A 114,618-nucleotide genomic window follows, 5' to 3' on the forward strand; every position below is an offset into this window, starting at 1 on the left:
GCGGATTGGTTCGAACTCGGCCGCAACGACGCCATCCATTCGGGTGGTTAAATCACCAGCAGACAATCCGTTGAAGCCTTCTTCAACTGCAAAAACAAACTGCTTCAGATCATCGGCTTTTGCGGCTTCGACGAGCGAGTGACGGTCGCGCTGAGCCTCCTGAGCGGAACGGTTTGCAACAGCTTCCTCTTCCAAACGTACTTGCTCTATGGCTGCCTGCTTAAACGTCAGTACGGTAGACGCCATCGCTCCAACTTCATCTTTTCGTCCAGTGGCTGGAACCTCGACTGTTCGATCGCCTTTAGCGAGCTTTTCCATCGCTCCACGCAGCAGAACGATAGGGGCGGCAATGCTCCGCGACAGTAGGGTCGCCATGCCGAGGGACGTAAGGACCAGTAGCGCGATACCTACCTCAAGCGTGAATACGCTATTGCCATAAGCTCTCTGCTGCTCAGTCGCGTTGGTCTCTGCCTGACTTTTCGTAAGCGCCGCCAGCGCATCGACAGCTTCTTCGGCAGGATCGATAAGGGCGCCAGCTGCATCGGAGAGCGCTAGCTGTCGAGCGGCACCGAGAGTGCCAGGCTCTTTTGCCAGTGAGATCGATTTCTCTACGATATCGCGCTGCCAGCTTGCGGTCGCTGCCACAGCTTTCTCCGCGGATAGCTTGGCGTTCGGTATATCGGACGCAGCATCTGCGTAATTGGCAATGTGAGCATTAAAAGATGCGCGGTGCTTTTGAAATTTCTCGATGTAAACGGCGTCAGTAGTCAGGAGATATCCACGAAGCGAATTTTCCATCCGTGTGAGCGCGGCCCGAGACTCCATTGCTTCGCGCCAGCCTGCATTCACCTGGCGGTTAAACGTCCGCACGCTCTCGATATGTTCGAGCCTTTCGTAAACAAGGCCGCCCATCGCCAGAACGCCCGCTAGCAGTATGCCGAAAGCGAGCATCAGCTTCCGTGAAATTCTCATATTCTGCAGCGTCATCGCTCATTCCGATCGATAGAAGGAAAATACTATCTAGTAGAATGAGATTAATGCCCGGCTACCGATCGGCTGCGCCAAACTTACCTGATTGATTCCTGTCTGGTTGGTTAACAGAAATACCGGCGATCTTAGCCAACCGAAACCACGTAACCACAAAGGCTAGGCTCCCTGACTCGTAGAAATTTTTAATAAATGTCAATCGAACCACTGGGGTGCGGCGCGAACCTTCGCCGTTTGGACCACGGCTAACGGTAGTTATTAGCTTTGTGCATCCGGAAGCGACTTGTCGGTTTTCGGCTTGGTGGCGACAACAGAAATGATTTCCGCTTTGCGCCCATGTTGGTCGTTTAGCGATTGATGGACGAAGCTCAAAAGCGGCCATTAGATCAATTTGTCGCCGAAATAGCCGGTCTGATCTGACGAAAGATCCCGTCCAGTAGAGGGCTCTGGCCGGGCACTTTCAATTGGCGCAAACTGCATTGGAACTGGCTGCGCCAGAGAGCGGGCGAACTATCACGGCCAAGAGTGCGCACTTCTGCGTAGCTGTGAGATATAGGGAGGCATCATTCTGCGAGAAAAATATAGTCGGAGGCTGATGCTCAACCACTCGCCCTCTGTGCCGGAAAGATTGTCGGCTGCCCATTTCGATGCCCTTCTTTGCCGCAACTGTGGCGCTGAGCTCGTTAGTCCATATTGCACCGTCTGCGGACAGGCGAAAGCAAAGCGGCTTGGCACTGCCGAACTGAAGGCCGAGGCCTGGGAAAAAATCCGCTGGTTCGAGGCGAGCCTGATCTGGGCGGGGCTGAAAGTCGTGTTCCAGCCGGGCCGGGCGGCCCGGGACTACGTGCTCGGCGCCCGCGCATCGCACACTCATCCCTTGAAGCTGCTGCTTGCGGCCATCGTTCTCCTGCTTTTGGTGGTCTACCAGACCGATTATCTCGGCTCGACCAATCCCACGCTGAACAGGGCGATCGCCCTGGTCCAGAGCTACTCGAAATGGTCGTTCTCGCTCGGTCTAATTGCCGTCTTTGTCGCTTCGACGCTGACTTTCTGGCGGGTGCGCGGGTTCAACCTTGTCGAGCATCTTGTGCTCGCCACCTACACACACTTCGTCATCCTCGCCGCCAGTATCCTTTCCATCGCACCCCTGCTGTTCCATTCGACGCCTGAACTGGTGAAGGCGCACCGCTGGCTGTCCGGCAGCACCATGCCGTTCGTAGAGGCGGGCATCGTCTTCCTTGCTTTCACCCAATTCTTCGCGATCGATGTCCGGCGGCAATGGTGGCGGCCAGCGCTCGGCGCGTTGGCATATGTGCTAGTAAAGAAGGGCCTGTTGACGCTCTACGCCCGCGCCGTCATCAAGATCGTGATGGCGCAAGTCAGTTGAAGGGGAACGAGGATGCTCATTGCCATCGCAGGGAAGGCAGACGCATGAAGCCCCAGAGGATAGCTACCGCTCGCCTGCGTCTCCGGTCGTCCGCCTGGCCTTTTCTGGTGTTCTCCGGATTGATGGCGTCGCCGCTTTCCGCCATGGCTGCGCCATCGAACGTCGCTTCTAAGCCCGCTGACGAGATCTGCAGGATTGTTTTGGAGGGTATGAACAACAGCGCGCCGATGACGAGCGTCCCGCCGCAGCGTCTAGCGCAAGCCGAGGCGCCGGCGGACGATGAAAAGGCGCTGGCCGACGAACTTGCCGAGATGCTGCAGGCCTGCTCCTATGACGGCACGCCCCTGAAGGTCAGCGCCAGGTCGCTTAGGGGGGGCGAGCGCTCTGCCGGTGAGGCCATCGTCGGGGAGATCATGCGCTACACCGGCCTGCCGCAAAATTTCAAGGTTGTCGAAGGCAGCGTTCCCAATGCCGCGGCGATGATTGTGCTCGGGCCTGATCGGCTACCGCAGCGGGTGATTTCCTACAATGCCGCCTTCATGCAGCGGGTGCGCACCGCCACGCGCAGCGGCGGCGACTGGCCGGCGGTATCGATCCTGGCTCACGAGATCGGCCACCACCTCTCTGGCCACACGCTCGTGCCCGGCGGCAGCCAACCGCCGATCGAGCTGGAGGCGGATCGTTTCAGCGGTTTTGTCCTGTTTAAGATGGGTGCCGCCTTGGCCGACGCGCAGAAGGCCATTTCAACCCTTGTTCCGGTGGCCGATGGGCCTACACATCCGGGCCGGCCAAAGCGCCTTGCCGCCGTCGCGTCGGGATGGACCACGTCCTGCGCCCAGTCCGCCACCGGCTGCCCGAACGACACCGTCGCGGCGGCCACCCCGCCTTCGACGACGCCCGCCCCGCCGGTCCCCGCAGAACCTGCCGCACCAGCCGCTGCCCCCGGTCATCTATCGGAACCCTTGGCCACCAAGCGATCCTCGATCGCAGACGTAAAGATCCCCTCCGTCGCCGACATCGCCATGCCCTCCACCGGCAGGGCCGGTACGCCAACCTCCGGCAATACCGCCAACCTCGTCCTCAGCACCGCGCTGGACGCCGTCCCGCCGCTTGACCCCGATGCGACGCCCGGAAAATTCGACCGCTTCGTCTATGACGAGGTCGGCATCTTCGACCCCGCGGTCAAGGCCGAGCTGGCGAAGCGGGCCTACACTTATGCCGCCGCCAACGACGTTGAGATCGTCACGATCGTCGCAAAAGACCTGCGGGGCCGCACCGCGGACCAGTACGCGCTCGATGCCATGCGGCAACTGCGGGTCGGCAAGCTCGAGGTCGGCAACGGTGCTGTCTTGGTTGTAGCACCCGGCACGAAAGAGGCGGGCTTGGCCCTGGGGGCCGGCCTGTCGATCCAGTACGAGAATACCGATGAGCTCCGCCGCTATCTCACGCGCTATCACGACCTAGTTGCCGGCGGCGCCCGGCCGCAGCGGGCGAGCGATCTGATCGTCGACGCCTCCAGCCGGATCATGCGGGACACCCAAGCGCTCGAATGGGCCGTCCGCTTCCCCAGCTTTCCGGCCATGCAAGCCGAAGCCGATACCTACCGCGCTCGCCAGCAGGCTGGCGAAAAATACGACGCAGCCAAGGATCCAACGTGGCGCAAACTTCTGCGTGTTCGCGCGACTCTCGTCGGTAATGACCCGGCCGCGGCTGGCCTTGACGTCAACCCGGTCAAGCAGCGCCGCATCGGGCCGGCGCTTCACGTCCGCACCACCGACGGCACGGATGCGGTCATCTATGCCAGCCCCCTAGTCGGCGCGATGATGCCGACCGCGCTCGAGACCGGCCGCAGTTATGCCTTCGTGCTCCGCGACAGCTTCATGGCAGCAAACGTGCCGCAGTTCGACCTAATCAGCTTCGATCTTATCCAGTAGGGCGAGGTAGCACGTCTCCCACGGCGATAAGGGTAAGCAGGTGGAAAAGTTTTGGCGACGAAGAGATCACATTGCACGGGGTCAACAAGTGCTCTCACCAGCGCAGAGCTTTTGAAGGTGCAGAATAAGCGTGAGCCCGCAGAGCTGAGCGGCCGTTCCGCAAGCAAGGGTTTTCGATGGCCATCTAGACGATGGACTCTCGTTCGCACTGACTAATACGCCGCTTGCAGGCTTCCATCGACCAGGGTCCATCAGTCCATCAAAACATGAACAGTATGCTGTAAGCTCAATTTCAAATGACGCCGAAAGAGACCGTTCCGGTTTCGGCCAGCGGCATCTGAAATCAATGCTGATGTGTCGCGGCGGTCTCAAACAGTTAGTTGGGAGGAAGCGGCGTTTGGTAGAGCGGACCATCCCCTGTAATCCCACATCAGGACGATCAGCTTACCACAATGCGGATATGGAATTAGAAGATCGGCGGAAGCCTCGGTATTAGATTCCGTTCTGTTGGCTGATAGAAGCCGGTAATTTGCCCTAATGAGTTCAGAGGCATAGGTCTTGAGAACAGATAACCCTGCAGATCTGTGCAACCAAGGGCGACTAGAAAGTCCCGCTGTGCCTCGGTCTCGACCCCTTCGGCGGTCGTTGATATTCCGAGCGTACGCCCAAGGCTGATGAGCGCGGATACAATTGCTGCTCCGTCTGCCCGTGTGTCGAGTAAGGAAACAAACGAACGGTCGATCTTTATTCGGTCGATCCCAAACTGCATCAGATGGCTGAGCGAAGAGTACCCAGTGCCGAAGTCGTCGAGGGAGATCTGAATTCCTCTTACTCGCAAACGCTCCAAGGTAGCGGCGACTTCGCAGCTATCGGCAATCAGCGCAGATTCTGTCACCTCAAGCTCCAACCGCGAGGGCGGCAAGCCCTCTTCAAGCAGCACCTTTCCGACTTCTTCGACGAAACCCGGAACTCGCAACTGCAGAGGTGATACGTTCACCGCGACGAAGGTCGTGGCTGACCAGTTCGTTGCGGCGCGGCAAGCCTCGCGCAGTACCCAATATCCGAGCGCTTCGATCATCCCGCCTTCCTCCGCTAGCGGAACGAAGCTAGTTGGGGCGAGCAGGCCGTGCTTCGGGTGATTCCATCGGATCAGCGCTTCCGCGCCGGCGGCATTGTGACCCTTGGCAGCGCTGTGGATGGTCTGAAAATAGAGCTCGAGGCTTCCGGCTTCCTGGCGTTCGGCTCGTTGAGGAATGCCCTCCGGTATAGTGCGCTGATCACCGCTCGCTTGGATGCCCAGCAAGGAACGAAGATCGTTCTTTAAGATCTCACGGACATTGCGGCCATCCTCCATAGCCGGTTGGAACTGTACCGAATTCCCGCGGCCCTGATTTTTGGCTTCGTATAGAGCGACGTCGGCGTGCCGCAGGATTTCGCTAGCGCTCCCGGCGGATGGAGGAACCGTGGTCATGCCGATCGAGCCGCCAACATGCGCCACCACTTCGCCGGATCGGAGGTGGAACGGACGTTTCAGTTCGGTAATCAGCGAGCCCGAGACGGCATCGAGCAGGGCATCGCCGCTTCCGATGTCGCGTAGAAGAAGGGCGAACTCGTCTCCGCCGAGCCGCGCCAGCGTATCGCACGGACGAATTATCGTCCGCATACGAGCCGCAGCCGTGCAGATCAGCTCGTCACCTGTAGCATGACCGAAGGTGTCGTTTACCGCCTTGAAGCGGTCGAGATCGATGAGCGCGACGGCCCAACGCGGACCGGAGCCCGACATGTTGGCGAGGCATTCTTCGAGGCGAGCTGAGAAGAAGCTCCGGTTGGGCAATCCCGTCAGAACATCATGGCTTGCGAGGTGCTGAGCTGTAGCTTCGCTCAACTTGAGTTCGATGAGACTTGCCCTGAGCCGTACGAGCAGAAGGAGGAACAGCACCACAATAACGAGCGCGGCGCCCGACAGAGCGGGCAATAGACGGCCGATCACCCTGGAACCTGGCAAATCGGGGCTCCAGACGATAAATCCGATGGGTTCGCCGGTGGCACCGGCGTCAACCTGAACGGCGACCTCGTTCTCCTCAGGATCAGCCGAACGCGCGAACCGAGCTCCGTTGAGACCTTGTTCTCTGCTTAGATCATCGAGCACGTCCCCGTCGAGAAACCGGATCGCGATCAGGAAGCGCATTTCTTCCGGCTGAAATCTCTCCTCATCGACCCCAGGACCGGTTCCACGGGATATTAGAGCGATACCAACGATCGTAGGGCGACCCTCGAGACGCATAAGTTCGGCGAAGGCGCCGCGCTGACCGCCGTCCAGCGAAGTGCGACGCTGAACCAGACCGGAACTTGCCTGTCTGATATCCTTCTGCTCCTGAAGGAGAGGAGCAAGGAGGGGCTTCATCCAGAGATACCGCTTCGTCGTATCCGGATCGGAGCGCATTGCCAGCTGTCCGTTGCCATCAACGACGAATGCCCTGTCGTAGCCGAACACCGCAATGACGATGCTGCTGATCGACTCCGCCGCGTCTAGCCCGACAGGATCAGAGGTGCTCTCCGGGCCCTCGGTATCTGAGCTGGTGCGGTGAGCTAGATTTGATGACAGGAGGGACATGTATCCCGAGCCGACCTGTTCGATCGCTTGGGAAACCTGCGCGACCTGTTCGCTAAGGCGACGCGTCACGAGTCCGCGTTGGCGTTCAAGTGCGGCGGCGTCACTTTCGGCGCCTGCCCAGATCCCAGCCAAGATCACCAGACCCAATGTAGCGACGCCTATCCCCGCGATCAGGGAAAGAATGCCGCCAGAGGATTTGCCCGCCCGATACATTCTCGGCAGAGCGTCAGGGAGATGAATTCGCACAGGTGGCCTCTCGCAACAGGCCTACAATCTCTCCAAAATGTTTACTTAGCCTTACAGAATAAACGTTATTCTCTTTCGCAATGCTCATGCGAAAGTTCCGCAAGATCGATCAATCCATCGCAACCCACCATGTCAGTAATTTAACCCGCCATCCGACTGTCTCCCGGATCAATAAGCGTCGATTGGAAAGGTCAACATGCGCATCGCCCTCTTCGGAACTCTCCCGCTCAGCACAGTCTTCGCGCTCGTGGCGGGGATTACGATCGTGGGTCTATCAGCGACAGCGTCGGCGCAGGACGGCGGAGCTACGAAAATAGCAGTGGAAGGCACCTTCCCACCATTCAACTATCTCGATGCAGATAACAGGCTGCAGGGTTTCGACGTGGAGATTGCACGGGCGCTTTGCGGCGCTGCGCAGCTTGCCTGCGAATTCGTGACCGAAAAGTGGGAGGACATGATCCCAAACCTGAACGCAGACAAATATGACGCCATTGTATCTTCAATGTCGAAGAGCGAGGAAAGGCAGAAGCTTGTCGCGTTCACGGACAGTTACTACACCAGCCCTTCGGTGTTTATCGTTCGAAAGAATGCAGATTTGCCCGATTTCCGTTCCAGCTCCCTTGGAGGCTTCACCATGGGTGTGACACTTGGCACGGTGCAGGCAGCCTATGTCGCGCAATCATTTCCCGACGCGAAAGTTACTGTATTCCCCTCTTCGCCCGATCTCTACAAGGGTCTTGCCGATGGAAGCATCGACGTCGCCTTCGAAGACAAGCTCGCCATCTACGATTGGCTGACGAACACCAAGGCCGGCAGCTGCTGCGAGTTCAAGGGAGCGGATATAAGCGATCCGAAGTTCTTCGGTGATGGGGCTGGTATCGCGATCCGTAAATCCGACGAAGAGCTGCGGGTGAAGCTCAACACTGCCCTAGCACGGATCACAGCCGACGGAAGCTACGACGCCATCAACGCGAAGTATTTTCCGTTCAGCATCAGATGACCAGCAAGCTTTGAGATAGAGAGTTCTCGCAATTTGACGCTGAACAACGTTCCTGCAATGCAGTATCGCAGGACGGAGACGACTAGGCGGAAGGTTGGAACTCTAGTAATGCGAAACGGATATGAACGTACCCGCATAAGGAGCGTGACCGGAATGGCAGCTATTTGCGGGCTGGCCCCGCAAGCGGACCGACCGCTGTCGGCCCATTGCGGCGCCGGAAATCATTTCCGGGTTGGGTAGATGAACGAACCCGCTCGAGCTTGATGGGAGGCAGCTTCAAGGGTTTCGGATTGATGCAGCATCCGGAGCGGCGGGCGCAGCCGAAGAGGCGCTGAGCCAAGGCAAGGGCAGCAGAGGCCGCCCCGGGAAGACGCCAGGCATTGGCGCTGGCCGGGCAGCCACGACAGGCTTCAGTGTTGCTGCCACCATCGACTCGCTGGCCAATGCCACCCCTGATGAAGCGGCAGCCCGCGGCAAAGCGTTGAATGAGTGGGCTGACGCGAACGTGCCTACGCCCTCCAACCTGTTCAAAAGCCTCTCGGGGGAAGGAAGCCCGCAGAGGGCATCGGCTGGTCCGTCGCACGCTGAAGCCGAACGCGACTCTATGTCCTCGCTGCGGGAGCAGTTCGGCAGCCTGATGGATCGCTTCGGGAGCTTCATGGCCGGCATCAAGGGATCGGACGTGATCGACGCTGTGGGGCTCGTCTCGACGCTGAAAGGGATACAGTCCATGACGCAATCGGTGGCCGCTCCGGCAAATATGTCGGCCGTGGTGAACGACAGCCGTTCGTTCCCGGTCACGAACAACATCTCGGCGCCGGTAAGCGTGTCAGTCACCCAGGCAGTACAGGCACCCGCCTCTGTCGGCAGGGCGATCGCCACTGCCGTAGGCATGTCTGCGGTGATGCCACGCGCCGCCGTGGTGGTCTCGCCGTCGAACTGATGATGAAGAGCCAGAGGATGTCGCCGCCAGAGGAAACATCCGGTGGCCGGCGTCCTCGGCCGTCTGCCTCAATGGCTGCCGGCAACGGCCATGGCTATGGCGCCAAGGACGGATCCGCACATCACGACCGATGACATCTCGCGGCCAGACAGCTTCATCACGCCGCCGGTGATGCCCATGGCAATGACCGCCACGGCGAAAAGCAGAAGTTCACTGTCGGTTTTCGCAACGACGTGCACCGCGACCACAACGATCAGCCCGACCACGATCATCAGGGCGCCTTTCCAAGGCGTGATCCGAGCCAGGCGGGCGCCCAGCAGGCCGCCGGCGATCGCGGCAACCATGATCCAGATCTGTGCTGCTTCTTCCATCCGAAAGTCTCTCCAAGCCTGTCCGATTCTTGCCAAGACACCTGATGACGGACATTTAAGGTTTGGTTAGCGTGAAATCCGATAATGTGCACTGGAAGATAGTCGATACTTTGTGCTCGCCTTTAGCAGTAGGCATACTCGATCGACAATTAGCAGGAGTTACTCCTCATGCCTTTGTCCAGCATTCCAGAACAGCTGCACAGCTACCTCGAGCCATGGTTTATCGGCACGACCCGCAAGCCCATCATCGAGTCAGCGTACCCCCTGATGCTGATCGGGCACCCGGCTGACACGTTCGATGAAGCTATGGCCCACGCCAACCTGACTGGCCTGCCACTGTTTCGGGTCAGCCTGATGAAGCTGAATTGTCTTCCAGTTGAAACGATTGCTTCGATCGTTGGGCACATCACCGAATTCGCCGGATCGATGTCATGTATACTGATGCTAGAAGACGTTACGGAATGCCCGATGCGGTATTCACGTTCGGTTTTGGCCCAGCAACGGCTGGAAGCGGCCCTTTGCAAGGGCATCCGGCGCATGCCGCATCCGGCTCACATCATTTGTACGGCAGTATCAGAAGTCGGCGATGACGGACTGCGGCGGTTGTTCAATCGCATGGTCCTGCCCGAGCCAGAACAACTAAAGCGCATTCTGGCGGCTTGAATCTGCAAAGCGAGGCTTCTGCCGGGCGATCGCGACTGGCAGCAGTTCGAAGCGTACTTGCTTCCAGGGCCGATGCCTCAAGTCTGAGGGCTGGAGCGCCGGGATTGCAGTCACTGCGATCCTAAGTCTGCTTCAACTCCTTTCCCCATCGTTCACCCGCATCACCGCCCAGATTTGGACGATGAAGCTAGAGGAGAGACCGCCGAAACGCTCTGCTCCGTAAGAACGTCGCTGGCTCTTGCGCACTCGATATCGTCGAGGGTGTATTCCGTCACAGCTGTGAGGTCGGCTGGCTCTATGGCGGCTTCCAACATGCTCATGATTGTGCGGCGGTCGTGATCCGTCAGCGCCTTCCTATCGCTGATCAAACCGAGACGGCGAAGAAGGTTCGTGACGGCATTCAGCATTGGGAGCCTCCAGCGAATGGCGGGTACAACTAAGGGTGTTTGACGCGGTGCGGTAGCCGTTGCGCTACCTGCTACGGAGGGGGTTGACTGCTTAGCTCGCGCTGCGCCCCAGCGGGTTTTTTGGCTCGAATGACGACACCGGTCAGGCTTCCCATTAGCAGCAGCGAATGCTTGTCTGCTCTACCTGCAATTGAGATGGTGCTACATGACGTCGAAATGCCCGAAGTGCGAAAAGCTGCTTACTCGTCTAAATTTGGAGACCGTCGACGGCAGTTCAGCCGTCGGCTCTTCGGTCTGGAAAACCGTCGTACTATCCTGCCCGTTCTGCTCGACGGCGATCAGCGCTCAGATAGACCCGATCGCAATAATGGCGGATACGGTGAAGAAGGTGGCATCCATGCTAAGGGTGCAGACGTAGCTGTTGGCGGTTCCACCCGATAGGAACAGTTACACTCATCTTTCCACGGCGTTCACTGCAGACAGTTTAACGCCGTCGGGCCTCAAACGGTCTGCACAGCGTGATCGTAGCCAAGCGGCCCAGAGCGAGGAATGACATGGCGTTGAGCTCAGCAAACCATTCAGTGGCGAAGGAGGAACTGGCGGATGGTCGGATGCTCATCAAGGTTTACAAGGGCGCCGCTCGGCCACGGGAAATCTTGTGCCAGGATTCGGACGAGGCAGATCTGATCTATTACCGTGAATATGAGATACAGCGGAAAGCGGCCCTGTAGCGATCTCTGTCAATCCGCGGGTCATCATCGTGCTCGGCGCGGCCAGTCCGATTTGAATGTTCCGCAACCAAATCTTAAGCATGAAACGCACATCCCAGTTTTCAGCCTAACTTTAATGAGTTCAATGCGTTGGATCCTGCTTGGTCGCGAAATGCGAGGGAGAACGCGTGTCCGCTTTCATGACTAAGTTCAGCTTTGCGCTGAGGGTACCCCGTGCAGTCTCTGAAACTGACCTTGGCATTATCGAAGCGATGATCGAGATCGGGGCGGACGATAAGGAGATATCCGACCAATTCGGCTACTCGTTGCCTGTGATCGAGAAAGTGCGGATGAACCAAAATACTTCACCCTACCGGGTGCTGGCCTCGTGAACCCCCAGCACCGTAGCAGAAGTCCTAGAAGCCGCGCAAAGCTCTTAGCTCAGAACCTAAATCACGGTCGGAACCGGTCCCAGGCTCACTCTATGCTTCGAGGAACGAGGTGCAGAATGTCCTACGATCGGTACAGCCTAGCTGAAACTGGTGATGGGACAACGTGGTCGATCATCGACCTGATTACCGGGCATCCGGCGTTTGTCCGCGATATTGCGCTCGACTACTTGGAGATCGAGGAGGCCGACGCGCTTATCGAGCTGATGAATTTCGCCGACCATCAGAGGCGCGTTCTGTTCGCGGTTCGCCGCGGGCTGGAATAACTAAGGGTCTAGTACCGATCACTGGACTGCAACGGACGAGCTATAGCGCCTGAGGCAAACCGGCGACACCAATTTTACCAAGTGTCGCCGGCCCTTTGTACCTGCTTCAACGCTAACACTGGAGTTCCCTTAGGCGTTGTTGTCCAACCTTCGGCAATAGATCATACCTGAGGCTTGCGGCACTGCGTACGAACAACGCCCCTACTCAGGCGCTGGGCGGCGCCGATCTGTCCAGATCCAATACAGATCAGTTTTAGCTGCCACGCACACTTTCTAAGATCTTGGTGAGGCGAGCGATTTCGCGCCGATGGAGGTCCGCTGCAGCGTCGTGCTTGCTCTCGATAAGAAGCCCTTGCCGACGTGCGATCTCCTGCTCCGCATAGTCCGTCAGCACAGTAATGACCCATCCCACCCGATCCACAAGCTCGTCGGGGATCCTGGCGCAGTGACCTGTCCCGGTCCAGTGGCATGCAGACGCAAACAATCAGCCCCGGAGTGTTGCGCATAAGCCGGCCCCGGGGTCCTTACCCGCGGATCGGCCGCTACAGCATACAAATCTGTATGATGGCGGAACCGCCCAAATTTGGGCGATGGCCATGACACCGTCCAGATCTGGACCGTTACCACATTGCGCAGTTCTGCGCGGTGGTACGAATTTCGTCCCACCATCCAGATTTGGATGATGGATCGATGAGCTCCACGGCAACCGTACGATCAGAGCGAACAGTTGAAGGGGTACCGCTTCGTTACCCCTTTGAACCCGACGAGCGACATTTTCGGAACTAAAGCGGCGAGGTCCACCGTTCTGCTTTCAAAATCTGGGAGCGCAGAATGGTAGAGATCGACAAAAAGCTTGAGCTTCTAGAGCGCGATGTATCCGACATCCGGCAGCACATTACGGCCATCGAAAAGGAGGACATGACCGGTGCCGTCTCAATTGGCTCGCCGAAGGGCCTTCGAGACGTGGACCCATCGGCCCATCTCGAAGAGTATCGTGCGAAGCTGGCTGCCGCCGAGGAGCGATTGAAGGTCTACAAGGCCAAGGTTGCAGCTTCCCACGAGGCCGAAGGACACTGACTGGCGCCGAAGGCGCAGAGTTCTCGGCGAACTGCCGGGGATTTGGATGATGACCGCATTCTGCAGAAAGAAGCCGGCGTAGAGACGCCGCCGTCCGCAGCGTTCTTAGGGCCTTAACCGTAGCGAATCGTTCTTCGGAACTCGTTTGCGTGCGGTCGCATTTGGGGCATAGAAATTCCAATCCGTAGACAGATGTGATCCCGATCCGATGAGCATATCGACAGCCACGCAGCGCCTCGACGGTACCGGCTATCCCTTGCGAATGGTGCTGGGCGCGACGGCTGGCACTTGTCTCATCGCAAGTTTTGTCGCCGATCTCGCCTTTCTTGGCACTGCCGACGTGGCCTGGACGATCTATTCCGCATGGCTTGTTCTTGCCGGAGCGGTCGCCAATGGCTTTGCAGTTACGGCAGCTTTTCTTAGCGCCGCCCGGCAGCGAGGCGACCGGCGCGAGCTAAGCTGGACTGGGTTTCTCGGATTTTGCGGTGTATGGGGACTGACGCTGATTAGCGCGATCGTCCACAGCTATGGGGTGGCCGGCTTCCCTGCGGGACTGGTACTGTCATCGCTTGCTGCGGCCCTGGCGATGGCGCTCGGCCAAGCGCATTGGAAGGCGATTCGCAGCGCCGCTTCCTACGACTATTAATCCAAACGTGGATTTCAAGAGCGGCGAAAGCTTCGGCAGATGCAGCGATGTCTGCTTTATTTGACGACTGGACAGATGTTTTGTCATCTGGCCACCTTCGAGGTATCGGGGCTCCGGAAAACTGCCGCGCATTAGCGGAATCCAACCGGATCCTGTCGCTTTAATTGTCTACTAGCAAGTCCACTGGTACGTCCAGAATATCTGAAAGAACAGCCAGCTCAAGGCCATGAGGCTCTGCTCCCTGCTCAATTGCCGCGAGCCGCACCTCGGTAATTCCAGCGTCGGCCGCAACATCATGCTGCGACTGCCCAGATGACTCGCGGAATGCTCGGACAGCAGTTGCGCCATCTTCAATGGCCGCGGTGACAGGGGCAGGGACTTGGAAATCGGTTTCTCTTTTAGTCATCACCCTCAAGACCTCTCGGTAAAGCTTCGGATGCGTCTCGCTCCAGCCTAGCAGCCCGAAGCCGCGCAGTCTTCTCTGCCCTGGCTTCCTTCTGCGATGCCGCACCGGATCCAGTGCCCCGCAATTTCTCTATTTCGGCGGACGGACGGAAATGCTTGTTCGCAGCCTTAACGGCCGCCGACTCTTTATCAGCCAATGTAAGTATCCGAATAAGTTAACGTATTGCTAGCATACGGCAAACAGCCAGCTGCGTCTCGCGCATGCCGTGGATGGAGCGCGCGCTCTTAGCAGACATCAGAAGCGAGGCGCCTTAGCCCATACTCTCATGGTAATGTCGGGTCTTGTTCACCAGCTTTTTCTCGTCCGCTATTGCCCGGTCAACCGCCTCAATCATCGCCTGAACATTCACCAACTCACTGATTTTCGCGGTGCCGGTGACGCTGATAGCCAAGCTCCGACGCTCGGTTACCAGCTGATTGCGGATCTTTTGTAACGCCTCTTCGTATTCACGAGATTTATCAGAGGCCATGGCAATCTTTCAGTTTTATTCGCAGGCCTGAGCTGCGATGAGGTTGGCAGCGAGTAGGCTTGATGGCCAATCCCGCGTCGCGCAAATCTGATGCGCCATCGCTCAAGCGCAAAACGGCGACACCTATTGAGGGGTTGTCGCCGGCCCTTCGCAACTGCTTCAGCGCTGACACTGGAGTACCCTTAGGCGCTGGTGATGAAGCGTCACCCATCGGGCATGCCTGAGGCCTACGGCACCACTACGGTGATACGCTCTTTCTCGCCGTCAGCACCTTCAGGGGGTATTCCATTCTCTGCCCATAGCGCCCGTGCCAGCTCTAATTCCCTCGCTTGGTCGGCTAAACGCTGCCAGTTCCTTCTTGCCTCATCATGCCGAGCTTTCACGCCAGGCGTTACCGCGTTTCTCGCCTCGATCTCTGCTGCATCTGCACGGGTTTGATAGTCGGTGCTGGTATCCACGCGGCTCAAATTCGGTTCCCTTTGATGGTGTCTACGTTGCACGGATTGCCGGGGTCCAGCGGCCCCCCCCGGAAATGAAGGGAACTAAATGCAACATGACTGCGACATCAAATCGATGGAAATGCCGCATATACTGTCGCTAACTGTCTGAAAAGGCTTCGGAAATTTCTGGCTGGGGAACCTGGATTCCCAGCCAACTTATTAAGTGCCTGAAACTGCGTGGTTTTAGTCGTAAAATACCCATCAATTCGAGGCGAGAGTGGACCAGCGTTGTGGACCCGTCAACCCGGCCGAGACATCGCCTGGAAAGAGGTCTAGTCGCCCAAACCGCTCGGCGAATTTGAGCATGCACTGAGCGACAAGCCACATTTGCTCAGCTCCGAACGACAGCTTCGCGCCCATCTCGGCCGATTAACAATCCTCGGGGGCCGCCTGTAAGCAGATATTCTGCTCGCCGTTCTGCACTGCTTCACCGGGTTTCCCACATAGCGCATCCTCAAAATCAGCGCCGATGATGCCATGCATTCCTTTTACCTTTGGCGTGTTTACTGTTCGGCGGTCGCCCTTCCGTGCTGGTCCGCCCGGGAAGTTGATCGCGTCCGCCTGTCGGCACTGGACGACGGCCGAAGGAGCCTCCGCTATGAGCGCAACGATCCTCTCGCCGGCCGACGGCGCAGCGACCCTTACCGTCCCGGCAGCGGCCGACCCGAACGCCCGGCTGACGCGCGGCGCGACGCTCACCTACAGCCTCGCTCTAGCCTTCATCGCGCTCCTGTCGGTCTCGGTGCATTTCCTTCTCGACAGCGTCATCGCCCAGCAGCGCGATTCGGCAACGCTGATCAACGTCGCCGGCCGGCAGCGCATGCTATCGCAGCGCATCGCCCTCCTCGCCTCGGACCTGCGCGCCGGGGACGAGACGGCTCGTGCGCCTCTTCTCGAAGCCGCAGCGCTGATGCAGCGCTCGCACGACGCGATCGGGCGAGGCGACGACCTCGGCATCTCGAACGCCCTCTCGCCCGACGCACGCGCCTATTTCGAGCGCGGCGCGGACGCGTTGGACGCTATCGTCCCGGCCTATCTCGCCGCGGCCCGCCTGATCGTCGAAGACCCAGCCGGCGTTGCATCGGACGACGCTTATGCGATGCTGCAAACCAGCGCGCGTACCACGCTCCTTCCAGAGCTGAACGGCGCCGTGACGATCTTCGAGCGGGAGGCGACCGAGCGCCTATCTTGGCTGCGCACTGTGCAGGCCATCGTCCTCGGCATCCTTCTCGTGACGCTGGTGCTGGAGGCGCTGTTCATTTTTCGCCCGCTCGTCGAGCGCATCCGCCGCCACGCCTCCAAGCTGACGGAGCTCGCCAGCCGTGACTACCTGACGGGTCTTTGGAACCGCAGGTCCTTCTTCGAGGCGGCGGATCGCGAGCTCGGCCTTTCCCGGCGCACTCAGAAGCCGATCTCCGAAGTCGTCCTTGACCTCGACCACTTCAAGTCGGTGAACGATACCCACGGCCACGCCGTCGGCGACGCGGTGTTGCGGCACTTTGCGCACGTCGCCTCGGCGACCCTGCGGCGCACCGACATCCTCGGCCGCATCGGCGGCGAGGAATTCGCGCTCATCGTCCCGGAGGCGGATGGTGCCGCGGCCCTTGTCGTCGCCGAGAAGCTGCGCTCGGCCATCGAGGCCGACAACCCGACGGGCACGCCGAGGGTGACGGTCAGCATCGGCGTCGCCGAGGTGGCGGCCAACGACGGCACCATTTCCTCTGCCGTCGAACGCGCCGATGCCGCGCTGTACGAGGCCAAGCGCGACGGGCGAAACCGCGTAGTCGTTGCCTGACACCATCAATCGGTTGGGCCTGTCCGAACTATGCATCCGACGTAGGCCGCCCTCAGGCAGCGACGGCTTCATCCTTATGGGGCCGCCGCGGCCCAGTTCCATGGCAGAATGAGGCATGTTGGCGATGCGAGAGAGGTCAGAGGCAGGCAAGGCCTGCGGATCGATGTCGTTGAGCGTGGCGGTTGCAATCATCGTCAGCATGAAGGCGCAACGATCGGCGAAGCGGTGCGAGAGCCAGCGGATGTCCAGGATCGTCTGCCGAGGACGACACCAAGTGGCAAGCACACCCCCACATCAGACGGCCGCGAGGCTTCGTCGCGGGTCCCCCTCGACGCGGACTGCGAATTGAGGGTTCCCCACGTCGACTCAGCATCCCGGACACGGCGGACATGAGGTGCCGGCTGGCGCGCCACTCGGCCAGGCAGTGGGCAGATGCGCGCTAGGACGCGATAATCCGGCATCTCCACGCAGAGACATCGTCGGACTCGATCGTCGCGAACTTCGCCTGGAGTCCTTCGTCATTGGCAACCAAGAGCTCGCGGTTTGTATAACCATCATCCTGAGTGAACGATCGCCGACGGTACCTGAAAACGTCATCGACTTATCCATTCATTCAGATTCATCTTGGAGGGTATGCCTTCAGGACGGTATGCTCCATTAAATGCGTATTTACCTAGCGGCCAGTACATGGGAGAACCAAATAGAACGACTGAAATAAAAGGGTGAAAATTTTACAGCCATCTGGCATTATAATTCTCGAATACGAGGACCGACATGCCCAGCGCTTCAAGATTATACCTCTGGTTGACCTTACGAGATACTCAGCCAAACTTAGCTATCGCTCAATGCCGTGAACTCCAGAGTCAAATTCCACTGCTCTACGCGCTGCTGAGCGTAAATGCGGTCGCGGTCGCGTATACCCATTTGGACTTCGCTCCTGCCTGGATGAGTGTTTGGGTGCCACTGGTACTAGTGGTCGTCAGCTTAATACGCCTCGTCGTCTGGATAAAAATGCCGGTGCGGGCGGTGAGTGGCCCAGAAGCCATCCTAACGCTCCGGAGAACTACGATCCTCGGCTGCTTGATTGCCGCTGCTTACATTTCTTGGTCGCTAAGGTTGGCCAGTTACGGTAGCTACCAACAGCATGCTCACGTAGCGATTTTTATTGCCGTTACCGTCATCGGCTGCATTTTTTGTCTGATGAACCTCCCTCAGGCTGCCCTTGCCGTCACTGCCATCGTGACCGTGCCCTACCTTGCCTACTACGTCTCCCTAGGAGACGATGTCTACATTGCAATTGCCCTCAACATACTTCTCGTGACCATCGTGATGATCCGAGTTCTGCTGAACAGCCATCACGGGTTCGTTCTTTTGGTCCGATCTGAAGCCGAGACCCAACGCCTGAATCACGAGGTTAATATTCTAGCCAACACAGACCCGCTAACGCGACTACCAAACCGTCGTCTATTTTTCTCGCATTTGTCCGAGCACATCAGCATGCAGGCTAAGGACGGCGGAAAAATTACCGTTGGAATTATTGATCTGGATCGCTTTAAGGCGGTCAATGATACCTATGGGCACATCGTCGGCGACCAATTGCTGGAAGTAGTCGGCGATCGCCTCCGTGCCGTATTTGGCTCCGACAGGCTGATCGCGCGACTTGGTGGAGATGAGTTCGCCTTCTGTGTCGAGATGGACGGAGAAGCCGCGACCGCAGTTGCTAACGATGCCTGCGAGGCACTGTCGGAGCCTTTCAGGCTTGGCGAAATTTCCGTCTCGATCGGAGCGTCCTGCGGGCTGTCGACCTCAACGCCCTTCGTTGACGGAGCCATGTCCGTTTACGATCGGGCGGACTACGCCCTGTACAGTGCCAAGAGCGAGCGGCGTGGGTTCGCGGTGCTCTATTCGGCCGAGCATGAGCGGCGTATCAGATCGGAGCGCGCTGTCGAAGCGGCTTTGCAAGCTGCCGACCTTGAGACGGAAATGGATGTCCATCTCCAACCCATCGTCACTGGCCCAACGGCAGAGACGACGGCGGTCGAGGCGCTGGCCCGGTGGACCAGCTCCTCACTTGGGCCGGTCCGCCCTGACATCTTCATCCCCATCGCGGAGCGCGCGGGGATCATACACCGTCTGACGTTAACCCTCCTCCGGAAGGCGTTAGTCCATCTCAGACGGCTTCCGTCCGAAATCAAACTATCGTTCAACCTGTCGGCGCATGATTTAACCTGCCCCGCGACGGTGCTGGGCATTGTGGCAGTCATCCGTCAGTCGTCTGTCGAACCCTCTCGCATCATCATGGAGCTGACTGAAACGGCGGTCATGCGCGACTTTGATGCCGCTGAGGCTTCGATCGTCTTGCTCCGCGGTCTTGGAGTTCAGATTGCGCTCGACGACTTCGGCACCGGCCATTCGAGCCTCAGCTATCTGCACCGCTTGCCGATCGATAAAGTAAAGATCGACAGAAGCTTCGTCGTTGGGACGGGAACCGAGTCCGGGCGCGAACTTTTGGCAGCCATCGTCGCCCTCTGCCGATCGATGAAAATGCAGTGTATCGCGGAAGGCATCGAAGAAACCTGCCAGCTAGAGATTCTGCGTGGCATCGGATGCGACACTTTCCAAGGCTTTCTGTTCGCCAAGCCCATGAGCATAGAGGATCTGATCGACTGGATGGCCGAGCGCAAGGCAGCGTAAGGTCGGGCAGCTAGTCGCGAGATCGCCCCGGGAGCGGATGGTCGGCTTTGAGCCCATCGCGGTATCGAAAATTATTTATGGCCTAGCCTGAAGCCTTGGCACCGCTTCAGCCGGCTTTTTGAAAACTGTTCGTCAACGCCATCGACGTGAAGTGAATCATGTCCGATGCGCTCCGTCGAAACTGACCTGCGCCCTGTCTCCGTGTGAGACGACCTGTCGATCCGTGGTCGATCTATTCCATATGAGGTGATCCGCGGGGATATCTGGTCCGCTATGGAAAGCCGACGATCATGACGAACGCCCAATTTCAGCGCATCGCCGCTTGGACCGCTCGGCAAGGTCTCGCCGGGGCCAGCGAGACGGAACTCCTGGACGGCTTCTGCGCCGAATGCACGGAGGCGGGTCTGCCGCTTGCACGCGCGATGCTGATCATCGACACGCTACATCCTATTTACGAAGGCAGGGTTTTCCGCTGGCGCAACGACGGTGTTCCCGAGGAGTCCATGGTCCAATACGGCCGCACCGACAGCGGCGCCGCCGCAGCGGACTGGCAATCCAGCATCTTCTACCAGATGCTGGCATCGGGCGATGAAGAACGGCGAGTCAAGATCGCCACGGACGGACCCCACCCCTGGAAGCATCTTGCCGAGCTGAAGGATACTGGCCACTCCGACTACGTTGCCTTCGTCCACCGCTTTTCCGGCGAGTCGAGCATCGGCGAGATGGACTGCCTCTATAGCTACTGGGTCACACGCAATCCCGACGGCTTCGACGAGGAGAACCTTGCCGACCTGCGCGCGCTGCTGCCTGCGCTGGCATTGGCGGTCAAATGCGCCTCGCTCGCCCGCATCGCGTCCACACTGGTCGAGGTATACCTCGGCCGCGATGCCGGACGCCTTGTCCTCAGCGGCCGCATCTCGCGCGGCGTCACCGAGACTATTCAGGCTGTGCTCTGGTTCTCGGACCTCCGAAACTTCACCACCATTGCGGACGCCGCCGAGCCCGGCGAGATCATTCCTCTCCTCAACGACTATGCCGGCGCCGCAATCTCAGCCGTACATGCTGCCGGAGGCGACGTGATGAAGCTCATCGGCGACGGGGTGCTCGCAATATTCAAGGCTGAGGACCCATCCGAGGCCTGCCGCTGCGCGTTGCGGGCCGAGGCGGACCTACGCAGGAGCGTTGCCGCCCTCAATGCGCGAAGGGTTGCAGGGCAGCTGCCGGTGACCACTGTGACACTTGGCCTGCACATAGGCCCTGTCTCCTACGGCAATATCGGCAGCGACGATCGGCTCGACTTCACCGTCGTCGGCCCTGCGGTAAACGAGGTCAGCCGCATATCCTCGATGTGCCGTTCGGTCGACCGCGGCATACTTGTTTCCGCGGACTTTCGCGCGGCGACTCCTCAAGACGAGCAGGAGAACCTCGTATCCGTCGGCCGCTATGCGCTACGCGGCGTCGGGCGGGCACAGGAACTGTTCACCATCGATCCGGCGATCCTCTGACTAAAGGCGGGGCGCAATCAGTCAGCCATAGGTGGACTGCGGTCAGGCAGCTTTTCGTCGTTTGCGGAATGGTAGCTTTTATAACGATCAACCCGAAAGCTGCCTGTCTGCTCTCGGCCCGACCTCGTCATGTAACTTGTGTCAAGCCGCGCCTGAAAGCCGTTATCATGCGATATCGGCGGCAGCGTGCGCGGCGATGTTGCTCTGCTTGCCCTATGCACTGTCCCCAAGCAGACGCTCATGCTGACTTATTGGGACATGGAACCAGGAAGTTGTCTGTCTCAAGATTTCCATCGTTTCCATAGGTCGCCTGTTGCCTTTTGCGGGGCGGCACTAAGCCGGATAGCCAGAAGCGTTACGTGATCCCTCCAGAGGGACAGAGAATGCGGCCGGGACTTTCATCAATCCGTCGCGTGGCTGTCACCCGGCGTTCGCACTGCGGCTCTAACAGTCGCCACTTCCAAGACAAACGGAGTGGTTTTATGATACTGCGTGTTTTCACGACGGCATTGACCGCGGGGTTTCTTGCCCTCGGCAGCGCTGCGCCTGCCGCGACCCAAGCCGAGAGCCGGCCGAACATCGTCGTTGCCGTCGCCGACAACCCGCCAACGCTCGAGCCCGCCAAGGAACTATCCAATGTCGGCACGCGCATCACCTATTCCGTCTTCGACACGCTGATCCGCCGCGACTTCTTGTCGGCCGAAGGCGGCGGCGGCTCGACGCTCGTCCCTTCGCTTGCCACGGATTGGAAGCGGACCGACGACAAGACGCTGGAAGTGACGCTTCGTCAGGGAGTGAAATTCCACAACGGCGCGGACTTCACAGCCGACGACGTCGTCTTCACCTTCTCGCCCGAGCGCCTAATCGGCAAGGATTCGCCGCTGCCCCAGGGCCGCGCCTATTTCGGCGTGCTTGACCGTGTGGAGAAAGTCGACGACCACACCGTGCGCTTCGTCACCAAGCAGCCCGACCCGCTGCTCGAACAACGCCTAGCCTCTTGGGCGGCCTGGGTCGTAAACAAAGCGGACTGGCTGGAGAAGGCCAAGGGCAAGGGATTTGCCCAGTTCCCGGTCGGCACGGGTCCATTCATGCTCGACGACTACAAGGCCGACCAGCATGTACGGCTGAAGGCCTTTGACGGCTACTGGGGCGGCAAGCCTACGGCGGAGAGCGTCACCTTCCAGAAGGTGCCTGAGCCCGCCGCGCGCATCGCTGGTCTCGTCAGCGGCGAGTTCGACATCATCGCCAATGTCGCGCCCGACCAGATCGCCCAGATCGACGGCTATGACGACATCGAGACTCGCAGCGTCGTCCTCGCGAACGCCCATGTCCTCGTCTACAACACCGACAAGGGCGTGCTGGCGGACAAGCGGGTGCGCCAGGCGATGAACCTCGCCATCGACCGCAAGCTCTTGGTCGATGCCCTCTGGGCCGGAAAGGCGACCGTACCGAACGGCCACCAGTATCCCGAATACGGCGACATGTACCAAGCCGACCGGCCGGCCCTCGAATACAATCCGGAGAAGGCGAAGAAGCTTCTCGAAGAGGCAGGCTACAAGGGCGAGCCGATCGCCTATTCGACCGAGCCGAACTACTACCTGAACGCCCTTCCGGCAGCCCAGGCGATTCTCGAAATGTGGAAGGCCGTCGGCATCAATGCCACGCTCGATGTCCGCGAAAAGCTCGACACGATGCCGAATGATGAGCTGATGGTGCGCAACTGGTCGAACTCGACCCGCTATCCCGATCCGGTTGGCGGGCTGTGGAACACCTGGGGACCCTTTGGCTCAGCCCAGAAGACTTGGGAGACCTGGGCCCCACCGGAGTTCAACACGGTCGGCCAAGCCCTCGAGACGACGCTGGACCACGCCAAGCGCTACGCCTTCGCCGTCAAGCTGATGGACATCTTCGAGGACGACGCGCCGGGCACCATCCTCTACCAGCCGCTGGAAACCTACGGAGCGCGCAAGTCTCTGAAATGGCAGCCCTATACCTTCTACTACATGGACTTCAGGCCGTATAACCTGACGGACGAGGCACACGGCTCGTGACGTCAGCCGTTCTTGAGCGCCACCGCGCCGGCCAAGCCGATGCGGTGGCGCGGTGGCGCGGTGCCCCTGACGCACCCGCCCCGACGCAGGTCCTCGCGATCGAGCATCTGAGCGTCGGCACCGGCGACGTTGACCTCGTCATCGACGTCTCGCTTGAGGTCGCGCCCGGCGAGACGCTCTGTCTCGTTGGCGAGAGCGGTTGCGGCAAGAGCCTCACCTGCCTTGCGGCGATGGGGCTGCTCGCCGATCCGGTCCGGCGGCAGACCGGCAGCGTGGTTCTGAGGGGCCGTGAACTGACCGGGCTCTCTGAGAAGCAGTTCCGCGAAATCCGCGGCCGCGACATGGCGATGATCTTCCAGGATCCCGTCGCCTCGCTCAACCCGGTGCAGCGCGTCGGACGGCAGGTCGCCGAGGCACTCGTCGTGCACGAAAACATCGGCCTGCGCGCGGCAATGCCGCGGGCGATCGAGCTTCTCGACCGCGTCGGTATCAAGGATCCCGCGGAAAGGGCGAGGGACTACCCGCATCAGCTCTCCGGCGGCATGTGCCAGCGCGTGATGATCGCCATGGCGCTCGCCTGCAAGCCCAGGCTGATCGTCGCCGACGAGGCGACGACGGCGCTCGACGTCACCACCCAGGCGCAGATCCTAAAGCTAATGAAGACGCTGCAGCAGGAGACGGGCACGGCGATGATCTTCGTCACCCACGATCTCAGCGTCGTCGCCGAGATCGCCGACCGCGTGGCGGTGATGTATTCGGGCCGGATCGTCGAGACGGGTCCGGTCGACGACATCTTCGAGAACCCCGCGCATCCCTATACGCGCGGGCTGATGGACTGCCGGCTGCACGCGCTGACGGCGGCGCGCGGACGCCTGGCCGCCATCGCCGGCACGGTGCCGCGGCCGACGGCACGCCCGAGCGGCTGCGCCTTCCGGACCCGCTGCCCCCGGGCGACCGATCTGTGCGAGACCTTGCCGGCGCTGCGCGGCTACGCGGCCGCACAGACAGTGGCATGCCATTATCCCGGACCAAGCCAGGGGCTGGCGCCGTGACCGGCGCGGGAACGGACGCCCCTTCTAAGGCTGTGCTGACCCTGCGCGAGGTCAGCCGTCACTATGGGGGCAAGACGTCATGGTGGCGCAGGGCGGAGCCGGTGCGCGCCGTCGACGGCATCGATATCGCGCTCGGCCCCGGCGAGACGCTCGGCATCGTCGGCGAGAGCGGCAGCGGCAAGTCGACGCTCGGGCGCATCGCCGCCGGCATCGAGGCGCCGAGCGCCGGCCGGGTGAGCTTTCGCGGCGAGCCCTATGCGGCGATCGGTTCGCCCGCATGGCGGCGCCAGCGCCGCCATGTCCAGGTCGTCTTCCAGAACCCCTCGCAGGCTCTCGATCCTCGGCTGTCGATCGCCGCACAGGTGCGCGAGCCGATGAAGGCGCACGGCATGGACGCTGGTGGCAGCACCATCGAGGCCATGCTGGCGCGCGTCGGCCTGGCCGGGCTCGGCGGCCGTTTTCCGCACCAGCTGTCGGGCGGCCAGTTGCAACGCGCGGTGATCGCCCGGGCCCTCTCGCTGTCGCCGGACGTGATCGTCTGCGACGAAGCGGTGAGCGCCCTCGACGTCTCGGTGCAGGCGCAGATCCTGAACCTCTTGCAGGACCTGCAGGTCGAGTTCGGCGTCGCCTTCCTCTTCATCTCCCACGATCTTGGCGTCGTCCGTCATGTCAGTCACCGCATCGCGGTGATGCGCCAGGGGCGGATCGTCGAGACCGGACCTGCCGCCGAGGTCTTTGCCAAGCCCGAGCATCCCTACACGCGCGCGCTCATCGCTGCCCTGCCAGCCGCCTCGCCGGCCGCCCGCCGGCAGCGGGATGCCCGCGCTCTTACCTCCCTCTTGAAAGCCTGACCATGCCCGATACAGTCCTGCCAGCGATCGTCGCCCATCGCGGCTATTCCGCCGCCCACCGCGAAAACTCCCCCGCGGCCTGGCGCGCGGCAGTCGACACCGGCGCCGACGTCGTTGAGGTCGACATCCGCATTACGCGCGACGGCGTCCTCGTCTGCTGCCACGACGCCGACCTGCGCCGCCTCGCCGGCCGCCTGGAGGCGATCGCCGACACCAGCGCTACGGAACTCGTCGCGGTCACGGTGGACGGAGAGGTGGCAGCGCCGACGCTCGACGTTCTCTTTGAAACGCTACCAGCCGGCCATTCCATCCTCTTCGACGTCAAGGACGAGCGGCCCGAGGTGCTCGACCGGCTCGTCGCCGCGGCTGCGCATTCGGGGCACGACGGGCTGATCTTCGGGCTGCACACGCTTGCCACGGTTCGCCACGTCCGCGCGCTGACGGCGGCTAAAATCCTAGGTCTTCTCGCATCGCCGGCGGAGGAGGACGCGTTCTTCGCGGCCGGCGGCGACATCCTACGGCTGTGGGAGACGGATGCGGCCCACCTCGGCGGCATCATCGGCCGCGGCCGCTCTGTCTGGGTCACCACCGGTCATCACGGCACGACGCGCGACGTCGGCGAGTTCGACGCCGACGCTCTGCGCCGCATGAGGGCCGACGGCGCCAGCGGCTTTCTGGTCAACGACCCCGTCGCGGCGCGTCAGGCCCTATCTTCGTCAATCCCGGAGTTACTCGCATGACCGCCGGCTCGACGCTTCTCGTCTGCTTTGACGGCCTGCGCCGCGATCGCGCCACGGCCGAGCGTATGCCCCGCCTCGCCCGCTTCATCGCTGGCGGCACCGACATGGCCAACGCCCGCAGCGTTTTTCCGAGCGAGACGCGCGTAGCCTCGACGAGCACCGTAACCGGCTGCGCGCCGGGCCTGCACGGCCTTGTCGCCAACCAGTTCATCCACCGGGCGGTGCAGCCGGACGGCCTGTTTAACACGGCCGACCACAAGGCGCTCGCCCGCGCCGATGCGCTCGGCGTCCTCATCGACCGCGAAAGCCTCGGCCAGCGCCTGGCGCGCGCCGGCAAGGGATTTGCCGTGGTCACCACCGCGACGCCCGGCGCCACCACGATGATCAGCTACGGCGCGGCAAAACTCGGCCAACCAGTGTTCTCGGTCTATCCGGGCGTCGGCACGCCGGAGCTGATGACGACGGCCGCCGACCGTTTCGGCCCGGTGCCGGTCGCCGCGACGCCGAATACCGCGCGCGTCGACTACGCGGCGCGGGTCCTCACCGAGATCGTCCACCCACAGCATCAGCCTGATCTCTCGATCTTCTGGATGTCCGATCCTGACATCACCTCGCACGGTTTCGGCGTCGATGCCCCGGAGACGATCGCAGCGCAGCGCGGCTGCGACGACGCCTTCGGGCGGATCCTCGACTGGTGGGAGGCGGGCGACGGTCCCGAGAACATCGTCGTCATGTCTGACCACGGCCACATCACCGGCTCGGCGAAGCTCGACCTCGCCGCCGCGCTGCCGGACTATCTCGAATGGCTTTCGCCCGGGAGATTTTCCGGCCTTTATCTGCCCGATCCCACCGCCGGCACGATCGCCGCCGCCGTCGAGCGGCTGGCGCAAGAGCCTTTCTGCGGGCTGATCCTCGTCACCCTGCCGGGCGATCGCGGGGGGACCGTTCCGGGCGCCCTGCCCGCTTCCGCTCTTGGCGGCGGTCATGCCCGCTCGGCGCCGGTCTCCTTCACCCTTCGCGCTTCGCCGGCACCGAGCTACGGCGCGCCGGAAACCTGCCTCTTTACCGGCGGCATTGAGGCCGGCGGCGGTATCCATGGCGGGCTGACGCGCGGCGAGCTCCACACGGTTCTGGCAGGCTCCGGCCCGGCGTTCCGAGCTGGCTTCGTCTCCGAGACGCCGTGCTGGCTGCCGGACATCGCGCCGACGCTGCTGACGATCCTCGGCCTTGCCACGGACGGCACCAGCGGCCGCGTCCTCGCCGAGTCCCTGGCGACGGGCGACGGCACCGCGCCGGAGGTCGACCGACGGACACTGGGCGCCAGCCTCGGCGTTTACGAGCAGGGCGTCGAGCAATGGCTCGTGGAGGGACGGCCAATCACCGATTTCGGCTGGTCGACGGGACAAAGCGGGTCGCCAGCATGACCGCACGCTTCCTTCTCACCAAGCTGTTGCGCGCTGCCCTGACCCTAGTCCTCTCGGTGACCTTCGTCTTCATTGTCCTGCGCATGTCCGGTGATCCGGTGACGCAACTCCTTCCGGACGACGCACCGGCTGCGGTGGTCGCCGCTTACCGCGAGATGCTCGGCCTCGACCGGCCCGTGCCGGAGCAATATGTGCGCTACGTCGCGGGCATCCTGCGCGGCGATTTCGGCGTCTCGTTCCGCGACGACCGGCCGGCGCTGGGCGTCGTCCTCGAACGCGTCCCGCAGACGCTTCAACTCGGTCTCGCCGCACTCGCCCTGACGCTTCTCCTCGGACTCGGCGCCGGCGTCCTCGCGGCGCTGAAGCGCGGCACAAGCACCGACCACGCTACCATGGCCTTCACCATCATCGGCCATTCCATGCCGAACTTCTTTCTCGGCATCCTCCTGATCCTCCTCTTCGCGATGACGTGGCGAGTGCTGCCGAGCTCGGGATTCGGCACGTGGCAGCACATGGTGCTGCCGGCGGTGACGCTCGGCACCAGCTATGCTGCGACGGTCGCGCGCTTCACCCGCTCCTCCCTGCTCGAAGTCCTCCACCAGCCTTACATGCGCACCGCGCGAGCGAAGGGCGTACCCTTTGGCCGCAGCATCCTTGGCCATGCCTTGCCGAACGCCGGCATTCCCATCGTCACGGTGATTGGCCTTAGGATCGGCGCGCTGATCGGTGGCGCCGTGGTGGTCGAAACGGTGTTCGCCTGGCCCGGCATCGGCCAGCTTCTCGTCAACGCGGTCGCCGCGCGCGATCTCGCCGTGGTGCAGACGGTCGTCCTTCTCATCGCCTTCACCATGGTCGCCGTGAACTTCCTCGTCGACATCACCTATGGCTGGCTCGATCCGCGCATCGGCACCGGCCACAGCGAGGCCCGGGCATGACTTCCACGTCAGAGACTGTCGCTGGCGAGGCGGCAGCGAAGCCGCCGCGCCGGCGGCGCATGCCCCTGGTCATCCTAATCTGCTGCGCCTGGCTCATCCTGGCGCTCGTCCTCGCTGTCGGTGCCGACTGGCTCGCGCCCTACGGCTATGCCGAGCAAAGCCTCCTGAAGCGCCTGAAGCCGCCGGCCTTTCTCGGCGGCGATCCGGCTCATTTCCTCGGGACCGACGGGCTCGGCCGCGACGTTTTCTCGCGGCTGATCTACGCCATGCGCTCCAGCCTTCTCATCGCCTTCTGTGGCACGCTGATCGGCTCCGTCGTCGGCACCTTCCTCGGCTTCCTCGCCGCTCATTTCCGCGGCTGGGTTGAGGAGGCGATCATGCTGGCCGTCGACTTCCAGGCCTCGATGCCCTTCCTCATCATCGCGCTGGCGGTCCTCGCCTTCTTCGGCAACAGCTTCGAGCTGTTTCTCTTCGTCATCGGCTTCTACGGCTGGGAGGTCTATGCGCGGCTGACGCGCGGGCTCGTCCTGCAGGCGAATGCCCAGGGCTATGCCTTTGCGATCCGCACGCTCGGCGTCCACCCATTCCGGATCTATCTCCGGCATGTCCTGCCGAACATCCTTAGCGTCCTCGTCGTGCAGGTGACGCTGAACTTTCCCGAGCTGATCCTGCTCGAAACCTCGCTCTCTTTCCTTGGCCTCGGCGTCCAGCCGCCGCAGACGAGCCTCGGCCTGATGCTCGGCGAGGGCCGAAACTACATCGCCACCGCCTGGTGGATGGCAATCCCTGCTGGCATAGCGATCTTCTTGACGACGCTCGGCGTCAGCCTTCTCGGCGACTACCTTCGTGACCGCCTTGATCCGACACTGCGTACTGCAGAGCAGTAGGGAGAGCCTGTGACTCCCTCCTTAGTAGGGATCAGCACACCGAGACAAAGAGTGAAGAGAACTTTTACATTGATTTAAGGGCTGGGAGCCGAACGGCAGCTTTCCCTTCGCCGCCCCTAGATCGATCAGGCGCTAGGATAGCTTGCGATGTATCTTATTTCGAAAGGATGGTGTCCGATAGCTCTGAAATCCTGTCCTCGACGCGCTCGATCGCCTTGGCAATCTGCCCGGCGATGTCGGCCAGGTTGGGCGCATGAGTCGCATCGGCCGTGCGGCTCTCGTACACCCGGGCAAACTCAAAGAGCGCGGCGGCTATCAGGCATGCGCCTTGGCCGTCTGCTGCGCCTGTCGCGATGTGCTTCCTGATCGTGCTGTCCAGATCGGCCAATGTCTTGATCCCGTCGGAGAAGGGTGGCGCCTTGGCGGAGTGGGAGACTCCGGTAGGAAGCGCTGTCGCGGCCGTGAACCCCGTCAAACGTTCAGCCGACCCCACATTCCGCGCGCGGACGGACAGAACACACGCGGGAAACTGGATGATTTAAGTCCGGCCGTGAGCCCTGATCCTCGAACCGCCGACGCATGCTCTCAACGATATCGACGCGAAGCTTCTTGACGGCGACAGCAGGGGCTCGGCTCGGACTGGGCTCATCTGGAGCCATCGCCGCCTCACGGCGGCCTGCGCTTCGGCCTGTCGCTGTTTCGCGTTCTCAACGATGTCGACGCGGAGCGGAGGCTTGGCGGCCACCGCCTCACGCTGCACGACTTCCAGCCGCATCTGACCCGCTGCGGCATCGCCGCGCAGCTCATTCATCAGCTCGGTGCTGCGCAGCGATGTTTCCGCCAGGTTCTGGCTCGTGGCGATCTGCTGCTCCTCGAGACGATAGAAGCAATTTCGGGCCGCCTCGCTTAGCCGGCTCGCTGTCCGATGTGTCTTAGCTGCCATCTCGGCTGCGGCTTCAATCGCCTCAAGGCAAGGCCTACGTGCGGTTGGGGCAATAACCATCTGCCGGTCGACTCCTGCGGTGTGATGGCCTGAGGATCTGGCAAAGGCTGGGACATTCAAACCCCGTCTTGAAAGTCCTCGACTAAAATGCGGGTCAAGTGTTTCGCTTGCGGAACCGGGAGATTGCTCGACAGGATGCGCCACCAGGTTGTTGCCGGATCTGCCGACGGCGCCGAGGCGCTGTAGCGCGCGCTCGGCCAGCGGTTTTGCTCATATCGCGATGCGCTGAGCGCCATGAGCCGGGCCGCGGCCGTGGGCGAAAAGGAATTCCATTCCGGCAACAACCGCCACAGGGCGCGGAGCATATCGTCGCGCTTTGCCAGAGCTTCGCCACGTGCTGGTGAGACACCGCCACGGGTTCAGAAGCCTAGCGCTCGGTCGAGGGGAATGCTTGCACCCTCAGCGCGCCAGCGTTGAAGAGCCACACCGATCCTGCGGGCGCCCTCGGTCTCGGCTTTCTCCAGCTCTAGAATCGCCTCGTCCATATCCTCGAATAAGTTTCGCCTTGAACTCCGATCACTCATCGCTTCGAGACGGGCTTCTGGGTTGTTGTGGTCGGGGCGGCGATCGGCAGCAGTAGCAGGCAGGGAGTGCTCAGACGTTACATCGCCGGAAGGGGCAAACGCCTCAGCCATGACGCTTTCGACCAGCCAGTCCCAATGGGTCACTCTGACGGTTTCATCGGTCATTGATCGTCCTCAAAAACCGTATCGAGGACGCTATCGACCAGGCGAGGCAGCGCGTCGGCGGATGCTTGATGCTTCTCGGCGAGAACCACGCGCTGTGCTCGGAACTCGTTACGCAGCAAATGCAGCACGTCGCGCTGCGGGATACCAAATTTGCTCGCCACCGCGCTCGCCATGGCCGAGAACGACCCCTCGAAGGCCACCAAGGCGGTGGCGGCTTGCCTCATCATCTCGGCCCGAACCGCCGCGGTTTCGGTAAATCGACCGGATCGGGCTGCCTCTTCTTCGGCGGCCTTCCGGTTCGCCATCTGACTGCCCTTAAGCTTTTCCCGCTTGAACTGTTCATCGAGGCTGTCGGGCCGGGGCGCCGGCGGCGCGTTCTCAGATTCCTGCGAGGTGAACTCCAGCCTGGTGTTCATCCCGTTGCCGAGCGCCTGGCTCGGGTTTCGACGCTCGCGAATTTGCTTGATCGCTCGGGCGACCACGATGCGAGCATCTCGGCCAGATCCGAAGAGCGCATCCGGTCCGACGATGCCGGAGCGGAGGTATCGAGTGATGACGGCGGGGTCGACGCCGATGTGCCGGGCGAACTCGGACTTGCCCATGGTGCCGTCAGTCATTGTTCACAAATCCACTTCGTTGGGCTGGCGAGAAATTGCCTTTGACGGGCTTTTGACACTCCGCAAAGCGTGTCTGACTAGAGAGGTTTGGGGCGTTTCCGCCCCGCAGGGGGCAGAAGCAGGCCGATACGGTCCCTGAATGGGGGGCTGGATGGGACGCTGGAGTTCAGGCTGTCCCGGCGCGGCACTGCCGAGGCAGAAGGACATCCCCTCGCAAGCCATTGTCTTCCGCCGTGCAGCGCGCCTGACCACAAGGCTCGGAACCCGGTGCACGCCGCCATGCTTCGCTGGTTTAAGGTGGCGGGGGCCTCCAAGGCCCCGCTACCTATTACGTTAGTAATAGGGTTGGGCGCGACGCGCTGGAGGCCCCGCAAATGCTCGGTTGGTACCCGTTGGTAGGCGGTTGGTAGGCCGGTTGGTAATTCTGGTTGGTAAGTGCCGGTTGGAAGCCTGGAAATGCTTGGTTGGCGACAGTTGGAAGGCGGTTGGTAGGCGGTTAGAAGGCCGGTTGGTAATTCCGGTTGGTAGGCGGTTGGTAGGCTGGTCGAAATCACTCTTCGACCTCCTGCTTCATGACGATCTGCGACCGACGCCTAGAGATTGGACCGGTCTCGATGATCTCAATCCGGCCCTTTTCCAAGAGGCTGTTCATCGCCGCATAGAACTCCCGCGCCTTCACTCCTTCAGCCATCGGATGGTCCGCGAAGAGCGCAGGGGCATAGGCGGGGCTTTTGGCAGGAGAGATCGGCCGATTTTGCCCAGTGAACCGGATCACCATTTCCAGAAAGACACGCTCGGCCCGGCTTCTCCGTGCTCCTGCATCGAGATGCCCGAGACGACCAGCGGGACCGTCAACCGAGATTAAACGACCCTCACTCCACTCCAAGGTAATGGACCCGCCGATCGGGCCATAGTTGGCTTTCATGGTCTGCAGGATGCGGCGCTGGGGGTTCAGCTCGGTCTTGTCATCACCGATGTCACGTCGAAGGTAGAGGCGAGAACGAGCGCTGTTCGACCAGGCGGTGTTCCCGCTGGTACCGCTGCCGCTTGCCATGCCTGACAGCGATGGATGGGACAGCACCACGATTGCGCAACCGAACTCGATTGCGACGCCTCGTAGCTTTCCGATGAACTGGCGAGCCGAGGATCGGACGTTCTCGTTACCCGCGAACACGTCAGCCAGATTGTCGAGAATGACGAGGACCGGCCGCTCGGCCCGGATGACATCCTGCAGCTTTGCGAAGAGGCCAGTCCATTTGACGAGCCCAGTTTTCGGATCGTCGTTCGCCAGGACCGCATCCTCGCCCGCGAGCAAGATGATGCGCAGGGTTTCGGCCGCCGTCAGATCGATACCATCGGCCTCGGCGATCTCGCTGAGGCGTATATGGGTTTCGGCCTGATCATCCTCGGCTGAAAAATAGAGGCACGGTCCCGCCCGAACATTGAGGTTCAGCCAGCGCGTTGAGGTCGAGACGCCCAATGCAAGCTGCATTGCCAGTAAGCTCTTTCCCGTCCCGCCATCGCCAGCGAGAAGGGTCACGTTCTGCATCGGGATCAGCCCGAGCGAGTCGATGAATTCTCGGTGTGGCTTGTCGATACCGGCGAAGCTGGAGGCTGAAACGATATTCAGCCCGACGGGCGTTGCCTCAGCTGGGGCAGCATCCCCATCCAGCGGCGCAAATGGGCGGCCCCAGACGCGGGCGATATAAGCTTCGGTAACATTGAGGCTATGATCGCCGCGCGAGGTAACGCCATCAGGAATCGATAGCACCTCGCCCTCATCAAGGAACGGCGACAGTGAGGCCTCAGGCAGGAAACGCAATAGATCACAAGCCTTCTCGATCTCAAGCATACGATCGCGTTTGGCAATCGCATCCTCTAGAGCGGCCTTTTGCTCTGCCGAAATCGGTCCAAGCTGGCTCAGCCATTCTTCGGCTTCGTCGCCTGTTTCGATAAGAATCTGCACGCCCAAATCGCGCTGCCGGCTCTGCGCCTTCGCCCTGGCCAAAATAGTTTGAACCAATGCCAAGCCAGTAGGACGCGTCCTGCCAGTGCGAAGGCCATTGCCGTCATTCGGAGAAACCACGTGCGATCACCGAACCCTTGAGGTGTCTTCGAGGTCTCGCCACCGCGCAAGTCGGCTAGATGCCTTGGCTTCCTGGGCTGCAAGCTCGGCGCGATAAAGCCTCCCAGCAAGATGAGCGAGAAGCTTTGCTAGCGACATGAGCACGATCGCTGTGGAAGTCCGCAGCCATGTGAGAAGGATGCCGTAGGACATGCGGAGCATTAGCGCGCCTCCCTGCCGAAGTAAGTGAGGGCGGCTTGCACCAGCGGCTTATGAATATCGCTGTCGCCGACCTCCATATCCTCGGCACACAAGCGGACTGCCGCGACGGCGCCGTCATAGGTAGTGGCCGGGGGAATATGGTCTCGCATCTCCATCCATAGTGGCCTGAAGGTAGCCGCGTACATGCGCTCCAGCTCGTCGTCGTCGTCGCCTTCGGTGGCGTTGTCGTATAGATCGCACTGGTGGCGGTAGCGGGTGATCAGGTCTAGCAGCGGGTCGCCAACGCTTTCATCGGCTCGCATTGTGAAACTCCGGATACAGAGCATCGAGCACGTCGATCGCGGTTTTGATTTCGGTCGCCATGGTCGTCATGGAATCCGCTAGCTGGTGGCGCTGCGGGTCGCCGTCTTGCCATAGCTCCGCGAGGAAGGTCTGCACTTCACAAAGTCTGCTGACCCGAACGATGGGGTTTTCGAGGAGTGCAAATGCCTGCGAGCGGGCACTTAAGCCGTCAGTCATTGCGGATGATGGAGTATCGGTGGTACGCTTACCACTGTTCATAATCGTTCCTTTTGGGGGAATTGTTGGACCATGGCTCGGGAGCGTTGGCGCGCTCGCCGAGCCTTTCGCTTTCTGGCGTAGTGTCTGCAGGAGCCTGGACGCCCAGCTGTTATTCACGCCGCCACCTCAGCGAAGAATCGCTCAAGCGCTTCCCGCCGTGCGACCCAGCGATTTCCAACCTGGCGCGCCGGAAGATGGCCCGACGCACACACGTCGTAAGTCTGGCGCTCGCTGCGGCCGATGATTTTCGAAATCGCTTTGATTCCCCAGACCAAATCGAGTGGGCTCTCGGTAAATTCCGTCATTGAGTGTAACCCTTCCATAACCATACCCATTGGGTATGTGATAACCATACCCATCGGGTATGCTTGACGTCAATCAAATTTTATACCCATTGGGTATGATAGTTTGGGAGAGTGCCAAATGGCAGAGACGCGCAGCAAACCGGATCAGTATCAACTTCGATTTCCCTTGTTGATGCGAGACAAACTAAAGAAAGAAGCGGACGAAAATGGACGGTCACTGAACGCCGAAATAATCACGCGTCTAGAATATTCATTGTCCCCAATGCCGCACTCACAAATTATCCGCGTTCTGATGGACATGAATGAGAAGCTGTTGGCAGGTCGCGCCGAGGAGCTTGTTCTTTTGCCCGGTATTCAATCGGAAATTAGACGCCTTGCAGACGAGCGAGGAGTATCTCCACAGATATTCACAAGTAGACTAGTTATCGAGGCGATCGAGCATTTAGATCAGAACACAGACATCGGCCAGGAGCTGGCAGCTCGGGTGCTGGATGGGATAAAACTCGATGAACAATACAAGGGAGAAGAAAAAAACTATCTAGAGGGAAGAGAATGAGTGTTCGCAAACGCTCTTGGATCACTGCCACCGGTGAGGCAAAAACCGCATGGGTGGTCGACTACGCGGACGCGGCCGGAAAACGCCGGCTCAAAACGTTCAAGCTGAAAAAAGAGGCCGACGCCTTCTCCGCGACGGCAAATGTCGAAGTGCGTCAGGGTGTGCACGTCGCCGACAGCGCGAGTGTGACTGTTGCGAAAGCCGGCGAGTTCTGGGTTGGCACCGCGGAAGCCAACCACCTCGAGCGCACGACGGTCGCGAACTACCGATCTCACCTGTCCCTGCACATCGTGCCCCTGATCGGCGGCATGAGGCTCACCGCATTGTCGGTCCCTGCCCTACGCGCATTTGAGGATCAGCTACGGAAAGGTGGCCGCTCTGCGCTGACGGTCCGCAAGGTGATGGTGAGCCTCGGCTCTCTGCTTGCAGATGCACAGGAACGTGGTCTAGTCGGACGCAACGTCGCTCGGGACATGAGCGGCAGGCGGAGGGGATCGGACCGACAGCAGGACCGTCACAAGGGCCGCCTAAAGATTGGCGTCGACATTCCCACCCGTGACGAGATCAAAGCGATTGTGGGAGCTCTGGAGGGCCGCTGGCGGCCGATGCTGCTAACGGCGATTTTTACCGGCCTACGGGCGAGCGAACTGCGCGGGCTTCGATGGAGAGATGTAGACCTCGCCAAGCGCGTTCTCCATGTCCGGCAGAGGGCCGACAGGTTCAATGAGATCGGAAGGCCGAAGTCGATCGCTGGGGAGCGCACAGTGCCGGCGTCACCGATCGTCTGCAACGCTCTTAGGGAGTGGCGACTAGCGTGTCCGAAGGGTCAGCTCGGCCTCGTTTTCCCTAACGGATCCGGCAACGTCGAGCAGCTGAACAATATCTCTCGCCGCGGTTTGCACCCAACGATGGTCCGAGCTGGCGTGACGGTCGAGGAAAAGGGAGCTGACGGCGAGCCGGTGATCTTGCCGAAGTACAGCGGTATGCATGCTCTGCGCCACTGGTACGCGTCTTGGTGCATCAACGCGACGAAGGACGGAGGCCTCGGCTTGTCGGCAAAGGCAGTGCAGGAGCAGCTCGGCCACAGCACGATTGCTATGACGCTGGACGTCTATTCGCACCTGTTCCCGAAGGGCGATGACGGTGAGGAATTGGCTGCCGCGGAGAACGCGCTACTGTCTTGATGCGACATGACTGCGACATAGAGGCTAAAAGCACAGTCATTTCAAGTACCGTCGCCATATTCCTAATCTGAGGGTCACTGGTTCAAATCCAGTCGGGATCACCAAGAACAGCCGGATCTGAGTGTCGTAGCGGGTGCTCTAGGCCGCCCGTTCCGACGCATGCTGTCACCCACGTGAAACCGCATCCAAACTAATCCTCTGAACTCCACTTCTCCGAAGCGTGACCGGACGCGAGGCAACACGATGGGGTCGCCTCCGTTGATCGTTTGTGCCGCCCTTTAGAATGGCTCCAGGTTCGTGCTCCCCTCGAGGTGATCGAGCTACGAGACGTGAAGGGCGGCAAAGTATTTGGATGATCACGGATTGGACGTATGATGCAGAAATCCTGCAGCTTTGAACTGAACCGCCGCGAAGTCATGGCGGGAACGGCGGCGACGGCGGCGGTGAGCGCTTTGCCTGCCGGCGCCCGGGCCGCCGAGACGGCACCGGCGGGCGCGCCGGTGGTGTCCAAGGTTTCCTTTACGGTCAATGGCGAGGCGCACTCGCTCGATCTCGATCTGCGGACGACGCTGCTCGACGCGCTGCGCGAGCATCTGCACCTGACGGGGACGAAGAAGGGCTGCGACCACGGCCAGTGCGGCGCCTGCACCGTGATCGTCGAGGGCCGCCGGATGAACGCCTGCCTGTCGCTGGCCGTCATGCACGAGGGCGAGACGATCACCACGATCGAGGGGCTCGGCCAGCCGGACAATCTGCACCCGATGCAGGCGGCATTCATCAAGCATGACGGCTACCAGTGCGGCTACTGCACGCCGGGGCAGATCTGCTCGGCGGTCAGCGTCATCGAGGAGGTGAAGGCCGGCATTCCAAGCCATGTCAGCGCCGATCTCAACGCCGCCCCGGAGATGACAGCCACCGAAATGCGCGAGCGCATGAGCGGCAATCTCTGCCGCTGCGGCGCCTATTCCAACATCGTCGACGCGATGACCGAGGTTGCGGGAGTGCCGGCATGAAATCCTTCACCTACGAGCGTGCCGCCTCGCCGCAAGCTGCTGCCGCCTCGGCGGCGAAGACACCCGGCGCCAAATTCATCGCCGGGGGCACCAATCTTCTCGACTTGATGAAGCTGCAGATCGAGACGCCGGGGCACCTGGTCGACGTCAACGGCCTTGGGCTCAATACGATCGAAGCGACGACCGAGGGTGGTCTTCGGGTCGGCGCGCTCGTGCGCAACACTGATCTTGCTACCGACGCCCGCGTTCGCCGCGACTATGGTGTCCTGTCCCGCGCTCTGCTGGCGGGCGCCTCCGGCCAGCTTCGCAACCGCGCGACGACGGCGGGCAACCTCCTGCAGCGCACGCGCTGCCCGTATTTTTACGACACCGCCCAGCCCTGCAACAAGCGCCAGCCCGGCTCCGGCTGCTCGGCGCTCGAAGGCTTCTCGCGCCAGCTGGGCGTCGTCGGGGTTAGCGATGCGTGCATCGCCACCAATCCGAGCGACATGAACGTCGCGCTACGGGTGCTCGATGCCGTGGTGGAGACCGTCAGCCCCGATGGCACCGAGCGTAAGGTCCCGATGGCCGACTTCCATCGCTTGCCCGGCGATACGCCGGAGGTGGAAACCGTTCTTCAGCCTGGCGAACTCATCACGGCGGTGACGCTGCCGGCGCCGATCGGCGGCACGCAGGTCTACCGCAAGGTCCGCGATCGCGCCTCCTACGCTTTCGCCCTCATCTCTGTCGCCGCCGTCGTGCAGCCGGATGGCAGCGGACGCGTCGCCGTCGGCGGCGTCGCGCCGAAACCCTGGCGGGTCGAAGCCGCCGAGGCCGAAATGCCCCGCGGCACCAAGGCCGTCACCGAAAAGCTGCTGGCCGACGCCCGGCCGACCGAGGAGAACGCCTTCAAGCTGTCGCTGGTCGAGCGGACGCTCGGGGCCGTGCTCTCCGATGCGAGGAACTGAGCCATGAAGTTCGACACGCCTGCCACCACCAACCCGATCGACCGCATGAAAGTCGTCGGCCAGCCGATCGACCGCATCGATGGCCGCCACAAGACCACCGGCACCGCGCCCTACGCTTTCGAGCGGCATGACGCGATCGACAATCCCGCCTACGGCCACATCCTCGGGGCAACGATTGCCAAGGGGCGGATCACCGCGATGGATACGGCAGCCGCCCGTCGCGCTCCCGGTGTGATCGCCATCGTGACGGCCGAAAATGCCGGCACGCTCGGCAAGGGCAAGATGAACATCGCCAAGCTGCTTGGCGGCCCGGCGGTCGACCACTACCACCAGGCGATCGCCATGGTGGTCGCCGAGACATTCGAGCAAGCGCGCGCAGCCGCGCATCTCATCGACGTCACCTATGCGGAGGAGAAGGGCAGCTTCGACCTCGCAGAGGTGCATAAGGAAGGCGTCAAGCCGGAAGGCGAGGAAAAGGACCCCGACGCCACCGTCGGCGATTTCGACGCGGCTTTCTCCGCCGCCGAGATCAAGCTGGAAGAAACCTACACCACGCCCGACCAGGCGCATGCGATGATCGAGCCGCATGCCTCGATGGCTGTTTGGGACGGTGACGACGTCACGGTCTGGACCTCCAACCAGATGATCGACTGGGCCGTCGGCGACATCGCGCTGACGCTCGGTGTCGACAAGGAAAGGGTGCGGGTGATCTCGCCCTTCATCGGCGGCGGCTTCGGCGGCAAGCTGTTCGTGCGCTCCGATGCTGTGCTCGCCGCGCTCGGCGCCAAGGCTGCCAAGCGCGCCGTCAAGGTCGCGCTGACCCGGCCGATGGTGTTCAACAATACCACGCACCGCCCGGCGACAATCCAGCGCATCCGCATCGGCGCCGGCCGCGACGGCAAGATCACGGCGATCGCGCACGAGGCCTGGTCGGGCAACCTGCCCGATGGCAAGCCGGAAATGGCGGCGGCTCAAACCCGGCTGCTCTATGCCGGTGCGCACCGTCATATGCGCACGCGCCTGTCGCACCTCGATCTTCCCGAGGGCAATGCGATGCGGGCGCCGGGCGAGGCGCCGGGCCTGATGGCGCTGGAGATCGCGATCGACGAGATGGCCGAAAAGCTCGGCATGGACCCGATCGACTTCCGCGCTCTTAATGACACGCAGGTCGATCCGGAAAACCCGGAGCGCCGGTTCTCGCAGCGCCAACTCGTCGAGTGCCTGAGGACGGGCGCCGAACGTTTCGGCTGGTCGAAGCGCAACGCCTCGCCCGGAATGGTCCGCGACGGCCGCTGGCTGGTCGGCCACGGCGTTTCCGCCGGCTTCCGCGACAGCCCGGGCATGACCTCCGGCGCCCGCGTACGGCTCGGACAGGACGGCATCGTGACCGTAGAGACCGACATGACCGACATCGGCACCGGCAGCTACACCATCATCGCCCAGACCGCGGCGGAGATGATGGGCGTCCCGGTCGACCGGGTGGCGGTGAATCTCGGCGATTCGAGCTTTCCGGCGGCAGCTGGTTCCGGCGGACAGTGGGGCGCCAACTCGTCCACCGCCGGCGTCTATGCCGCTTGCGTCAAGCTGCGCGAGGCTGTGACGGCCAAGCTCGGCCTCGCGGCGGCCGATGCGGTGTTCGAAGACGGGCGCGTTCGGTCGGGTGGTCAGGACATCGCCTTGGCCGATGCCGCGCGCGACGGCGAGATCGTTGCCGAAGACAAGATCGAGTTCGGCGACCTCGGCGAGAAGTTCCAGCAGTCGACCTTCGCGGGCCACTTCGTCGAGCTTGGCGTTGATGTGGCGACAGCCGAGGTGCGGGTCCGCCGGATGCTCGCCGTCTGCGCCGCCGGCCGCATCCTCAACCCGAAGACCGCCCGCAGCCAGGTCATCGGCGCGATGACCATGGGCGTCGGCGGGGCGCTGATGGAGGAGCTGGCCGTCGACACGCGCCGCGGCTTCTTCGTCAACCATGATCTTGCGGGCTACGAAGTGCCGGTGCACGCCGACATCCCGCACCAGGAGGTGATCTTCCTCGACGAGACCGACCCGACGACCTCGCCGATGAAGGCGAAGGGTGTCGGCGAGCTCGGCCTCTGCGGCGTCGGCGCGGCGATCGCCAACGCGATCTACAACGCCACGGGCGTCAGGGTGCGCGACTATCCGGTCACGCTCGACAAACTGATCGACCGCTTGCCGCAGGTCGCTTAGGCCGCACGGAACGTTCGACATGAACAATCGGGCGGTGCTGGGGAAACCTGGCGCCGCCCGAACTGCATCTGGCACGACGGACGGAGCGGACACGTCCCAGAATGACGCAGCGCACCATAGCCGGCAATCGTCCTTCCCTTGCGAAGCACCGGAGCGACTGCCATATCAAGAAGGCTCGGGCATTTGCTGACCCGGAGAACTGGTGAGACGTTTTACAGCTGCGGGTCTCCCCGCGGATATGCTGCCGCATTTCGGGCCGGCGTTTGCTGGCCCCGGGCTTCCAGCAAAATTCACGACTTCGACCCTTTCGCCGACATGACGTAAACTTCCGACATCACCGGCGCCCTCCCCTCGGACGGCGTCACTTCCATCGGAAGCCGTGCGCCGACGCCCGCCTTCCGGACCGATCGGGATTTCGTCGATCGTCAGTGAAAAAGGGTACTGTCATGAGCCAGACCGGCACCGTGAAATTCTTCAACTCCTCCAAGGGCTTCGGCTTCGTCACCCCGGACGGCGGCGCGAAGGACGTGTTCCTGCACGTGACCGCGCTCGAGCGCGCCGGCATGTCCTCGATCGAGGACGGCGCGAAGATCACCTTCGACGTCGAGCCCGATACCCGCGGCAAGGGCCCGAAGGCCGTCAACGTCCAGCGCGCCTGAAACGGGCAAGCGTATCCGCCGGACAGGTCCGACGGGTGGCAGCGAACAGATCGAAGGGCTCGCCGCAAGGCGGGCCCTTCTTGCATCGTGGCGCCGCATCCAGCCCTATCTCAGCAGGAAGACCTAGTATTTAAGGCTTACTATTTAGGTCAGTCCGACAGCCAAACCCAACGAGCCCTTCATAAGGCTCTATACCATATTAGTTGTCTGGCAAAACAAATACGATCGATCTCAGTATCGCCGCCTCTCCGTCACATCTCAACATCGTAAATTCTGCATACAAACATCTAGCTACAGTTGATGAGGGTACGCGGAAAGACCGTCAAAAACTTTTACTTGCATTCACGCGCCGTACCTTGCAAAAAAAAGGAGGTTGGGGCAACTTCGTGAACACAGTAACTGAACGAATGTCGGGTCGGAGGCTTTAACCTCCGAGTAGGTGGCCGGGACGGGCGCCTGCGATGTATCGCTTCTCTTCCTTGCCGTTCGAGACTTGCCTGCGACAGCTGACGTGGCGCAGCGAACCGCCAAGGAACAGGGATTGGCAATGGCACAGACTGGCACCGTGAAGTTCTTCAATACCGAGAAAGGCTTCGGCTTCATCAAGCCTGACAATGGCGGGGCCGACATCTTTGTCCACATTTCCGCCGTCCAGGCCTCCGGGCTTAATGGCCTTGTCGAGAACCAGAAGGTCTCCTACGAGACTGAGCCGGACAAGCGCGGCAAGGGCCCGAAAGCCGTGAACCTCGAAGCAGCCGACTGAGGCTATCTTCGGCCTGCGCCACAGCGCGCGCAGCACCCCGCCGTGCCTGTGCGTCAACGGCGGAGGGCTGTCGCGAGGCTATGGGGATAGCCCTGCAACCGCACGGGCGCCGCGGAAGTCGGACGACTTCGCTGCCTGCCGTGTCCGAAGGATACGCAGGACGTTCGGGGAAGTATGGGCCGCGCCCTGCGGCGGCCTTGGTCTGGCTGCATCCTTAAGATCGGCGTCCGGGCTGGCGAGATCGACGCCAGGCTGGACGTCTGCCGGGACATGCCGTTCCCGCAACGACGGTTTCCGGTCCCGCGTCAGGGCATTCACCTTCGAAACAGGCCGGCCGTCCGCATTTTCCTGTGCATGAAGTGCTCTGTGAACCATTCTGAAACGATTTTGTCTGGCACGCGGAATGCACCGCGTCACACATCACCCTTCAACGGGTTTCAATGTGGGACACAGCCATGCGCACCATCTGTCTCGCCCTTGCCGCCCTGACGCTCGCCGGCAACGCCACGGCTGCGGCCGAAAGGAGCTATGGCTTCATCGACATCGCCAGCAATGGCAGCATTACGGAATCGCTCTCCTCCGCCCGGTCGGGCCGGGGCGTTGCCGTCTCTGGCTTTAGCCGCGACGACCGGGACACGGGCATCGATCGGAACCGCTGGGATCGCCGCGAGAATGCCGCGCGCGCCGATCGACGCTTGGAGGCCCGCGGCTCCATCGTCTATGTCGGCCGCGCCATCGATCCGGCCGATCGCCCCTACATCCCCTCGCTCGACGACGTCGCCTATGGCGGGTCCGGCACCTATGAATACGACTACGACCGTTCGTCCGGCTATGGCGGCTACGGCTACGGCTACGGAGATGGCGGGAGCATCGCTGCGACGCCTCGGTTTCCGTCGGGACCGAAGATCATCGACATCGAGACGGAGCGGCTCGACCGTCACCCGGTCGGCGGCAAGGGGATCGAGGTGATCTCTAACGGCGGGCCGAAGATCATCCGCATCGCGCCCGGCTACTCCCGCGCCGGCCGGCGGGAGGCGAGCGTGGAAACCAAGCCCGAGACTTCTGCGACCGGCTATCTGCAGCCATGGTCGGAGGCCTGGACGCGCTACTGCATCAACGCCTTCGCCAGCTTCAACCCGGAACTTGGCACCTATCTCGACGCCGCCGGCCGGAGCCGCTTCTGCACCGCCGGCGAGTAGTCCGCGCGCCGGTCTACCGGGTCCGCTGAGGACATTTCAGACAACTTTATGGGTCGATAAAACTACCAACCGTCAAATACGGCAGCCGTTCGTGCGGTGGCTCAGCGGCTGACTCGCAGGCTGGACAGCGAATCGCCGATCTTGGCGAAAGCGGTCTGCAGGTCGGCATTGGTCGGCGAGTCGAAGAAGAACGCCGACTGGCTCGCGCAGCCTCGCAGCAGCGTTTTAACGTTTTCGCCTGGATTGCCGAGGGCTACCGTATATAGGGTGATACTGGCATTCTTCATGTTCGTGCAGACGGCCTTGAGTTTATCGTCGAGAATGTCATTGGACTTGGCAAATAGATCCAGCTTAGCATTCTCAGTTGCTGTATAATAAACATAATTGCGCCCATCGTAGCGGTACCCGTCTCTGGCGGTTGCTGTGGTATTGATGCGGATGTCAAAGGAGCAGGTGGCTAAAGTGCGTGAGCCTGTGCAGGTGGCTTTGCCGTAAGCGGTATCATCGTTCATGCTGTTTTCGCCGTCGGTCATGATGACAGCAGCCTTACTCATGCCGCTCACCCCGTAGTTCAGCGGCAACGTTGTGCCCATCGTTCCACCCCAGACCCCTCGCCAGTTCGGCGACAAAAGGTTCCAGCCCCACTCCGCCCCGTGAACGATCTGCGTACCGCCCTGCGCTTTCAGGTCTTTGATAGCCGCCACCAGCGTGGCTTTTGTCGAAGTTAGAGGGGTGATCGGCGGGGGGCAGTAGTCCTCACTGAAGTAGGTATTGAACTTCGCAATAGGCGGATCATCCTTGATATCGCGGCCGCTGAAACGTGCTTGTACACAGCCTTCCCAGTTCGTAGTGCTCCCGGTCACCCAGCTGCTTCGGGTCCCGCCGGTGCCGATGTTCACCGCTTGAGAGAAGGGCACGATGCCGACATGGAGTTTGTCGACGGTCGCCTCGCTGCCAAACAGGATATTCAACAGGGTATTGCTCGCCGTCTTCAAGCTAGCAAGCCGGCCATTGCCATTCATGTCCATCGACCCCGTCACGTCGAGGATCAGCGCCACTTCCAGCCCCCCCATCGCCCGCGTCACGGTCGTGCTGGCACTGGTGCTCATCAGCTTGATGTTGAAGAGCTGCATGAAGCTGGTGGGGGCCGAGGCGGTGGCGGTCACCGTCAGCGTCTCACGATTGCTGCTGGCGACCGAGGTGATCGAGGCGATCTGCGCGCCGATATAGCCGTCGAGAAAGTTCGCCCGCGCGAACTTGCCGACCTGGCCTTGATAGTCCGTGGTGCTCAGCCGTGCGACCGCCGACAGGCTCGCCGCATCGATCGATGCCTGCAGCTTGGCATGCATCAGCATCAGCCGTGCCCCATCAACGGCAAAGCCGGCGCTGCCGACGAGGACGAAGAGGGAGACGGCGATCAACGGCAGGACGCTGCCGCGTCGGTCGCGGCGAAGACGGGCCAGCGCCGCTCGGTATCGGCGAAGCGGAGAGAAACGAAGTGCGGCCATGTCGACCTCTCAACAGCCCGAAACGGTGGTCAGGGCGCCGAGCCGCGGCCGGAAGACGGCGGTCTTGTAGACGATCCTGGTATCGATCGGGATCAGGGTGAACATCGGGGTGTAGGTGTAGAAGACTTCCGCCACGATGACGTTGTCGTCGGCATCCAGCACCAGGCTTCCCGGCAGCGTCGCCACGTTCTTCAGCTTGCCGATCCGGCTTGCCTGCGCCGTCGTGCCGCCGCCTCGGCATTGCCAGGCGACGGTCGGCGCGTCCGTTACCTTGACCTTCACCGCCGAGGTCAGGATGACGTAACCCTTGGTCCCGAAATCGGCCTTGTCCATCACGGCCGAGGAGGCGCTGAGGATGTCGGCGATATCGGCTGAGGTGACCTTGTCGTAGCGGGCAACGGCATCGGCGACGGTCGATGCCATCTGCGCCGCCTGGTAGTGGACCTTGATGAAGCCGGCGATTTCCGTCGTCCCGAGCAGGAGGACGAGCAGCACCGGGCTGGCCAGGGCGAGTTCGATCGCAGCGACGCCCCGCCGGTCGCCCAACCCGATGGCAAGCCGGCGCACGCGCCGCCACACGGCCGGGATGGTCGGGCCCCTCCGCATCAATAAGGCTCGTTCTGGATCACCGCCGTCGCGGTGAGGATGATCGTGCCGGTGCTCGAGATCATCCGGCCGACCAGCGGGGTGAAGAACGACCAGGGGTAGGTGACGGTGTAGATCACGATCTGGCTGGTGCCGCCGAGGCCATCCTTGCCGCGATCGAGATCGTATTTCCCGTTGCCGTTGACGTCGGTGTAGCTCTCGCCGTCGTCGCGCTTGCCGTTGCCGTTGGCGTCGGTGAAGGGCTCGGGCTTGCCGATGTCATCGAAGCCGCCATAGGCCTTGCTGGTGACCGTCAGCTTGCTGGGCGTCAGCAGTGCCCCGGCCTCCTGCGTGATCTGCGCAAGCACCATGGCGTCGCGGGTGGTGCTGGCGGCGACGTAGCCCGTCCGCCCGAGCCGCGCCGCCGACGACGTGGCATTGCGCAGGAGGATGTCGGCGGTAAAGCAGAGGCCAAGCTCCACCGTCCCGAGCATCAGAATGAAGAGGACCGGCGCAATCAGCGCGAACTCGATCGCCGTCGCGGCCCGCCGGTCGCCATAGGCCCGGCAGACAAGACTGCGCAAGGCGGAACGCCGCACCCCTCCAGTATTCAGGTCACTCCGTAAATAGATGGCCATGTGGTGTCCGGCATTGTCCAATAAAGGATAACCCTTGCCACCAATCTATCGAGTGCATGATTGAGACGGTCTTAAGTTTTGAGCCATGCATAGCTGGCCACAGATTATAGAGAACGCAGGCCGGCCGCGAGAAACGTCGCCTATAGCAGCGCTCGCAGTGCTGCGAGCGCGCGATGACCGGAAAACGGAGCATGCGGTAACCTGTGTTCCAAGGCGCCCACCCGGTCGAAGAGATGAGGCCCTGGCGCGGCAGACGAAACAAGCGAGGCGGCAGCAGTCCCGCCGCCCGCTTCTTCCTCAGTCCGGAGCGAAGGCGACCAGCAAATCCTTGGCGTCGACCTGATCGCCGAGCTTGACGTGGACGGCCTCGATCCGGCCGTCGCGGTCGGCGTGCAGCGCCGTCTCCATTTTCATCGCCTCGATCGATAGCAGCACGTCGCCGGCCTTCACCTGCTGGCCGGGGGACACGGCGAGCGTCGAGATGACGCCCGGCATGGGCGCGCCGACATGGGCTGCATTGCCGGGCTCAGCCTTCGACTTCGCCGCCGCCGTGGCGCCGCGCGTCCGATCCGGCACCTTCACCCGGCGGGGCTGGCCGTTGAGCTCGAAGAAGACGGTGCGCAGTCCCTTCTCGTTGGTCTCGCCGAAACCGAGGCAGCGGATCACCAGCGTCTTGCCGCGCTCGAGATCGACCAGCACCTCCTCCTCCTGCGCGATGCCGTAGAAGTAGTTCGGCGTCGGCAGGCCCGAGACAGGACCGTAAAGCTCCTGCGTCGCCACGAAGTCGGTGAACACCTTCGGGTACATCAGATAGGAGGCGAAGGCCTGATCGCTGAGCATCGTCTCGAGCTTCGCATCGATCTCGGCGCGCATGGCCGCAAGGTCCGCATCGGGGATCAGCGAACCCGGCCGCGCCGTCACCGGCGCCTCGCCCTTCAGGATCTTCTTCTGCAAGGCCTCCGGCCAGCCGCCGGCGGGCTGGCCGAGGTCGCCGCGCATCATCGAGACCACGCTCTCGGGGAAGGCGAGCTCCTTGGCGGGATCCTCGACGTCGGCGACGGTGAGGTCCTGGCTCACCATCATCAGCGCCATGTCGCCCACCACCTTCGAGGACGGCGTCACCTTGATGATGTCGCCGAACATCTGGTTGACGTCGGCATAGGTCTGCGCGACCGCGTGCCAGCGGGTCTCGAGGCCGAGCGAGCGCGCTTGCTCCTTGAGGTTGGTGAACTGGCCGCCCGGCATTTCGTGCAGGTAGACCTCGGAGGCCGGGCCCTTCAGATTGCTCTCGAAGGCGGCATACTGGTTGCGCACCGCCTCCCAGTAGAACGAGATGCGGCGGATGGCGTCGGCCGAGAGGCCGGTGTCGCGCTCGCGTCCCGCCAGCGCCTCGACGATGGAGCCGAGGCACGGCTGCGACGTCGCGCCCGACAGCGCGTCCATTGCGGCATCGATGGCGTCGACGCCGGCATCGACGGCCGCAAGAACGGTCGCTGCGGCAATGCCCGAGGTGTCGTGGGTGTGGAAGTGGATGGGGATGCCCACCTCCTCCTTCAGCGCCTTGAACAGGACGCGGGCCCCCGCTGGCTTCAGGAGGCCCGCCATGTCCTTGACGCCGAGGATGTGGGCGCCGGCCGCCTCCATCTCCTTGGCGAGACCGACATAGTATTTGAGGTCGTATTTCGGCCGCGCGGAGTTGAGGAGATCGGCGGTGTAGCAGATCGCCCCCTCGCACAGCATGTCCGCCTCTCTGACAGCGTCGATCGAGACGCGCATGTTCTCGATCCAGTTCAAGCAGTCGAACACCCGGAACAGGTCGACGCCGCCCTTCGCCGCTTCCGCAACGAAGGTCTTCACGACGTTGTCGGGGTAGTTGGTGTAGCCGACGCCGTTCGAGCCGCGCAGCAGCATCTGCAACAGGATGTTCGGCGCCCGTTCGCGCACCAGCGCCAGCCGCTCCCACGGGTCTTCGGTGAGGAACCGCATGGCGACGTCGAAGGTCGCGCCGCCCCAGCACTCCAGTGACAGGAGCTGCGGCAGGCCGCGGGCGTAGGATTCGGCAATGGCGGCGATGTCGTGCGTGCGCACCCGCGTCGCCAGCAGCGACTGGTGGCCGTCGCGCATCGTCGTGTCGGTGACCAGCACCTGCTTCTGGGCAAGCATCCAGTCGGCAAAGCCCTTGGGCCCGAGGGCGGTCAGCTTCTGCTTGGTGCCCTCGACCAGTTCCTCGCGGAACACCGGCACGCGCGGCAGCGCGTGGTCGGCGCTGGGCTTTGGCCGGCCGCGGGTCTCGGGATGGCCGTTGACGGTGACGTCGGCGAGATAGGTCAGGAGTTTCGTCGCGCGGTCGCGCCGCTTCACCTGGCTGAACAGCTCCGGCGTCGTGTCGATGAAGCGGGTGGTGTAGCTGTTGTCGTGGAATTTCTCGTGCGTGATGATGGCTTCGAGGAAGGTCAGGTTGGTCGCGACGCCGCGGATGCGGAACTCGCGCAGCGCGCGGTGCATGCGCGCGATCGCCTCGCCGGGCGACGGCGCCCAGGCCGTTACCTTCTCCAGCAGCGGGTCATAAAAGCGCGTGATCACCGCGCCGGAATAGGCGGTGCCGCCGTCGAGCCGGATGCCGAAGCCGGTCGCGCCGCGGTACGCGGTGATGCGGCCGTAGTCCGGGATGAAGTTATGCTCGGGATCCTCCGTGGTGATCCGGCACTGCAGGGCATGGCCGTTGAGCTTGATGTCCTCCTGCTTCGGCACGCCAGATTCCGGCGAGCCGATCGCGTGGCCGTCGAGGATGTGGATCTGCGCCTTGACGATGTCGATGCCGGTGACGACCTCGGTGACCGTGTGCTCGACCTGGATGCGCGGATTGACCTCGATGAAGTAGAATTTGCCGCTGTCGGCATCCATCAGGAACTCGACCGTGCCGGCGCCGACATAGGCCGTCGCCTCGGCGAGCTTGCGGGCGTAGCCGGCGAGCTCCCGGCGCTGGGTGTCGTCGAGATAGGGGGCCGGGGCGCGTTCGACGACCTTCTGGTTGCGGCGCTGGATCGAGCAGTCGCGCTCGAACAGGTCGACGACGTTGCCATGGGTGTCGCCGAGGATCTGCACCTCGACATGCCGGGCGCGCTCGACCAGCTTTTCAAGATAGACCTCGTCCTTGCCGAAGGCGGCCTTCGCCTCGCGCTTGCCCTCCATCACCTCGCGCTCGAGGTCCTTCTCCTCGCGCACGGCGCGCATGCCGCGCCCGCCGCCGCCCCAGGACGCCTTCAGCATCACGGGATAGCCGATCTCGCGCGCCATGCGGCGGACCTCGTCCATGTCGTCCGGCAGCGGCTCGGTCGCCGGCACCACGGGCACGCCGACCTCGACCGCGAGGTTGCGCGCAGCCACCTTGTTGCCGAGCCGGCGCATGGTATCGCCGGTCGGGCCGATGAAGACGAGCCCGGCCGCATGGCAGGCATCGACGAATTCCGGGCTCTCCGAGAGGAGACCGTAGCCGGGATGGATCGCATCGGCGCCGGAGAGTTTCGCGACGCGGATCACCTCCTCGATCGACAGGTAGGATTCGATCGGGCCAAGATCCTTCGCGAGATGCGAGCCGCGGCCGACCTGATAGCTCTCGTCTGCCTTGAAGCGGTGCAGTGCCAGCTTGTCCTCCTCGGCCCAGATCGCCACGGTCCGCAGACCGAGCTCGTTGGCGGCGCGGAACACGCGGATCGCGATTTCGGAGCGGTTGGCGACAAGAATCTTGGCGATGGACAAATCAGGCTCTCCCTCAGCGCGCCGCCAGGCTGATACCTATCCGGTCGCAACGCCCGAGATTGCGTCGGCGGCGGCGCTTTCGCAAGCGCGAAGACGGAACTGGGATACGAGTTTTGCGGCAGGCGCGAATGCCACGGGGCGGGGCCGTCGTCGACGCTGGAAATTGGGCGCGGGCCATAGCGCGCGCCTTGCCGGAGGATGGCGAGACCAACGCGATTCGCTTAAGGTCTCACGCGCCTCGAATGAGGCCATCCTGGGGATCCACCCATGCCGAAACCGCAGCGAAAGATCGCGCCCCGCACGCTCGCCCTTTCCGGCGGCGCCTTTCTCCTGGCGCTCGCCGCCGCGGCCTTCGCGGTGCGCGTGCCGCCGGGGGAGACGCCCTATCTAAAGATCGCCGGGGCGGGCTTCATCTTCAACTACCGCATCGCAGACGCCTATTACGGGTTCACGGCCTGGGTGATGAAGCCCGTCAAGAACGCCTCGGTGATCGAAGCGATTTTCGAGGATCCAGCGGGCGGCGCTCCCTTGGTGGTCAAGGCCAAGCTCTGGCCGAAGACGCGGCAATACGGCTTGCGCACCCCGTCCCTCCACGGCATCGAGACCGGCAAGCCCTATCATGTGACCGTCAGGCTGCTGCAGCAAGGCGATGAGGCCGTGCTGTTCGAGGAGGCGTTCGCCGTCGTCTCCGACGTCAGTTCGGACGCGATGCCGGCAGCACCGCTGACCATTGGGCCAGGCTATACGCGCAACCCCGCTTTGCCGGATGCCGGTGGCTAGACCGTCAGAGTCCGCCCCTCGGTATCGGAGACGAAGCAGAGATCGAGCAGTTTCTGCACATCAGCCGCCCGGCGGAAACTCGGCTCGCCGTTCTCGCCCGAGAGCAACGCCAGCACAAAACGCTCGGCATTGGTCGGCGTTGCCGGACAGTCAACCGCCCGCCAGGTCTGCGTTTCGATGTCGGGGCCGAGGCAGGCTTCGAGGCGCGAGGCCTCGTGGTTCGCCCAGATCTTCAGGGCGCCCCTCTCGCCGTGGATGGTAAGGTCGAGGTCGTTCAGCTTGCCTGTCGCGAATCGGGTCATGTGGACGACGCCGAGCGCGCCGTTCGACATCTCCACCGTCATCGCAACGCTGTCGTTGACGTCGAGCCCGTAGGGGCCGATCGCGCCGCCCTTGTCGAAGGTCTTCATGCGCGCGGAGAGGCTGGCGACGTCGAGCCCCGTCCCGAAGGTCAGGAAATCGAGGATGTGGATGCCGACATCGCCGAGCACCCCTTTCGAGCCGTGCGCGGCCGACAAACGCCAGAGCCAGCGCTCGTCGGCGCGCCAGTCGCCCCAGTGGCGGCCGGTCAGCCAGCTCTGGAGGTAACTGGCCGAGACGTGGCGGATGTCGCCGATCTCGCCGGCGTCGATCATCCGCCGCGCCTTCTGCACGGCGTGTACGTTGCGGTAGGTGAGGTTGACCATGGCGACGAGACCAGCGGCATCGGCCGCCTCCGTCATCGCCAGCGCCCCAACATGGTCGAGCGCCAGCGGCTTCTCGCAGAACACCGCCTTGCCGGCAGCGAGCAGCTTCAAGGTCGTCGGCTGGTGCGCGGCGTCGGGCGTGACGTTGACGGTGGCGTCGAAGCCGTTCCAGCCGAGCGCATCATCCAGACTGCCGAAGGATGCCGCGATCCCGTGTGTCTCGGCAAAGGCCTTTGCGCGCTCGGCGTCGATGTCGCAGGCGGCGACGACGCGGCAGCCGGGAATGACGGCGAAGAACTCGGCATGCCGGTGCGCCATGGCCCCGGTGCCGAGGATCAGCAGCCGCTTGTCGCTCACCGGAAACCCTTTTCGCCCCGCTGGTGAAGCGAGCCGCCGCGCTGCTCGATCGGCTCGCGCGCCTGATCGACCGGCACGTTCGGCGCCGCCGAGACATCGGCCCAGGCGGGCAACGGGTTGTGCGCCCAGCGCACGGCGTTGCGCAGCACCTGCTGGATCTTCGGATCGTGGTAGATCGGGTAGGTCTCGTGGCCCGGGCCGAAATAGAAGATACGCCCGGCGCCGCGCTGGTAGGTGACGCCGGACCGGAACACTTCGCCGCCTTGGTACCAGGAGATGAACACCGTCTCCATCGGTTCGGGGATCAGGAAAGGCTCTCCGTACATCTCCGAATTCGGCAGTTCGATATGGTCGCCGATCCCCTGCACGATCGGGTGCGAACGGTTGATCGCCCAGAGCCGCTCGCGCTCGCCCGCCTCGCGCCATCGCAGCGAGCATGGCGCCCCCATCACCCACTTGAAGATCTTGGAAAAATGCCCGGAGTGCAGGACAATCAGCCCCATGCCCTCGAAGACGCGCTGCGCCACGCGCTCGACCACCGCGTCGTCGACCGCCGCATGCGCCTTGTGCCCCCACCAGAGCAGCACGTCGGTCGCCGCCAGTCGCTCGGCGGTCAGCCCATGCTCGGGCTCATCGAGGGTCGCCGTCGCCGGGATGATCCCGGCGTCGGCGGCCAGCGCGTCGGCGATGGTCCGGTGGATACCACTGGGGTAGATCCCCCGGACGGTCTCGTTCTCACGCTCGTGCGCGAACTCGTTCCAGACGGTGGCACGGATCGGCATGGCAAGTTCCCATCTCGGTTGGCCGCCGGTGGGGACGGCAAGAGCGCCGCACATCCGTAGCGATGGACGCAGGACGCTCCCAGATTTTCAATCAGAGCAACCTCTGTTCGGCCCGGTGGACCCTCTCAAAGGTTGCTGAGACGGCCCCGCTCTATTGGGAGATCAACAAGGCGAAAGGCAGGCCATCCGGCAGGTCGGCGAGCTTCACGCGATCGGCTGGGCCGACGCGGCCGGTCCCCAGCGCATTGCGCCAGGTCATGCCGGCGAGCTCTTTCGGCAGCACCACGGCCGTATCGCCCCACTGCGCTGCCGATGGCTGCAGGCCCTCGGCGCCTTCGAGCAGGCTGAGGCACAGCCGCGGCGCGATGGTGACCGACGCCTTGCCGTCCTCGACCCGCGCGAAGGCGACGACGTGGCGCGCCGCGCTTCCCTCGATCGCCAGCGGCACATAGGCGCCGGTGGTGTAGAGGGTCGGCGATGCCACCCGCGCGGCAACGCCGGCAAGAATGACCTTCGCCTTCACCGCGCCGCTCCGCCAATCCGCCAGCATGGCGGAAATGGCGACGTTGTCCGTCGCCGCCGCGGCTGCGCAGGCCTTGAAGTCCACCTTCCGCCGGTTGTCGGGATCGACGAGGCTGAGGTCGTAGAACTCGGTGCCCTGGTAGATGTCCGGCACGCCCGGCGCCGTCATCTTGATCAAGGTCTGCGACAGCGAGGTCAGGGCACCGGCCGCCACGAAAGGCTGAACCGACGTCCAGAAGTCAGCGAGGAAGTCGTCCGTCGCCTCGCTGTCGAGTGCCGCCTCGACGAAGGCCTTGAGAGCCGATTCGTACGGCTCGGCCGGCGAGGTCCAGGACGTGTAGCGCTTGGCTTCGCGCACCGCCTTTTCCATGAAGACGCATAGCCGCTCGCCGATCGCCTTGCGGGCGGCGGCATCGGACGGATCAAAGTCCGCCGGCAGCACGCCGAGCAGCGACTGGTAGAACATCCACTCGCTGGCGGCGTCCGGCGAGTCGAGCGTCTCCTCGATCGGCTGGCGATAGGCGCCCATGGCCTCGGCAAAGCCTTCGACCAGCGACGACCAACGCTTCGGCGCCTCGCTCAGCGTGTAGAGGCGCGCCCGGGCGTCCTCGCCGCGCTTGGTGTCGTGCGTCGACGTGGCGAGGAGGCCTTCCGGCTGGTCCTCGGTGCGGATCGCCATGGCCTCGTGGAAGGCCTCGACGCCGGCGCCGTAGTGATCCGGCTCGCCGCCGACTTCGTTCAAGGCGATCAGCCGGTTGTAGCGGAAGAACACCGTGTCCTCGACGGCCTTCGCCATCACCGCACCGGTGGTCTGCTGGAAGCGGCGGGTGAAGTTCAAGGCGCCGGCGACATCGCGGCCATCGTCGAAATCGAGCTTCAAGAGGCGGCCGATGAACTCGATCGGCTCGTCGGCCTCGACCTCGCGCTGCGACGTCGCGAGCGCGACGGCATCGTCGATGATCTTGGCATCGCCCTTCGGCACGCCGTCGACGCCGACATAGGTGCGGTAGACCGGCAGCGCCGAGGCGACCTCGATGATCGAGCGCGAGATCGTGTCCGGCCCGAGATCGCGCGTGGCGAGGCCGCGGCTCGCTACCGTCAGCGCCTCGCCGGTGAGGTAGGCGAGCTCGCCCGCGAGGTTGCGCGAGAAGATCGAGCGCTTCTGGCGCAGGATCATCTGGCGAAGATCCTCCTCCTCGCCAATGAAGTGCGCGTAGCCCCGTGTCATCCCCTCTTCTTGGTCGGGGTCGACATATAGCCCCGCCAGCGCGGTGATGAACTCGTAGCCGGTGGTGCCGGCGATCTCCCAGGAGGTGCGCAGGCGCTCTTCGCCGGTGAGGATCTTCTCGACGTAGATGACGGGGTCGCGGCGCACCGACTGGAAGGCCTGCTTCAGGTCGAGAAGGTAGTTCTTCGGGTCGGCCAGGCCATCGACGTGATCGATGCGAATGCCGTCCAGCCGCCGCTCGCGGGCCAGCCGAATGACGGTGCGGTGCGAGTCGCGGAAGACGTGACGCAGTTCTTGGCGAACGCCGATGAGGTCGGCGATTTCGAAGAAGCGGCGATAGGTCAGCTTCTCCCGCGCCGTCCGCCACCAGGCCAGACGCCAGACCTGCGCCTCGTGCAGCGCGTGGAGCGCGCTCTGGTCCGCGTTGATGGCCGCAACGGCCGCATCGAGCGCCGTGGCGAAACTGGCGTCACTGAGATGCTCGCGCAGACGCTCCGTCAGTTCCTCCCCCTCGATCGGGGTCGCCACCGAGAATCGGCGCACCAGGCGGTCGCGCTCGGCATGCTCCAGGAAGCCGAAGACATGGCCGAGCGTGCGCGGATCGAGCGGCAGTTCGTAGCCAGCCGCATCGAAGCGCAGCCGGGCACGCTCGCGGTCGAGCACCACGGAGAGATCGCCGTCCATCGACGCCTCGCCATAGGGCTTCGACAGCACCGGGATCAGCACCTTCTCGGCGTCCCAGGCGATGTCGAAGGTGTTGGCGTAGCGGCTCTCCTGGCCCCAGGCGAGCACGTCCTCCCACCAGGCGTTCTCCGGGCTGACGCCCATGTGGTTCGGCACGAAGTCGAGGATCAGGCCGATGTCCTGGCCGGACAGCGCATCGCTCATCGCCAGGAAGCCGGCATCGCCGCCGAGGTCTTCCTCGAAGCGGTTGTAGTCGATGACGTCATAGCCGTGCGTCGAGCCCGGCGAAGCCGCGAACACCGGCGAGGCGTAGAGATGGCTAACCCCGAGGGTCTTCAGGTAAGGCGCGAGGTCCCGCGCGGTGTCGAAACCGGTTCCTTCGCGGAACTGCAGGCGGTAGGTGGCGATCAGCTGGCGGCTCATACGGTCTCCGGTCGTTCGTCGCGCATGGCCCGGGCGATGGACTGGAAACCGCCGTCTTCGGCGAGGTCCTCCAGTTTCACAGCGGAGCGGATGCGCCAGTTAGGGTATTCATCGGTGGTGCCGGGCAGATTCGGCTGGCGCTCGGAGCCCGTCATGTCCTCGATCTGCACGGTCACGAGAAGGCTCGGCGCCTTGGCGAGGAAGCGGTGCACGGCATCGGCGATGTCCTGCGACAGCGTCACCGGCAAGGCGTCCTCGCCGCTGGCCACGCGGTCGTATTCCTCGGGCAGGACGCCGGCTTCCTTCAGCGCGCCGATCAGCATGCGACGGTCGCGCTTGCGCTCCTCACGCTGCTCCTCGGTGCGCTTGGCATTCTGCCGCCCGGTCTCGGCCCGCAGGTCGAGATCGGTCCCCAGCCACCAGCCCTTCAGCGTCGGCAGGTCGTGGGTGGAGACGCAAGCGAGCGAAAGTTCTGGGTAGGAAGAGGTCGGCAGGAACTCGACATCCCGGCGCTCGAAATAGAGCACGCGGTACGACAGGAGGTTCGCCTCGCTCAGCGTTGCGCGGAAGCCCGGCGGCACGGTGCCGAGATCCTCGCCGATGACAAGGCAGTCATTGCGGTTGGACGCCTCGGCAATGGTGTCGAGCATTTTGCCGAGGGGGTAGCGGACATAGCCGCCCTCGGCCGACTTGTGCCCTTCGGCAATCCACCAGAGTCGGGCAAGGCCCATGACATGGTCGATCCGAACCGCCCCGGCATGCCGCGTGAGCGCATCGAAGGATTCGCCGAGCGGGCGGTAGTCCCGTTCCGCCAGCGCCTTTGGCGAGAGCGGGGCGAGGCCCCAGTCCTGGCCGGAGGAGTTAAACATGTCGGGCGGCGAGCCGACGCGTGCGGCACCAACGGTCAATGCCGGATCGCTCCACGTCTCCGCGCCGTCCGGCGAGACACCGACGGCGAGGTCGAGATAGAGGCCGATGCTCATGCCTGTCGCCTTGGCGCGGCGCTGAGCCTCCGCCAACTGCTCCTCGGCGGTGTATTGCAGCCAGAGATGGAACAGGATTTCGTCGCCCGCTTCGGCTTCCAGCGCGTGCACCGCCGGCAGGTCGCGGCTGCGCAACGCTTCCGGCCAGGAATGCCATCCGGCATAGGCGCCGCTCGCGACCTGCCGGGCGGAAATCGCCTCGAACAGCGCAAAGTCACGCAGCGCCTCGCCACCGCCAGCGCAATAGGCGTTGAACGCCTCGTCGTGGCGCAGCGCCTCCAGCTGCTGCAGAAAAACCTCGCGCAGCAGGAGGTTCTTCAGAAGACCGACGGCGACATACTCGACGAGGTCGCCTCCGAGCACGGCAAACGCCGACGGCTCGCTCTCCCGTAGCCGGGCGATTGCGTCCGCCCCACCAGGAAGCTCGTCCACCGCGATGTAGAGGGGATTGATGAACCGACGGCTCGACGGCGAATAGGGGCTGAACCGTCCGGCATCGGCCATGAACAGCGCGTGCAGCGGGTTGACGCCAACGAAGCTCGCACCGACCGATCCGGCGATCTCGACGAAGTCGCTGAGGTCACGGAAATCGCCCATGCCAAGATTGCGATCCGATCGCAAGCTGTAGAGCTGGCAGGCAATGCCCCAGCTGCGTCGGGAGCTAACTTTCTCCGGCAAGGCGCAGCGCGAGGCCGGCTTGTCGCCGGCTTCGTCGAAGCTGCCTTCCTCGCCGGTCTCGGGATCAACCCCCAGCGCCTTGAGCAGCGACAGCTTTGCGCCATCCTCGATCACCTTGCGCTCACCCATCTCGGAGACGTAACCGAGCTGAATGCCGTGGCTTTCGGCGAGCTTGTCGAGCCGATCAGTCATGCGAAGCCTCCTCGTGGGTCGTGTCGGCGATCTGCAGCATCCGGCTCAGGCGGAAGACCACGGAAGGACCAGGCAAAATCCCCGACTCCAGGTCCTCGGTGGCATGCTTGGGATAGGCGAAGACGAGTTCGCCGCTGGAGCGATCATCGGTCGACAGCACGTCGGGGATGGTCCACGGCTCATCGTCGAGATTGGCGAAAAGCTTCAGGACGTTACCGTCCTTCAGGACCCAGGACACCACGAACGCCGCACTGTCGTCGGAAATGTAGTGGCTGCCGCAGTTCGGCGGAATGTCGGTCAACAGCGGCACGATGCTTTCGTGTCGCAGCTTGAGGATCGCCGAGACCTTGAACAGGCGGCGGCGATAGGTCGGCCGTTTGGCCATCTCCCAGTCGAGCATGGAATAGCGGAACGTCGCCTCCGAATTCGGATCCGGAATCAGCTTGCGGTTGGCCTCGTCGCGGAACGCGTCGAACTTCTTGAACTCCGCCCGGCGGCCGTCGCGAACGGCATCGCCGAGTTCGCCGTCGAAATCGGTGAAGAAGCAGAACGGGTTGGTGTCGCCGAACTCCTCACCCATGAACAGCAGCGGAATATGCGGCGACAGAAGGAGGATCGCCTGCAGGCACTCCACCACCCGGCGCGAGGCAAGATCCACCAGCCGATCGCCGAAAGCCCGGTTGCCGATCTGGTCATGGTTCTGGATGAAGTTTACGAAGGCCGTCGGCGGCAGATGAGCCGAGGGGAAACCGACATCCTCGTCGCGGTGGCGCGAGTGCTCGCCCTGGAAGACGAAACCCTCGGCCAACGACCGGGCGATCTGCTTGACGCTGTTGCGCGAATAATCGGCGTAGTAACTCTCGTTCTCGTGCGTCGCCAGAACGTGGGCGCAATGGTGGAAGTCGTCGTTCCACTCGCCGCTGATCAGAAGCGGCTCGCCCTTCGGGTCGCGCTCGATATGCCAGGTGATGTTGCGCGCGTCCTCGCTCGTGATGTGGACATGGCGGTCGGTGATCTTCTCGCGGATCCGCGCGCCGAGTTCCCGGATGATCGGAACGTCGGTCGTATCCTGGATCGAATCGATGGCGTCGAGGCGCAGGCCGTCGATGCGGTATTCGTTCAGCCAGAACAGCGCGTTCTCGATCATGAACTCGCGCACCGCCGGCTCATCATAGGCGATCGCCGCACCCCAAGCGGTGTGAATCTCTGGGTGGAAGAACTCCGGCGCATAGGCGTTGAGGTAGTTCCCGTCCGGTCCGAAGTGGTTGTAGACGACGTCGAGAAAGACCATCAGGCCGCGCTCGTGGGCTGCGTCGACGAGCCGCTTCAGGCCCTCGGCACCGCCATAGACCTCGTGCGGCGCGTAGAGCAGCACGCCGTCATAGCCCCAGCCCCGCTGGCCGCCGAACTGCGCGACGGGCAGCAGCTCGATCGCGGTGATTCCGACACCCTTGAGATAGTCGAGCTTCTCGACGATGGCATCGAACGTGCCCTCGGGCGTGAAGGTGCCGGTGTGCAGCTCGTAGAAAACCGTCTCGTGCCAGGGGCGCCCTTTCCAGCCGGCCGACTTCCACTCGAAGGCGCGGGGATCGACAAGCCGTGACAGGGAGTGCACGTCCGACATCTGCGCCCGTGCCGCAGGGTCCGGCACCACCTGCTCGCCGTTGACCCGGAACCCGTAGCCTTCGCCGACCGCGACGGCATCGGTCTCGGTCTGCCACCAGCCGCCATCCTCTTTGTCCATCGGCAGGAAGCGGCGCTCGCCCGCCCGCTCGGCGACGAGTTCGATGGTATCGACATTCGGCGCCCAGAGGCGAAAGGCGGCACCTTTTTCGGTAATGCGGCTTCCCCACGAGGTCGCTTGTGAAAACGTCTTCTGTGTCTCGGGCATGTTCATCCTTTCCCAGCCTTCACCGCATCCGCTGGGGGCGATGAAGGACGTGGCATTGCTCGGCGTGCCCTGGAGGCGACCGATATATGTTGCGCCGCGGATGCGGCCTGAATCTGAGGAGGTCGGCGATCGCCGGAATGCTGCGGAAATCCCGTTCCGGCATCCCGTCTGCCGCATCGGTCGCTGCGTCCGGTCGGTCCGCCCTCGAACCCTACATGGGTCATGGCCGGCGCGTGTCCCGCTTTAAAGTCCCGGAAATCGGGAATCTCCTACAGCCAGCCAACCGGCTGTCCGCTGCGTGTGCTGCCCGGCCACGCCACCCCTCAGCGTAGTCTGCCGATCCCGGCGAGGTGCGAAGGGTCAGGCATGACAGGGCCGGTTCACCTTCGCTGAAAACTCGCATGACCGCACCCTCGAGGCCGACCTGACAACCCTCTCCGGCCGCTCCCCTGGAACACAGGAAGCGGCAGGCAGGCGGTGGATCGGCGACCTTCTTCTCGCCTCAATGTGAGGCGTCCGCGGTAGTTCCCCGATCTAGCCACGGGCAAAGCTGTTATTTTCGCATCTGCGAACACAGTGCGCCTTACCTGCTTGCGGCGGGGACGTGAACGGCTATGGTCTTGGCGAACAATCCGATGAAGAAGGTAAGACTTCGCCCGATGTCGATCCTCGCCGCACTCCACCACGTCACGCACTACCAGTACGACAGGCCGGTCCGGCTGGGTCCGCAGGTCATCCGCCTGCGCCCTGCCCCGCATTCGCGCACCAAAGTGCCGTCCTACTCGCTGAAGGTGACGCCGGAGAACCACTTCATCAACTGGCAGCAGGATCCGTTCGGCAACTACCTCGCCCGCTTCGTCTTTCCCGACAAGGCGACCGAGTTCAAGATCGAGGTCGATCTCGTCGCCGACATGACGGTCTACAATCCGTTCGACTTCTTCGTCGAGGATGCCGCGCAGGCCTGGCCGTTCGCCTATGAGGAGCCGCTGCGCACCGACCTCTCCGCCTATCTCGGCGCCGAGCCCGCCGGGCCGCTGCTCAGAACCTTCCTCGCCGAGCTCGACCGCAGCGAGACGCACACGGTCGACTTCCTCGTTGGCCTCAACCGGCTGCTGTCGCAGAAGATCACCTACCTCATCCGCATGGAGCCGGGCGTTCAGACGCCGGAAGAGACGCTCGCCAATGCCTCCGGCTCCTGCCGCGACACCTCCTGGCTCCTGGTGCAGATCCTGCGCCAGCTGGGCTTTGCCGCGCGCTTTGTCTCCGGCTACCTCATTCAGCTGAAGCCCGACCTCGTCTCGCTCGACGGGCCTGCCGGCACCGACCACGACTTCACCGACCTGCATGCCTGGGCCGAGGTCTACCTGCCGGGCGCCGGCTGGATCGGCTTCGACCCGACCTCCGGCCTGATGACCGGCGAGAGCCACGTGCCGCTCGCCGCGACCCCCCATTACGGCTCGGCCGCGCCGATCTCCGGCGGCGTCGACTATGCCGAGGTGACCTTCGGCTTCGAGATGACCGTCGAGCGCATCGCCGAGCGGCCGCGCGTCTCCGCCCCGTTCTCCGACGAGAGCTGGCAGGCGCTGGATGCGCTCGGCGAGGCGGTCGACGCCGAGCTCAAGGCCAACGACGTCCGCCTCACCATGGGCGGCGAGCCGACCTTCGTCTCGATCGACGATTTTCAGTCCGAGGAGTGGAACACCGCCGCCGTCGGGCCGCAGAAGCGGGCGCTCGCCGACGACCTGATCCGCCGCCTGCGCGACCGCTTCGCGCCCGGCGGTTTCCTGCATTACGGCCAGGGCAAGTGGTATCCCGGCGAGACGCTGCCGCGCTGGACCTTCTCGCTCTACTGGCGCAAGGACGGCCTGCCGATCTGGCGCAACTCAAACCTCATCGCCCGCGAGGTCACCGAGGCCCCAGTCTCGCTCGCCGACGCCGAGACGCTGACGCGCGAAGTCGCGATGGAGCTCGGCGTCGACCCGGCCTATGCTGCTGCCGCCTACGAGGATCCGTCCTACTGGATGTCTCGCGAGGCGAAGCTGCCGGAGAACGTCGAGCCGAGCGACCCGAAGCTCGACGATGCCGAGGAGCGCGCGCGCCTTGCCCGCGTCTTCGACCGCGGCCTGTCGAAGGCCTCCGGCTACGTGCTTCCCGTGCAGGCCTGGCAGTCGCAGGCAAGCGGCACCGGCATGACGCCGGGCGTCCGCTGGATGTCCGAGCGCTGGACGACGCGGCGCGGCCAGCTGTTCCTGATGCCCGGCGACAGCCCGGTCGGCTACCGCCTGCCGCTCGGCGCGCTTCCTCACGTGCCGCCGGCGCAGTACCCTTATATCCACCCGAACGATCCGACCGCGGAACAGGGCCCGCTCGCAGCGCCGGAGGAGATCGGCCCGGGCCGCGAGCAGCCGAGCATCCTCGCCGCCAGCCCCGAGGTCTGGCAGGCGCCCGAGCAGAAGCACGAGGAAATCTTCGGCGCGGTGCGCACGGCGATCTCGATCGAGCCGCGCGACGGCAAGCTCTGCGTCTTCATGCCGCCGCTGGAATCGCTCGAGGCCTATCTCGATCTCCTTCAGGCCGTCGAAGTGATCGCCGAGAAGCACGGCCTGCCGCTGGTGATCGAGGGCTACCAGCCGCCGCACGACTCGCGCGTCAACGTCATCCGCGTGGCGCCGGACCCCGGCGTCATCGAGGTCAACGTCCATCCCGCCGCCTCCTGGCGGGAATGCGTCGAGATCACCCGCACCGTCTACGACGAGGCGCGGCAGTCGCGGCTCGGCACCGACAAGTTCATGATCGACGGCAAGCATGCCGGCACCGGCGGCGGCAACCACGTCGTCGTCGGCGGCGCAACGCCGACCGACTCGCCCTTCCTGCGCCGGCCGGACCTCCTGAAGTCGCTGGTGCTGCACTGGCAGCGCCATCCTTCGCTCTCCTACCTCTTCTCCGGCCTCTTCGTCGGCCCGACCAGTCAGGCGCCGCGCGTCGACGAGGCGCGGCACGACGCGCTGTACGAGCTCGAGATCGCGATGGCGCAGGTGCCGCTGCCGGGCGAAGGTGCCGCGCCCTTGCCGTGGCTGACCGACCGGCTGTTCCGAAACCTCCTCGTCGACGTCACCGGCAACACCCACCGCTCCGAGATCTGCATCGACAAGCTTTACTCCCCGGACGGCCCGACCGGGCGCCTGGGCCTCGTCGAGTTCCGCGGCTTCGAGATGCCGCCAGACGCGCGCATGAGCCTTGCCCAGCAGCTGCTGGTGCGGGCGCTGGTCGCGAAATTCTGGAAGGAGCCGCAGTCCGGCCGTTTTGCCCGATGGGGCACGACGCTGCACGACCGCTTCATGCTGCCCGCCTTCCTCTGGCAGGATTTTCTCGAGGTTCTCACCGATCTCGGCCGCTCGGGCTTTGCCATCCGGCCGGAATGGTTCGAGGCGCAGGCCGAGTTCCGCTTCCCGTTCTGCGGCAAGATCGAGCGCGAGGGCATTGCGCTGGAGCTGCGGCAGGCGCTGGAGCCCTGGCACGTCATGGGCGAGACCGGCGCGATCGGCGGCACGGTGCGTTTCGTCGACTCCTCGGTCGAGCGGCTGCAGGTGAAACTCACCGGCTTCGACCCGGCCCGCCACATCGTCACCTGCAATGGCCGGCAGGTGCCGCTGACGCCGGTCGGCAACGGCCGCGACGCAGTGGCCGGCGTGCGCTTCAAGGCGTGGCAGCCGGCCTCTGGCCTCCACCCGACCATCCCGGTGCACGCTCCGCTGACCTTCGACATCTACGATCGCTGGTCGCAGCGCTCGCTCGGCGGCTGCGTCTACCACGTCGCCCATCCCGGCGGTCGCAACTACGAGACCTTCCCGGTCAACGCCAACGAGGCGGAGGCGCGCCGGCTGGCGCGGTTCGAGGACATCGGCCACACGCCGGGGCATTACGCGCCGGTGCTCGAGATCCCCGACCCGTCCTTCCCGACGACGCTGGATCTGCGCCGTCCGGCGAGCCTGGCGGTCTGACCGGGATGACGGGCAAGCCATGAGTGCCGCCGCTTCCCGAGAGGGCCTGGCGCTCGACGCGCTGCTGGCGGGCTACCACCCGCCGGCGGGGGTCTATGACGAGATGCTGGCGGCCGATGGCAGCATCCGGCCGCACTATAGCCCGCTCGCCGAGGCGCTGGCGGCGATGACCGCGTCCGACCGCGCCGGCCGGGTGCGGAGCGCCCGCCAGTACCTGCGCGAGGCCGGCGTCTTCTACCGCGTCTATGGCGGCACTGGCGAGGCAGAACGCGACGAGCGCAGCTGGCCGTTGACCTTCCCGCCGCTGATCCTCGGCGCGGCGGAATGGGCGGCGCTCGAACGCGGCCTCGTCCAGCGCGCCGGCTTCCTCGAAGCGCTGGTCGGCGATCTCTATGGCGCGCGGACGCTGCTCGCCAACGGCACCCTGCCGGCGGTGATCGTTGGCGAGAACCCCGAATTCCTGCGGCCGATCGCCAATCAAGGCCTGGCCGGCGATCCGCTGATCCGCTTCATCGCCATCGACCTCGGCCGCGGCCCGGACGGGCGCTGGTGGGTGCTCGGCGACCGCACACAGGCGCCGTCGGGCGCCGGCTTCGCGCTGGAAAACCGCGTCGCCACCTCGCGCGCCTTTCCCGATCTCAACGCCGACATGCGGGTTCAGCGGCTCGCCGGCTTCTTCCAGCGCTTCCGGCAATCCTTGCTCCGGCTGAACCAGGACGGCACCGAGCGCATCGGCGTGTTGACGCCGGGCCCGATGAACGAGACCTATTTCGAGCACGCCTACCTCTCACGCTATCTCGGCTTCCTGCTGCTCGAAGGCGGCGATCTCGTCGTCAACGACGATGCGGTGGAGGTGCGCACCGTCGACGGCTTCGAACCGCTGAAGGTGCTGTGGCGGCGCCTCGACTCGGACTTCGCCGATCCGCTGGAGCTGTTCCAGCGCTCGCGCATCGGCACGCCCGGCCTGTTGCGGGCGATCCGCGCGGGATCGCTGCAGATGGTCAATGCGCTCGGCTCCGGCATTCTCGAGACGCGCGCGCTCCTTGCCTTCCAACCGGCGCTTGCCAAGGCGCTGATCGGCGAGACATTGGAACTGCCGACCATCGCCACCTGGTGGTGCGGCCAGGCGGAAGAGCGCGACCACGTCTCGCGCAACCGTCACCGGCTGGCGCTCGCCGACGCCTTCCCGCACGCCTCCGATCCGCCCCCAGGAAACCGGCAGGACCGCCTTTCCGCCGAACTCGACGCCGGCGGCACCGGCGTCGTCGGCCAGGAGCTCGTCGCGCTGTCGACCGCCCCGGTCTTCCTCGACGACACGCTGGTCGCCCGGCCGGTGACGCTGCGCGTGTTCCTCGCCCGCGACGCGACCGGCTGGCACGTCATGCCCGGCGGCTTCGCCCGGGTTTCCGACGAGACCGACGCCAAGGCGGTGTCGATGCAGGCGGGCGGGCGTTCGACTGATGTCTGGGTGACTTCCGATACCGACGAGGAGCCGCTGACGCTGCTCGGCGAAGTGCCGACCGGCAACTTTCTGCGCCGGCGTCCGGGCGCCTTGCCGGCCCGCGCTGCCGACAACTTGTTCTGGCTCGGCCGCTACACCGAGCGCACGGAAGTCGCGACGCGGCTGTTGCGACTCTACGCCTCCCGACAGTCGGAAGCCGCCCGGCAAGGACTTGTCGACCGGCGCGTCGCCCAGTTGCTGCAGCGCGTCGGCGTCGATGTCACCGCGGCGCATCCGGCCGCGGGTCTCCTCAAACTGTCGCGCTCGGCGCTGAACACCGCCTCGCGCATCCGCGACCGCTTCTCGCCCGACGGCTGGCGGACGCTGAGCGAGATCGTCGACCTCCTCGACGATGCGACGCAGCACGGCGGCGACGAGGACCTGATCGCGCTGACCAGCCAGGTGATGACCCGGCTCTCGGGCTTCACCGGGCTGGTGCGCGAGAACATGTACCAGTTCGCCGGCTGGCGTTTCCTCAAATGCGGTCGTCGGATCGAGCGCGGCGCGATGACCGCCGCGATCGCCGCCGCCGTCACCGCCGGCGAGGTGCCCGAAGGCGCCTTCGAGGTCCTGCTGGAGTTCACCGACAGCCGCGTCACCTACCGCCGCCGCTATACCGTGACCCTCTCGCGCGAGACGGTGCTGGACCTCACCGTCCTTGACCCCGCCAATCCGCGCTCGGTCGCCTATCAGGTGAACTCGCTGAAGCGGGCGATCGGCGAGCTGCCGGGCGTCGTCGCCGGCGAGACGCTCGACCAGTTGGCGCGGCGGATCGCGCGCTTGCAGGTGCGGCTTGCGACGGCCGGGCCGACGGAGGTTGACGAGGCCTTCCTGCAAAGGGTCGCTGGCGACTTCTCCGACCTTTCCGATCTCTTGACGCAGCGCTATTTCGCCTCTGACCCTGGCGAAACGGTCGAACGGTTCGATCACGAATGATCTACGACATCACTCTGAAGATCGCCTCCGTCTACCCGTCGGCCGTCAAGGATGCGCGCCACGTCCTGCGCATCCGGCTGCGTGACGGCGCCGGCCAGACCACGATTGCCCAGTCGTTGAACGTGCTGCCGCAAGCCGAGGAGCACAACACGGAGCATGATTTCTTCGGCAACGAGATCGACCATGTCCTCTTGCGCAAGGCGCACGAGCGGCTGAGTGTCGAGATGCGCGCCCGGGTGCGCGTCGAGTCAAGGGCGCCCGATCTTGGCGCGACGCCGACGCTGGCGGACATCCGCGACGCCGCATTGCGCAGCCGCGACTTCGGCCCCCTCAGCCCGGTGCATTTCCTCGCTTCGAGCCGGTTGGTGCGCCAGTCGGCCGAGATCGGCACCTATCTCGGCGCCCCCCTCGCCCCGGCCAGCTCCGGCGGCGACGCGGTGCTGTTCCTGACCCGCCAGATCTACGACGACTTCACCTACGCGCCCGGCTCGACCCGCATCGACACGCCGGTCGAAACGGTGTTCCGCACCCGCCGCGGGGTCTGTCAGGATTTTGCCCATCTCGGCATTGCCGGCCTCCGGGCGCTCGGCATTCCCACCGCCTATGTCAGCGGCTTCCTGCGCACCTTGCCGCCGCCGGGGCGGCCGCGGCTCGAGGGCGCCGACGCGATGCACGCCTGGATCAAGGTCTGGCTCGGCGCGGAGACCGGCTGGGTCGGCTTCGATCCGACCAATGGCGTCGTCACCGGCGCCGACCATATCGAAGTCGCCATCGGCCGCGACTATGCCGACGTCGCCCCGATCGGCGGTTTCTTCGTTACCTCCGGCTCGCAAAAGAGCCGGCACAGCGTGGACGTCGTGCCCGTCGAGTTGGAGACGGTTGCCGGGACGCAGGGACCCGCATCTTAAAGGAAGTTTTGCGCATCTGGCGCTAGAACAAGGCTGCGATGGGATGAGTTACCCATCTGGGATTTTTCTGGCAGGGCCGGCCGACCCGGTCGTGCGATGTTCCAGCCGGATAAAAGTGACAACGCCTGGCGAACCCGATGCAGATACACGTTCCGACGCTGTTCTACCTGATGTGCGGGATCAGCCTCCTGGCCGCCGGAAGAATGGCCCTGGAGTGGCAGCGCCAGCGATCCCCGTCACTCCTGTGGTGGAGCTTCAGCTATCTCACGATCGCGGTAGCGGGCCTCCTCAGCAGTCTGCGCGCGCTTGGGTTTGTCACGATCGGGATCGGGCTGTCGAATGCCCTCCTGGTCGCCGGCTATGGGATGATCTGGCATGCCGCAGCACAGTTCACCGGCCAGCGCGCTCTGATCCCTCTGCTGCTGGGAGGCGTCCTGGTCTGGCTGGTGGCCTGGACCTTCCCCAGCTTTGCCGCCAATGTCGATCTTCGCATTCTCTTAAGTTCGGCGCTCATCGCGGCCTACAGCTTCGGCGCCGCCAGTTGTTTCCTCAGGTCGCGCGAAGGTCGTGTCGCGACGCGCCAGGCCGGATGGGCCTTTCTCCTGCACGGCACCATCTATCTCGCCCGGATCGCGACACTGCCGATCTTCTCCAGCCCCGCCGATCCGCTGCGGTCGGGCAGCTTGCCGATGGTCATCGTGATGTTCGAGGCGGTGCTGTTCATCGTCGTCACGACCTACCTCTACCTCGCGATGACACGGGAGCGCAGCGAGAAACTGCTGATCGCCGAATACCAGGTCGACTACCTGACCGGTGTCGCCAACCGGCGAGCCTTCACCGAACAGGCCCGGCGCGAGATTGCCGAACGGGGTGCCGTGGCCGCGCTGATCTTCGATCTCGATCATTTCAAACAGATCAACGACCAGTACGGACATGCGCTGGGCGACGAGATCCTGAAGCTCTTCTGCCGCGTGGCGCAGGCGCAACTCACCCCCGCTGACCTTTTCGGCCGTCTTGGAGGGGAGGAGTTCGCCTTGCTGCTGCCGGGCGATACAGAGAGCGCCGCCCGCCGGAAGGCGCTGTCCATTATCGAGGATTTTGCAGCCGCGGCGCGGGAAGTGGCCGGACGACCGGTTGGCGCAACGGTCAGCGCTGGCCTCGCCATCCCTCCACAGTCGCTGGATCTCGGTGAACTGCTGCGGGAAGCGGACGAGGCACTGTACCGGGCCAAGCGAGCGGGTCGAAACGGTTTGGCCGTTTCCAACGGCGATCTCGAAATGGCAGGCGCTCTCTAAGTGGCAGAGCATCAAGAGTGGTCATGCAAAAGGGGCACCCGCGAGGGTGCCCCTTAGCGTTTGGATGATGTTGCGCTGTCAGACTGCCGCGGAGGCCGAGACCAGCACGATGGTCGAGAGCGGCGGCAAGGTCAGCGACAGCGAATAGGGCCGGCCGTTGACCGACCATTCGTCCGCCGTCTTGGCGCCCATGTTGCCGACATTCGAGCCGCCGTAGAGGTCGGCGTCGGTGTTCATCCGCTCCACCCACTCGCCGGCGATCGGCACGCCGATCCGGTAGCCGTGGCGCGGCACCGGCGTGAAGTTCGAGACGATTAGCACCGGATTGCCCAGCGCATCCTTGCGCAGGAAGGCGATAACGCTCTCCTCCGAGTTCTGGGTGTCGATCCACTCGAAACCGGCCGCGTCACAGTCCAGCTCGTGCAGCGCCGGGATCTCGCGGTAGAGCGTGTTGAGGTCGCGCACCAGCCGCTGCATGCCCGCATGCGAGGGATCGTCCAGCAGGTGCCAGTCGAGCGACTGGTCGTGGTTCCATTCCTTCTGCTGCGCGAACTCGCCGCCCATGAAGATCAGCTTCTTGCCGGGATGGCTCCACATGAAGCCGAGATAGGCGCGAAGGTTCGCGAACTTCTGCCAGTGGTCGCCCGGCATCTTGTCGAGCAGCGAGCCCTTCCCGTAGACGACCTCATCATGGCTGAGCGGCAGGATGAAGTTCTCGGAGTAGGCGTAGACCATGCCGAAGGTCATGTGGTGATGGTGGTAGCGGCGGTTGACCGGGTCTTCCTGCATGTAGTGCAGAGTGTCGTGCATCCAGCCCATGTTCCACTTGAAGTGGAAGCCGAGACCGCCGGCATAGGTCGGCCGCGAGACGTCCGGGAAGGACGTCGATTCCTCGGCATGGGTCGTCGCATTCGGATAGTAGCCACCGACCTTCTCATTGGTCTCCTTGAGGAAGGCGATGGCCTCGAGGTTCTCGCGGCCGCCGTGGATGTTGGGTTCCCACTCGCCCTCCTTGCGGGAGTAGTCGAGGTAAAGCATCGACGCGACCGCATCGACGCGCAGGCCATCAATGTGGAAGCGATCGAGCCAGAACAGCGCGTTAGAGACGAGGAAATTCTTGATCTCGGTCCGACCGTAATCGTAGATCAGCGTGTTCCAGTCCTGATGGAAGCCGCGTCGCGGATCCGGGTGCTCGTAGAGCGCCGTGCCGTCGAAGCGCGCGAGGCCGTGGATGTCGGTCGGGAAGTGTCCCGGCACCCAGTCAAGCAGCACGCCAATATCCGCCTGGTGCAGCGCATCGACCAGCCGTGCGAACGCCTCGGGCGAGCCGTAGCGCGAGGTCGTGGCGTAGAGGCCGATCGGCTGGTAGCCCCACGAACCGTAGAACGGGTGCTCGGAGACCGGCATCAGCTCGACATGGGTAAAGCCCATCTCCTTGACGTAAGGCACCAGCTGCCCGGCGATCTGGTCATAGTCCAGCATGGTGTCGCCGTCGCCGCGGCGCCAAGAACCGAGATGCACCTCGTAGATCGAGATCGGCTTGCCGGCATCCTGCCAGTCGCGCGGCTTCGACGTGAAGGCATGGTCCTTCCAGTCGTGCTGCACCAGCCCGTCGACGATCGACGCGGTGGCCGGCGCCTCTTCCTGAAGGAAGCCGACCGGATCCTGCTTCAGCGGCAGGACCTCGCCGTGCGGGCCGATGATCTCGAACTTGTAAACCTCGCCCCGGCCGATGCCGGGGATGAAGATCTCGAAGCAACCGCATTCATGCCGCTTGCGCATGACGTTGCGGCGGCCGTCCCAGGAGTTGAAGTTACCGACCACCGATACCCGGCGGGCATCGGGCGCCAAGACAACGAAGCTCGTGCCGGCAATGCCGTCCATCTCCGTCGGGTGCGCACCGAACTTCTCATAGAGGCGGGAGTGCGAGCCTTCCGCCAGGAGGTAGACGTCGAGTTCGCCAAGGATCGGGCCAAACCGGTAGGCATCGTCCTCGAGCCAGTCGTCGGTGCCGTGCGTGAACTTGAAGCGATAGGTATCGCCTTGCTTCAGACCGGCGACGTAGCCGGAGTGAAAGCCCTCGCCCAGCACCGGCTCGAGCCTGCCCAGTGCCTTGCCCGAAGCGTCGACGACGGTCGCGGTTTCGGCGCCCGGCCGGAATGCCCGGATGATGGCGCCGCCCTCGGAGAATTTGGGGCCAAGAATGGCGAAGGGGTCGCCGTGCGTGCCGCGCGCGATTTCCTGCGCCTCCCACTCATTGGGACGATGCTCGGGGGTCTTCGGGGTCGTGGCGGTGATGTTCATCACAGAACCTGTCGTTTTTCGAGAAGGGAAATGATGCCGCGCAGCGGGATCGACAGCCAAGCCGGGCGCGACGCCGCCTCGTACTTCAGTTCGTAGAAGGCCTTTTGCAGGATGAAGAGATCGAGCAGCTGCGCCGACCCCGCATCATCGAGCGACAGGCCGGACGCCTCGCTCCAAGCGGATAGGAAGGCGGCACTGACCTCATCGCGCCACGCCGCCGCCATCGCCCGCCGCGTATCGTAGGCTTGATCTGTGACCGGCACCGCCTGGTCGAGCGCTGCGAAGGCCGCATAGTCGAACGAGCGCAACATGCCAGCGACGTCACGCAGCGGCGAGGATTTTTCCCGGCGCTCCTCCAGCGGCGCGCCCGGCTCTCCCTCGAAGTCGAGGATTACCACGTCGTCGCCGGAGACCAGCAGCTGGCCGAGGTGATAGTCGCCGTGAATGCGGGTCCGGTGGCTGGCGATAGCGGTGCCGGCAAATCCGTCGAACCATGCCATGATGGCAGGCTCGGCCGCCAGAAGGCGGTCGATGTCGGGCGCCACATCTCCGCCCACGGAACCGCGGATCTGCTGGAGGACGCCGAGCGACTCGGCGGCCCCGGCCTTGGCGCCGCCGACAAAATGGGCGAGCGCTGCCGCATCGACCGGCTCGGGATCAAAGTCCGCATCGCCCGTCACGGTGGCGAGCGCCGCGTGCATCTCGCCTGTGCGGCGGCCGACGACCGTGCCGTGGCCGTCATCGCTTGCCCCGGCCGTGCCGGCGGCGAGCGACGCCGCCAGTGCCTCGGTGACCACCGTCCAGGCGTCGCCCTGGTTCTCCGCCAGCTTGAACATTGCCGCGACCGCGGCGCGCGTGCCGTCGGGCCGCACGAGTTCGATCGAGCCGAACAGCGCCGGCGTGCCGGTGAAGTCGGTGTGGTCGGTCAGGAACCGCGTCACCTCGAGTTCCGGCTGCACGCCATCGCGGAGCAGACGGTAGAACTTCAGCACGCCGACGTCGCCGATCAGAATCGAGGTGTTCGACTGCTCGCCGGAGATCACCCGGATGCGCTCCGGCGCGACGGCGCGGGCACGCTCCAGCACATCACCGGCAAGCGGCGAGGCGATGATCTCGAGCCGGCCATTGCCGAGGTCGACATCGCGGCCATCGGCGATGAGCGCGGTGACGATGGCGGCAAAAGCCGCATCGCGGGTCCCGTCGATCAGGGAGCCCGGGCGCATGCCCTGGTCGATCGCCGTCAGGCGGTGCGGCAGGCTGGCCGCCCCGTCATGCCCTTCGTCGAACCGCGTGCTCAGCGGCAACAGATAGCGCTGCTCGCCGGCGGCGGTCCGAGTCACCGTCTCCGTCAGGAGATGGCGGCCATCGCCCGGCGCGGGCACACCAAGAACTTTGAGCTCCGTCTCGCCCGCACCGCGGTTGCGGCCGGAGAACCAGCGCTGCCGGCCGAGAAACTCCGGCAGCAGTCGGGCAATCTCCTGCTGCGCCTCGGGCGTCAGGACGGCATGAAGCGGTCCGTCGGAAAGGGTCAGCGGCGGTGCGGCGTTCGTGTCGGTGGCAGCGGGGGTCGATGAGGTCATGAAAGATCGCTCTCTGATCGCCGGTCCACGCTGCCGAGGGCAGCGGGAACCAGGGGACGGCGCTTAGCGCCCGGCGGGCACGGGAAGGTCGGCTCCCGTTGCTCAGACGGTGATGCGCAGCGCAACGTAAGGCGTCGCGGCCGGGTCCAGCCACCAGTTCTGGATCTTGCCTTGCCAGTCGAACTGCTGGCCGTTTGCAAGATTCTCGACATGCACCACGCCATCGTCCGGCAGCCCGAGTTCCCACAGCGGGACCTCGAAATTGCCGCCCTGCGGATTGTGCGGATCGAGGTTGACGATAAACAGGAGGAAGCTTGAGCCGTCGGGCGTCCGCTTGCCGTAGTAGAGGACGTTGTCGTTCCAGAAATTGTAGAAGGCGAGGTCGCGGAACGAGCGCAGCGCCGGCTCTGACTGACGGATGCGGTTGAAGAAGGCGATGTCGTCGCGGATGTTACCCGGCGCCTTCCAGTCGAAGGCACGGATCTCGTACTTCTCGGAGTTGAGATACTCTTCCTTGCCGAGCACCGGCAGGTACTCGCAAAGCTCGTAGCCGGAGTAGACGCCGTAATTGCCGCCGAGCGTCGCCGCCAGCGCCAGTCGGATCTGGAAGCCCGGACGGCCCGAGGTCTGCAGGTAGCGCGGGTTGATGTCCGGCGTGTTGACGAAGAAGTTCGGCCGCATGTACTCGGCCGCTTCCGTCGTGGTCAGCTCGGTCAGGTACTGCTCCAGCTCCCATTTCAGGTTCCGCCAGGTGAAGTACGAATAGGACTGGTTGTAGCCGACCTTCGCCAGCCGCTTCATCGGCTTCGGCCGCGTGAACGCCTCCGCGAGGAAGATCGCGCCGGGCTCGACCTTGCGCACTTCCTCGATCATCCACTCCCAGAACGGGAAGGGCTTGGTGTGCGGGTTGTCGACGCGGAAGATCTTCACGCCCTTGTCGACCCAGAACAGCACGATGTCGCGCAGCTCGTACCAGAGCGAGGGAATGGCGCCGCGGTAGAAGTGGACGTTGACGATGTCCTCGTACTTCTTCGGCGGGTTCTCGGCGAACTTGATGGTGCCGTCCGGCCGCCAGTCAAACCATTCCGGATGCTGCTTGATCCAGGGATGGTCGGGCGAGCACTGGATCGCGAAGTCGATCGCGATCTCCATGCCGTGCTCGGCAGTCTTCTCGACCAGCCGAGCAAAATCCTCGAACGTGCCGAGCTCGGGATGCAGCGCATCATGGCCGCCCTCCTCCGAGCCGATGGCATACGGGCTGCCCGGATCGTCTGGACCTGGCGTCAGGGTGTTGTTCTTGCCCTTGCGGTTGAGCTTGCCGATCGGGTGGATCGGCGGGAAATAGAGGACGTCGAAGCCCATTTCCTGGATGTCCGGCAGGCGCGCGATGACGTCGTCGAACGTGCCGTGGCGGTTGACGTCGCCCGACTGCGAGCGCGGCATCAGCTCGTACCAGGCGCTGAACGCCGCCCGCTCACGGTCGACCCAGACCGGCACGTCGATGGGATAGCGCGTCAGATTGGTGCGCATGCCGGTCTCGATGAGGATGCGCACCGTCTCGGCATCCATCATCAGCGTGTACTGCGTGTCAGCGTCGCCCTTGGCCTGCAGCTGCTCCAGCGTCTGAACCAGCGACTTCAGCGCGGCGCGGTCGGCCGCGCTGCCGCGGTCGGAGGTCGCGGCATCGATGATCAGCTGGCGCCCTTCGGTCAGCTCCAGCGTGATGTCGAGGCCAGCGGTCTTCTTCTTCTCCGCCTCGTAGCGCCACGTGGCGTACAGATCGCGCCAGGCGATGACGGAGTAGCGATGCGGCCCCGGCGTCTCGAACGCGATCTCGGCTTGCCACCGGTCGTTCTCCACGAAGGTGAACTGCTTTTCGCGCAGTTCTCCGCCGGCTGCGCCGTAGACCACCGCCGCGCCCAGCTGCTCGTGGCCGTCGCAGTAGATGTCGGCCTCGACGATCAGCGGCTCGTTCTCGACGCGCTTGACGGCGAAACGACCGCCGTCGATCTCCGGGGAGACGCCTTCGATGACCATGCGGCTGTCGGCCAACACCTGCAGGCGGGCATCGACAGGCACCTTGGGGGCGACGATCTTCGAGGGCTTGCGGGGTGTTTCGGTGGCACTGGCCATGATGACCCTTCCGAGCTTGAATGCGAGGACGCTACGCGCGCCAAGATCGCGCCATGCCGTCGGCATTCCGGTCTCTTCGCACTGCAGCGCTTTGGGGGAGAACAGCCGAGCTGCTTACGGGTTGCGCCCGTTCGCGCGCTTTCTTCGGCGCGAACGGGGCAAACGCGGCGTAAGTGTCTACGCGGCGTAGGCTTTCACCGTCTGGCGCTGTTCGCCGAGATGGGACCCGCCAAGGGTCATGATGTCGCCAGCCTTCAGCCAGCGCGGCGGCTTCATGCCCATGGCGACACCGGGCGGCGTGCCGGTGGTGATGACGTCGCCGGGCTGCAGGAGAATGAACTCCGAGATGTAGGAGACGATCTTCTTGATCGGGAAGATCATCGTCGCGGTCGAGCCGGTCTGCATGCGCTCGCCGTTGACGTCGAGCCAGAGGTCGACGGCCTGGACGTCCGCGATCTCGTCCTGCGTCACCAGCCAGGGGCCGAGCGGTCCGAAGGTCGGAGCGCCCTTGCCCTTCATCCACTGGCCGCCGCGCTCGGTCTGCCAGGCACGCTCGGACACGTCATTGCAAAGGCAGTAGCCGGCGACGTAGTCGAGCGCGTCGGCCTCGGAGACGTTGTGCGCCTCCTCGCCGATGACGATGGCGATCTCGACCTCCCAGTCGAGCTTGGTCGAGTTCTTCGGCGCGATCACGTCGTCATGCGGGCCGACAATCGAGGACGGCGCCTTGTTGAACAGGATCGGCTCGGCCGGGATCGGGGCGCCGGTCTCGGCGGCGTGGTCGGCATAGTTGAGCCCGACAGCGATGAAGTTGCCGACGCGGCCGACGCAAGGGCCGAGGCGGTGCGACGGGTCGGCCTTCGGCAGGCTCTTCGGGTCGAGCGCCCGGATGCGCTCCAGCCCGGCGCGCGACAGATGCGCCCCGGACAGGTCATCGATTTCGCCAGACAGGTCGCGCAGCACGTGTTCCGCGTCGATCAGTCCCGGCTTCTCCTCGCCAGGGGCGCCAAATCGTACCAGTCGCATCGCATTCTCCTCAGCGTTTCGCTCCCGGCAGGCGCGCGGCGCCGGCCGTCGCGGGTAGAGATAGCCCGATCAGCGCATTTGTCCCGCTTTGGCCGGGAGAAAAGCGGGGGCGGCGCCCTACTGGTCGTCGGGGGCGGCCAGTGATTCCGCCGGCAGTTCGGCTGCCCGCAACGGAAACTCCGGCCGATCCTCCATCGGCCGGTGGGTGAACGCCTGGCGGTCGTGCACCCTCTTGCCCGCGACATAGGTCGCCGCCACCACGCGGTCGTCGCCCATGGTCATCAGCACGAAGAGTTCCTCGGCCAGCGACGTTACCCGCTCCATCCGCTGCTGCAGCGCCATCGTGGCATGACCGTCGAGCACAACGACATCCGCCTCATAGCCCGGTGCCAGCCGGCCGATCCGGTCCTCCATTCCGATCGCCGCGGCATTGCCGGCGGTCAGCATGTGGAAAGCCTCGAAAGCCGGAAGCGTCTGGCGCTGGAGGGCCAGCACCTTGTAGGCCTCCATCGCCGTCGTCAGCAGGGAGTAGCTGGTCCCGCCGCCGATGTCGGTGGCGAGCCCCACCTTGATGCCCGCCGTCTTCATCGCCGCGAGATCGAAAAGGCCGGAGCCGAGAAAGAGGTTCGAGGTCGGGCAGAAGATCGCCGAGGCGCCAGCATCGGCGAGCGCCGTGCGCTCGCGCTCGGTCAGGTGGATGCAATGGCCGAACAGCGCGCGGTCGCGCACCAGGCCGTAGCGCTCGTAGACTTCGGTATAGTCCTTCGACCAAGGGAAGAGCTCGCGCACGAAGGCGATCTCGCCGTGGTTCTCGGAGAGATGCGTCTGGATGTGCATGTCGGGATATTCGACCGCCAGCGCCCCGGCGGTGCGCAGCTGCGCCTCGGTGGAGGTCGGCGCGAAGCGCGGCGTGATGGCGTAGGACAGCCGCCCTTGCCCGTGCCAGCGCGCGATCAGCGCCTTGGACTCCTCGTAGCCGCGCTCGGCCGTGTCGAGCAGCGCCTCCGGCGCATTGCGGTCCATCATCACCTTGCCGGCGATCAGCCGCATGCCCCGCCGCATGGCCTCGCCGAACAGGGCGTCGACGCTGGCGGGATGCGAGGTGCAGTAGACCGCCGCCGTCGTCGTGCCGCAGCGCAGCAGCTCCTCGACGAGGAAGAGCGAAGCGGCCGCGCAGAGATCGGGGTCGTGGTAGCGGCTCTCCTCGGGAAAGGTGTAGTTCGCCAGCCAGTCCAGAAGTTCGGTGCCGTAGGAGCCGATCACCTGGGTCTGCGGCATGTGCAGGTGCGGATCGACGAAGCCCGGCATGATCAAATACGGCCGGTGGTCGGTGACTGCGACGTCCACCGGCAACCGCTTCAGGATCTCGGTGGCGTCGCCGATCTCGGTGATGATGCCGTCTTCGAAGACGAGAAGCCCGTCTTCGATGAAGCGCACGGCCTTCGAGGAGGTCGAGGGCTCGGCGTCGAACGAGACAAGACGTCCGCGCAGCGCGGTCTTGCGGGTCTTCAAAGGGGGCAGGCTCATCGCGTGTAAATCCCGTCGGCCGCGTCGATCCAGGCGGAGAGCCGGCGGCGCTCCTCCGGCTCGAGGCCGGTGATGTTGCCAGGCGGCATCGCATGGCTGCGTACAGCCTGCACCTCGATCAGGCCGGCATTGTGGACGATGTCGTCGGACGTCTCGAGGAGAACGTTTTTCGGCGGATGCACCATGCCGGGCCAGAGCGGTTCGCGGGCGTGGCACATCGCGCAGCGCGCCTGGACGATCGCCTCGGCCTCGGCGAAATGCGGCGACCGGGCGAGCGCGATCTGCGGGTCCTTGGTCCACCCGCGGGCCACAGGCGCCGCGGCAGCTTCACCCGGCGCCGCCCGCCAGCCGGGAAAGCCGGACAGCGTGATCACGGCGGCAAACAGCACGGCCGCCACCGCCCAGCACCACCAGAGCTTCACGTGCGTCCGGTGCAGCGTGTTGAAATAGTGCCGGATCACTGCGCCGATCAGCAGCACCAGCCCGGCGATCGCCCAGTTCCATTTCGTGGCGAAGGCCAGCGGATAATGGTTCGACAGCATCAGGAAGATGACCGGCAGCGTCAGGTAGTTGTTGTGCAGCGAGCGCTGCTTGGCCTGGGCGCCGAGATGGGCCGCCGGCGTGCGCCCCGCCTTCAGGTCGGCGACGACGATGGTCTGGTTCGGGATGATCAGCCGGAAGACGTTGGCGGTCATAATCGTCGCGATCATCGCGCCGGTGTGCAGCATCGCGCCGCGCCCTGAGAACACCTGGGAGAACAGGAAGGAGGCGGTGACGACGTAGACGAAGAGGACCGCCAGCAGCGCCGTGTCGTTCTTCGCCAGTGGCGACTTGCAGAGGAGGTCGTAGAACACCCAGCCCGCGAGGATGCCGAAGATGCCGATCGCCGAGGCACCCCAGACCGGCAGGTCGGCGCGTTCGGGATCGATCAGATAGAGCTCGGCGCCGAGATAGTAGACGAGGAACAGCAAAGCCGCGCCCGACAGCCAGGTGGCGTAGCTCTCCCATTTGAACCAGGTGAGGTCCTCCGGCATATCAGCCGGCGCCACCATGTACTTCTGCACGTGATAGAACCCGCCGCCATGCACCTGCCAGGCCTCGCCGCCGACACCCGGCGGCAGCTGGCGCGACTTGCGAAGCCCGAGATCGAGCGCGATGAAGTAGAACGACGAGCCGATCCACGCCATCGCCGTCACCACGTGCAACCAGCGCACCGCAAAACTCAGCCATTCGTAGAGGTATGGGGCCATGCCTTGCCTGCTTGGTTACGAACTTTGGGCGGGTGGCGGCGCACACCCCCCTCTGAGCTGCCGCCCATCTCCCCCTCAAGGGGGGAGATCAGCTAGTCGCCGCCCTTAACGCGCTCGATCTCCCCCCTTGAGGGGGAGATGCCCGGCAGGGCAGAGGGGGGTGAGCCCCGCTCGATCACGAAAATCCGAAGCCTTACGACTTCACGCCTTCCACATACCAATCCATCTTCAGCAGATCGCCGTCCGGAATGGCGGTTCCCGCCGGCACCTTCTCGGCGCCCGACTGGTCGTTGATCGGGCCGGTGAACACCTTATACGAACCGTCCTTGGTGCCATCGACGATCTTCTGCGCGGCGGCCTTCACGTCCTCCGGCATTTTCGGGTTGAAAGGCGACATCTCGACGAAGTCCTCCTTCATGCCGCCCCAGACGTCGCCCGGCTTCCAGGTGCCGTCGAGCACGGCCTGCACCGAGGTCACGTAATGCGGGCCCCAATGATCGACGATCGCGGTCATATGGGCGTTGGGCGCGAAGCTCTGCATGTCCCAGGCCTGGCCGAAGGCGATGGCGCCACGCTGCTCGGCGGCCTGCAGCGGGCCCGGCGAGTCCGTGTGCTGGGTGATGACGTCGGCGCCCTGGTCCATCAGCGCCTTGGCGGCGTCAGCCTCCTTGGCGGGGTCGTACCAGGAATTGACCCAGACGACCTGGGTCTCGAACTTCGGGTTCACCTTGCGGGCGGCCAGCGTGAAGGCGTTGATGCCCATCACGACTTCCGGGATCGGGAAGGAGGCGACATAGCCGCCCTTGCCGCTCTTCGACATCATGCCGGCGATGGTGCCAAGCACGGCGCGGCCCTCGTAGAAGCGCGAGTTGTAGATGCCCATGTTGGCGCCGGTGGTGAAGCCCGTGGCGTGCTCGAACTTCACGTTCGGGAACTGCTTGGCGACTTTCGCGGTCGGCTGCATGAAGCCGAAGGAGGTCGTGAAGATGATGTCGTTGCCGTCCTGCGCCAGCTGGCGGATGACGCGCTCGGCGTCCGGGCCTTCCGCGACGTTCTCGACGAAGCTCGTCTCGACCTTGTCGCCGAGCTTCTCGGCCAGGAACTTGCGGCCCTGGTCGTGGGCGAAGGAATAGCCGTAGTCGCCGACCGGGCCGACATAGACGAAGGCGGCCTTCACCTTGTCCTTCTTCTCTTGCGCAGCGGCAAGGCCGCTGAAGCCGGGGACGAGGTTGAGGGCGGACAAAGCGAGCAGCGAAGCGCCGCCTGCCAGAAGCCGGCGCCGGGTGATCTCGAGCATGGGACACTCCTTCTCAGTGGGATACGGGACGGTTTGCGCACACCGATTGTGTACGAAGATTGGATGCGATCGCCGGCTCACGCCGACGCCCGGAACGGCTTGCCGAGGCAGGCAGGAGCGGCCGTGCTGCCGTTGCCCCGCCCCATCGAGATCAGCGCGAGCACCACGACGGTCGCGAGATACGGCAGCGCCGACAGGAACTCCGGCGCAAAGGCCGAGAAGCCCGCGGCCTTCGCCTGCAGCTCCAGCGTGATCACCGCGCCGAAGAGGTAGGCGCCAAGCGCCAGCCGGCCGGGCCGCCAGGAGGCGAAGACGACGAGCGCGATGGCGATCCAGCCGCGCCCGGCGGTCAGCCGCTCCGCCCACATCGGCGTCAGCACCAGCGAGTAGTAGCAGCCGGCGAGCCCGGCCATCGCCCCGCCGAACAGCACCGCGGCATAGCGCACCTTCAGCACGGGATAGCCGATCGAATGCGCCGCCGTGTCGGACTCGCCAACGGCCCTGAGGATCAGCCCTGCCCGGCTGTGCTTGAGGAACCACCAGACCGCGAGAGTGAGGATCAGCGCGAAGTAGACCAGCGGCGAATGGCCGAAGACGACGCGCAGCACCGGGTCGCTGGCCAAGCTCGGCGGGAAAACGAGGCCGAGCGTCGCCGTGGTGATGCCGACGAAGGGCGCGCCAACCAGCGCCGAGACGCCGGTGCCGAAGATGGTCAGCGCAAGGCCCGTCGCCACCTGGTTGGCGCTGAGGCTGAGCGTCAGCACAGCGAAGACGAGCGATGCGGCGGCGGCCGCGAGCATCGCCGCGACGCAGCCAAGCGCCGGGCTGCCGGTGGTAACCGCGACGGCGAAGCCGGTGACGGCGCCGATCAGCATCATGCCCTCGACGCCGAGATTGAGAACGCCCGACTTCTCCGCCACCAGTTCACCGAGCGCGGCGATGAGGATCGGCGTCGCGGCGGCCGCGACCGTCATCAGGATCGAGATGAGGAGGGTCAGCGTCATGCCGGCACCTTCGATGCGGTGCCCGGCTTGCCCCAGACCGGCCGGAACCGGACGAGAATGTCGGCCGCCAAAAGGAAGAACAGCATCATCGCCTGGAATACACCGGTCGCCGCCGCCGGCAGTCCGATCGTCGTCTGCGCGCTCTCGCCGCCGACATAGGTCAACGCCAGCACCAGCGCGGCGACGAGGATGCCGACGGGGTGCAGCCGGCCAAGGAAGGCGACGATGATCGCGGTGTAGCCGTAGCCGGTCGGGAAGGCCGGCACCATCTGCCCAAAAGGTCCTGAAACCTCCAGCACGCCGGCAAGGCCGGCCGCGCCGCCGCCCGCGAGCATGGCGAGCCAGACCGTGCGCTTCTCGCGGAATCCGCCGAAGCGGGCAGCGTTCGGCGCGAGGCCGACGACGCGGATCTGGTAGCCGGTCAGGCTGCGCGACAGGACGAACCAGGCCGTCAGCGCAAGCGCTGCGGCAATCGGCACGCCGATGTGGACGAGCGTGCCGGAAATCACGATCGGCAGCGTCTGGTCGGCGGAGAACAGAACGGTCTGCGGGAAGTTGAAGCCCATCGGGTCCTTCCAGGGCCCGCGCATCAGATAATAGAGCAATTGGATCGCCACATAGTTCAGCATCAGGCTGGACAGGATCTCGTTGACGCCGAGCCGCGTGCGCAGGAAGGCCGGCACGGAGGCCCAGGCCATACCGCCGAGTATGCCGGCCAGGATCATCAGCGGCAGGATCCAGCCGCCGGTCATCTCGTGCGTCGCCAGCGCGACGCCGGTGCCGGCAAGACCGCCGAGCACATACTGACCCTCGGCGCCGATGTTCCAGACATTGGCGCGAAAGCCGATGGAAAGGCCGGTCGCAATGATGGCGAGCGGCGCCGCCTTCACCAGGATGTCCTGCCAGCGATAGGCCGACAGCAGCGGCGAGACGAAGATCGTCTGGACGGCGCCGAGCCCGTCGAAGCCGAGCAGCGTGAAAGCGATGGTACCGAGGAGGATCGTCGCCGCGACGGCGATCACCGGGGCGGCGACGACCATGCTGCGGCTCGGGGCAAGGCGCGGCTCCAGCCTAGGCAGCATGGACGGCTCCGATCACGTCGGCCGACAGCGGCGGCGGCGGTACGTCGCTGCCGTGCACGCCGCCCATCAGGAGGCCAATCTCCTCGATCGACACGCCCTTCACGTCCGTCGCCCGGCTGAGCCGGCCGCCGTTGATGACGGCGATGCGGTCGCAGAGTTCCAGCAGCTCGTCGAGATCCTGGCTGATCACCACGATCGACGCGCCCTTGGCGACGAGGTCGATCATCGCCTGGCGGATAAAGCCGGCGGCGCCGGCATCGACGCCCCAGGTCGGCTGGGAGACGACCAGCACCGCCGGCTCCTGCAGGATCTCGCGGCCCATGATGTATTTCTGCAGATTGCCGCCCGACAGGCTCGACGCGAATGAGCGCGGCCCGGTGGTGCGCACCGAGAAAGCCTCGATCACCTTGGCCGCATAGGCCCGCGTCGCGCCCTGGCGCAGCAGGCCGCCGATCGACAGCCTCTTCCGGCCGCGGGCCGACAGGATGGCGTTGTCGGAAAGGCTCATGCCCGGAACCGCGGCGTGACCGTTGCGCTCCTCCGGCACCGAGGCGAGCCCCGCCTTGCGCCGGGCCTCAACGCCGAGCCTGTCGACCGGCTTGCCGTCGATGGAAATCCCGCCGCTGGACGGCTTTTCGCCCGACAGCGCCATCACCAGCTCGTTCTGCCCGTTGCCGGCGACCCCGGCGATGCCGAAGATTTCGCCGGCCCGCACACGGAAGGAAATTTCGTGCAGCGCCGTGCCGAAGGGCGGCTCACCCGGCGCCGACAGGCCCTCGACGGTGAAGCGATCGGCGCCGAACGTGCCGCCCTCCTTGTGCGACAGATCCTTCAGCGCGCCGCCGATCATCATCTCGGCCATCGAGCGCGCGGTTTCCGCACGGGGATCGCAGATTGCGACGACCTTGCCGAAGCGCAGGATGGTGGCGCTGTCGCAGAGCGCTTTGATCTCGGCGAGCTTGTGCGAGATGTAGAGGATCGAGCAGCCCTCGCTGGCCAGCTTGCGCAGGATCGTGAACAGCTTTTCCACCTCCTGCGGCGTCAGCACCGAGGTCGGCTCGTCCATGATCAGGAGTTTCGGCTGGGTCAGGAGCGCCCGCACGATCTCGATCCGCTGGCGCTCGCCGACCGACAGCGTGTGCACGAACCGGTGCGGGTCGAGCGCGAGATCGTAGCTCTCCAGCACCTTGCGCACCTTCGCCTCGAGCGCGGCGCGCGGCGGCGGGTCGTCCATGCCAAGCGCGATGTTCTCCAGCACCGTCATCGCCTCGAACAGCGAGAAATGCTGGAACACCATGCCGATGCCGAGTTTTCGAGCCTCGCGCGGGCTGGCGATCGAGACCTCCCGGCCGTCCCACAGCACCTTGCCCTCATCGGCCTTCTGCACGCCGTAGATGATCTTCACCAGCGTCGACTTGCCGGCCCCGTTCTCGCCGAGCAGGGCGTGGATCTTGCCGGGCTCGACGGCAAACGACACGTCCTCGTTGGCGGTGACGCCCGGGAAGCGCTTGGTGATGCGGGAAAGCTCAAGACGCGCGGGCATTGCGGGCTTTCGGATGGGGGCGCTTCGGCTCCGGTTCGATGCGCTCACTATTGCATTGCGATGTGCCTGTCGAAAAGCCACTGCCTAGCTTTTCCTCAGCCTTGGAGAGCAATGCCGCGATCAGCTCGGCGGCGGTCAGTGCGGCGATCACTTCCGGGCGTTTGTCGCGCACCGTCCCGCCGCCGATCGGCAAGGTCAGCCCCTCGATCAGATGCCCCTCGCCCGCCTCCGCCAGATACCGCCGGAACGTCTCGCGCTTCGTCGCCGAGCCGATCATGCCGACATAGGCGGCATCTCCGCGCCGCAGCGCGGCGGCCGCGATCAGGAAGTCGAGCGCATGGTCGTGCGTCATGACGAGGAAGGCCGAGCCCGAGGGCGCCGTGGCGACCTCGGCCTCCGGCAGAGCGGTGACGCGCGTTTCGCCGCCGCCCGGCCAGTCGGCAAAGGCCTCGCGGCGGGTATCGACGCTGCACAACCGGAACGGCAGCGGCGAAACGGCCAGCGCCAGCGCACGGCCGGTATGCCCGGCGCCGAAGATCAGCACCGCGGGCAGCTCCGCTGCGGCCGCTTCTTCCGCGGCGACCTCGGCCGCGAGCAGTCCTGCATCAAGCCGCGTCAGCGTCAGCGTCACATGCCCGCCGCAGCACTGGCCGATCGCCGGCCCGAGCGGGATCGCCAGCCGATCCTTGGCCGCGCCATCCAGCAGCATCGCCCGCGCCCGCTCGATCCCGACCATCTCCAGCGCCCCGCCGCCGACCGTTCCCGACAAGCTCTCCGCGGTCACGATCATCGCCGCCCCGGCCTCGCGCGGCGTCGAGCCCAGCGCTTGCGCAACGCGGACGAGGATCGCGGGCGTGCCGGCATCGAGGAGGGAGCGCAGGGAAAAGGATAGCGGCGTCATGCCGGCACCCAGGCGGCTGTGTGGTCGATCTCCCCCCTTGAGGGGGAGATGCCGGCAGGCAGAGGGGGGCGCCGTGGAGTGCCGAGGTTTGCGCCGGGCCGGCTCGGGACGCTTGAGCGGGGCTCGCCCCCCTCTGTCCTGCCGGACATCTCCCCCTCAAGGGGGGAGATCGGCCGATTGTCGACCGTCGCGACCTTCACTGCGCCCTCCGCACCATCTCGACGGCGGCGAGGATGCGTTCGGGCGTTGCCGGCGCGTCGAGGGTGGGGAACACTTTGCCCCCGCCGGCGGCCAGCACCGCATCGGTCAGCGCCGAGAAAACCGAGATGCCAAGCATCAGCGGTGGCTCGCCGACGGCTTTGGAGCGGTAGATGGTGGCGGCGCGGTTTTCGCCCTTCGACCAGAGAGAAATCCGCAGATCGTCCGGGCGGTCGTTGGCGGTCGGGATCTTGTAGGTGGAAGGCGCGTGGGTGCGCAGGCGCCCGGCTTTGTCCCACCAGAGCTCCTCGGTGGTCAGCCAGCCCATGCCCTGGATGAAGCCGCCCTCGATCTGGCCGAGATCCAGCGCCGGGTTCAGCGAGCGGCCGACATCGTGCAGGATGTCGGCGCGCAGCAGCCGGTTCTCGCCGGTCAGCGTGTCGATCACGACTTCCGAACAAGCCGCGCCATAGGCGAAGTAGTAGAAGGGCGTGCCGGTCGCGCTCTCGCGGTCGTAGGTGATGCCGGGCGTCGCGTAGAAGCCGGTCGAGGACAGCGAGATGCGGGCGAGATAGGCCTCGGCGACAAGGTCCGAGAAGCGCATCTCGCGGTTGCCGATCGTCACCCGGTTCGGCGCGAAGACGACGCTCTCCGTCGGCACGTGGTAGCGTTCCACTGCGTAGGCGATCAGCCGGTCCTTGATGGTGCGCGCGGCGGCCTGCGCCGCCATGCCGTTGAGGTCGGAGCCGGAGGAGGCCGCGGTCGCCGAGGTGTTCGGCACCTTCGCCGTCGTGGTGCCGGTGATCTTCACCCGGTCGACGTCGATCTGGAACTCCTCGGCCACGACCTGCGCCACCTTGGTGAACAGGCCCTGCCCCATCTCCGTGCCGCCATGGTTCAGCGCGACCGAGCCGTCCTTGTAGACATGCACTAGGGCGCCGGCCTGGTTGAGATGGCTGGTGGTGAAGGAGATGCCGAATTTCACCGGCGTCAGCGCCAGGCCCTTCTTCAGTATCGGGTTCGCCGCGTTGAATGCGGTGACCACGCGGCGGCGCGCGCGGTAGTCCGACGATGCCTCGAGCTCGGCGACGAGTTCCCCGATCACCGAGTCGGTGACCGCCATGTGGTAGGGCGTCTTCGCCCCAGCCTCGGGCGGGTAGAAATTGCGGAGGCGCACGTCGAGCGGATCGAGGCCGAGCGCGTGGGCGACATGGTCCATCGCCCGCTCGGTGCCGAGCATGCCCTGCGGCCCGCCGAAACCGCGGAAGGCGGTGTTGGAGACGGTGTGCGTCTTCAGCCGGCGCGAGCGGATGCGCGCCGCCGGCAGGACATAGGCGTTGTCGGCGTGGAACATCGCGCGGTCGGCGATGGCGCCGGAAAGGTCCTTGGAATAGCCGCAGCGGATGAGGTGCTGGATGTCGGCCGCCGCGATGACGCCCTCCTCGGACACGCCGAATTCGTAGCGAACGCGCGCCTCGTGGCGCTTGCCGGTCATCTCCATGTCGTCGTCGCGGTCGAGCCGGCATTTGGCCGGCCGCCCGGTCCTGGCCGCCACCAGCGCGGCGACGGCCGCGAACAGCGCCGGCTGGCTCTCCTTGCCGCCGAAGCCGCCGCCCATGCGCCGCACCTCGACCGTCACCGCGTGGTCCGAGAGGCCCAAGGCCTTGGCGACATTGTGCTGGACTTCGGACGGATGCTGGGTCGAGGAGCGCACCAGCATGTCACCGTCCTCCTGCGGGATGGCGACGGCGATCTGGCCCTCGAGGTAGAAATGATCCTGCCCGCCGATGTCGATCGACCCGGCGATCCGGTGTGCCGCGCCGGTCATGCCGGCGTCGACGTCGCCAAGCCGCATCTCGTGCGGCGACAGGAGATCCTCTCCCGCCGCGTCGGCCAGGCGCTCGGCCTCGTCGATCGAGATCGCAGCCGGCAGCTCCTCGTAGACGATCCGCGCCAGCACTGCCGCCGACCGCGCCGCGCCGAGCGTCTCGGCGGCCACGGCGAACAGTGACTGGCCGACATACTCCACGGTATCGACGGCGAAGATCGGGTCGTCGCCGAACACCGGCGAGTAGTCGTTCTGGCCGGAAATATCCGCCGCCGTCAGCACCGCCACGACGCCCGGCGCCGCGCGGACGGCGGCGAGGTCCATCGAGACGAGCCGCGCATGCGCCTTGGTCGACATCGCGATATAGACCTGCAGCATGCCCGGCAGCTCGGGATCGTCGTCGATGTAGCGGGCGGCGCCCGAGACGTGCCGGGCAGCGCTGTCATGCGCGAGGGGCTTTGCGACGCCGCCGCGGATCTCGGCGTCAAGCGCCGGCGGCAGTTCCTGCAGCACCGCGGGCGAGACGTCGCCCGCCTCGCCGCGGTCCTGGATCCGGGTCTCCGGCTCGACGCCCATCAGGCGACATCCAGGACGCGGGTGGCAAGGCCGCCGTCGTTCTCGATGAGGAAACGGCGCAGGAGGTTCTGCGCGACGCTCAGCCGGTAGGCGGCCGAGGCCCTGACATCGTCGAGCGGCGCGAAATCCTCGGCCAAAGCTGCCGCGGCCGCCTCGACCGCCACGGCATCGAAGGGCCGGCCGACCAGCGCGGCTTCCGCCCGCGCGGCGCGCTTCGGCGTTCCCGCCATGCCGCCGAAGGCGAGGCGCGCCTCGGCCACGACGTCACCGTCGAAGGTCAGGAGGAAGGCAGCGAGGACGGCAGAAATGTCGGAGTCGAAACGCTTGGAGATCTTGTGGCAGAAGAAGCGCTGGCGGGCGGCGATGCCGGGCACCTCGACCGCGGCGACGAATTCACCGGGCCGACGGTCCTGCTTGCCATAGGCCAGAAAATAGTCCTCCAGCGCGAGGCCCCGCATCTCGTCGCCGCAGCGCAGATGCAGCCTTGCGCCGAGCGCGATCAGCGCCGGCGGCAGGTCGCCGATCGGCGAGCCGTTGGCGATGTTGCCGCCGACCGTCCCGGCATTGCGGATCTGCGCCCCGGCAAAGCGGCGCAGCAGCTCGCCGAGCGCCGGGTGGATCGCGGCGAGCTTCTCGCGGGCGTCGCGGTGGGTGACGGCGGCGCCGATGAACAGGCTGCCGCCGGCCTCCTCGACATGGCGGAGATCCTCGACGCGCGAGACATCGATCAGAACGGGGAAGTCGCGGTGCTGCTTGGTGACCCACAGCCCGACATCGGTGGCCCCGGCGACCAGCACCGCGTCCGGATGCTCGGCATAGAGGTCGGCGAGCGCATCGACATTGTCGGGCGACAACCAGAGCCCGCCCGCGCCCTCATAGCGGAAGACGTCGCCAGTCTTCAGCGCCGCCAACTCGGACGCGAGAGCGGCATCTGCGGCGCGCATGTCCGGCAGCCGCGTTTCGGCAAGGCGCAGACCGGCGTCGATGATCGGGCCATAGCCGGTGCAGCGGCAGAGATTGCCGGCGATGGTGTCCTTGACCGCCTGCCGGTCGGCGAGAACCCCGTTCAGCCAGCCAGCATAAAGCTGCATGACGAAGCCCGGCGTGCAGAAGCCGCATTGGCTCGCATGGGTCTCGACCATTGCGGTCTGGACCGGGTGCGGTCCGTCCCGGCCGAGATGCTCGACCGTCTCGATCGCGCGGCCCTGCAGCGAGGGCACGAACTGGATGCAGGCGTTGACCGCCCGGCGGGTGACGCTGCCCGCCCCGTCCGGCTCGACCATCAGGACGGTGCAGGCGCCGCAATCGCCTTCCGCGCAGCCTTCCTTGGTGCCGGTCAGGCGCTCGGTCCGGCGCAGGTGCTCAAGGACGGTCGTCGTCGGCCTGGCGCCGTCGATGCGGCGCGGCTGTCCGTTGAGGACGAAGCGGATGGGATCGGCCATGGTCAGCTGCCCCGGTAGGTCGAGTAGCCGAAAGGCGAGAGCAGCAGCGGCACGTGGTAGTGTCGCGGCTCGGACATGGTGAAGCGCACGGCGATATCGTCGTAGAAGGGCGCGGCGCCCGAGGCCGGCATGGTGGCGGCGAGATAGGGCCCGGCGGCGAAGACGATCTCGTATTCGCCGGCAATGTCGCCTTCCAGCAGCGGCGTATCGCAGCGGCCGTCGGCATTGGTCTGGCGCGCCGTGATCTCGGTCCGCCGGCCGTCCTCGGCAATGCCGAACAGCGTCACCCCGAGCCCCGCCGCCGGGCGCCCGAGGCTGGTATCGAGGACATGCGTCGTCAGCCGACCCTGTTGCACCATGCGGACCCTTCCGAATTTGACCGTCTGGTCAGTGTGCAACGGCGGACTCTGCGCCGTCCAGAGGAAAGGGCGCCCGTCAAAGGCAAAGCTCCGGAGGCGTTTCAGAAAGATCGTCATCCCGGCCTTGAGCTCGGCGAAACCAACGGTTTCGCTGGGATCCATTCCTCTCACGCGGAAGCCCCTGTTCGAATCAGAACGCCGGAAGGTCCACCGTGCCCGACTTTGTTTAGCGATTTGGAATGGATCCCGGATCAAGTCCGGGATGACGAATTCATGGGGAGCCGCCGCACCCGGCATTTGACGACGACCCGCCGGTCGGGCCATGCAGGATAGGCCGCCGCAACGCGGCTGCACGATCATCGGAGCCGACATGCCCTCCTATCCCCGTGACATGCGCGGCTACGGCCGCACCCCGCCCGATCCACACTGGCCGGACGGCGCGAAGATCGCCGTGCAGTTCGTGGTCAACTACGAGGAGGGCGGCGAGAATGCGGTGATCCACGGGGACAAGGCGTCGGAGGCCTTCCTGTCGGAGATCGTCGGCGCGGCGCCCTGGCCGGGGCAGCGGCACATGAACATGGAGTCGATCTACGAATACGGCGCCCGCGCCGGCTTCTGGCGGCTGTGGCGGATGTTCACCGAGCGGGCGATGCCGGTGACGGTCTACGGCGTCGCGACGGCGCTGGAGCGGAGCCCGGAGATCGTCGCGGCCATGCTGGAGGCGGACTGGGAGATCGCCTCGCACGGGCTGAAATGGATCGACTACCGCGACCATGCCATCGAGGCAGAGCGGGCCGACATGGCCGAGGCGATCGAGATCCACACCGCCCTCACCGGGAGCCGCCCGACCGGCTGGTATACCGGCCGCTCCTCGGTCCACAGCCTCGACCTCGTCGCCGAAGAGGGCGGCTTCCGCTATGCCTCCGACGCCTATGCCGACGACCTGCCCTACTTCAAGGAAACGCCGTCCGGCCCGCTGCTGGTGGTGCCCTACACGCTCGACACCAACGACATGCGCTTCGCGACGCCTCAAGGCTTCAACTCGGGCGACCAGTTCTTCGCCTACCTGAAAGACTCGTTCGACGTGCTCTACGCCGAAGGCGAAGCCGGTTCGGCGAAAATGCTGAACATCGGCCTGCACTGCCGCCTCGTCGGCCGTCCGGGGCGCGCGGCGGCGCTGGCCCGGTTCCTCGATTATATCCAGTCCAAGCCGGACGTCTGGGTCGCCAAGCGCATCGAGATCGCCGAGCACTGGCACACGCACTTCCCCTATTCCCCGGGCCTGCGGCCGAGCGCAATGGACCGCGAGGCCTTCGTCGCCCGCTTCGGCGGCGTGTTCGAGCACTCGCCCTTCGTCGCCGAACGCGCCTTCGACCGCGGTTTTTCGGCCGCGCACGACAGCGCGCCCGGCCTGACGGTGGCGATGCAGGCGGCCTTCCGGCGCTCCAGTGCCGACGAAAAACTCGCCGTGCTCAAGGCGCATCCCGACCTCGCCGGCAGACTGGCACAGGCGGGCGAACTGACGGCGGAATCGGCGGGCGAGCAGGCCTCGGCAGGGCTCGACCGCCTGACACTGGGAGACCGCGCCCGGTTCGAACGGCTGAACGCGGACTATGTCGCCCGCTTCGGCTTCCCCTTCATCATCGCGGTCAGGGGCCGCACGACGGCGGAAATCCTCGCCGCCTTCGAAACGCGGATCGCCAACGACCGCGACACCGAGCTCGGCACCGCCGCCCGCGAAGTCGAGACGATCGTGGCCATCCGCATAGCCAGCATTTTCGGAGAACAAGCATGAGCGAGCGTTTCATCACGGCCCCGGAGGCGCCAGAGGCCGCCGACCTCCTGCGGCGCACGATCGACCTCGCCCATCCCCGCCTCGGCACCGAGGTGACCTACGCCACCGACGACTTCTTCGCCGACAAGAGCCGGCTGATCGAGCCCGCAGTGCCGGTCTTCTACCCCGACCGCTTCGACGACCACGGCAAGTGGATGGACGGCTGGGAATCGCGGCGCAAGCGCGTGCCCGGCCACGACTTCTGCGTGGTGAAGCTTGGCCAGCGCGGCCGCATCCATGCCGTCGACATCGACACCGCCTTCTTCACCGGTAATTTCCCGCCCGAAGCGATGCTGGAGGCGGCCGACACGGTGGGCGAGCCCGGCGAGGCCGACTGGACGGTGCTGGTCGACCGGCGCCCGCTCGCCGGCAACAGCCACAACGTGGTCGAGACCGCGCCGGACCGCGCCTTCACCTGGCTGCGCCTCCACATCTATCCCGATGGCGGCGTCGCGCGGCTGCGCGTCTACGGCACGATCGAGAAGGACTGGAGCCTCGTCGCGCCGGACGTGGTGCTGGACCTTGCCGCGCAGGAGAACGGCGGCACGGCGATCGCCTGGAACGACGCCCACTACGGCGCCCCCGCCAACATGCTGGCGCCCGGCAGAGCGCCGGTGATGAGCGACGGCTGGGAGACGGCGCGCCGCCGCCGGCCGGGCAATGACTGGTGCGTCATCAAGCTCGGCCATGCCGGCACCATCGAGCGGATCCTGTGCGACACAAAACACTTCAAGGGCAATTTCCCCGACCGGTTCTCGCTGAAGGCGGCGCGGCTCGACGGCGATCCGTCTGCCGCGGAGATCGAGGCCGTGAGCGCCGGCTGGCCCGTCCTCCTGCCGGAGACGAAGCTTGCCGCCGATGCCGTCGCCGAGTTCACGGCGCCATCCGGCGCCGTGCCGGTGACGCATTTGAGGGTCGACATCTACCCCGATGGCGGCATCTCGCGGCTGCGGCTATTCGGCCGGAAGGCCGGCTAATGGCGGCCGTCATTCTCGACGTCCTGCCGCTGACCATCGAGGCCTTCGAGCCTTTCGGGCAGGTGATCGAGCCGGACAATGCCGAGGAGATCCGCCTGATCAACGGCGGCACCACGACCCGCTTCCACGACCTCGCCAAGGTCGACGTCGGCACCGAGGGCGGCCGGCCGCTCATCAACATCTTCCGCGGCAAGCCGTTCTCGCTGCCGGTCGAGATCGCGATGATGGAACGCCATCCGCTCGGCAGCCAGGCCTTCGTGCCGCTGCACGACCGGCCCTTCCTGATCGTCGTGGCCCCCGACGAGGGAGGCCGCCCCGGCCGGCCGCAGGCCTTCGTCGCCGAGGGCGGCCAGGGGGTGAACTACGCCCGCAACACCTGGCACCACCCGCTGGTCTCGCTCGACGTGATCAGCGATTTCCTGGTCATCGACCGCGGCGGGGACGGCGATAATCTGGAGGAGGCGTTCTACGAGGCTGCGTTCCGGATCGAGGCACTGTAAGCGGGGCGACTTGGCATAAGCCTCCGGTGGCCGTGTTGCGCAGAGATGCAAACCCCGACGGTCGTCATCCTCGCGCGCAGCGCGGGGACCCATGCCGCCGCGATGAAGCGCCAATTCGGTGCCGGAGCGGCAGCGCAACAGTCGAGGCATGGGTCCCCGGCCTTCGGCCGAGGATGACGAATCTGCGGGGATTGGCAGCGCGTATCCCCGGTGCCAGGCGCTGCCTCGCGGAACCGACAAGCGAGATTAAAGGCGCAAACCCCGACGGTCGTCATCCTCGCACGCAGTGCGGGGACCCATGCCGTCGCGGTGAAGCGCCAATTCTGCGCCGGAGCGGCAGCGCAACAGTCGAGGCATGGGTCCCCGGCCTTTGGCCGAGGATGACGAATCTATGGGGATTGGCGGCGCGCACCCCGGTGCCAGGCGCGGCATCACGAACCGACAAGCGAGATTAATGGCGCAAACCCCGACGGTCGTCATCCTCGCGGGAAGCGCGGGGACCCATGCCGCAGCGCTGAAGCGCCAATTCGGCGCCGAGGCGGCAGCGCCGCCGTTGAGGCATGGGTCCCCGGCCTTTGGCCGAGGATGACGACTCTGCGAGGGGGGCGACGCGCCAAAACCTATGCGACTTCCCGCCCTGCCCCTCACGCCAGGACCAGCAGTTCCTCGAAATGATTCATGTCGGCGAAGCGGCAGAAGGCCGGCGGGCGGAGTTCGAGCACCGGGGCGTCGCGCTGCAGGTTTGCCAGTTCGGCGTCCAGCATCTGCTGCCACGCCGACAGTTCGTCGTCCCGCAACCAGTCGATCATGTAGGCGAAGGTCATGTGGAAACGGTAGTCGTCGTGATGCCGATGGCGATAGCCGAACGGCACCGTCAGGGCGTCTCGCCAAGCACGCAGCACTGCCTCGTCCCGATCCGTGGCTCCCGCCAGTTGCAGGCCGTTCGGCGTCACGCCGACGACCGCGACGTCGAAGTCACCGCAGCCCGCAAACCCTTCTAGACGCCGGTGGTAGTCCTCGGTCAGTTCGGCGATGTCGGCATCGACAGGCTGGTCCTTGGGCCAGTAGGCGGGCGTTCGCCGGGTTTCCGTCAAGCCCTCGAACAGCGTCATGTGAAGGCTCTCGACCGCCGTGAAGGCGAGTTTGCCCGGCGGCGCGAACGCCATCAGCCGCGACCGTGCGGCCATCACCACTGCTGCCGACGGCGATCCCTCGACGAGATGGCAGACGACGGTATTGCCGTGCTCGGGCTGGAAATGGCCGTTGTGGTCGTAGCGGGACCCGAGGTGGGGCGGCGGTTCGGCATGGCTAGCGGCGCGGAATCGTTCGAGGTCGGGATAGGCCATGCCAGTCTCCGGAAAGTCCCAGCCGATCGGCGGGGTCGGCCGCGGTACACCCGTGACCCGACAGTCATGTGACAGGCCAATCAGAACGTGCACGGCGATCCCGCTGGCTTCTTCTCTCCTTCGGGGAGAAGGTCGCGGCAGCGGGATGAGGGGCGGCGCAAACCTTGCAGGCGCAAGCCCCCTCATCGGCCTGCCGGCCACTTCTCCCCGGAGGGGCGAAGAAGGCGGCGGCGGCGTTGCGGATTTCCGCCGCCGCCACCGTTCAGCCGAAGCGCGCTGCCGCGGCACCATGCTCGGCGCGCAGCCGTGCAACGTCGACGCCGCGCGGCATGCCGTCGACCACCCGCCAGTCGCCCCGGACCATCACCCGGTCCGCCCGCGTCGCGCCGCAGAGCACGAGCGCTGCGACCGGATCGTGCGCGCCAGAAAACCGCAGCTCGTCGAGCGTGAACAGCGCGAGGTCCGCCTGCCTGCCAACTTCGATGCGGCCGATGTCGCGGCGGCCGAGGCACGCGGCCGAGCCCTCGGTGCCCCAGCGCAGCACGTCGCGCGAGGTCACCGCCGCCGCCGACTGCGTGCGCAGCCGGCCGACCATCAGCGCATGGCGGGCGGATTCGATGAGGTTGGAGGCATCGTTCGAGGCCGAGCCGTCGACGCCGAGCCCGACCGGGCTGCCGGCGGCCATGAGGTCCTCGACCGGGCAGAAGCCGGAGGCGAGCACCGCGTTGGACGTCGGGCAATGGCAGATGCCGACGCGGTGGCGGCCGAGCCGGGCACATTCCTCGGTGGTGAAGTGGATGCCGTGCGCGAGCCAGGTGCGCGGGGTCAGCCAGCCGACCTCCTCGAGATAGTCGAGCGGGCGGTAGCCGAAAAGGCTCTGGCAGTAGTCGTTCTCGTCGCGGGTCTCGCCGAGATGGGTGTGCAGCCGGCAGTCCTCGCGCTCGGCAAGCTCGGCGCTCATCACCATCAGGCTCTTGGTCACCGAGAAGGGCGAGCACGGCGCGAGCGCGATCTGCAGCATCGAGCCTTCCGAGCGGTCGTGGTACTTCGCGATCAGGCGTTCGCTGTCGGCAAGGATCGTGTCCTCGTCCTGCACCACGCCGTCCGGCGGCAGTCCGCCATCCTTTTCGGACAGGTTCATCGAGCCACGGGTGAGCGTCACGCGGATGCCGAGGCTTGCGGCCTCCTCCGCCTCGATGTCGATGCCGTTCTCGAGGCCTTTCGGGAAGAGATAGTGGTGGTCGGCCGCCATGGTGCAGCCGGACATCAGGAGCTCGGTCAGCGCGAGCCGCACCGAAAGGCGGAAGGCGTCGGGATCGAGCCGCGCCCAGATCGGGTACAGGCTCTTCAGCCAGGGGAAGAGTTCCTTGTCCACCGCCGCCGGATGGGCGCGGGTCAAGGTCTGGTAGAAATGGTGGTGGGCGTTGACGAGGCCCGGCAGGACGACATGGCGCGAAGCGTCGAAGGTCTCGTCCACCGGTTGCGACGGCCCCGCCCCCGCCGGGACCAGTTCGACGATGCGGCCGTCCTCGACGACGAGCCCGCCCTCGGCGCCCTCGGCGAGGATGCCGAGGGGCTCCTTCAGGAACAGCCGCGCCATGGTCAGGCCGCCGCCGCGATGACGGGAAGGCCGCCTTGCGCCGCAAGGAAGGCGAGAATGTCGCCGAGCCCTTGGCCGCGCGACAGGTCGGCGAAGACGGTGGGGAGGTCACCCCGGCCCTTGACCGCATCCCGCTCCATCCGGGCGAGGTCCGCGTGGACATAGGGCGCGAGGTCGGTCTTGTTGACGATGAGGAGATCGGAGCGGGTGATCGCCGGGCCGCCCTTACGCGGGATGTCGTCGCCTTGGCAGACCGAGATGACGTAGATCGAGAGGTCGACGAGATCAGGCGAGAAGGTGGCGGCAAGGTTGTCGCCGCCCGATTCCACCAGCACCAGGTCGAGGTCGGCATGCCGGGCTCGCAGCTCCTTGATCGCGGCGATGTTGATCGAGGCGTCCTCGCGGATCGCCGTGTGCGGGCAGCCGCCGGTCTCGACGCCGATGATCCGGTCGGCGGAAAGCGCCTGCAGCCGCACCAGCGCCTCGGCATCCTCGCGGGTGTAGATGTCGTTGGTGACGACGCCGATCGACCAGTGGTCGCGCGCCGCCTTGCAGAGTTTCTCGACCAGCGTCGTCTTGCCGGAGCCAACGGGGCCGCCGATGCCGACGCGCAAAGGTCCATTCTGGGAGATCATGAGCGGAAGAGCCTTGTTTCCATGGTTTCGTGCCGCATCGCGGCGATGTCGGAGAGGATGGCCGCCGAGCCGAGATCGTCGAGCGTCGACCCAGCGGCCCGCTCGGCCGCAGCGAGGATCACCGGCTCCAGGCGCTTGGTCACCCGCACCATGTCGCCTTGGCCCAGCGGCACGAGACGCGTCGCTGCCGTGACGAGCGTCGCGGCGAAAGCGTGCGCGAAGGCGGTGAGCGCCGGCTGCAGCGGCACGCCCTCAGCGGCGGCCAGCCGGCCGACGGCGACCGGATAGGGCGCGTCCGGAAGATCCACCGGCGCCGTGCGCCACGGCACTGATGCGAGGGTAAAGGCGGCGCCGAGCGCCAGCGTCTCAATCCGACGCTCGCGGCTGCCGCCGAGCGCTACGGCGAGTTCCGCGACCGCCTGCAGCCGGACGGGATCGGCGGCGGCCGCATGCGCTTCGGCGAAGAGCACGAGGTCGTTCCAGCCAGAGCCATGCACTAGCAAGGTGTGCACCCAGCCGAAAAGCGTCTCGGCATCGGCGACCTGCCGTGCCGAGATCGCGCTCTCCAGCCCATGCGAGAAGGCGAAGGCGCCAACCGGGAAAGAGGGCGACAGCCAGGTCAACAACCGCAGCAGTGCGGCACTGCCGTCCGCCGAAGGAGGCTTGTTCCTGGCACCAGACGCCTCGCCAGAAACTGCCTCAGCACCATCAGTCATGGGTGTGATGATCGGTGCCGTGACCCGCCGTCGGCGCCTCATGTTCGTGATGGTCGTTGTGGGCGCCGCCATAGGCGCCGCCCTCCGGATCGAACGGCCCCTCGATCTCGACGACGCTGGCGTTCAGACCTTCCAGCATGTCCTTCAGCACCGGCTCGCGCCGGATGAACAGGTGGTCGGCGCAGATCTGCGCCGCCTGGTGGCGGTTGCCAAGGTGCCAGGCGAGCGTCAGGAGGTGCGTCGCGTTCGAGCCGCGGACGACGTAAAGCGGCTCGTCCTTCGCCCGCACCTTCAGGAACCGCCCGTCGTCCAGCGCGATGCCGTCGCCCTCGCGCAGCCGCACCGTCTCCGGCAGGTCGAGCAGGAAGGCGATGCCGCCGTCCGACACCATCGCCATCCGCCGCCGGTGCCGCTGCATCTCGTCGAGCGTGATGGTGTCGGCGAAATCGAACTGCTGGTCGCGGGACTTGACGGTGGTGGCGCGGATCATCGGCTTACCTTGCAACGGATGGGTTTGGCATCGGGCTGGCGCTCGTCGTAGAGGTCGGCGACATTGCCCCGCGTCCACCAGATCGTCGAGCCCGACGCGTATTTCGCGCCCGATGCGGCGAGGACGCCGACGAAGGCACGCGGCGTGCCCGCGACGGGCAGGACCGCGAGCTGCGTGTCCGGCAGGTTGTAATAGGTCACCGCAAGCTTGGCATCGCTGCCGGCGCAGGCATAGGACACCGACTGCTGGTCAAGTTTTCCCGGCAGGTCGAGCGTGACGGTCGCAGCCTTGGCCGTGACGACGGCTGCAATGGAAAACCCGGCCAGGGCGACAACGGTCTTGAGCGCGGTCATTCGGCCTCCGGTAGAAAATCGGGATCGAGCAACGCCTCGACAGTGAAAGGACAAACGCTGGGAAAGTGCGTCGCCGGCAGGCCGGTCTCGCGAACCGCCTCGCGGACTGCCCAGTCATAGGACCAGCCCAGCGCTTCCATGGGAAATGCCCGCAGGCTCGGGCTGTCGATCAGCACCTCGCCGATGTGCAGACGCTGCTCGGCGATCGTCGAGCGCCAGTTGTCCGACCGGCGCGCCGGCTGGAAGCGCCATTTCAGGAGATGCTGCAGCAGCACCCCCATCCGCGTCCGGATTTCCCGCCTCTCGCTGCGCCCCACGCCTTCGATCTCCTCGGCGAGATTGTCCCAGTCGAGATCGCCGCGATGGTCGAAGGCAGCACGAGCACGCAGCTTCTCACCCTGCTCCTGCGTCCAGGCAAAGAAGTCGCTGTCGTACAGCGAGGGGGCGGACTTCTTCAGCGGGGCGATCAAGCTGCATCACCCGGCAGGAATTCCAGGTCGAGGATTTGGAAAATGGCGTAGGGGCAGGCGACAGGAAACGTCTCGAGCGGCAGCCTCGTCTCGCTGACCGCGTTGAGACGCGCGATCTGATATTCCTCGTCGAGGATTTCGAGTGGATAGCCTTTCAGGCTCGGACTGCGCCGAATTTTCCGGTTGATACGGCGTCGCTGCTCGTGGATCGTCGCGCGCCAACTGTTCGACCGCCAGTCCGGCTGGAAATGCCATTTCAGGAGATGCATGAGCAGCACAGCCAGCCGGTTCTCGATCTCGCTGCATTCCGAATTGCCCACGCTCTCGATCTCCTCAGCGACATTCTCCCAGTCGATGCCGGGCGACGCATGCGCGCGAAGCCGCGCGGACTGTTCCTGCGCCCACGCGTAGAGGTCGGTGTCGTAGAGACTCGGTTCGGGCTTCTTCAGGGATGCGGTCATGCATCGCTCTCGGGATAGAAATGGGGATCGAGGATGTCGGCGATGGCGAAGGGGCAGTCCTGCGGAAAGACGTTCTCCGGCAGTCGCGTTTCGCCGGAAGCCTTCAGGCGCGCAATTTCATATTCCCTGCCGAAAACTTTCGCCGGATAGACTTTCAGGCATGGACTTGTCGCAAGTTCATCGAGAATTCGGCTGCGCTGCTCGACGATGGTGGCCTTCCAGCTGTTCGACCGGCGTGCGGGCTGGAAACGCCATTTGAGCAGGTGGCTCAGAAGCACGTTAAGCCGCGAAGCGATCTCGCGCTTGGCCGAGTTAGCTAAATCACCCAGCTCCTCGGCTAAATTTTCGAGATCGAGCCGATCCAACTCTCCAGCCTTCATCGCCGCGACCTGATCCTGGACCCATGCAAAATAGTCCGCCGCATAAGCCGTCGTTTCGCGCTGCGGCGCGGGGACGTCTCGGGACTGGCCAGGCTGACGGGACACCGGTTCGGCTCCTTCGGCGACGAGAGCCACGCCGCGACGCGGCGCGATCGGCCGATCCTAGAACATGAAGTAGCGCTGCGCCATCGGCAGCACAGTGGCGGGCTCGCAGGTCAGGAGCTCTCCGTCAGCGCGGACCTCGTAGGTTTCGGGGTCGACCTCGATGTGCGGCATGGCATCGTTGAGGATCATCGAGGACTTCGAAATGCCGCCGCGCGTGTTCTCGACGGCGAGGAAGGTCTTGTCGCAGCCGATGCGGCCGCGCAGGCCGTCGTCGAGCGCGGCTTTTGAGACGAAGGTCGCGCCGATCGCCGCCGTCGCCTTGCCGAAAGCGCCGAACATCGGCCGGTAGTGCACCGGCTGCGGGGTCGGGATCGAGGCGTTGGGATCGCCCATGGGCGCGGCGACGATCATGCCGCCGAGGAGGACCATGGCCGGCTTCACCGCGAAGAAGGCGGGGTCCCAGATCACGATGTCGGCGCGCTTGCCGACCTCGATCGAGCCGATCTCGCGGCTCATGCCCTGCGCGATCGCCGGGTTGATCGTGTATTTGGCGATGTAGCGGCGGGCCCGCAGATTGTCGTTGTCACCTCGCTCGCCGGCGAGACGACCGCGCTGGCGCTTCATCTTGTCGGCGGTCTGCCAGGTGCGGATCAGCACCTCGCCGACGCGGCCCATGGCCTGGCTGTCGGAGGAGATGATCGAGAAGGCGCCGATGTCGTGCAGGATGTCCTCGGCGGCGATGGTCTCGCGCCGGATCCGGCTCTCGGCAAAGGCGATGTCCTCGGGGATGGAGGCATCGAGGTGGTGGCAGACCATCAGCATGTCGAGATGTTCCTCGAGCGTGTTGACGGTGTAGGGCCGCGTCGGGTTGGTCGAGGACGGGATGACGTTCGGCAGGCCGCAGACCTTGATGATATCCGGCGCATGGCCACCGCCCGCGCCTTCCGTGTGGAAGGCGTGGATGGTGCGACCCTTGAGGGCGGCGACGGTGTCCTCGACGAAGCCGGATTCATTCAGCGTGTCGGTGTGGATCATGACCTGCACGTCATGGGCGTCGGCGACGGAGAGGCAGCAGTCGATCGCCGCCGGGGTCGTGCCCCAGTCCTCGTGCAGCTTCAACGCGCAGGCGCCGCCCAGCACCATCTCCTCGAGCGCCGCCGGCTTCGACGCATTGCCCTTGCCGGAAAAGCCGATGTTCATCGGCAGGCCGTCGACCGCCTGCAGCATGCGCGCGAGGTGCCAAGGACCGGGCGTGCAGGTGGTGGCGAGCGTGCCGTGCGCCGGGCCCGTGCCGCCGCCCAGCATGGTGGTGATGCCGGAGTAGAGCGCGGCATCGATCTGCTGCGGGCAGATGAAATGGATGTGCGCGTCGAAGCCGCCGGCGGTGACGATCTTGCCCTCGCCCGCGATCGCCTCGGTGCCCGGACCGATGACGATGGTGACGCCCGGCTGGGTGTCGGGATTGCCGGCCTTGCCGATGGCGTGGATGCGCCCGTCGCGCAGGCCAATGTCGGCCTTGTAGATGCCGGTATGGTCGAGGATCAGCGCATTGGTGATCACCGTGTCAACGGCGCCCTCGGCGCGGCTCCTCTGCGACTGGCCCATGCCGTCGCGGATCACCTTGCCGCCGCCGAACTTCACCTCCTCGCCATAGGTGGTGAGGTCCTTCTCCACCTCGATGAACAGCTCGGTGTCGGCGAGCCGCACCTTGTCGCCGGTCGTCGGGCCGAACATCGCGGCATAGGAAGAGCGGGCAATTCGGAACGACATCTTGAACCTCATGGACGGCGCGGGACCGGCGCTGCCGCGGATTCGAGCGGGTCGAACCTTGCTGCAGTGCCGAAGCGCATTCGGACCGCAAACCATCTGGTTTGTCAAAGGCCGCTCCCCGCCCCACCTACAGGGCATGAACAGAATATTCGCACCGACACTGGCTGCCCTTCTCGCAGGCCTCACCTTCTCTGCGGGCGCGGCCCAGGCGCAGGCCTTCGGCAGCGGCCCACCGGGCACTCCCACCGGCAGTTCGATGTCCGGAGCGCGCATCGTCGGCCAGCCGAAGGTCAGAAGCGGCAACCGGGTTCCGAACGCGCGGGTCTTCGGCGATACGGCCGAAGAGCGCGCATACGGCAAGGATTTCGACGACAGCTACATCAAGCCGAAGGTGCGCAAGGGCATCCGGTCCGGCAAGAGCAATGCCGAGCGCGCGGCCGAGGGACGCTCAAGCCTCGACCCCGCTGCCGCGGGTGCTTACGCGGTGGACGGTCCGACGGCCATCGGCCGCAGCGCCGTCACCCGCAACAGCACGTTCAGCCGCGGCGGCCGGGCGCGGATCGTCAAGCCCGCGCAGTGACGGAGAGACGTTCGCTCCGTTGGCAGGCGACCGATATCGGAACGCCTGAGATGACCCAGCATTGTTGCGGCAGGACGTTCGTCGCCGCTCCAGCATACGGCCCGAGTGGCGTCACGAACCAACCGACAGGATTCATGCCATGTCTCGCACATTCCTTCTGGCCCTCTCCGCCTCCGTCCTCCTCGCCGGCGCACCGGCCTTCGCGCAGTCTTCCGGCGGCGGCTCGGGCGGCGGCAGCTCGGGCGGCGGCGCCTCCGGCGGCGGCGCAAGCGGCTCGGGCAGCAGCAGCAGTTCCGGTGGTGTAACCGGCAGTTCGGCGGCCAGCGGTAGCGGCAGTGGCGTCAGTGGCGGCGCCGCGGGCGTCGGCAGCGGCGCAAGCTCGGGCAGCACCGGCTCCGGCGCCAGCGGCCTCGGCTCTTCCGGCACGGTCGGATCCGGCGCGACAGGCACTGCAGGGTCGGGCACGACGAGCGGGACGGTTGGTAGCGGCAATGTCGGGCCGTCGGGCGGTATCTCCACCAGCGCGCCGGCCGATACGATGGGCAGCGAGGGGACGGCGACGCAAGGCTCGAGCTCGGTCAACAGCACCAATGCCGATACCATCGCCCGCACGGGCAATGCCGGGGCGACGACGTCCTCCAGCGGATCGAGCAACGCCATCGGTGGTGGCGGTTCGGGCGGCACCGGAATGGGCGCTTCCGGCGCGGGCCGGGCGGAGGATTACAGCATTCCGGCCCCGAAGATCGCGGTCGACCCTCAGCAGATCCGCGGAGCACTCGAGGCTCAGCCCAGCGCTACTCCCAAGCCGAACGGCGACTGAATCTCCCGTGAGCCGTCAGGTTTCGAAACCAATCATGGGCGCTACAGAGCGCCCATGATTTTTGCATTGAACCCGTAGACTTCGCGGAGACCGCGGAGGGGCACCAAGGCCACTTCCCGGGTCTGGCCGGGCTCAAACCTCACGGCCGTTCCCGCAGCGATGTCGAGCCGATGACCCCGCGCCGCGGCGCGGTCGAAATCGAGCGCAGGATTGGTTTCGGCGAAGTGGTAGTGCGAGCCGACCTGGATCGGCCGGTCCCCGGTGTTCGACACCTCGAGGATGACGGCGTCGAGGCCCTCGTTGAGGACGATGTCGCCGGGTGCTGTGATGACTTCGCCGGGGATCATGGTCAGCCCGCCATCAGCGCGACGCCGACGATGGCGGTGCCGAGGCCGATCAGTCGGGCGACGATTTGGAACCGGCCGAGCGACAGCCCGAGGCCGACACCCGCCGCATGCAGCAGCGCCGTCGAGAGGGCGAAGCCGAGGCCGAAGCTCAGCGCGCCGGCCGAACCGAGCTCGGCTGCGTGGGCATGGCCGTGGAACAGGGCGAACATGCCGACCAGCGGCGCCGATGCGGCCAGCGGCAAGCGGACGGCCGCGGCGACGAGGAGGCCGAGCACCACGACCGAGGCGAGGATCGTCGGCTCGACGAAGGGCAGTGCGAAGCCCGCGGTGCCCGCAACGAAGCCGGCCATCATGGTCCCGACGAAGGCCGTGGGAACGATCCAGGTGGCTCGGCCGCCCAGTTGCGCCGCCCAGAGGCCGACAGCCACCATCGCCAGGATATGATCCAGCCCGAAAAGCGGGTGCGACAGGCCGGCCATCAGCGAGCCGTGCTCCGCAGGATTGAGGTGTGCGAAGGCGGGGGCAACTCCGGTCAGGAGCGCAGCGGCGGCGAGTGCGATAGGTTTCAGCATCTGTTCCTCAAAGGTCAACAAGGGCGCCCGGGTTTGGGTCGCGCCCGGCATGGCGAGTCAGGTTAAAAAACCGTTTCCGCCGGGATACTTTGGAAGACCCGGCCGTTCCTGTCAAAGACCATCACCGGATCCGCTTTCTCGGCATGTGCATATTCATTGGTCGTTCAAATTCGAGACAGTTTGCAGCCGCTCCGCCAAGACCTCTGTCTTATGATGGCGGCGAGGCGAGACAGACAGCCAACGCCGCTCCACGGAACCCACGATGCCCCGCACTCTCTCCCGCTGCCTCCTTCTCGGCCTCCCCGTCGTCGCTCTTCTGGCGCTCGCCAGCCAGACGGGCGGCCCCGAGCGCATGATCATCCGCACCGCGACGATCGATGGAGTGACTGGCCCGGTCTATTACTCGAGCCTCGAGAGACGCTATCTCGCCGTCGGCGCCGCCAACGATGCTGAAATTGCCGGACTCGACACCGCCGACACCCAGTAGCCTGCCGTCACGCAAAGAATTTCCGACGTAAATCAGGTTGTGGCTCAGCGGATCGGCTTGTGAACCGTCACGAGCTTGGTCCCGTCGGGAAATGTCGCCTCGACCTGAATGTCGTGGATCATCTCGGCGATGCCCTCCATCACCTGGCCGCGGGTGACGACATGGGCGCCGGCGTCCATCAGGTCGGCGACCGAGCGCCCGTCGCGGGCGCCTTCGACGACGAAGTCGGAGATAATGGCGATCGCCTCGGGATGGTTCAGCTTGACGCCGCGCGCCAGCCGCTTGCGCGCAACCTCCGCGGCCATGGCGATGATCAGCTTGTCCTTCTCGCGCGGCGTCAGTTGCATCGCATCACTTTCTTCCAGATCCCATCATATCGACCATACCCGCGGAAGCGGGGCGTTTGCCAGCACCTGCAGCACGGGGATCAGCCGCTTGCGCAGCAAAAATCCGCTGCCGGCGACCAAGCGCGCCACGAGAAAGCCATCGACGAGGCTGGCGCCGCCGTCCGGGCCGATGCGGTGCCTGACATCGTCGAGCAGGCTCTCGGCGTCCGGCGACTGGCAGAGGATCGTGCAAAAGGCCTTGGCGCCGGCAAGGCTTGCCCCGGACGCGGCGATGTCGTCGATCGCACCGACGATGCTCAGATTCTCGGCAAAGACCAGGACGCCGTCGCGGCGGATGCGCCAGCGGTCGCGCAGCGATCCCTCCCGCACGGTCTCGCCCATCAGCGTCCGCCCGAGCACCACGCTTTCGGCCACCAGCAGCTGGCTCGACGCGGCACAGTCGACATCGAGCGTCCGGGCCAAAGCTCCGCCGTCGAACAGGATCGTCTCCTGCGGCAAGTAGTGGAAGCTCGCCCCCTCGCCCACCCGAATGGTGGTCGCGATCCGCGCCTCGCCGGCGGAGGCGCGGTACACCCGCTCCGAGGCCTGCGTCGTCAGGCTGAGGGCAGATCCGGCCTCGGCGGCAAAATCCTGCTGCAGCCGGTCGCCGCCGGTGAGACCGCCGGAGGAGTTGATCAGCACGGCTTCCGCCATCGCCTCGCCGTTCCGGGGAAAGCGCAGCTTCAGGCAGCCCGCCTGGTGCAGCTTCGCCAGCCGTGAGCGGCCGTCCGTCAGGCGGAACTCGGCCATCGCCCGGCCGCGGGCCCGCTGCATGTCAGGGACCGGCGCGGGGGCTGCCGGGGCGATGTCGATGGGCAGCGCGTCAGACGGTGAGATGCTTGCGAACCTCCGGGCGGTCGAGATCCTCGGCCGTGCCCTCGAAGACGATCTCGCCGCGATCCATGATGTAGACCTTGTCGGCGAGTTCGCGGCAGAAGTCGAGATACTGCTCGACGAGGAGGATGGCGAGGCCGGAATGCTCCTTGAGGTAGCGGATGGCCCGGCCGATGTCCTTGATGATCGAGGGCTGGATGCCCTCGGTCGGCTCGTCCAGCACCAGGAGTCCCGGCCGTGTCACCAGCGCCCGGCCGATCGCGAGCTGCTGCTGCTGTCCGCCGGACAGGTCGCCGCCACGCCGGCCGAGCATGGTCTTCAGCACCGGGAAGAGCTCGAAGACGTGCTCGGGGATATGCCGGTCCGTCCGCTTCAGCGGCGCATAGCCGGTCTCGAGGTTTTCCTTCACCGTCAGCAGCGGAAACACCTCGCGCCCCTGCGGCACGAAGCCGATGCCGCGCCGCGCCCGCGCATAGGGCGCCTCCCGCCCGAGCGGATGGCCGTCGAGCGCGATCTCGCCCGAGCGTATCGGCTGCTGGCCGACGATGGCGCGCAGGAGGCTGGTCTTGCCGACGCCGTTGCGCCCGAGCACGCAGGTGATCTCGGCCTTCCCAGCGCTCATCGACACGCCGCGCAAGGCCTGGGCCGCGCCGTAGTAAAGGTCGATGTTCGAGACGTTCAGCATGGAAGGCCTTTCGAGACAAGGCGGCCCGCCGCAACACAGGACGAGCGCAGCGGCGACGCGCCGATCTCCCCACCCGAGGGGGAGATGGCCGGTAGGCCAGAGGGGGGCGAGCTGCCGCTGCGTCGGCGGGCTATTCCGGGAGCCGATGGGCGGAAAAGTCGGCGCTCGACGGCACCCCCCTCTGCCCTTCCGGGCATCTCCCCCTCAAGGGGGGAGATCGGCGGCTGAAGCCCAGTGCGCGCCATCACCGCCCCAGATACACTTCGACGACGCGCGGATCGGCGCTGACGGCGTCGAGCGTGCCCTCGGCGAGCACCGAGCCCTCGTGCAGGCAAGTGACCTTCACGCCCAGCGCGCGGACGAAATGCATGTCGTGCTCGACGACGACCACCGAGCGCGTCCGGGCGATGTCCTTCAGGAGCCGCGCGGTCTCCTCGGTCTCGGCATCGGTCATCCCCGCGACGGGCTCGTCGACCAGCAGCAGTTCCGGGTCCTGGGCCAGGAGCATGCCGATCTCCAGCCATTGCTTCTGCCCGTGGCTGAGATCTCCGGCGAGCGTCGCGCGCCGTGCGCTGAGCCGCGTCGTTGTCAGGATCTCGTCGATCTTGTGCGCCTCGGCCGGACCATTGCGGTGGAACAGCGCGGCGAAGACGCTGCGGGTCCCGGCCATGGCAAGGCGCAGATTGTCCTCGATGGTGTGGCTGTCGAACACCGTCGGCTTCTGGAATTTCCGGCCGATGCCCATTGAGGCGATGTCGGCCTCGTCATGCTGGGTGAGGTCGACGTCGCCCTTGAAGAACACCTCGCCGGTATCGGGCTTGGTCTTGCCGGTGATGATGTCCATCATCGTCGTCTTGCCCGCGCCGTTCGGGCCGATGATCGCCCGCATCTCGCCCTTCTGGATGACGATGGAGAGGCCGTTGATCGCCTTGAAGCCGTCGAAGGTCTTCGTCACGCCGTCGAGATAGAGCAGCGTTTCGCGCCGCGGCGAGACAAGGCTGGCCTTGGCCGCGAGTTCGGCGGCGCGCTGCGTGGCATAGGGGTGCGGCGAGACGACGAAGCCGGCACCGTCGAGCGCGGAGAAGGCGGGATTGATCTCGTTCATCGGCTTCACTCCGCCGCACTCGGCACGGCGGCATCGCTGCCGGTGCGGGAGTCGCCGATGCCCTTTTCCGCCGCGCGGGCCCGCCGGCGATCACGCAGCCCGCCCCAGCCGGCGTCGAAGGTACCGACGATGCCGCGCGGCAGGAACAGCGTCACGAAGACGAAGAGGCCGCCAAGCACGAACAGCCAGAACTCGGGCGCCGCCGCCGTGAAGAAGCTCTTGCCGGCATTGACGATCAGCGCGCCGATCACCGGGCCGAGCAGCGTGCCGCGGCCGCCGACCGCCGCCCAGACCACCACCTCGATGGAATTGACCGGCGCGAACTCGCCGGGATTGATGATGCCGACCTGCGGCACGTAGAGCGCACCGGCCAGCCCCGCCATCATCGCTGAGACGGTGAAGGCGAAGAGTTTCACGTGCTCGGCGCGCCAGCCGAGGAAGCGCGTGCGGCTCTCGGCATCGCGCACGGCGATCATCAGCTTGCCGAGTTTCGAGCGGGTGATGAGCCCGACGAGGATGACGCCAAGCGCGAGCGCCACGCAGCTGGCGACGAAGAGGCCGAGCCGGGTCGAGGCGGCGGCGAGCGGGAAGCCGAGTAGTTCCTTGAAGTCGGTCAGGCCGTTATTGCCGCCAAAACCCATGTCGTTGCGGAAGAAGGCGAGGAGCAGCGCGTAGGTCAGCGCCTGGGTGATGATCGAGAGATAGACGCCTGTGACGCGGGAGCGGAAGGCGAAATAGCCGAAGACGAAGGCGAGCAGGCCGGGCACCAGGAACACCATCAAGGCGGCAAACCAGAACTGGTCGAAGCCGGTCCAGAACCAGGGCAATTCCTTCCAGTTGAGGAAGACCATGAAGTCGGGCAGCACCGCATTGCCATAAGTGCCGCGGGTGCCGATCTGGCGCATGAGGTACATGCCCATGGCATAGCCGCCGAGCGCGAAGAAGGCGCCGTGGCCGAGGCTGAGGATGCCGACATAGCCCCAGACGAGGTCGAGCGAGAGCGCCAGCAGCGCGTAACAGAGATATTTGCCGATCAGCGGGACGGCATAGGAGGGGATGTGCAGCGCGCTCGTCTCCGGCACCCACTGGTTCGCCATCGGCACCAGGATGGCGGCGGCCAGCAGCGACAGGACGATGAACCAGACGCGCGGTCCGAGGAATTTGGCAAAGATCATGCGTCCACGAACCTCCCCTTCTGGGCGAACAGGCCGCGCGGTCGCTTCTGGATGAAGAGGATGATGAGGACGAGCACCACGATCTTGCCGAGCACCGCGCCGGCATAGGGCTCCAGCAGCTTGTTGACGATGCCGAGCGACATCGCGCCGACCAGCGTGCCCCAGAGATTGCCGACGCCGCCGAAGACGACGACCATGAAGCTGTCGATGATGTAGCCCTGGCCGAGATCGGGCGAGACGTTGTCGATCTGGCTGAGCGCGACGCCGGCAATGCCGGCAATGCCCGAGCCGAGCGCGAAGGTCGCGGCATCCACCCAAGGGGTACGGATGCCCATGGCCGAGGCCATCTTGCGGTTCTGGGTGACGGCCCGCATCTGCAGACCCATCGCCGTGCGGTTGAGCGCGGCGAGCAGCGCAAAGAAGATGACGGCGGAGAAGACGATGATCCAGGCGCGGTTCCAGGTCACCGACATCAGCCCGACATCGAAGGCGCCGGACATCCAGGAGGGATTGCCGACCTCGCGGTTGGTCGGGCCGAAGATCGTTCGGATGCCTTGCTGCAGGATCAGCGAGACGCCGTAGGTCGCGAGCAGCGTCTCCAGCGGCCGGCCGTAGAGGAAGCGGATGAGGAAGCGCTCCATCACCAGGCCGACGAGGGCCGAGACGGCGAAAGCCAGCGGCAACGCGATCGGTAGCGACCAGTCGAACAGGCCGGGCGCATGCGTGCGGATCGCCTCTTGGACGACGAAGGTGGTGTAGGCGCCGAGCATCACCATCTCGCCATGCGCCATGTTGATGACGCCCATCACGCCGAAGGTGATGGCAAGGCCGATGGCGGCGAGCAGCAGCACCGAGCCGAGCGACAGCCCGTACCAGACGTTCTGCGCGTAGCCCCAGAGGGTGATGTTCTGCTCGATGGCGGCCGCGGCGGCGGTTGCGGCAGCGGTCAGCTCGGACGCTTCGGCGGAGCGAATTTCGGCGAGCACCACCAGCGACTGCCGGTCGCCACGGTCGGCGATCAGCTGGATCGCAGCGAGCTTCTCCGGCACCGGGCGGTCGGACTTGATGACGGCGGCGGCGCGCGCTTGGCTGAGCCGCAGCTTGACCGCCGGCACGTCCTCCTTGGCGATGGCGGCATCAAGCACGCCGACCTGATCGGGCGTCGCGGAGGTGAAGAGGTTCATCGCCGCGGACAGGCGGCGTGCGGGATCGGGCGAGCCGAGCGTCAGCGTGCCCAGCGCATCGGCGACGACGACGCGGATGGAGTTCTTGACGCGGACTTTCTGCAGGTCGGCGGTCGGCACGGTGCCGAGGGCGGTGCCGGCATAGGGGTCGAGGATCTCGGCCGGATCCGCCCGCCCCCGGGCGATCACCACGCTGCCGTCGGCGCGGTAGAACAGCTCACCCGCCGCCAGCGCGTTCAAGGCGAGAGCCACGGCCGGATCGCCGGTGGCGGCGAGCTTGCGGACGGTCGCCTCGGTCTCGTCAAAACTCTTCTTGCCAGCGAATTCCGCGATGATCGGCGCGATGCCGGTGGCGTCCTGCGCCATGGCGAGGCCCGGCAGGAGGAAGGCGGCCAAGAGCATGAGGCCGGCGAGAAAGGCATGTCGCAGCGTAGAAAATGTCATCGGGACGCCGGTTGCGAGGATGGGAAAGACGGGGCGGCGGCGAGGGCCGCCGCCCCGTGGGGAGGGCGCGCATGCGGGAGGTCATGCACGCCGTCCGGGCAGGCCTTGCGAAAGAGGGTGCCGTATCGCCGCGGTCTGCCGAGAAGTGTCGCGCCGCTGGCAGCAGCGACGCGAAAGGCTTAGTCGGCCTTGGCGGAACCGCCGCAGGTCTTGGTCTCTGTGTTGTAGTTGCCGCAGCGGATCGGGTCGGTCCAGTCGGCGACGAGCGGCTTCGACTCCGGCAGGAAGTCCGACCAGGCATCGCCCTCGACGGCCGGGATCTCCTTGACGACTTCGAACTGGCCGTCGGCCTGGATCTCGCCGATCAGCGTCGGCTTGGTGATGTGATGGTTCTTGCCCATCGTCGCCATGCCGCCGGAAAGGTTCGGCACGGACAGGCCGACCATGGCGTCGATGACCTTGTCCGGGTCGGTGGTGCCGGCCTTCTCGACCGCCTTGACCCAGAGGTTGAAGCCGATGAAGTGGGCTTCCATCGGGTCGTTGGTCACGCGCTTGTCGTTCTTGATGTAGGCGTGCCAGGCCTTGATGAAGGCGGCGTTCTCAGGCGTGTCGACCGACTGGAAGTAGTTCCAGGCGGCGAGATGGCCGACCAGCGGGGCGGTGTCGATGCCCGCCAGCTCTTCCTCGCCGACCGAGAAGGCCATGACCGGAATGTCCTTGGCGGTGATGCCTTGGTTGGCGAGTTCCTTGTAGAACGGCACGTTGGCGTCGCCGTTGACGGTCGACACGACGCCCGTCTTCTTGCCGGCTGCGCCGAATTCCTTGATGGCGGAGACCTCGGTCTGCCAGTCGCTGAAGCCGAAAGGCGTGTAGTTGACCTTGATGTCCTCGGCCGGGACGCCCTTCGACAGGAGATAGGCCTCGAGGATCTTGTTGGTGGTGCGGGGATAGACGTAGTCGGTGCCTTCCAGCACCCAGCGCTTCACGCCCTCCTCCATCATGTAGTCGACGGCCGGGATCGCCTGCTGGTTCGGGGCGGCGCCGGTGTAGAAGATGTTCTTCGAGGACTCTTCGCCCTCGTACTGCACGGGGTAGAACACGACGGTGTCGAGCTCTTCGGCGACCGGCAGGATCGACTTGCGCGAGACCGAGGTCCAGCAGCAGAACACCGCCGCGACCTTCTGGGCAGAAACGAGATCGCGCATCTTCTCGGCGAACAGCGGCCAGTCGGAGGCGGGATCGACGACGACCGGCTCGAGCTTCTTGCCGAGCAGGCCGCCCTTGGCGTTCTGCTCCTCGATCAGCATCAGCATGACGTCCTTGAGGGTCGTCTCGGAGATCGCCATCGTGCCGGAGAGCGAATGTAGCACGCCGACCTTGATGGTCTCCTGCGCTTGGGCTGCAGGGGCCCCGAGAGACCCGAGCGCCAAGGCCGCAGCGGCTCCCCGCAGCCACTTCTTCGCTGAAAACATTCCCACTCTCCACTCGTTCCGACCCGCCCCCTGACGGATCCTCGCAAGTGGATTGGCAAGCCGCGTGCCATATCGCTGCCAACCAAAGTTCGACCGCTACAAAATAGTCAGTCGACTGCTGATCAAGGCCTCGCAGGGCGTTCCGAACGGTTGGAATGCCGCGAGAATCAGCAGGCTCGATGCACAAGACTTTCTCCGCCTCTGCATGCTCCTGCTGCACCAGTAAATCTGCCTATTTATAAGGCATATGGCACGTTGCTGTTCAGATTGGCTGCTTACGCGCCTGTGGCCAACCGCACTTCCAGCTTGTCACCTTCCACTGCGGGTGGTCGCCGGCCCATTGGGCGACATAGGGTGACGACAGCATCATGCACTGGGTCAGCGTGCCCCGGCTTTCGTAGTAGAGATGCTCTTCCTTGCAGGTCTGTGGCTGGGAAACCATGCAGACGGATAGGATCAGGTCGATCATTTCGCGCTCCCTGGGCCGACAGCCCAATTTTGGTGCCCATCGCAGGAAACCGAGGGAGCGCTACATCGGCCGCACCCATCCCCTGCACATCTGATCGTAGAGCAGCATGCATGGGGAGGAAGACACGCGCAGACACCAGATCTCTCAAGATTTCGCGAGCACAGGCGGAGCCCTCTTGGCGATCCGTCGTCACGCTTGAACTCGCTGGCCGTTTGTCCCAGGCTAAGACACGCCCGAGCCTTCTTGTGGTTCCCGCCACGGCAGACGGACACGCCGAAAAACCGTTCGGAATCAATCACGTTTCTGTTCGCTCACTGACGCGGAACGCATCGAGGGGATGTGCGGTTCTCCAGCCACATCCATCTGCATTCCAAAGGATACCTTATGAAAACCGCAACCCGTCTGGCTCTGGCGCTTGCTTCGGCAACGCTCCTCTCGACCGCCGCCCTCGCGCAGACCGCCACTCCGGCGACTGCCCCAATGAGCGACACGGCCAAACCTGCGATGGCGCAGCCGACGGCCGAGATGAAGTCGGTCCTCGAAAAGCTGAAGGAACTCGGCGCCAAGCCCATCGGCACGCAGTCCGTCGAAGAGACCCGCAAGGGCCCGACGCCGGCAGACGCGGCGATGGCCGTGATGAAGGAGAAGGGCATTGAGCCGGACGCTGCCTTCAAGGCGGTGAAGACCAAGGACATGATGATCCCCGGTGCAGCCGGCGAGAATCCGGTCCGCGTCTACACGCCGGAAGGCACCGGGCCTTTTCCGGTTGTCGTTTACTTCCACGGCGGCGGCTGGGTGATCGCTGACATCGATACCTATGACGCCTCGGCCCGCGGCATCGCCGCCAACGCCAAGGCGGTCGTGGTCTCCGCCGACTACCGTCATGCCCCGGAGAACAAGTTCCCGGCGGCACACGAGGACGCCATCGCGGCCTATAAGTGGGTGATCGAGAATTCCGGCAGCTTCAATGGCGATGCGAAGAAGGTCGCACTGGTCGGCGAGAGCGCCGGCGGCAACCTGGCAGCCAACGTCGCCATCGCGGCCCGCGACCAGAAGCTCACCATGCCGCTTGCGGAAGTGCTGGTCTACCCCGTCGCCGGCAAGGACATGATGACCCCGTCCTACATCGAGAATGCCAACGCAGCGCCGCTGTCGAAGCAGGCGATGGAGTGGTTCGTCTCCAACGTCTTCGAGAGCAAGGACCAGGCCGCCGATCCCCGGCTCGATCTCGTCAACCGCGCGGATCTCGCTGGCCTGCCGCCGACCACGATCATCAACGCTCAGATCGATCCGCTGCGCTCGGAAGGCGAGCTGCTCGCGGAGAAGCTGAAGGCGGCCGGCGTTGCCACCGAGCAGAAGACCTATGACGGCGTGACGCACGAGTTCTTTGGCATGGCGGCCGTGGTGCCGCAGGCGAAGGAAGCGACTGACATGGCCGTCAAGGCGCTGACCAAGGCCTTCGGCAACTAAGCTCGAAGCAGAGACTGCGGCGTCTCCCTGGGAGACGCCGGTCCATCGCAAAATCGCCGGCATCAAAAGGTGCCGGCGGTTTTTCTATGATCTGCGGTGACGTTTCCGCAGACCTTGCAACATGGCGGAAGGCCGGATCAGAATCAGTCCAGCGGCAGGAAGATCTCGCCCTGGCTCGAGACCGCGGTGTCTCCGGCGAGGCGCCGCATCGGGCTGCCGTCGAACAGAGGTCGGGCGAACGGTTCGGACGCATAAGTCCGTGCCATCAGGCGCAGGATCAGGAGGTCGGCGGGCCCGTTGTCGAGAAAGGTCGGCCCGGTCGCGTCCGTGCCGCCCGCGAGCACGATCGTGCCCCGCTTCATCAGCATGCCGGCGCCGCGCGCTGCCCGTCCGCCGATGACGATCGTGCCGGCGATCATCCGTGCGCCCGCATTCGGTCCGGCAGATCCCCCAATCCCGACGACGCCGCGGCGCATCCGGTGGCCGGCCCGCGCGCCAGCGCTCCCCAGAACATTCACCGTCCCGCCTCGCAGGCCAGCCATCTCGCCGGCCAGCGGACCGCCGAGATCGTCGCCGGCATCGCCCGTCACCGTCAGCGTACCGCCTGACATGCCGGAGCCCGCAAACGGGCCGGCCGAGCCGCGGATTTGCAGGGTGCCGGCCGTCATCGCCCGCCCGGCGCGCTGGCCGACATCGCCCTCGACGAGGATGGCACCGCCCGCCTGGCCCTCGCCGACCCGGTCGAACCTTTCGGAGCCGCCGACGATGCGGATGTCGGCGGGATCGTCGCCGGTAACGGCAAAAACGTCGCCGACGGCAAGACCGCTGCGGGTCGTGCCAATCGGCAAGGCGGAGATCGCCGCGGTGCCGAGCCCCGCGAGGCGGGCGGCGGTCAGGCCGGACAGGTCGAGCCGCTGGTCCGGTGCGTGCCGCAGCGTGAAGGTCAGGCCGCTCATGGTGCGAGATCCTTCAGATGATAGTGGTGCGGTCCGAGCTGGCCGCCGTAATTGCCGGCGCTGACGCGCAGCGCGCCCTTGTCGGGGCCGAGGTCGACCACCGCCTTCAGGCCGACGCGCATGGCCTCGGCCACCACCTCGGACGTCACGCCGTCGATGACGATCTCCAGCACCGAGCCGATCTCGGGGCCGAGCTCGGACTTCGTCACGCCCTTCAGCGTCGGGCAGAAGGCGTCGTTGGTGGAGGCCATCATGCCCTTGTACTTGCCGCCGATTTTCGAGCCCGAGCGCACCACGCCGCCAGGAAACGGCATGATCGCGCCGTCGACGGCGTGGATGGCGTCGACCGCGGCTTCCGCGGCGCTCAGGGCATGCGCAGCATCCTTGGCGAGGAACAACAAATTGCCGCCGCCGACCGCCTTGCCGGTCAACCCCGTCTGCGCTTCGCACAGGAACTCGCCCTCCATCACCGGCATGCGCCAGAAATGCTTGTCGCCGAACTTCTTCGAGACCTGCCAGCCGTCGGAGAAATAGCGGATGGCATTGCCGAGATCGATGCGCGTTTCGCCCTCCAACCCGGCATAGCAGGCCGAGGACGGGCTGGTCAGGATGCACTGGCCGAGCCGTGTCGCCAGCATCTTCGCCAGTCCCACCGGCTCCATCCCGAAGATCAACAGCCGCACGCCGGGCCGCCCGTCCGGCGTCTCGTCCGCCGACAGCATCCGGTCGATGCCAGCCTCGCAGCCGCAGGCGATGACGGAGGTGGCGAAGCCGGTCATCGACTGCGCCGCCGCCATGACCCAGCGCTCGTTGACGGCGGTGACGATGACCCCCGTGCCGCTCATCGGAAAGGCCTCGGCGAAGGTGTCGTCGATGGTGACGCCGTTGCGGATCAGCGCTGCCATGGGACCACCTTGAATGGATCGCCGAGCCCGAGGGCGTGTTGGGGCACCTCGAACCAGCGCATCGGGATGCCGTATGTCTCGTCGTAATAGGCCTCGAGCCGCCGCCGCATCGCGGGATCGGCCTTGGTGCCGAGCGACAGGGTCTTGCCCATCCGCCGCGCGACGATGTCGCCGTCCTTCACCACCAAGTCGCCGTCCTTGAAGAGATAGGCCGCCTTGCCGAACATTGCCGCCTTGTCCGGACTGGCGCGGTAGACCGCGACGTCGGCAATGCCGCCCGGCCCGAGATGGCCCCGGTCGGCAAGGCCGAGCAGCTTGGCTGGCGCGGCGCGGGTCATAATGGCGATCTCGTTCAGCGTATATTCGCGCGCGAGTTCCGGCAGCTTGGTCATCCGCATCGCCGCTTTCGGCATCGCCTCGATCCAGCGGGCGCGAACCTCCCGGTCCATCAGCAGCGCGAAGATCTCGGGATAGGCGGTGAAGGGCGCGCCGTTCGGATGGTCGGTGGTGAAGAAGACCCGCCAGGGATCCTCGATCAAGAGGAACAGCTCCAGCCCGATCGCCCATTGCAGCGCGTTGAAGTAGTTGGCTTGGCGATAGTCGATCGGCACGACGCCGCCGCCATTCGCCTCCGCGTCCTGGATCACGCTCTTCTTCGGGCTCGCCCCCGCCCGCCCGCCAAACTGGCGCATCGCGTCGGACGAGACGGTGACGGTTTGGCCGAACATCACCTGGCCGATGTCGACGGTCACCTCCGGCGTCGCGTTGACGACGGCGGCCAAGCGCTCGCTCTCCGACGAGAAGGCGCGCTTGCCGTCGGCGCCATAGCCGTAGAACTGGATGTGCGCGAGGTGCAGCGGCTGCCCTTCCGCGGCGTCCATCGTCATCGCGGCAGCATCGGCGCTGCTACCGGGAATGCCGAGATTGTTGCAGTGGACGTGCAGCGGGTGGGCGATGCCGAGCCGCGTCACCGCGCCTTGCAGCGTCTTGACGATCTGCCGCGAGGTGACGCCGTAGTCCGGCACGGTGTCGTCGAAGGAGAAGCCGCGGACATTGTCCTTGAACGCGGCGGATCCGCCGGCATTGATCGTCTTCACCCCGAGCGCTCGGGACGCCGAGACCGACCAGGCGACGTAGTCCTCGATCGCCGCCTCGCTCTCGCCGGCGCGCATCAGCGACAAGAGGAAGTCGTCATTGCCGAGGATGACCAGCGTCGCCTTGTCGATGATCGGGATGTCGGCAAGTTCCAGATGCGCGTGCAGCGCCGCGGACGGCGCCATCGCCGGCTCGACGACGGTGGTGAAGCCCATCCCGGCATAGAGAATTCCCGTCTCCTCGGTGGTCCAGCCGACCTTGGTCAGCGCCGTCGCATCGGGCCGCGCCTTGAACGCCTTGTGGAACTCCGGCAGCAGCAGCCGCGCGGTGTTCACATGGCCGCCGGCGATATGGGAGTGGATGTCGATGGCGCCCGCCATCACGACCATGCCGGTGCAGTCGATGGTCCTGTCGGGCGTCCGTCCCTCCCCGGGCGCGGCGACGATCAGGCCGTCATCGAAGAAGAGGTCGCCGATGCCGTCGCGGCCGTTGACGGGATCGACGACATGGCCGCCGGAAAGTTTCGTCAGCATCGTCAGGCCTTTCGC

At 65.0% G+C, this 114,618-nt stretch carries 101 protein-coding genes (1 of these 101 only partly in view); 39 read left to right on the top strand and 62 right to left on the bottom strand.

Going from position 1 to position 114,618, the window contains the following annotated elements; translation table 11 throughout:
• On the bottom strand, positions 1–987 hold a 987-nt coding region (locus ACZLZQ_RS20330; protein ID WP_472950927.1), incomplete at its 3' end, for a CHASE3 domain-containing protein.
• Between the two features lie 595 nt (positions 988–1,582).
• Here ACZLZQ_RS20330 and ACZLZQ_RS20335 point away from each other — a divergent pair.
• Both ACZLZQ_RS20335 and ACZLZQ_RS20340 read left to right on the top strand, forming a co-directional pair.
• The gene (locus ACZLZQ_RS20335; protein ID WP_472950928.1) at positions 1,583–2,374 is read left to right on the top strand and encodes a DUF3667 domain-containing protein; all 792 of its coding nucleotides are present in this window, start codon (positions 1,583–1,585) and stop codon (positions 2,372–2,374) included.
• Positions 2,266–4,308 carry a TPM domain-containing protein gene (locus tag ACZLZQ_RS20340; protein ID WP_472950929.1) on the top strand — a complete coding sequence of 681 codons (2,043 nt, stop codon included), beginning with the start codon at positions 2,266–2,268 and terminating at the stop codon, positions 4,306–4,308. Before ACZLZQ_RS20335 ends, ACZLZQ_RS20340 begins: the two co-directional genes overlap by 109 nt.
• A 466-nt stretch (positions 4,309–4,774) precedes the next feature.
• On the opposite strand, the gene ACZLZQ_RS20345 is transcribed toward ACZLZQ_RS20340, so the two are convergent.
• A complete protein-coding gene (locus ACZLZQ_RS20345; RefSeq protein WP_472950930.1) occupies positions 4,775–7,168 on the bottom strand; it encodes a putative bifunctional diguanylate cyclase/phosphodiesterase in 2,394 nt (797 codons plus the stop codon).
• Between the two features lie 196 nt (positions 7,169–7,364).
• Here ACZLZQ_RS20345 and ACZLZQ_RS20350 point away from each other — a divergent pair, with 196 nt between their 5' ends.
• Together ACZLZQ_RS20350 and ACZLZQ_RS20355 are read left to right on the top strand one after the other, a co-directional pair.
• Positions 7,365–8,168: an ABC transporter substrate-binding protein gene (locus tag ACZLZQ_RS20350; RefSeq protein WP_472950931.1), complete on the top strand. Its 804-nt coding sequence runs from the start codon at positions 7,365–7,367 to the stop codon at positions 8,166–8,168.
• 604 nt (positions 8,169–8,772) lie between these two features.
• Positions 8,773–9,111 carry a hypothetical protein gene (locus tag ACZLZQ_RS20355; RefSeq protein ID WP_472950932.1) on the top strand — a complete coding sequence of 113 codons (339 nt, stop codon included), beginning with the start codon at positions 8,773–8,775 and terminating at the stop codon, positions 9,109–9,111.
• A 68-nt stretch (positions 9,112–9,179) separates the two neighbouring features.
• Here ACZLZQ_RS20355 and ACZLZQ_RS20360 read toward each other — a convergent pair whose 3' ends face one another.
• The gene (locus ACZLZQ_RS20360) at positions 9,180–9,482 is read right to left on the bottom strand and encodes a hypothetical protein (protein WP_472936631.1); all 303 of its coding nucleotides are present in this window, start codon (positions 9,480–9,482) and stop codon (positions 9,180–9,182) included.
• A 168-nt stretch (positions 9,483–9,650) separates the two neighbouring features.
• Here ACZLZQ_RS20360 and ACZLZQ_RS20365 point away from each other — a divergent pair, with 168 nt between their 5' ends.
• Positions 9,651–10,145, top strand: a complete 495-nt coding sequence (locus ACZLZQ_RS20365; protein ID WP_472950933.1) for a hypothetical protein — start codon at positions 9,651–9,653, stop codon at positions 10,143–10,145.
• A 161-nt stretch (positions 10,146–10,306) separates the two neighbouring features.
• Here ACZLZQ_RS20365 and ACZLZQ_RS20370 read toward each other — a convergent pair whose 3' ends face one another.
• On the bottom strand, positions 10,307–10,552 hold the full coding sequence (locus ACZLZQ_RS20370; protein WP_472950934.1) for a hypothetical protein: 246 nt from the start codon (positions 10,550–10,552) through the stop codon (positions 10,307–10,309).
• 898 nt (positions 10,553–11,450) lie between these two features.
• Here ACZLZQ_RS20370 and ACZLZQ_RS20375 point away from each other — a divergent pair.
• The 4 genes from ACZLZQ_RS20375 to ACZLZQ_RS20390 all read left to right on the top strand — a co-directional run bounded on the left by ACZLZQ_RS20375 (position 11,451) and on the right by ACZLZQ_RS20390 (position 13,700).
• Positions 11,451–11,654: a hypothetical protein gene (locus ACZLZQ_RS20375; protein WP_472936608.1), complete on the top strand. Its 204-nt coding sequence runs from the start codon at positions 11,451–11,453 to the stop codon at positions 11,652–11,654.
• A gap of 116 nt (positions 11,655–11,770) precedes the next feature.
• On the top strand, positions 11,771–11,977 hold the full coding sequence (locus ACZLZQ_RS20380) for a hypothetical protein (RefSeq protein ID WP_472950935.1): 207 nt from the start codon (positions 11,771–11,773) through the stop codon (positions 11,975–11,977).
• Between the two features lie 831 nt (positions 11,978–12,808).
• Positions 12,809–13,054, top strand: coding sequence for a hypothetical protein (locus ACZLZQ_RS20385; RefSeq protein ID WP_472936610.1), 246 nt, complete (start codon positions 12,809–12,811; stop codon positions 13,052–13,054).
• A gap of 208 nt (positions 13,055–13,262) precedes the next feature.
• On the top strand, positions 13,263–13,700 hold the full coding sequence (locus tag ACZLZQ_RS20390; protein ID WP_472950936.1) for a hypothetical protein: 438 nt from the start codon (positions 13,263–13,265) through the stop codon (positions 13,698–13,700).
• Positions 13,701–13,860: 160 nt separating this feature from the next.
• Here ACZLZQ_RS20390 and ACZLZQ_RS20395 read toward each other — a convergent pair whose 3' ends face one another.
• Both ACZLZQ_RS20395 and ACZLZQ_RS20400 read right to left on the bottom strand, forming a co-directional pair.
• Positions 13,861–14,106 (bottom strand): helix-turn-helix domain-containing protein, encoded by a 246-nt coding sequence (locus ACZLZQ_RS20395; RefSeq protein WP_472936615.1) that lies wholly within the window; start codon positions 14,104–14,106, stop codon positions 13,861–13,863.
• A 310-nt stretch (positions 14,107–14,416) separates the two neighbouring features.
• Complete coding sequence (locus tag ACZLZQ_RS20400) at positions 14,417–14,635, bottom strand: hypothetical protein (RefSeq protein WP_472936612.1); 219 nt, start codon at positions 14,633–14,635, stop codon at positions 14,417–14,419.
• Between the two features lie 1,098 nt (positions 14,636–15,733).
• On the opposite strand from ACZLZQ_RS20400, the gene ACZLZQ_RS20405 reads away from it, so the two are divergent.
• The 10 genes from ACZLZQ_RS20405 to ACZLZQ_RS20450 all read left to right on the top strand — a co-directional run bounded on the left by ACZLZQ_RS20405 (position 15,734) and on the right by ACZLZQ_RS20450 (position 29,069).
• Entirely contained in the window at positions 15,734–16,930 is a 1,197-nt protein-coding gene (locus ACZLZQ_RS20405) for a diguanylate cyclase (protein WP_472950937.1), read from the top strand.
• Between the two features lie 774 nt (positions 16,931–17,704).
• Positions 17,705–19,624 (top strand): putative bifunctional diguanylate cyclase/phosphodiesterase, encoded by a 1,920-nt coding sequence (locus ACZLZQ_RS20410; protein ID WP_472950938.1) that lies wholly within the window; start codon positions 17,705–17,707, stop codon positions 19,622–19,624.
• 290 nt (positions 19,625–19,914) lie between these two features.
• The gene (locus tag ACZLZQ_RS20415) at positions 19,915–21,129 is read left to right on the top strand and encodes an adenylate/guanylate cyclase domain-containing protein (protein WP_472950939.1); all 1,215 of its coding nucleotides are present in this window, start codon (positions 19,915–19,917) and stop codon (positions 21,127–21,129) included.
• Between the two features lie 482 nt (positions 21,130–21,611).
• A complete protein-coding gene (locus ACZLZQ_RS20420; protein WP_472950940.1) occupies positions 21,612–23,180 on the top strand; it encodes an ABC transporter substrate-binding protein in 1,569 nt (522 codons plus the stop codon).
• A gap of 44 nt (positions 23,181–23,224) precedes the next feature.
• Positions 23,225–24,232 (top strand): ABC transporter ATP-binding protein, encoded by a 1,008-nt coding sequence (locus tag ACZLZQ_RS20425; protein ID WP_472951096.1) that lies wholly within the window; start codon positions 23,225–23,227, stop codon positions 24,230–24,232.
• Between the two features lie 101 nt (positions 24,233–24,333).
• The gene (locus tag ACZLZQ_RS20430) at positions 24,334–25,083 is read left to right on the top strand and encodes an ATP-binding cassette domain-containing protein (RefSeq protein WP_472950941.1); all 750 of its coding nucleotides are present in this window, start codon (positions 24,334–24,336) and stop codon (positions 25,081–25,083) included.
• A 2-nt stretch (positions 25,084–25,085) separates the two neighbouring features.
• The gene (locus ACZLZQ_RS20435) at positions 25,086–25,823 is read left to right on the top strand and encodes a glycerophosphodiester phosphodiesterase (protein ID WP_472950942.1); all 738 of its coding nucleotides are present in this window, start codon (positions 25,086–25,088) and stop codon (positions 25,821–25,823) included.
• On the top strand, positions 25,820–27,247 hold the full coding sequence (locus ACZLZQ_RS20440; protein ID WP_472950943.1) for an alkaline phosphatase family protein: 1,428 nt from the start codon (positions 25,820–25,822) through the stop codon (positions 27,245–27,247). The genes ACZLZQ_RS20435 and ACZLZQ_RS20440 overlap by 4 nt, the downstream gene beginning before the upstream one ends.
• Positions 27,244–28,182, top strand: a complete 939-nt coding sequence (locus ACZLZQ_RS20445) for an ABC transporter permease (protein ID WP_472950944.1) — start codon at positions 27,244–27,246, stop codon at positions 28,180–28,182. Before ACZLZQ_RS20440 ends, ACZLZQ_RS20445 begins: the two co-directional genes overlap by 4 nt.
• Entirely contained in the window at positions 28,179–29,069 is an 891-nt protein-coding gene (locus tag ACZLZQ_RS20450; protein WP_472950945.1) for an ABC transporter permease, read from the top strand. The genes ACZLZQ_RS20445 and ACZLZQ_RS20450 overlap by 4 nt, the downstream gene beginning before the upstream one ends.
• A 154-nt stretch (positions 29,070–29,223) precedes the next feature.
• On the opposite strand, the gene ACZLZQ_RS20455 is transcribed toward ACZLZQ_RS20450, so the two are convergent.
• The 9 genes from ACZLZQ_RS20455 to ACZLZQ_RS20495 form a co-directional block, all read right to left on the bottom strand.
• Positions 29,224–29,457: a hypothetical protein gene (locus ACZLZQ_RS20455; RefSeq protein ID WP_472936059.1), complete on the bottom strand. Its 234-nt coding sequence runs from the start codon at positions 29,455–29,457 to the stop codon at positions 29,224–29,226.
• A 150-nt stretch (positions 29,458–29,607) separates the two neighbouring features.
• Positions 29,608–30,072: a hypothetical protein gene (locus ACZLZQ_RS20460; protein WP_472936058.1), complete on the bottom strand. Its 465-nt coding sequence runs from the start codon at positions 30,070–30,072 to the stop codon at positions 29,608–29,610.
• Positions 30,073–30,128: 56 nt separating this feature from the next.
• Positions 30,129–30,377 (bottom strand): hypothetical protein, encoded by a 249-nt coding sequence (locus ACZLZQ_RS20465; RefSeq protein ID WP_472936057.1) that lies wholly within the window; start codon positions 30,375–30,377, stop codon positions 30,129–30,131.
• Positions 30,378–30,431: 54 nt separating this feature from the next.
• Positions 30,432–30,761 carry a hypothetical protein gene (locus ACZLZQ_RS20470; protein ID WP_472936056.1) on the bottom strand — a complete coding sequence of 110 codons (330 nt, stop codon included), beginning with the start codon at positions 30,759–30,761 and terminating at the stop codon, positions 30,432–30,434.
• Positions 30,758–31,378 (bottom strand): hypothetical protein, encoded by a 621-nt coding sequence (locus tag ACZLZQ_RS20475; protein WP_472950946.1) that lies wholly within the window; start codon positions 31,376–31,378, stop codon positions 30,758–30,760. Before ACZLZQ_RS20475 ends, ACZLZQ_RS20470 begins: the two co-directional genes overlap by 4 nt.
• A gap of 550 nt (positions 31,379–31,928) precedes the next feature.
• Positions 31,929–33,407, bottom strand: a complete 1,479-nt coding sequence (locus ACZLZQ_RS20480; protein WP_472950947.1) for an AAA family ATPase — start codon at positions 33,405–33,407, stop codon at positions 31,929–31,931.
• Between the two features lie 257 nt (positions 33,408–33,664).
• The gene (locus ACZLZQ_RS20485) at positions 33,665–33,967 is read right to left on the bottom strand and encodes a hypothetical protein (protein WP_472950948.1); all 303 of its coding nucleotides are present in this window, start codon (positions 33,965–33,967) and stop codon (positions 33,665–33,667) included.
• Positions 33,954–34,226 (bottom strand): hypothetical protein, encoded by a 273-nt coding sequence (locus tag ACZLZQ_RS20490; RefSeq protein ID WP_472950949.1) that lies wholly within the window; start codon positions 34,224–34,226, stop codon positions 33,954–33,956. Before ACZLZQ_RS20490 ends, ACZLZQ_RS20485 begins: the two co-directional genes overlap by 14 nt.
• 113 nt (positions 34,227–34,339) lie before the next feature.
• The gene (locus ACZLZQ_RS20495) at positions 34,340–34,531 is read right to left on the bottom strand and encodes a helix-turn-helix domain-containing protein (RefSeq protein ID WP_472950950.1); all 192 of its coding nucleotides are present in this window, start codon (positions 34,529–34,531) and stop codon (positions 34,340–34,342) included.
• A gap of 118 nt (positions 34,532–34,649) precedes the next feature.
• On the opposite strand from ACZLZQ_RS20495, the gene ACZLZQ_RS20500 reads away from it, so the two are divergent.
• From ACZLZQ_RS20500 to ACZLZQ_RS20535, 8 genes are all read left to right on the top strand, one after another.
• Positions 34,650–35,087 carry an Arc family DNA-binding protein gene (locus ACZLZQ_RS20500; RefSeq protein WP_472950951.1) on the top strand — a complete coding sequence of 146 codons (438 nt, stop codon included), beginning with the start codon at positions 34,650–34,652 and terminating at the stop codon, positions 35,085–35,087.
• Positions 35,084–36,271 (top strand): tyrosine-type recombinase/integrase, encoded by a 1,188-nt coding sequence (locus ACZLZQ_RS20505; RefSeq protein WP_472936049.1) that lies wholly within the window; start codon positions 35,084–35,086, stop codon positions 36,269–36,271. The genes ACZLZQ_RS20500 and ACZLZQ_RS20505 overlap by 4 nt, the downstream gene beginning before the upstream one ends.
• Before the next feature lie 374 nt (positions 36,272–36,645).
• Complete coding sequence (paoA, locus tag ACZLZQ_RS20510; protein WP_472951097.1) at positions 36,646–37,284, top strand: aldehyde dehydrogenase iron-sulfur subunit PaoA; 639 nt, start codon at positions 36,646–36,648, stop codon at positions 37,282–37,284.
• On the top strand, positions 37,281–38,231 hold the full coding sequence (locus ACZLZQ_RS20515; protein WP_472950952.1) for an FAD binding domain-containing protein: 951 nt from the start codon (positions 37,281–37,283) through the stop codon (positions 38,229–38,231). The genes paoA and ACZLZQ_RS20515 overlap by 4 nt, the downstream gene beginning before the upstream one ends.
• A gap of 3 nt (positions 38,232–38,234) precedes the next feature.
• Positions 38,235–40,439, top strand: coding sequence for an aldehyde oxidoreductase molybdenum-binding subunit PaoC (gene paoC, locus ACZLZQ_RS20520; RefSeq protein WP_472950953.1), 2,205 nt, complete (start codon positions 38,235–38,237; stop codon positions 40,437–40,439).
• Between the two features lie 446 nt (positions 40,440–40,885).
• Positions 40,886–41,098: a cold-shock protein gene (locus ACZLZQ_RS20525; RefSeq protein ID WP_472939779.1), complete on the top strand. Its 213-nt coding sequence runs from the start codon at positions 40,886–40,888 to the stop codon at positions 41,096–41,098.
• A gap of 547 nt (positions 41,099–41,645) precedes the next feature.
• Entirely contained in the window at positions 41,646–41,861 is a 216-nt protein-coding gene (locus ACZLZQ_RS20530; protein ID WP_188853002.1) for a cold-shock protein, read from the top strand.
• Positions 41,862–42,316: 455 nt separating this feature from the next.
• Complete coding sequence (locus tag ACZLZQ_RS20535) at positions 42,317–43,060, top strand: BA14K family protein (RefSeq protein ID WP_472950954.1); 744 nt, start codon at positions 42,317–42,319, stop codon at positions 43,058–43,060.
• 101 nt (positions 43,061–43,161) lie between these two features.
• Here the strand turns inward: ACZLZQ_RS20535 and ACZLZQ_RS20540 are convergent, their stop codons facing one another.
• The 4 genes from ACZLZQ_RS20540 to pyc all read right to left on the bottom strand — a co-directional run bounded on the left by ACZLZQ_RS20540 (position 43,162) and on the right by pyc (position 49,550).
• The gene (locus tag ACZLZQ_RS20540) at positions 43,162–44,568 is read right to left on the bottom strand and encodes a pilus assembly protein TadG-related protein (RefSeq protein WP_472950955.1); all 1,407 of its coding nucleotides are present in this window, start codon (positions 44,566–44,568) and stop codon (positions 43,162–43,164) included.
• 9 nt (positions 44,569–44,577) lie between these two features.
• Positions 44,578–45,174 (bottom strand): TadE/TadG family type IV pilus assembly protein, encoded by a 597-nt coding sequence (locus ACZLZQ_RS20545; RefSeq protein ID WP_472950956.1) that lies wholly within the window; start codon positions 45,172–45,174, stop codon positions 44,578–44,580.
• Entirely contained in the window at positions 45,174–45,737 is a 564-nt protein-coding gene (locus ACZLZQ_RS20550) for a TadE/TadG family type IV pilus assembly protein (RefSeq protein WP_472950957.1), read from the bottom strand. Before ACZLZQ_RS20550 ends, ACZLZQ_RS20545 begins: the two co-directional genes overlap by 1 nt.
• 351 nt (positions 45,738–46,088) lie before the next feature.
• Complete coding sequence (gene pyc, locus ACZLZQ_RS20555; protein WP_472950958.1) at positions 46,089–49,550, bottom strand: pyruvate carboxylase; 3,462 nt, start codon at positions 49,548–49,550, stop codon at positions 46,089–46,091.
• Positions 49,551–49,817: 267 nt separating this feature from the next.
• Between pyc and ACZLZQ_RS20560 the strand changes: the two genes are divergently transcribed.
• On the top strand, positions 49,818–50,330 hold the full coding sequence (locus ACZLZQ_RS20560; RefSeq protein ID WP_472950959.1) for a hypothetical protein: 513 nt from the start codon (positions 49,818–49,820) through the stop codon (positions 50,328–50,330).
• Here the strand turns inward: ACZLZQ_RS20560 and ACZLZQ_RS20565 are convergent.
• The 5 genes from ACZLZQ_RS20565 to treZ all read right to left on the bottom strand — a co-directional run bounded on the left by ACZLZQ_RS20565 (position 50,327) and on the right by treZ (position 58,756).
• A complete protein-coding gene (locus ACZLZQ_RS20565; protein WP_472950960.1) occupies positions 50,327–51,373 on the bottom strand; it encodes a Gfo/Idh/MocA family protein in 1,047 nt (348 codons plus the stop codon). The genes ACZLZQ_RS20560 and ACZLZQ_RS20565 overlap by 4 nt on opposite strands.
• A complete protein-coding gene (locus tag ACZLZQ_RS20570; RefSeq protein WP_472950961.1) occupies positions 51,370–52,155 on the bottom strand; it encodes a ThuA domain-containing protein in 786 nt (261 codons plus the stop codon). The genes ACZLZQ_RS20565 and ACZLZQ_RS20570 overlap by 4 nt, the downstream gene beginning before the upstream one ends.
• Before the next feature lie 151 nt (positions 52,156–52,306).
• Entirely contained in the window at positions 52,307–55,012 is a 2,706-nt protein-coding gene (gene treY / locus ACZLZQ_RS20575; protein ID WP_472950962.1) for a malto-oligosyltrehalose synthase, read from the bottom strand.
• Positions 55,009–56,865: a 4-alpha-glucanotransferase gene (malQ, locus tag ACZLZQ_RS20580; protein WP_472950963.1), complete on the bottom strand. Its 1,857-nt coding sequence runs from the start codon at positions 56,863–56,865 to the stop codon at positions 55,009–55,011. The genes treY and malQ overlap by 4 nt, the downstream gene beginning before the upstream one ends.
• Positions 56,858–58,756, bottom strand: coding sequence for a malto-oligosyltrehalose trehalohydrolase (treZ, locus tag ACZLZQ_RS20585; protein WP_472950964.1), 1,899 nt, complete (start codon positions 58,754–58,756; stop codon positions 56,858–56,860). Before treZ ends, malQ begins: the two co-directional genes overlap by 8 nt.
• 659 nt (positions 58,757–59,415) lie before the next feature.
• On the opposite strand from treZ, the gene ACZLZQ_RS20590 reads away from it, so the two are divergent.
• From ACZLZQ_RS20590 to ACZLZQ_RS20605, 4 genes are all read left to right on the top strand, one after another.
• Entirely contained in the window at positions 59,416–62,757 is a 3,342-nt protein-coding gene (locus ACZLZQ_RS20590; protein WP_472951098.1) for a transglutaminase family protein, read from the top strand.
• A gap of 19 nt (positions 62,758–62,776) precedes the next feature.
• Entirely contained in the window at positions 62,777–65,194 is a 2,418-nt protein-coding gene (locus ACZLZQ_RS20595) for a circularly permuted type 2 ATP-grasp protein (RefSeq protein ID WP_472950965.1), read from the top strand.
• Positions 65,191–66,102: a transglutaminase family protein gene (locus tag ACZLZQ_RS20600; protein ID WP_472950966.1), complete on the top strand. Its 912-nt coding sequence runs from the start codon at positions 65,191–65,193 to the stop codon at positions 66,100–66,102. Before ACZLZQ_RS20595 ends, ACZLZQ_RS20600 begins: the two co-directional genes overlap by 4 nt.
• A gap of 137 nt (positions 66,103–66,239) precedes the next feature.
• On the top strand, positions 66,240–67,397 hold the full coding sequence (locus tag ACZLZQ_RS20605) for a GGDEF domain-containing protein (RefSeq protein ID WP_472950967.1): 1,158 nt from the start codon (positions 66,240–66,242) through the stop codon (positions 67,395–67,397).
• Positions 67,398–67,475: 78 nt separating this feature from the next.
• Here ACZLZQ_RS20605 and glgB read toward each other — a convergent pair whose 3' ends face one another.
• The 14 genes from glgB to uraH form a co-directional block, all read right to left on the bottom strand.
• Positions 67,476–69,701, bottom strand: a complete 2,226-nt coding sequence (gene glgB / locus ACZLZQ_RS20610; RefSeq protein ID WP_472950968.1) for a 1,4-alpha-glucan branching protein GlgB — start codon at positions 69,699–69,701, stop codon at positions 67,476–67,478.
• Complete coding sequence (locus ACZLZQ_RS20615; RefSeq protein ID WP_472950969.1) at positions 69,701–71,281, bottom strand: putative maltokinase; 1,581 nt, start codon at positions 71,279–71,281, stop codon at positions 69,701–69,703. The genes glgB and ACZLZQ_RS20615 overlap by 1 nt, the downstream gene beginning before the upstream one ends.
• Before the next feature lie 102 nt (positions 71,282–71,383).
• Positions 71,384–73,414, bottom strand: a complete 2,031-nt coding sequence (locus ACZLZQ_RS20620) for an alpha-1,4-glucan--maltose-1-phosphate maltosyltransferase (protein ID WP_472950970.1) — start codon at positions 73,412–73,414, stop codon at positions 71,384–71,386.
• A 177-nt stretch (positions 73,415–73,591) separates the two neighbouring features.
• Entirely contained in the window at positions 73,592–74,440 is an 849-nt protein-coding gene (locus tag ACZLZQ_RS20625; protein ID WP_472950971.1) for a fumarylacetoacetate hydrolase family protein, read from the bottom strand.
• 117 nt (positions 74,441–74,557) lie between these two features.
• Positions 74,558–75,967 (bottom strand): guanine deaminase, encoded by a 1,410-nt coding sequence (guaD, locus tag ACZLZQ_RS20630; protein WP_472950972.1) that lies wholly within the window; start codon positions 75,965–75,967, stop codon positions 74,558–74,560.
• Complete coding sequence (locus tag ACZLZQ_RS20635) at positions 75,964–77,217, bottom strand: urate hydroxylase PuuD (RefSeq protein ID WP_472950973.1); 1,254 nt, start codon at positions 77,215–77,217, stop codon at positions 75,964–75,966. Before ACZLZQ_RS20635 ends, guaD begins: the two co-directional genes overlap by 4 nt.
• Positions 77,218–77,410: 193 nt before the next feature.
• A complete protein-coding gene (locus ACZLZQ_RS20640) occupies positions 77,411–78,514 on the bottom strand; it encodes a BMP family ABC transporter substrate-binding protein (protein WP_472950974.1) in 1,104 nt (367 codons plus the stop codon).
• A gap of 77 nt (positions 78,515–78,591) precedes the next feature.
• Positions 78,592–79,512 carry an ABC transporter permease gene (locus tag ACZLZQ_RS20645; RefSeq protein WP_472951099.1) on the bottom strand — a complete coding sequence of 307 codons (921 nt, stop codon included), beginning with the start codon at positions 79,510–79,512 and terminating at the stop codon, positions 78,592–78,594.
• A gap of 2 nt (positions 79,513–79,514) precedes the next feature.
• The gene (locus tag ACZLZQ_RS20650; protein ID WP_472950975.1) at positions 79,515–80,600 is read right to left on the bottom strand and encodes an ABC transporter permease; all 1,086 of its coding nucleotides are present in this window, start codon (positions 80,598–80,600) and stop codon (positions 79,515–79,517) included.
• Positions 80,590–82,143: an ABC transporter ATP-binding protein gene (locus tag ACZLZQ_RS20655; protein WP_472950976.1), complete on the bottom strand. Its 1,554-nt coding sequence runs from the start codon at positions 82,141–82,143 to the stop codon at positions 80,590–80,592. Before ACZLZQ_RS20655 ends, ACZLZQ_RS20650 begins: the two co-directional genes overlap by 11 nt.
• The gene (xdhC, locus tag ACZLZQ_RS20660; protein ID WP_472950977.1) at positions 82,127–83,044 is read right to left on the bottom strand and encodes a xanthine dehydrogenase accessory protein XdhC; all 918 of its coding nucleotides are present in this window, start codon (positions 83,042–83,044) and stop codon (positions 82,127–82,129) included. The genes ACZLZQ_RS20655 and xdhC overlap by 17 nt, the downstream gene beginning before the upstream one ends.
• 196 nt (positions 83,045–83,240) lie before the next feature.
• A complete protein-coding gene (xdhB, locus tag ACZLZQ_RS20665; protein WP_472950978.1) occupies positions 83,241–85,646 on the bottom strand; it encodes a xanthine dehydrogenase molybdopterin binding subunit in 2,406 nt (801 codons plus the stop codon).
• On the bottom strand, positions 85,646–87,088 hold the full coding sequence (gene xdhA / locus ACZLZQ_RS20670; RefSeq protein WP_472950979.1) for a xanthine dehydrogenase small subunit: 1,443 nt from the start codon (positions 87,086–87,088) through the stop codon (positions 85,646–85,648). Before xdhA ends, xdhB begins: the two co-directional genes overlap by 1 nt.
• A gap of 2 nt (positions 87,089–87,090) precedes the next feature.
• Positions 87,091–87,447, bottom strand: a complete 357-nt coding sequence (gene uraH, locus ACZLZQ_RS20675) for a hydroxyisourate hydrolase (RefSeq protein ID WP_472936019.1) — start codon at positions 87,445–87,447, stop codon at positions 87,091–87,093.
• Between the two features lie 370 nt (positions 87,448–87,817).
• Here uraH and puuE point away from each other — a divergent pair, with 370 nt between their 5' ends.
• From puuE to ACZLZQ_RS20690, 3 genes are read left to right on the top strand one after another with little or no spacing between them, the layout of a single operon-like run.
• Positions 87,818–89,242: an allantoinase PuuE gene (gene puuE / locus ACZLZQ_RS20680; protein WP_472950980.1), complete on the top strand. Its 1,425-nt coding sequence runs from the start codon at positions 87,818–87,820 to the stop codon at positions 89,240–89,242.
• On the top strand, positions 89,239–90,258 hold the full coding sequence (gene alc, locus ACZLZQ_RS20685; RefSeq protein ID WP_472950981.1) for an allantoicase: 1,020 nt from the start codon (positions 89,239–89,241) through the stop codon (positions 90,256–90,258). Before puuE ends, alc begins: the two co-directional genes overlap by 4 nt.
• A complete protein-coding gene (locus tag ACZLZQ_RS20690; protein ID WP_472950982.1) occupies positions 90,258–90,758 on the top strand; it encodes an ureidoglycolate lyase in 501 nt (166 codons plus the stop codon). Before alc ends, ACZLZQ_RS20690 begins: the two co-directional genes overlap by 1 nt.
• Positions 90,759–91,402: 644 nt before the next feature.
• On the opposite strand, the gene ACZLZQ_RS20695 is transcribed toward ACZLZQ_RS20690, so the two are convergent.
• The 10 genes from ACZLZQ_RS20695 to ureC all read right to left on the bottom strand — a co-directional run bounded on the left by ACZLZQ_RS20695 (position 91,403) and on the right by ureC (position 99,084).
• Positions 91,403–92,104 carry a DUF1868 domain-containing protein gene (locus tag ACZLZQ_RS20695; protein WP_472950983.1) on the bottom strand — a complete coding sequence of 234 codons (702 nt, stop codon included), beginning with the start codon at positions 92,102–92,104 and terminating at the stop codon, positions 91,403–91,405.
• Between the two features lie 262 nt (positions 92,105–92,366).
• On the bottom strand, positions 92,367–93,704 hold the full coding sequence (locus ACZLZQ_RS20700; protein ID WP_472950984.1) for an 8-oxoguanine deaminase: 1,338 nt from the start codon (positions 93,702–93,704) through the stop codon (positions 92,367–92,369).
• Between the two features lie 2 nt (positions 93,705–93,706).
• The gene (gene ureG / locus ACZLZQ_RS20705) at positions 93,707–94,339 is read right to left on the bottom strand and encodes an urease accessory protein UreG (protein WP_472950985.1); all 633 of its coding nucleotides are present in this window, start codon (positions 94,337–94,339) and stop codon (positions 93,707–93,709) included.
• Entirely contained in the window at positions 94,336–95,055 is a 720-nt protein-coding gene (locus tag ACZLZQ_RS20710; protein WP_472950986.1) for an urease accessory protein UreF, read from the bottom strand. The genes ureG and ACZLZQ_RS20710 overlap by 4 nt, the downstream gene beginning before the upstream one ends.
• Positions 95,048–95,545 (bottom strand): urease accessory protein UreE, encoded by a 498-nt coding sequence (locus ACZLZQ_RS20715; RefSeq protein ID WP_472950987.1) that lies wholly within the window; start codon positions 95,543–95,545, stop codon positions 95,048–95,050. Before ACZLZQ_RS20715 ends, ACZLZQ_RS20710 begins: the two co-directional genes overlap by 8 nt.
• Positions 95,542–95,898, bottom strand: coding sequence for an MliC family protein (locus ACZLZQ_RS20720; protein WP_472936010.1), 357 nt, complete (start codon positions 95,896–95,898; stop codon positions 95,542–95,544). Before ACZLZQ_RS20720 ends, ACZLZQ_RS20715 begins: the two co-directional genes overlap by 4 nt.
• On the bottom strand, positions 95,895–96,368 hold the full coding sequence (locus tag ACZLZQ_RS20725; protein ID WP_472950988.1) for a DUF29 domain-containing protein: 474 nt from the start codon (positions 96,366–96,368) through the stop codon (positions 95,895–95,897). The genes ACZLZQ_RS20720 and ACZLZQ_RS20725 overlap by 4 nt, the downstream gene beginning before the upstream one ends.
• Complete coding sequence (locus ACZLZQ_RS20730; RefSeq protein WP_472950989.1) at positions 96,365–96,829, bottom strand: DUF29 domain-containing protein; 465 nt, start codon at positions 96,827–96,829, stop codon at positions 96,365–96,367. The genes ACZLZQ_RS20725 and ACZLZQ_RS20730 overlap by 4 nt, the downstream gene beginning before the upstream one ends.
• Positions 96,826–97,314: a DUF29 domain-containing protein gene (locus tag ACZLZQ_RS20735; protein WP_472950990.1), complete on the bottom strand. Its 489-nt coding sequence runs from the start codon at positions 97,312–97,314 to the stop codon at positions 96,826–96,828. The genes ACZLZQ_RS20730 and ACZLZQ_RS20735 overlap by 4 nt, the downstream gene beginning before the upstream one ends.
• Positions 97,315–97,371: 57 nt before the next feature.
• A complete protein-coding gene (gene ureC, locus ACZLZQ_RS20740; RefSeq protein WP_472950991.1) occupies positions 97,372–99,084 on the bottom strand; it encodes an urease subunit alpha in 1,713 nt (570 codons plus the stop codon).
• 1 nt (position 99,085) lies between these two features.
• Between ureC and ACZLZQ_RS20745 the strand changes: the two genes are divergently transcribed.
• Both ACZLZQ_RS20745 and ACZLZQ_RS20750 read left to right on the top strand, forming a co-directional pair.
• On the top strand, positions 99,086–99,664 hold the full coding sequence (locus ACZLZQ_RS20745; RefSeq protein ID WP_472950992.1) for a hypothetical protein: 579 nt from the start codon (positions 99,086–99,088) through the stop codon (positions 99,662–99,664).
• 139 nt (positions 99,665–99,803) lie between these two features.
• Positions 99,804–100,484 carry a hypothetical protein gene (locus ACZLZQ_RS20750; protein WP_472950993.1) on the top strand — a complete coding sequence of 227 codons (681 nt, stop codon included), beginning with the start codon at positions 99,804–99,806 and terminating at the stop codon, positions 100,482–100,484.
• A 41-nt stretch (positions 100,485–100,525) separates the two neighbouring features.
• On the opposite strand, the gene ACZLZQ_RS20755 is transcribed toward ACZLZQ_RS20750, so the two are convergent.
• Together ACZLZQ_RS20755 and ACZLZQ_RS20760 are read right to left on the bottom strand one after the other, a co-directional pair.
• A complete protein-coding gene (locus tag ACZLZQ_RS20755; RefSeq protein WP_472950994.1) occupies positions 100,526–100,831 on the bottom strand; it encodes an urease subunit beta in 306 nt (101 codons plus the stop codon).
• Positions 100,832–100,833: 2 nt separating this feature from the next.
• Positions 100,834–101,403, bottom strand: coding sequence for a HupE/UreJ family protein (locus ACZLZQ_RS20760; protein WP_472950995.1), 570 nt, complete (start codon positions 101,401–101,403; stop codon positions 100,834–100,836).
• 262 nt (positions 101,404–101,665) lie between these two features.
• On the opposite strand from ACZLZQ_RS20760, the gene ACZLZQ_RS20765 reads away from it, so the two are divergent.
• The gene (locus ACZLZQ_RS20765) at positions 101,666–101,890 is read left to right on the top strand and encodes a hypothetical protein (protein WP_472950996.1); all 225 of its coding nucleotides are present in this window, start codon (positions 101,666–101,668) and stop codon (positions 101,888–101,890) included.
• Positions 101,891–101,934: 44 nt separating this feature from the next.
• Here the strand turns inward: ACZLZQ_RS20765 and ACZLZQ_RS20770 are convergent, their stop codons facing one another.
• The 8 genes from ACZLZQ_RS20770 to ACZLZQ_RS20805 form a co-directional block, all read right to left on the bottom strand.
• Positions 101,935–102,237: an urease subunit gamma gene (locus tag ACZLZQ_RS20770; RefSeq protein WP_472950997.1), complete on the bottom strand. Its 303-nt coding sequence runs from the start codon at positions 102,235–102,237 to the stop codon at positions 101,935–101,937.
• 24 nt (positions 102,238–102,261) lie between these two features.
• Entirely contained in the window at positions 102,262–103,050 is a 789-nt protein-coding gene (locus tag ACZLZQ_RS20775) for an urease accessory protein UreD (protein WP_472950998.1), read from the bottom strand.
• Between the two features lie 49 nt (positions 103,051–103,099).
• A complete protein-coding gene (gene urtE / locus ACZLZQ_RS20780) occupies positions 103,100–103,795 on the bottom strand; it encodes an urea ABC transporter ATP-binding subunit UrtE (protein ID WP_472950999.1) in 696 nt (231 codons plus the stop codon).
• Positions 103,796–104,039: 244 nt separating this feature from the next.
• Positions 104,040–104,900 (bottom strand): urea ABC transporter ATP-binding protein UrtD, encoded by an 861-nt coding sequence (gene urtD, locus ACZLZQ_RS20785; protein WP_472951000.1) that lies wholly within the window; start codon positions 104,898–104,900, stop codon positions 104,040–104,042.
• Between the two features lie 5 nt (positions 104,901–104,905).
• On the bottom strand, positions 104,906–106,075 hold the full coding sequence (gene urtC / locus ACZLZQ_RS20790) for an urea ABC transporter permease subunit UrtC (RefSeq protein WP_472951001.1): 1,170 nt from the start codon (positions 106,073–106,075) through the stop codon (positions 104,906–104,908).
• Complete coding sequence (gene urtB / locus ACZLZQ_RS20795; RefSeq protein WP_472951002.1) at positions 106,072–107,703, bottom strand: urea ABC transporter permease subunit UrtB; 1,632 nt, start codon at positions 107,701–107,703, stop codon at positions 106,072–106,074. The genes urtC and urtB overlap by 4 nt, the downstream gene beginning before the upstream one ends.
• Before the next feature lie 179 nt (positions 107,704–107,882).
• On the bottom strand, positions 107,883–109,175 hold the full coding sequence (gene urtA / locus ACZLZQ_RS20800; RefSeq protein ID WP_472951003.1) for an urea ABC transporter substrate-binding protein: 1,293 nt from the start codon (positions 109,173–109,175) through the stop codon (positions 107,883–107,885).
• Positions 109,176–109,437: 262 nt separating this feature from the next.
• Positions 109,438–109,644 carry a hypothetical protein gene (locus tag ACZLZQ_RS20805; protein ID WP_472939829.1) on the bottom strand — a complete coding sequence of 69 codons (207 nt, stop codon included), beginning with the start codon at positions 109,642–109,644 and terminating at the stop codon, positions 109,438–109,440.
• A gap of 384 nt (positions 109,645–110,028) precedes the next feature.
• Between ACZLZQ_RS20805 and ACZLZQ_RS20810 the strand changes: the two genes are divergently transcribed.
• Entirely contained in the window at positions 110,029–111,114 is a 1,086-nt protein-coding gene (locus ACZLZQ_RS20810) for an alpha/beta hydrolase (protein WP_472951004.1), read from the top strand.
• A 143-nt stretch (positions 111,115–111,257) separates the two neighbouring features.
• Here ACZLZQ_RS20810 and ACZLZQ_RS20815 read toward each other — a convergent pair whose 3' ends face one another.
• The 4 genes in view from ACZLZQ_RS20815 to ACZLZQ_RS20830 are tightly spaced (at most 2 nt apart) and all read right to left on the bottom strand, a layout consistent with a single transcriptional unit that may run on beyond the window.
• Entirely contained in the window at positions 111,258–112,070 is an 813-nt protein-coding gene (locus tag ACZLZQ_RS20815; RefSeq protein WP_472951005.1) for a formylmethanofuran dehydrogenase subunit C, read from the bottom strand.
• Positions 112,067–112,975, bottom strand: coding sequence for a formylmethanofuran--tetrahydromethanopterin N-formyltransferase (gene fhcD / locus ACZLZQ_RS20820; RefSeq protein WP_472951006.1), 909 nt, complete (start codon positions 112,973–112,975; stop codon positions 112,067–112,069). The genes ACZLZQ_RS20815 and fhcD overlap by 4 nt, the downstream gene beginning before the upstream one ends.
• Complete coding sequence (locus ACZLZQ_RS20825) at positions 112,963–114,603, bottom strand: formylmethanofuran dehydrogenase subunit A (protein WP_472951007.1); 1,641 nt, start codon at positions 114,601–114,603, stop codon at positions 112,963–112,965. Before ACZLZQ_RS20825 ends, fhcD begins: the two co-directional genes overlap by 13 nt.
• 2 nt (positions 114,604–114,605) lie before the next feature.
• On the bottom strand, positions 114,606–114,618 hold the 3' portion of the coding sequence (locus ACZLZQ_RS20830; protein WP_472951008.1) for a hypothetical protein. 1,187 nt of this gene lie beyond the right edge of the window; only the last 13 of its 1,200 coding nucleotides appear in the window; the start codon falls outside the window, past its right edge; it ends in the stop codon at positions 114,606–114,608.

The sequence above is a fragment of the Mesocryomonas lacus genome (genome assembly GCF_055730105.2).

Bases quoted from the DNA above. Each gene is read 5' to 3' on its own strand.
- ACZLZQ_RS20335 (WP_472950928.1), top strand. From the start codon at position 1,583: ATGCTCAACCACTCGCCCTCTGTGCCGGAAAGATTGTCGGCTGCCCAT.
- ACZLZQ_RS20340 (WP_472950929.1), top strand. From the start codon at position 2,266: ATGGTGGCGGCCAGCGCTCGGCGCGTTGGCATATGTGCTAGTAAAGAA.
- ACZLZQ_RS20350 (WP_472950931.1), top strand. From the start codon at position 7,365: ATGCGCATCGCCCTCTTCGGAACTCTCCCGCTCAGCACAGTCTTCGCG.
- ACZLZQ_RS20355 (WP_472950932.1), top strand. From the start codon at position 8,773: ATGTCCTCGCTGCGGGAGCAGTTCGGCAGCCTGATGGATCGCTTCGGG.
- ACZLZQ_RS20360 (WP_472936631.1), bottom strand. From the start codon at position 9,482: ATGGAAGAAGCAGCACAGATCTGGATCATGGTTGCCGCGATCGCCGGC.
- ACZLZQ_RS20365 (WP_472950933.1), top strand. From the start codon at position 9,651: ATGCCTTTGTCCAGCATTCCAGAACAGCTGCACAGCTACCTCGAGCCA.
- ACZLZQ_RS20370 (WP_472950934.1), bottom strand. From the start codon at position 10,552: ATGCTGAATGCCGTCACGAACCTTCTTCGCCGTCTCGGTTTGATCAGC.
- ACZLZQ_RS20380 (WP_472950935.1), top strand. From the start codon at position 11,771: ATGTCCTACGATCGGTACAGCCTAGCTGAAACTGGTGATGGGACAACG.
- ACZLZQ_RS20385 (WP_472936610.1), top strand. From the start codon at position 12,809: ATGGTAGAGATCGACAAAAAGCTTGAGCTTCTAGAGCGCGATGTATCC.
- ACZLZQ_RS20390 (WP_472950936.1), top strand. From the start codon at position 13,263: ATGAGCATATCGACAGCCACGCAGCGCCTCGACGGTACCGGCTATCCC.
- ACZLZQ_RS20395 (WP_472936615.1), bottom strand. From the start codon at position 14,106: ATGACTAAAAGAGAAACCGATTTCCAAGTCCCTGCCCCTGTCACCGCG.
- ACZLZQ_RS20400 (WP_472936612.1), bottom strand. From the start codon at position 14,635: ATGGCCTCTGATAAATCTCGTGAATACGAAGAGGCGTTACAAAAGATC.
- ACZLZQ_RS20405 (WP_472950937.1), top strand. From the start codon at position 15,734: ATGAGCGCAACGATCCTCTCGCCGGCCGACGGCGCAGCGACCCTTACC.
- ACZLZQ_RS20410 (WP_472950938.1), top strand. From the start codon at position 17,705: ATGCCCAGCGCTTCAAGATTATACCTCTGGTTGACCTTACGAGATACT.
- ACZLZQ_RS20415 (WP_472950939.1), top strand. From the start codon at position 19,915: ATGACGAACGCCCAATTTCAGCGCATCGCCGCTTGGACCGCTCGGCAA.
- ACZLZQ_RS20420 (WP_472950940.1), top strand. From the start codon at position 21,612: ATGATACTGCGTGTTTTCACGACGGCATTGACCGCGGGGTTTCTTGCC.
- ACZLZQ_RS20435 (WP_472950942.1), top strand. From the start codon at position 25,086: ATGCCCGATACAGTCCTGCCAGCGATCGTCGCCCATCGCGGCTATTCC.
- ACZLZQ_RS20440 (WP_472950943.1), top strand. From the start codon at position 25,820: ATGACCGCCGGCTCGACGCTTCTCGTCTGCTTTGACGGCCTGCGCCGC.
- ACZLZQ_RS20445 (WP_472950944.1), top strand. From the start codon at position 27,244: ATGACCGCACGCTTCCTTCTCACCAAGCTGTTGCGCGCTGCCCTGACC.
- ACZLZQ_RS20450 (WP_472950945.1), top strand. From the start codon at position 28,179: ATGACTTCCACGTCAGAGACTGTCGCTGGCGAGGCGGCAGCGAAGCCG.
- ACZLZQ_RS20460 (WP_472936058.1), bottom strand. From the start codon at position 30,072: ATGGTTATTGCCCCAACCGCACGTAGGCCTTGCCTTGAGGCGATTGAA.
- ACZLZQ_RS20465 (WP_472936057.1), bottom strand. From the start codon at position 30,377: ATGCTCCGCGCCCTGTGGCGGTTGTTGCCGGAATGGAATTCCTTTTCG.
- ACZLZQ_RS20470 (WP_472936056.1), bottom strand. From the start codon at position 30,761: ATGACCGATGAAACCGTCAGAGTGACCCATTGGGACTGGCTGGTCGAA.
- ACZLZQ_RS20475 (WP_472950946.1), bottom strand. From the start codon at position 31,378: ATGACTGACGGCACCATGGGCAAGTCCGAGTTCGCCCGGCACATCGGC.
- ACZLZQ_RS20485 (WP_472950948.1), bottom strand. From the start codon at position 33,967: ATGCGAGCCGATGAAAGCGTTGGCGACCCGCTGCTAGACCTGATCACC.
- ACZLZQ_RS20490 (WP_472950949.1), bottom strand. From the start codon at position 34,226: ATGAACAGTGGTAAGCGTACCACCGATACTCCATCATCCGCAATGACT.
- ACZLZQ_RS20495 (WP_472950950.1), bottom strand. From the start codon at position 34,531: ATGACGGAATTTACCGAGAGCCCACTCGATTTGGTCTGGGGAATCAAA.
- ACZLZQ_RS20500 (WP_472950951.1), top strand. From the start codon at position 34,650: ATGGCAGAGACGCGCAGCAAACCGGATCAGTATCAACTTCGATTTCCC.
- ACZLZQ_RS20505 (WP_472936049.1), top strand. From the start codon at position 35,084: ATGAGTGTTCGCAAACGCTCTTGGATCACTGCCACCGGTGAGGCAAAA.
- paoA (WP_472951097.1), top strand. From the start codon at position 36,646: ATGCAGAAATCCTGCAGCTTTGAACTGAACCGCCGCGAAGTCATGGCG.
- ACZLZQ_RS20515 (WP_472950952.1), top strand. From the start codon at position 37,281: ATGAAATCCTTCACCTACGAGCGTGCCGCCTCGCCGCAAGCTGCTGCC.
- paoC (WP_472950953.1), top strand. From the start codon at position 38,235: ATGAAGTTCGACACGCCTGCCACCACCAACCCGATCGACCGCATGAAA.
- ACZLZQ_RS20525 (WP_472939779.1), top strand. From the start codon at position 40,886: ATGAGCCAGACCGGCACCGTGAAATTCTTCAACTCCTCCAAGGGCTTC.
- ACZLZQ_RS20530 (WP_188853002.1), top strand. From the start codon at position 41,646: ATGGCACAGACTGGCACCGTGAAGTTCTTCAATACCGAGAAAGGCTTC.
- ACZLZQ_RS20535 (WP_472950954.1), top strand. From the start codon at position 42,317: ATGCGCACCATCTGTCTCGCCCTTGCCGCCCTGACGCTCGCCGGCAAC.
- ACZLZQ_RS20540 (WP_472950955.1), bottom strand. From the start codon at position 44,568: ATGGCCGCACTTCGTTTCTCTCCGCTTCGCCGATACCGAGCGGCGCTG.
- ACZLZQ_RS20545 (WP_472950956.1), bottom strand. From the start codon at position 45,174: ATGCGGAGGGGCCCGACCATCCCGGCCGTGTGGCGGCGCGTGCGCCGG.
- ACZLZQ_RS20560 (WP_472950959.1), top strand. From the start codon at position 49,818: ATGCCGAAACCGCAGCGAAAGATCGCGCCCCGCACGCTCGCCCTTTCC.
- ACZLZQ_RS20570 (WP_472950961.1), bottom strand. From the start codon at position 52,155: ATGCCGATCCGTGCCACCGTCTGGAACGAGTTCGCGCACGAGCGTGAG.
- treY (WP_472950962.1), bottom strand. From the start codon at position 55,012: ATGAGCCGCCAGCTGATCGCCACCTACCGCCTGCAGTTCCGCGAAGGA.
- malQ (WP_472950963.1), bottom strand. From the start codon at position 56,865: ATGACTGATCGGCTCGACAAGCTCGCCGAAAGCCACGGCATTCAGCTC.
- treZ (WP_472950964.1), bottom strand. From the start codon at position 58,756: ATGCCCGAGACACAGAAGACGTTTTCACAAGCGACCTCGTGGGGAAGC.
- ACZLZQ_RS20590 (WP_472951098.1), top strand. From the start codon at position 59,416: ATGTCGATCCTCGCCGCACTCCACCACGTCACGCACTACCAGTACGAC.
- ACZLZQ_RS20595 (WP_472950965.1), top strand. From the start codon at position 62,777: ATGAGTGCCGCCGCTTCCCGAGAGGGCCTGGCGCTCGACGCGCTGCTG.
- ACZLZQ_RS20600 (WP_472950966.1), top strand. From the start codon at position 65,191: ATGATCTACGACATCACTCTGAAGATCGCCTCCGTCTACCCGTCGGCC.
- ACZLZQ_RS20605 (WP_472950967.1), top strand. From the start codon at position 66,240: ATGCAGATACACGTTCCGACGCTGTTCTACCTGATGTGCGGGATCAGC.
- glgB (WP_472950968.1), bottom strand. From the start codon at position 69,701: ATGAACATCACCGCCACGACCCCGAAGACCCCCGAGCATCGTCCCAAT.
- ACZLZQ_RS20615 (WP_472950969.1), bottom strand. From the start codon at position 71,281: ATGACCTCATCGACCCCCGCTGCCACCGACACGAACGCCGCACCGCCG.
- ACZLZQ_RS20620 (WP_472950970.1), bottom strand. From the start codon at position 73,414: ATGGCCAGTGCCACCGAAACACCCCGCAAGCCCTCGAAGATCGTCGCC.
- ACZLZQ_RS20625 (WP_472950971.1), bottom strand. From the start codon at position 74,440: ATGCGACTGGTACGATTTGGCGCCCCTGGCGAGGAGAAGCCGGGACTG.
- guaD (WP_472950972.1), bottom strand. From the start codon at position 75,967: ATGAGCCTGCCCCCTTTGAAGACCCGCAAGACCGCGCTGCGCGGACGT.
- ACZLZQ_RS20635 (WP_472950973.1), bottom strand. From the start codon at position 77,217: ATGGCCCCATACCTCTACGAATGGCTGAGTTTTGCGGTGCGCTGGTTG.
- ACZLZQ_RS20640 (WP_472950974.1), bottom strand. From the start codon at position 78,514: ATGCTCGAGATCACCCGGCGCCGGCTTCTGGCAGGCGGCGCTTCGCTG.
- ACZLZQ_RS20650 (WP_472950975.1), bottom strand. From the start codon at position 80,600: ATGCTGCCTAGGCTGGAGCCGCGCCTTGCCCCGAGCCGCAGCATGGTC.
- ACZLZQ_RS20655 (WP_472950976.1), bottom strand. From the start codon at position 82,143: ATGCCCGCGCGTCTTGAGCTTTCCCGCATCACCAAGCGCTTCCCGGGC.
- xdhC (WP_472950977.1), bottom strand. From the start codon at position 83,044: ATGACGCCGCTATCCTTTTCCCTGCGCTCCCTCCTCGATGCCGGCACG.
- xdhB (WP_472950978.1), bottom strand. From the start codon at position 85,646: ATGGGCGTCGAGCCGGAGACCCGGATCCAGGACCGCGGCGAGGCGGGC.
- xdhA (WP_472950979.1), bottom strand. From the start codon at position 87,088: ATGGCCGATCCCATCCGCTTCGTCCTCAACGGACAGCCGCGCCGCATC.
- uraH (WP_472936019.1), bottom strand. From the start codon at position 87,447: ATGGTGCAACAGGGTCGGCTGACGACGCATGTCCTCGATACCAGCCTC.
- puuE (WP_472950980.1), top strand. From the start codon at position 87,818: ATGCCCTCCTATCCCCGTGACATGCGCGGCTACGGCCGCACCCCGCCC.
- alc (WP_472950981.1), top strand. From the start codon at position 89,239: ATGAGCGAGCGTTTCATCACGGCCCCGGAGGCGCCAGAGGCCGCCGAC.
- ACZLZQ_RS20690 (WP_472950982.1), top strand. From the start codon at position 90,258: ATGGCGGCCGTCATTCTCGACGTCCTGCCGCTGACCATCGAGGCCTTC.
- ACZLZQ_RS20695 (WP_472950983.1), bottom strand. From the start codon at position 92,104: ATGGCCTATCCCGACCTCGAACGATTCCGCGCCGCTAGCCATGCCGAA.
- ACZLZQ_RS20700 (WP_472950984.1), bottom strand. From the start codon at position 93,704: ATGGCGCGGCTGTTCCTGAAGGAGCCCCTCGGCATCCTCGCCGAGGGC.
- ureG (WP_472950985.1), bottom strand. From the start codon at position 94,339: ATGATCTCCCAGAATGGACCTTTGCGCGTCGGCATCGGCGGCCCCGTT.
- ACZLZQ_RS20710 (WP_472950986.1), bottom strand. From the start codon at position 95,055: ATGACTGATGGTGCTGAGGCAGTTTCTGGCGAGGCGTCTGGTGCCAGG.
- ACZLZQ_RS20715 (WP_472950987.1), bottom strand. From the start codon at position 95,545: ATGATCCGCGCCACCACCGTCAAGTCCCGCGACCAGCAGTTCGATTTC.
- ACZLZQ_RS20720 (WP_472936010.1), bottom strand. From the start codon at position 95,898: ATGACCGCGCTCAAGACCGTTGTCGCCCTGGCCGGGTTTTCCATTGCA.
- ACZLZQ_RS20730 (WP_472950989.1), bottom strand. From the start codon at position 96,829: ATGACCGCATCCCTGAAGAAGCCCGAACCGAGTCTCTACGACACCGAC.
- ureC (WP_472950991.1), bottom strand. From the start codon at position 99,084: ATGTCGTTCCGAATTGCCCGCTCTTCCTATGCCGCGATGTTCGGCCCG.
- ACZLZQ_RS20750 (WP_472950993.1), top strand. From the start codon at position 99,804: ATGTCTCGCACATTCCTTCTGGCCCTCTCCGCCTCCGTCCTCCTCGCC.
- ACZLZQ_RS20755 (WP_472950994.1), bottom strand. From the start codon at position 100,831: ATGATCCCCGGCGAAGTCATCACAGCACCCGGCGACATCGTCCTCAAC.
- ACZLZQ_RS20760 (WP_472950995.1), bottom strand. From the start codon at position 101,403: ATGCTGAAACCTATCGCACTCGCCGCCGCTGCGCTCCTGACCGGAGTT.
- ACZLZQ_RS20765 (WP_472950996.1), top strand. From the start codon at position 101,666: ATGCCCCGCACTCTCTCCCGCTGCCTCCTTCTCGGCCTCCCCGTCGTC.
- ACZLZQ_RS20770 (WP_472950997.1), bottom strand. From the start codon at position 102,237: ATGCAACTGACGCCGCGCGAGAAGGACAAGCTGATCATCGCCATGGCC.
- ACZLZQ_RS20775 (WP_472950998.1), bottom strand. From the start codon at position 103,050: ATGCAGCGGGCCCGCGGCCGGGCGATGGCCGAGTTCCGCCTGACGGAC.
- urtE (WP_472950999.1), bottom strand. From the start codon at position 103,795: ATGCTGAACGTCTCGAACATCGACCTTTACTACGGCGCGGCCCAGGCC.
- urtD (WP_472951000.1), bottom strand. From the start codon at position 104,900: ATGAACGAGATCAATCCCGCCTTCTCCGCGCTCGACGGTGCCGGCTTC.
- urtC (WP_472951001.1), bottom strand. From the start codon at position 106,075: ATGATCTTTGCCAAATTCCTCGGACCGCGCGTCTGGTTCATCGTCCTG.
- urtB (WP_472951002.1), bottom strand. From the start codon at position 107,703: ATGACATTTTCTACGCTGCGACATGCCTTTCTCGCCGGCCTCATGCTC.
- urtA (WP_472951003.1), bottom strand. From the start codon at position 109,175: ATGTTTTCAGCGAAGAAGTGGCTGCGGGGAGCCGCTGCGGCCTTGGCG.
- ACZLZQ_RS20805 (WP_472939829.1), bottom strand. From the start codon at position 109,644: ATGATCGACCTGATCCTATCCGTCTGCATGGTTTCCCAGCCACAGACC.
- ACZLZQ_RS20810 (WP_472951004.1), top strand. From the start codon at position 110,029: ATGAAAACCGCAACCCGTCTGGCTCTGGCGCTTGCTTCGGCAACGCTC.
- ACZLZQ_RS20815 (WP_472951005.1), bottom strand. From the start codon at position 112,070: ATGAGCGGCCTGACCTTCACGCTGCGGCACGCACCGGACCAGCGGCTC.
- fhcD (WP_472951006.1), bottom strand. From the start codon at position 112,975: ATGGCAGCGCTGATCCGCAACGGCGTCACCATCGACGACACCTTCGCC.
- ACZLZQ_RS20825 (WP_472951007.1), bottom strand. From the start codon at position 114,603: ATGCTGACGAAACTTTCCGGCGGCCATGTCGTCGATCCCGTCAACGGC.